The organism is Geodermatophilus normandii, from assembly GCF_003182485.1.
In the GTDB taxonomy this organism is placed as follows: domain Bacteria; phylum Actinomycetota; class Actinomycetes; order Mycobacteriales; family Geodermatophilaceae; genus Geodermatophilus; species Geodermatophilus normandii.
Map to the genome: position 1 here is coordinate 1869454 of NZ_QGTX01000001.1, position 113280 is coordinate 1982733.

General features: G+C 73.8%; 122 protein-coding genes, 4 tRNA genes and 1 pseudogene (2 of these 127 cut by a window edge). 101 read left to right on the forward strand and 26 right to left on the reverse strand.

Annotated features, from left to right (window positions below):
* Together JD79_RS09230 and JD79_RS09235 are read left to right on the forward strand one after the other, a co-directional pair.
* Window positions 1-768: the 3' portion of a polyprenyl synthetase family protein gene (locus JD79_RS09230; protein ID WP_110005279.1), read on the forward strand. The gene continues 291 nt to the left of window position 1, outside the view; only the last 768 of its 1059 coding nucleotides appear in the window; its start codon lies off the left edge, out of view; it ends in the stop codon at window positions 766-768.
* Window positions 769-894: 126 nt separating this feature from the next.
* A complete protein-coding gene (locus JD79_RS09235) occupies window positions 895-2076 on the forward strand; it encodes a PQQ-dependent sugar dehydrogenase (RefSeq protein WP_110007576.1) in 1182 nt (393 codons plus the stop codon).
* 84 nt (window positions 2077-2160) lie between these two features.
* On the opposite strand, the gene JD79_RS09240 is transcribed toward JD79_RS09235, so the two are convergent.
* Entirely contained in the window at window positions 2161-2820 is a 660-nt protein-coding gene (locus tag JD79_RS09240) for a pyridoxamine 5'-phosphate oxidase family protein (protein WP_110005280.1), read from the reverse strand.
* A 92-nt stretch (window positions 2821-2912) separates the two neighbouring features.
* Here JD79_RS09240 and pdxR point away from each other — a divergent pair, with 92 nt between their 5' ends.
* Window positions 2913-4328, forward strand: a complete 1416-nt coding sequence (gene pdxR / locus JD79_RS09245) for a MocR-like pyridoxine biosynthesis transcription factor PdxR (RefSeq protein WP_110007577.1) — start codon at window positions 2913-2915, stop codon at window positions 4326-4328.
* Between the two features lie 10 nt (window positions 4329-4338).
* Here the strand turns inward: pdxR and JD79_RS09250 are convergent, their stop codons facing one another.
* On the reverse strand, window positions 4339-5451 hold the full coding sequence (locus JD79_RS09250; RefSeq protein WP_110005281.1) for a 2-oxoacid:ferredoxin oxidoreductase subunit beta: 1113 nt from the start codon (window positions 5449-5451) through the stop codon (window positions 4339-4341).
* A complete protein-coding gene (locus JD79_RS09255; protein ID WP_110005282.1) occupies window positions 5448-7391 on the reverse strand; it encodes a 2-oxoacid:acceptor oxidoreductase subunit alpha in 1944 nt (647 codons plus the stop codon). Before JD79_RS09255 ends, JD79_RS09250 begins: the two co-directional genes overlap by 4 nt.
* Before the next feature lie 223 nt (window positions 7392-7614).
* Here JD79_RS09255 and JD79_RS09260 point away from each other — a divergent pair, with 223 nt between their 5' ends.
* The 3 genes from JD79_RS09260 to JD79_RS09270 all read left to right on the forward strand — a co-directional run bounded on the left by JD79_RS09260 (window position 7615) and on the right by JD79_RS09270 (window position 10556).
* Window positions 7615-8472: a M48 family metalloprotease gene (locus JD79_RS09260; RefSeq protein WP_245899973.1), complete on the forward strand. Its 858-nt coding sequence runs from the start codon at window positions 7615-7617 to the stop codon at window positions 8470-8472.
* 297 nt (window positions 8473-8769) lie between these two features.
* Window positions 8770-9177: a hypothetical protein gene (locus JD79_RS09265; RefSeq protein WP_146220418.1), complete on the forward strand. Its 408-nt coding sequence runs from the start codon at window positions 8770-8772 to the stop codon at window positions 9175-9177.
* On the forward strand, window positions 9174-10556 hold the full coding sequence (locus JD79_RS09270; RefSeq protein ID WP_110005285.1) for an ANTAR domain-containing protein: 1383 nt from the start codon (window positions 9174-9176) through the stop codon (window positions 10554-10556). The genes JD79_RS09265 and JD79_RS09270 overlap by 4 nt, the downstream gene beginning before the upstream one ends.
* A 29-nt stretch (window positions 10557-10585) precedes the next feature.
* Here JD79_RS09270 and JD79_RS09275 read toward each other — a convergent pair whose 3' ends face one another.
* The 3 genes from JD79_RS09275 to JD79_RS09285 form a co-directional block, all read right to left on the reverse strand.
* Window positions 10586-12532, reverse strand: a complete 1947-nt coding sequence (locus JD79_RS09275; RefSeq protein WP_211307916.1) for a CheR family methyltransferase — start codon at window positions 12530-12532, stop codon at window positions 10586-10588.
* Window positions 12533-12535: 3 nt separating this feature from the next.
* Window positions 12536-13567 carry a chemotaxis protein CheB gene (locus tag JD79_RS09280; RefSeq protein WP_211307917.1) on the reverse strand — a complete coding sequence of 344 codons (1032 nt, stop codon included), beginning with the start codon at window positions 13565-13567 and terminating at the stop codon, window positions 12536-12538.
* A 500-nt stretch (window positions 13568-14067) separates the two neighbouring features.
* Entirely contained in the window at window positions 14068-14355 is a 288-nt protein-coding gene (locus JD79_RS09285) for a hypothetical protein (RefSeq protein ID WP_110005286.1), read from the reverse strand.
* Window positions 14356-14533: 178 nt separating this feature from the next.
* On the opposite strand from JD79_RS09285, the gene JD79_RS09290 reads away from it, so the two are divergent.
* Both JD79_RS09290 and JD79_RS09295 read left to right on the forward strand, forming a co-directional pair.
* Window positions 14534-15184, forward strand: a complete 651-nt coding sequence (locus tag JD79_RS09290) for a chemotaxis protein CheB (RefSeq protein WP_110005287.1) — start codon at window positions 14534-14536, stop codon at window positions 15182-15184.
* A gap of 23 nt (window positions 15185-15207) precedes the next feature.
* Entirely contained in the window at window positions 15208-15984 is a 777-nt protein-coding gene (locus JD79_RS09295; protein WP_170149166.1) for a Crp/Fnr family transcriptional regulator, read from the forward strand.
* Between the two features lie 723 nt (window positions 15985-16707).
* On the opposite strand, the gene JD79_RS09300 is transcribed toward JD79_RS09295, so the two are convergent.
* Window positions 16708-17199, reverse strand: coding sequence for a YajQ family cyclic di-GMP-binding protein (locus JD79_RS09300; protein ID WP_110005289.1), 492 nt, complete (start codon window positions 17197-17199; stop codon window positions 16708-16710).
* Window positions 17200-17288: 89 nt separating this feature from the next.
* Between JD79_RS09300 and JD79_RS09305 the strand changes: the two genes are divergently transcribed.
* A tRNA-Tyr gene (locus JD79_RS09305) sits at window positions 17289-17370 on the forward strand.
* An 82-nt stretch (window positions 17371-17452) separates the two neighbouring features.
* Here JD79_RS09305 and JD79_RS09310 read toward each other — a convergent pair.
* Window positions 17453-17887: a pilus assembly protein TadG-related protein gene (locus JD79_RS09310; RefSeq protein WP_110007580.1), complete on the reverse strand. Its 435-nt coding sequence runs from the start codon at window positions 17885-17887 to the stop codon at window positions 17453-17455.
* 621 nt (window positions 17888-18508) lie between these two features.
* Here JD79_RS09310 and JD79_RS09320 point away from each other — a divergent pair.
* The 7 genes from JD79_RS09320 (at window position 18509) to JD79_RS09350 (ending at window position 23906) form a co-directional block, all read left to right on the forward strand.
* Window positions 18509-20989: a putative bifunctional diguanylate cyclase/phosphodiesterase gene (locus JD79_RS09320; RefSeq protein WP_245899974.1), complete on the forward strand. Its 2481-nt coding sequence runs from the start codon at window positions 18509-18511 to the stop codon at window positions 20987-20989.
* A gap of 100 nt (window positions 20990-21089) precedes the next feature.
* A tRNA-Thr gene (locus JD79_RS09325) sits at window positions 21090-21162 on the forward strand.
* Between the two features lie 44 nt (window positions 21163-21206).
* Window positions 21207-21280: transfer RNA gene (locus JD79_RS09330), tRNA-Met, on the forward strand.
* 100 nt (window positions 21281-21380) lie between these two features.
* Window positions 21381-21545 (forward strand): 50S ribosomal protein L33, encoded by a 165-nt coding sequence (gene rpmG / locus JD79_RS09335; RefSeq protein ID WP_110005290.1) that lies wholly within the window; start codon window positions 21381-21383, stop codon window positions 21543-21545.
* A 32-nt stretch (window positions 21546-21577) separates the two neighbouring features.
* On the forward strand, window positions 21578-22024 hold the full coding sequence (locus tag JD79_RS09340) for an FAS1-like dehydratase domain-containing protein (protein ID WP_110005291.1): 447 nt from the start codon (window positions 21578-21580) through the stop codon (window positions 22022-22024).
* Entirely contained in the window at window positions 22021-22449 is a 429-nt protein-coding gene (locus tag JD79_RS09345) for a MaoC family dehydratase (protein WP_110005292.1), read from the forward strand. Before JD79_RS09340 ends, JD79_RS09345 begins: the two co-directional genes overlap by 4 nt.
* The gene (locus JD79_RS09350; RefSeq protein ID WP_110005293.1) at window positions 22446-23906 is read left to right on the forward strand and encodes a M1 family aminopeptidase; all 1461 of its coding nucleotides are present in this window, start codon (window positions 22446-22448) and stop codon (window positions 23904-23906) included. The genes JD79_RS09345 and JD79_RS09350 overlap by 4 nt, the downstream gene beginning before the upstream one ends.
* Here the strand turns inward: JD79_RS09350 and JD79_RS09355 are convergent.
* Window positions 23903-25138, reverse strand: coding sequence for a pyridoxal phosphate-dependent aminotransferase (locus JD79_RS09355; protein ID WP_110005294.1), 1236 nt, complete (start codon window positions 25136-25138; stop codon window positions 23903-23905). The genes JD79_RS09350 and JD79_RS09355 overlap by 4 nt on opposite strands.
* A 311-nt stretch (window positions 25139-25449) precedes the next feature.
* Between JD79_RS09355 and JD79_RS09360 the strand changes: the two genes are divergently transcribed.
* From JD79_RS09360 to JD79_RS09455, 20 genes are all read left to right on the forward strand, one after another.
* Window positions 25450-25522 (forward strand) — tRNA-Trp (locus JD79_RS09360).
* Between the two features lie 142 nt (window positions 25523-25664).
* A complete protein-coding gene (gene secE, locus JD79_RS09365; protein WP_110005295.1) occupies window positions 25665-26204 on the forward strand; it encodes a preprotein translocase subunit SecE in 540 nt (179 codons plus the stop codon).
* 44 nt (window positions 26205-26248) lie between these two features.
* Complete coding sequence (nusG, locus tag JD79_RS09370) at window positions 26249-27154, forward strand: transcription termination/antitermination protein NusG (protein WP_110005296.1); 906 nt, start codon at window positions 26249-26251, stop codon at window positions 27152-27154.
* Window positions 27155-27242: 88 nt separating this feature from the next.
* Entirely contained in the window at window positions 27243-27674 is a 432-nt protein-coding gene (rplK, locus tag JD79_RS09375) for a 50S ribosomal protein L11 (RefSeq protein ID WP_093578212.1), read from the forward strand.
* A 131-nt stretch (window positions 27675-27805) separates the two neighbouring features.
* Window positions 27806-28525, forward strand: a complete 720-nt coding sequence (gene rplA / locus JD79_RS09380) for a 50S ribosomal protein L1 (RefSeq protein WP_110005297.1) — start codon at window positions 27806-27808, stop codon at window positions 28523-28525.
* Between the two features lie 388 nt (window positions 28526-28913).
* Window positions 28914-29540, forward strand: coding sequence for a 50S ribosomal protein L10 (rplJ, locus tag JD79_RS09385; RefSeq protein WP_110005298.1), 627 nt, complete (start codon window positions 28914-28916; stop codon window positions 29538-29540).
* 17 nt (window positions 29541-29557) lie between these two features.
* The gene (gene rplL, locus JD79_RS09390; RefSeq protein WP_093578209.1) at window positions 29558-29950 is read left to right on the forward strand and encodes a 50S ribosomal protein L7/L12; all 393 of its coding nucleotides are present in this window, start codon (window positions 29558-29560) and stop codon (window positions 29948-29950) included.
* 228 nt (window positions 29951-30178) lie between these two features.
* The gene (locus tag JD79_RS09395) at window positions 30179-31303 is read left to right on the forward strand and encodes an ABC transporter ATP-binding protein (RefSeq protein WP_110005299.1); all 1125 of its coding nucleotides are present in this window, start codon (window positions 30179-30181) and stop codon (window positions 31301-31303) included.
* Window positions 31300-32112: an MlaE family ABC transporter permease gene (locus JD79_RS09400; protein WP_245899975.1), complete on the forward strand. Its 813-nt coding sequence runs from the start codon at window positions 31300-31302 to the stop codon at window positions 32110-32112. Before JD79_RS09395 ends, JD79_RS09400 begins: the two co-directional genes overlap by 4 nt.
* Before the next feature lie 3 nt (window positions 32113-32115).
* Window positions 32116-32985, forward strand: a complete 870-nt coding sequence (locus JD79_RS09405) for an MlaE family ABC transporter permease (RefSeq protein WP_245899976.1) — start codon at window positions 32116-32118, stop codon at window positions 32983-32985.
* A 7-nt stretch (window positions 32986-32992) separates the two neighbouring features.
* Window positions 32993-34384 carry an MCE family protein gene (locus JD79_RS09410; protein WP_110005300.1) on the forward strand — a complete coding sequence of 464 codons (1392 nt, stop codon included), beginning with the start codon at window positions 32993-32995 and terminating at the stop codon, window positions 34382-34384.
* Between the two features lie 67 nt (window positions 34385-34451).
* On the forward strand, window positions 34452-35489 hold the full coding sequence (locus tag JD79_RS09415) for an MCE family protein (RefSeq protein WP_110005301.1): 1038 nt from the start codon (window positions 34452-34454) through the stop codon (window positions 35487-35489).
* Window positions 35489-36523 carry an MCE family protein gene (locus JD79_RS09420; RefSeq protein WP_110007584.1) on the forward strand — a complete coding sequence of 345 codons (1035 nt, stop codon included), beginning with the start codon at window positions 35489-35491 and terminating at the stop codon, window positions 36521-36523. Before JD79_RS09415 ends, JD79_RS09420 begins: the two co-directional genes overlap by 1 nt.
* The gene (locus tag JD79_RS09425) at window positions 36520-37761 is read left to right on the forward strand and encodes an MCE family protein (protein WP_110005302.1); all 1242 of its coding nucleotides are present in this window, start codon (window positions 36520-36522) and stop codon (window positions 37759-37761) included. Before JD79_RS09420 ends, JD79_RS09425 begins: the two co-directional genes overlap by 4 nt.
* A complete protein-coding gene (locus JD79_RS09430; protein ID WP_110005303.1) occupies window positions 37758-39017 on the forward strand; it encodes an MCE family protein in 1260 nt (419 codons plus the stop codon). The genes JD79_RS09425 and JD79_RS09430 overlap by 4 nt, the downstream gene beginning before the upstream one ends.
* Window positions 39014-40282 (forward strand): MCE family protein, encoded by a 1269-nt coding sequence (locus tag JD79_RS09435; protein WP_110005304.1) that lies wholly within the window; start codon window positions 39014-39016, stop codon window positions 40280-40282. Before JD79_RS09430 ends, JD79_RS09435 begins: the two co-directional genes overlap by 4 nt.
* Before the next feature lie 58 nt (window positions 40283-40340).
* The gene (locus JD79_RS09440; RefSeq protein WP_110005305.1) at window positions 40341-41015 is read left to right on the forward strand and encodes a hypothetical protein; all 675 of its coding nucleotides are present in this window, start codon (window positions 40341-40343) and stop codon (window positions 41013-41015) included.
* A 5-nt stretch (window positions 41016-41020) separates the two neighbouring features.
* Window positions 41021-41860 (forward strand): hypothetical protein, encoded by an 840-nt coding sequence (locus JD79_RS22590; protein ID WP_170149167.1) that lies wholly within the window; start codon window positions 41021-41023, stop codon window positions 41858-41860.
* 369 nt (window positions 41861-42229) lie between these two features.
* Complete coding sequence (gene rpoB / locus JD79_RS09450; RefSeq protein WP_211307918.1) at window positions 42230-45739, forward strand: DNA-directed RNA polymerase subunit beta; 3510 nt, start codon at window positions 42230-42232, stop codon at window positions 45737-45739.
* Between the two features lie 98 nt (window positions 45740-45837).
* Entirely contained in the window at window positions 45838-49743 is a 3906-nt protein-coding gene (locus JD79_RS09455) for a DNA-directed RNA polymerase subunit beta' (protein WP_110005307.1), read from the forward strand.
* Between the two features lie 182 nt (window positions 49744-49925).
* Here JD79_RS09455 and JD79_RS09460 read toward each other — a convergent pair whose 3' ends face one another.
* The 3 genes from JD79_RS09460 to JD79_RS09470 all read right to left on the reverse strand — a co-directional run bounded on the left by JD79_RS09460 (window position 49926) and on the right by JD79_RS09470 (window position 52395).
* Entirely contained in the window at window positions 49926-50969 is a 1044-nt protein-coding gene (locus JD79_RS09460; protein ID WP_110005308.1) for an LLM class F420-dependent oxidoreductase, read from the reverse strand.
* An 86-nt stretch (window positions 50970-51055) separates the two neighbouring features.
* Window positions 51056-51286, reverse strand: a complete 231-nt coding sequence (locus JD79_RS09465; RefSeq protein ID WP_110005309.1) for a hypothetical protein — start codon at window positions 51284-51286, stop codon at window positions 51056-51058.
* Between the two features lie 143 nt (window positions 51287-51429).
* The gene (locus tag JD79_RS09470; protein WP_110005310.1) at window positions 51430-52395 is read right to left on the reverse strand and encodes a serine/threonine-protein kinase; all 966 of its coding nucleotides are present in this window, start codon (window positions 52393-52395) and stop codon (window positions 51430-51432) included.
* Between the two features lie 603 nt (window positions 52396-52998).
* Between JD79_RS09470 and rpsL the strand changes: the two genes are divergently transcribed.
* From rpsL to truA, 37 genes are all read left to right on the forward strand, one after another.
* Entirely contained in the window at window positions 52999-53373 is a 375-nt protein-coding gene (gene rpsL / locus JD79_RS09475; protein ID WP_012950487.1) for a 30S ribosomal protein S12, read from the forward strand.
* Window positions 53373-53843, forward strand: a complete 471-nt coding sequence (rpsG, locus tag JD79_RS09480; RefSeq protein ID WP_073421335.1) for a 30S ribosomal protein S7 — start codon at window positions 53373-53375, stop codon at window positions 53841-53843. Before rpsL ends, rpsG begins: the two co-directional genes overlap by 1 nt.
* 105 nt (window positions 53844-53948) lie before the next feature.
* Window positions 53949-56048, forward strand: a complete 2100-nt coding sequence (gene fusA, locus JD79_RS09485) for an elongation factor G (RefSeq protein ID WP_110005311.1) — start codon at window positions 53949-53951, stop codon at window positions 56046-56048.
* Window positions 56049-56136: 88 nt separating this feature from the next.
* Complete coding sequence (tuf, locus tag JD79_RS09490) at window positions 56137-57330, forward strand: elongation factor Tu (RefSeq protein ID WP_110005312.1); 1194 nt, start codon at window positions 56137-56139, stop codon at window positions 57328-57330.
* 169 nt (window positions 57331-57499) lie between these two features.
* Window positions 57500-57805, forward strand: a complete 306-nt coding sequence (gene rpsJ, locus JD79_RS09495; RefSeq protein WP_014742859.1) for a 30S ribosomal protein S10 — start codon at window positions 57500-57502, stop codon at window positions 57803-57805.
* A 15-nt stretch (window positions 57806-57820) separates the two neighbouring features.
* Window positions 57821-58486: a 50S ribosomal protein L3 gene (gene rplC, locus JD79_RS09500; protein WP_110005313.1), complete on the forward strand. Its 666-nt coding sequence runs from the start codon at window positions 57821-57823 to the stop codon at window positions 58484-58486.
* Window positions 58483-59274, forward strand: a complete 792-nt coding sequence (rplD, locus tag JD79_RS09505) for a 50S ribosomal protein L4 (RefSeq protein WP_110005314.1) — start codon at window positions 58483-58485, stop codon at window positions 59272-59274. The genes rplC and rplD overlap by 4 nt, the downstream gene beginning before the upstream one ends.
* On the forward strand, window positions 59271-59573 hold the full coding sequence (gene rplW / locus JD79_RS09510; protein WP_110005315.1) for a 50S ribosomal protein L23: 303 nt from the start codon (window positions 59271-59273) through the stop codon (window positions 59571-59573). The genes rplD and rplW overlap by 4 nt, the downstream gene beginning before the upstream one ends.
* A 43-nt stretch (window positions 59574-59616) precedes the next feature.
* Window positions 59617-60450: a 50S ribosomal protein L2 gene (gene rplB, locus JD79_RS09515; protein WP_110005316.1), complete on the forward strand. Its 834-nt coding sequence runs from the start codon at window positions 59617-59619 to the stop codon at window positions 60448-60450.
* A 23-nt stretch (window positions 60451-60473) separates the two neighbouring features.
* Window positions 60474-60755, forward strand: a complete 282-nt coding sequence (gene rpsS / locus JD79_RS09520; protein ID WP_073421347.1) for a 30S ribosomal protein S19 — start codon at window positions 60474-60476, stop codon at window positions 60753-60755.
* Between the two features lie 25 nt (window positions 60756-60780).
* Window positions 60781-61269: a 50S ribosomal protein L22 gene (gene rplV / locus JD79_RS09525; RefSeq protein WP_110005317.1), complete on the forward strand. Its 489-nt coding sequence runs from the start codon at window positions 60781-60783 to the stop codon at window positions 61267-61269.
* Entirely contained in the window at window positions 61269-62192 is a 924-nt protein-coding gene (rpsC, locus tag JD79_RS09530; RefSeq protein ID WP_110005318.1) for a 30S ribosomal protein S3, read from the forward strand. Before rplV ends, rpsC begins: the two co-directional genes overlap by 1 nt.
* 3 nt (window positions 62193-62195) lie before the next feature.
* Window positions 62196-62612: a 50S ribosomal protein L16 gene (gene rplP, locus JD79_RS09535; protein ID WP_093578195.1), complete on the forward strand. Its 417-nt coding sequence runs from the start codon at window positions 62196-62198 to the stop codon at window positions 62610-62612.
* Window positions 62612-62845 carry a 50S ribosomal protein L29 gene (rpmC, locus tag JD79_RS09540; RefSeq protein WP_093578194.1) on the forward strand — a complete coding sequence of 78 codons (234 nt, stop codon included), beginning with the start codon at window positions 62612-62614 and terminating at the stop codon, window positions 62843-62845. Before rplP ends, rpmC begins: the two co-directional genes overlap by 1 nt.
* Window positions 62842-63141: a 30S ribosomal protein S17 gene (rpsQ, locus tag JD79_RS09545; protein WP_110005319.1), complete on the forward strand. Its 300-nt coding sequence runs from the start codon at window positions 62842-62844 to the stop codon at window positions 63139-63141. Before rpmC ends, rpsQ begins: the two co-directional genes overlap by 4 nt.
* A gap of 222 nt (window positions 63142-63363) precedes the next feature.
* A complete protein-coding gene (gene rplN, locus JD79_RS09550; protein ID WP_073421359.1) occupies window positions 63364-63732 on the forward strand; it encodes a 50S ribosomal protein L14 in 369 nt (122 codons plus the stop codon).
* Window positions 63733-63734: 2 nt separating this feature from the next.
* A complete protein-coding gene (gene rplX, locus JD79_RS09555) occupies window positions 63735-64076 on the forward strand; it encodes a 50S ribosomal protein L24 (protein WP_425454170.1) in 342 nt (113 codons plus the stop codon).
* Between the two features lie 2 nt (window positions 64077-64078).
* A complete protein-coding gene (gene rplE / locus JD79_RS09560; RefSeq protein ID WP_211307919.1) occupies window positions 64079-64663 on the forward strand; it encodes a 50S ribosomal protein L5 in 585 nt (194 codons plus the stop codon).
* Between the two features lie 36 nt (window positions 64664-64699).
* On the forward strand, window positions 64700-64885 hold the full coding sequence (locus JD79_RS09565; protein WP_093578191.1) for a type Z 30S ribosomal protein S14: 186 nt from the start codon (window positions 64700-64702) through the stop codon (window positions 64883-64885).
* 121 nt (window positions 64886-65006) lie between these two features.
* Window positions 65007-65411, forward strand: coding sequence for a 30S ribosomal protein S8 (rpsH, locus tag JD79_RS09570; protein ID WP_425454171.1), 405 nt, complete (start codon window positions 65007-65009; stop codon window positions 65409-65411).
* A 14-nt stretch (window positions 65412-65425) separates the two neighbouring features.
* On the forward strand, window positions 65426-65965 hold the full coding sequence (gene rplF / locus JD79_RS09575; RefSeq protein ID WP_110005322.1) for a 50S ribosomal protein L6: 540 nt from the start codon (window positions 65426-65428) through the stop codon (window positions 65963-65965).
* A 41-nt stretch (window positions 65966-66006) separates the two neighbouring features.
* Window positions 66007-66387, forward strand: coding sequence for a 50S ribosomal protein L18 (gene rplR / locus JD79_RS09580; protein ID WP_425454172.1), 381 nt, complete (start codon window positions 66007-66009; stop codon window positions 66385-66387).
* Between the two features lie 40 nt (window positions 66388-66427).
* Window positions 66428-67042, forward strand: a complete 615-nt coding sequence (gene rpsE / locus JD79_RS09585; RefSeq protein ID WP_072919083.1) for a 30S ribosomal protein S5 — start codon at window positions 66428-66430, stop codon at window positions 67040-67042.
* Between the two features lies 1 nt (window position 67043).
* Window positions 67044-67223, forward strand: coding sequence for a 50S ribosomal protein L30 (rpmD, locus tag JD79_RS09590; protein WP_110005323.1), 180 nt, complete (start codon window positions 67044-67046; stop codon window positions 67221-67223).
* A gap of 13 nt (window positions 67224-67236) precedes the next feature.
* Entirely contained in the window at window positions 67237-67680 is a 444-nt protein-coding gene (rplO, locus tag JD79_RS09595) for a 50S ribosomal protein L15 (RefSeq protein WP_110005324.1), read from the forward strand.
* Between the two features lie 182 nt (window positions 67681-67862).
* Entirely contained in the window at window positions 67863-69173 is a 1311-nt protein-coding gene (gene secY, locus JD79_RS09600; protein ID WP_110005325.1) for a preprotein translocase subunit SecY, read from the forward strand.
* Window positions 69174-69181: 8 nt separating this feature from the next.
* On the forward strand, window positions 69182-69781 hold the full coding sequence (locus tag JD79_RS09605) for an adenylate kinase (RefSeq protein ID WP_425454173.1): 600 nt from the start codon (window positions 69182-69184) through the stop codon (window positions 69779-69781).
* A gap of 70 nt (window positions 69782-69851) precedes the next feature.
* Complete coding sequence (map, locus tag JD79_RS09610) at window positions 69852-70655, forward strand: type I methionyl aminopeptidase (RefSeq protein ID WP_110007588.1); 804 nt, start codon at window positions 69852-69854, stop codon at window positions 70653-70655.
* Window positions 70656-70914: 259 nt separating this feature from the next.
* A complete protein-coding gene (infA, locus tag JD79_RS09615) occupies window positions 70915-71136 on the forward strand; it encodes a translation initiation factor IF-1 (RefSeq protein WP_012950459.1) in 222 nt (73 codons plus the stop codon).
* Between the two features lie 73 nt (window positions 71137-71209).
* Window positions 71210-71323 (forward strand): 50S ribosomal protein L36, encoded by a 114-nt coding sequence (gene rpmJ / locus JD79_RS09620; RefSeq protein WP_012950458.1) that lies wholly within the window; start codon window positions 71210-71212, stop codon window positions 71321-71323.
* Between the two features lie 15 nt (window positions 71324-71338).
* Window positions 71339-71719, forward strand: coding sequence for a 30S ribosomal protein S13 (gene rpsM / locus JD79_RS09625; RefSeq protein ID WP_093578184.1), 381 nt, complete (start codon window positions 71339-71341; stop codon window positions 71717-71719).
* A 94-nt stretch (window positions 71720-71813) separates the two neighbouring features.
* A complete protein-coding gene (gene rpsK / locus JD79_RS09630; protein WP_012950456.1) occupies window positions 71814-72221 on the forward strand; it encodes a 30S ribosomal protein S11 in 408 nt (135 codons plus the stop codon).
* A gap of 35 nt (window positions 72222-72256) precedes the next feature.
* Window positions 72257-72883, forward strand: coding sequence for a 30S ribosomal protein S4 (gene rpsD, locus JD79_RS09635; RefSeq protein WP_091108653.1), 627 nt, complete (start codon window positions 72257-72259; stop codon window positions 72881-72883).
* A 138-nt stretch (window positions 72884-73021) separates the two neighbouring features.
* Window positions 73022-74098, forward strand: a complete 1077-nt coding sequence (locus JD79_RS09640) for a DNA-directed RNA polymerase subunit alpha (protein WP_110005327.1) — start codon at window positions 73022-73024, stop codon at window positions 74096-74098.
* Between the two features lie 202 nt (window positions 74099-74300).
* A complete protein-coding gene (gene rplQ, locus JD79_RS24500) occupies window positions 74301-74921 on the forward strand; it encodes a 50S ribosomal protein L17 (RefSeq protein WP_110005328.1) in 621 nt (206 codons plus the stop codon).
* A complete protein-coding gene (locus JD79_RS09650; RefSeq protein WP_110005329.1) occupies window positions 74918-75295 on the forward strand; it encodes a hypothetical protein in 378 nt (125 codons plus the stop codon). Before rplQ ends, JD79_RS09650 begins: the two co-directional genes overlap by 4 nt.
* A 76-nt stretch (window positions 75296-75371) precedes the next feature.
* Complete coding sequence (gene truA, locus JD79_RS09655; RefSeq protein ID WP_245899977.1) at window positions 75372-76148, forward strand: tRNA pseudouridine(38-40) synthase TruA; 777 nt, start codon at window positions 75372-75374, stop codon at window positions 76146-76148.
* Here the strand turns inward: truA and JD79_RS09660 are convergent.
* Entirely contained in the window at window positions 76145-76807 is a 663-nt protein-coding gene (locus JD79_RS09660; RefSeq protein ID WP_110005331.1) for an NAD(P)H-binding protein, read from the reverse strand. The two genes, truA and JD79_RS09660, sit on opposite strands and share 4 nt — an antisense overlap.
* Before the next feature lie 29 nt (window positions 76808-76836).
* Complete coding sequence (mobA, locus tag JD79_RS09665; protein WP_110005332.1) at window positions 76837-77427, reverse strand: molybdenum cofactor guanylyltransferase; 591 nt, start codon at window positions 77425-77427, stop codon at window positions 76837-76839.
* A gap of 41 nt (window positions 77428-77468) precedes the next feature.
* Here mobA and fdhD point away from each other — a divergent pair, with 41 nt between their 5' ends.
* Window positions 77469-78299, forward strand: a complete 831-nt coding sequence (fdhD, locus tag JD79_RS09670) for a formate dehydrogenase accessory sulfurtransferase FdhD (RefSeq protein WP_110005333.1) — start codon at window positions 77469-77471, stop codon at window positions 78297-78299.
* Window positions 78300-78329: 30 nt separating this feature from the next.
* Here the strand turns inward: fdhD and JD79_RS09675 are convergent, their stop codons facing one another.
* The 3 genes from JD79_RS09675 to moeA are packed head-to-tail and all read right to left on the reverse strand — an operon-like array spanning window position 78330 to window position 80475.
* Window positions 78330-78821: a MogA/MoaB family molybdenum cofactor biosynthesis protein gene (locus tag JD79_RS09675; RefSeq protein ID WP_211307920.1), complete on the reverse strand. Its 492-nt coding sequence runs from the start codon at window positions 78819-78821 to the stop codon at window positions 78330-78332.
* Window positions 78818-79285, reverse strand: coding sequence for a cyclic pyranopterin monophosphate synthase MoaC (gene moaC / locus JD79_RS09680; RefSeq protein ID WP_110005335.1), 468 nt, complete (start codon window positions 79283-79285; stop codon window positions 78818-78820). Before moaC ends, JD79_RS09675 begins: the two co-directional genes overlap by 4 nt.
* Complete coding sequence (gene moeA / locus JD79_RS09685) at window positions 79282-80475, reverse strand: molybdopterin molybdotransferase MoeA (protein WP_110005336.1); 1194 nt, start codon at window positions 80473-80475, stop codon at window positions 79282-79284. The genes moaC and moeA overlap by 4 nt, the downstream gene beginning before the upstream one ends.
* A gap of 152 nt (window positions 80476-80627) precedes the next feature.
* On the opposite strand from moeA, the gene JD79_RS09690 reads away from it, so the two are divergent.
* The 11 genes and pseudogenes from JD79_RS09690 to JD79_RS09745 all read left to right on the forward strand — a co-directional run bounded on the left by JD79_RS09690 (window position 80628) and on the right by JD79_RS09745 (window position 91940).
* Entirely contained in the window at window positions 80628-81128 is a 501-nt protein-coding gene (locus tag JD79_RS09690) for a beta-class carbonic anhydrase (RefSeq protein WP_281270292.1), read from the forward strand.
* Window positions 81129-81161: 33 nt separating this feature from the next.
* Window positions 81162-82367, forward strand: coding sequence for a DUF7373 family lipoprotein (locus JD79_RS09700; RefSeq protein ID WP_170149168.1), 1206 nt, complete (start codon window positions 81162-81164; stop codon window positions 82365-82367).
* 189 nt (window positions 82368-82556) lie between these two features.
* Window positions 82557-83000 carry a 50S ribosomal protein L13 gene (gene rplM / locus JD79_RS09705; protein ID WP_110005339.1) on the forward strand — a complete coding sequence of 148 codons (444 nt, stop codon included), beginning with the start codon at window positions 82557-82559 and terminating at the stop codon, window positions 82998-83000.
* 26 nt (window positions 83001-83026) lie between these two features.
* Complete coding sequence (gene rpsI, locus JD79_RS09710; RefSeq protein ID WP_425454174.1) at window positions 83027-83428, forward strand: 30S ribosomal protein S9; 402 nt, start codon at window positions 83027-83029, stop codon at window positions 83426-83428.
* An 11-nt stretch (window positions 83429-83439) separates the two neighbouring features.
* The gene (gene glmM / locus JD79_RS09715) at window positions 83440-84789 is read left to right on the forward strand and encodes a phosphoglucosamine mutase (protein ID WP_110005340.1); all 1350 of its coding nucleotides are present in this window, start codon (window positions 83440-83442) and stop codon (window positions 84787-84789) included.
* Between the two features lie 70 nt (window positions 84790-84859).
* On the forward strand, window positions 84860-85702 hold the full coding sequence (locus tag JD79_RS09720) for a DUF427 domain-containing protein (protein WP_110005341.1): 843 nt from the start codon (window positions 84860-84862) through the stop codon (window positions 85700-85702).
* Window positions 85703-85789: 87 nt separating this feature from the next.
* Window positions 85790-87664 (forward strand): glutamine--fructose-6-phosphate transaminase (isomerizing), encoded by a 1875-nt coding sequence (gene glmS / locus JD79_RS09725; RefSeq protein ID WP_110005342.1) that lies wholly within the window; start codon window positions 85790-85792, stop codon window positions 87662-87664.
* Between the two features lie 119 nt (window positions 87665-87783).
* Window positions 87784-88161 (forward strand): holo-ACP synthase, encoded by a 378-nt coding sequence (locus JD79_RS09730; protein WP_110005343.1) that lies wholly within the window; start codon window positions 87784-87786, stop codon window positions 88159-88161.
* 74 nt (window positions 88162-88235) lie between these two features.
* A pseudogene (locus tag JD79_RS09735) lies at window positions 88236-89393 on the forward strand (bifunctional ADP-dependent NAD(P)H-hydrate dehydratase/NAD(P)H-hydrate epimerase); the annotation flags it as partial.
* 214 nt (window positions 89394-89607) lie between these two features.
* Window positions 89608-90738 carry an alanine racemase gene (gene alr / locus JD79_RS09740; protein WP_110005344.1) on the forward strand — a complete coding sequence of 377 codons (1131 nt, stop codon included), beginning with the start codon at window positions 89608-89610 and terminating at the stop codon, window positions 90736-90738.
* A complete protein-coding gene (locus JD79_RS09745; protein WP_110005345.1) occupies window positions 90738-91940 on the forward strand; it encodes an alpha/beta fold hydrolase in 1203 nt (400 codons plus the stop codon). The genes alr and JD79_RS09745 overlap by 1 nt, the downstream gene beginning before the upstream one ends.
* A 3-nt stretch (window positions 91941-91943) precedes the next feature.
* Here the strand turns inward: JD79_RS09745 and JD79_RS09750 are convergent, their stop codons facing one another.
* Window positions 91944-92567 (reverse strand): TIGR04222 domain-containing membrane protein, encoded by a 624-nt coding sequence (locus tag JD79_RS09750; protein ID WP_281270347.1) that lies wholly within the window; start codon window positions 92565-92567, stop codon window positions 91944-91946.
* Between the two features lie 33 nt (window positions 92568-92600).
* Between JD79_RS09750 and JD79_RS09755 the strand changes: the two genes are divergently transcribed.
* The 8 genes from JD79_RS09755 to tsaD are packed head-to-tail and all read left to right on the forward strand — an operon-like array spanning window position 92601 to window position 97408.
* Entirely contained in the window at window positions 92601-93233 is a 633-nt protein-coding gene (locus tag JD79_RS09755; RefSeq protein WP_110005347.1) for a uracil-DNA glycosylase, read from the forward strand.
* A complete protein-coding gene (tsaE, locus tag JD79_RS09760; protein WP_110005348.1) occupies window positions 93230-93679 on the forward strand; it encodes a tRNA (adenosine(37)-N6)-threonylcarbamoyltransferase complex ATPase subunit type 1 TsaE in 450 nt (149 codons plus the stop codon). The genes JD79_RS09755 and tsaE overlap by 4 nt, the downstream gene beginning before the upstream one ends.
* On the forward strand, window positions 93676-94365 hold the full coding sequence (locus tag JD79_RS09765; protein WP_110005349.1) for an HAD-IB family phosphatase: 690 nt from the start codon (window positions 93676-93678) through the stop codon (window positions 94363-94365). Before tsaE ends, JD79_RS09765 begins: the two co-directional genes overlap by 4 nt.
* On the forward strand, window positions 94362-94871 hold the full coding sequence (locus tag JD79_RS09770; protein WP_110005350.1) for a GNAT family N-acetyltransferase: 510 nt from the start codon (window positions 94362-94364) through the stop codon (window positions 94869-94871). Before JD79_RS09765 ends, JD79_RS09770 begins: the two co-directional genes overlap by 4 nt.
* Window positions 94868-95287, forward strand: coding sequence for a (deoxy)nucleoside triphosphate pyrophosphohydrolase (locus JD79_RS09775; RefSeq protein WP_110005351.1), 420 nt, complete (start codon window positions 94868-94870; stop codon window positions 95285-95287). Before JD79_RS09770 ends, JD79_RS09775 begins: the two co-directional genes overlap by 4 nt.
* A gap of 11 nt (window positions 95288-95298) precedes the next feature.
* Entirely contained in the window at window positions 95299-95934 is a 636-nt protein-coding gene (gene tsaB, locus JD79_RS09780) for a tRNA (adenosine(37)-N6)-threonylcarbamoyltransferase complex dimerization subunit type 1 TsaB (RefSeq protein ID WP_110005352.1), read from the forward strand.
* On the forward strand, window positions 95931-96377 hold the full coding sequence (rimI, locus tag JD79_RS09785) for a ribosomal protein S18-alanine N-acetyltransferase (protein ID WP_245899978.1): 447 nt from the start codon (window positions 95931-95933) through the stop codon (window positions 96375-96377). Before tsaB ends, rimI begins: the two co-directional genes overlap by 4 nt.
* On the forward strand, window positions 96374-97408 hold the full coding sequence (tsaD, locus tag JD79_RS09790) for a tRNA (adenosine(37)-N6)-threonylcarbamoyltransferase complex transferase subunit TsaD (RefSeq protein ID WP_110005354.1): 1035 nt from the start codon (window positions 96374-96376) through the stop codon (window positions 97406-97408). Before rimI ends, tsaD begins: the two co-directional genes overlap by 4 nt.
* Here tsaD and JD79_RS09795 read toward each other — a convergent pair.
* The 3 genes from JD79_RS09795 to JD79_RS09805 are packed head-to-tail and all read right to left on the reverse strand — an operon-like array spanning window position 97398 to window position 99171.
* Window positions 97398-97874, reverse strand: coding sequence for a Clp protease N-terminal domain-containing protein (locus JD79_RS09795; protein WP_110005355.1), 477 nt, complete (start codon window positions 97872-97874; stop codon window positions 97398-97400). The two genes, tsaD and JD79_RS09795, sit on opposite strands and share 11 nt — an antisense overlap.
* Complete coding sequence (locus JD79_RS09800; RefSeq protein WP_110005356.1) at window positions 97874-98116, reverse strand: hypothetical protein; 243 nt, start codon at window positions 98114-98116, stop codon at window positions 97874-97876. Before JD79_RS09800 ends, JD79_RS09795 begins: the two co-directional genes overlap by 1 nt.
* A gap of 32 nt (window positions 98117-98148) precedes the next feature.
* Complete coding sequence (locus tag JD79_RS09805; RefSeq protein WP_245899979.1) at window positions 98149-99171, reverse strand: THUMP-like domain-containing protein; 1023 nt, start codon at window positions 99169-99171, stop codon at window positions 98149-98151.
* A 367-nt stretch (window positions 99172-99538) separates the two neighbouring features.
* On the opposite strand from JD79_RS09805, the gene groES reads away from it, so the two are divergent.
* Entirely contained in the window at window positions 99539-99847 is a 309-nt protein-coding gene (gene groES, locus JD79_RS09810; protein WP_110005357.1) for a co-chaperone GroES, read from the forward strand.
* Between the two features lie 157 nt (window positions 99848-100004).
* Window positions 100005-101648, forward strand: coding sequence for a chaperonin GroEL (gene groL / locus JD79_RS09815; protein ID WP_110005358.1), 1644 nt, complete (start codon window positions 100005-100007; stop codon window positions 101646-101648).
* A gap of 164 nt (window positions 101649-101812) precedes the next feature.
* Here groL and JD79_RS09820 read toward each other — a convergent pair whose 3' ends face one another.
* Window positions 101813-102112 (reverse strand): WhiB family transcriptional regulator, encoded by a 300-nt coding sequence (locus JD79_RS09820; protein WP_093578148.1) that lies wholly within the window; start codon window positions 102110-102112, stop codon window positions 101813-101815.
* A gap of 246 nt (window positions 102113-102358) precedes the next feature.
* Between JD79_RS09820 and JD79_RS09825 the strand changes: the two genes are divergently transcribed.
* Window positions 102359-103093, forward strand: a complete 735-nt coding sequence (locus tag JD79_RS09825; RefSeq protein WP_110005359.1) for a response regulator transcription factor — start codon at window positions 102359-102361, stop codon at window positions 103091-103093.
* An 88-nt stretch (window positions 103094-103181) separates the two neighbouring features.
* On the opposite strand, the gene JD79_RS09830 is transcribed toward JD79_RS09825, so the two are convergent.
* Window positions 103182-103577 (reverse strand): DUF5319 family protein, encoded by a 396-nt coding sequence (locus JD79_RS09830; protein WP_110005360.1) that lies wholly within the window; start codon window positions 103575-103577, stop codon window positions 103182-103184.
* 211 nt (window positions 103578-103788) lie between these two features.
* Here JD79_RS09830 and guaB point away from each other — a divergent pair, with 211 nt between their 5' ends.
* The 4 genes from guaB to JD79_RS09850 all read left to right on the forward strand — a co-directional run bounded on the left by guaB (window position 103789) and on the right by JD79_RS09850 (window position 110991).
* Window positions 103789-105321, forward strand: a complete 1533-nt coding sequence (gene guaB, locus JD79_RS09835; RefSeq protein ID WP_110007591.1) for an IMP dehydrogenase — start codon at window positions 103789-103791, stop codon at window positions 105319-105321.
* 1 nt (window position 105322) lies between these two features.
* Window positions 105323-106459, forward strand: coding sequence for a GuaB3 family IMP dehydrogenase-related protein (locus JD79_RS09840; RefSeq protein ID WP_110005361.1), 1137 nt, complete (start codon window positions 105323-105325; stop codon window positions 106457-106459).
* Complete coding sequence (gene guaA / locus JD79_RS09845) at window positions 106459-108021, forward strand: glutamine-hydrolyzing GMP synthase (RefSeq protein WP_110005362.1); 1563 nt, start codon at window positions 106459-106461, stop codon at window positions 108019-108021. The genes JD79_RS09840 and guaA overlap by 1 nt, the downstream gene beginning before the upstream one ends.
* A 168-nt stretch (window positions 108022-108189) precedes the next feature.
* Entirely contained in the window at window positions 108190-110991 is a 2802-nt protein-coding gene (locus tag JD79_RS09850; RefSeq protein ID WP_170149169.1) for a PA14 domain-containing protein, read from the forward strand.
* Between the two features lies 1 nt (window position 110992).
* Here JD79_RS09850 and JD79_RS09855 read toward each other — a convergent pair whose 3' ends face one another.
* Window positions 110993-111685 (reverse strand): helix-turn-helix transcriptional regulator, encoded by a 693-nt coding sequence (locus JD79_RS09855; RefSeq protein ID WP_110005363.1) that lies wholly within the window; start codon window positions 111683-111685, stop codon window positions 110993-110995.
* Window positions 111686-111749: 64 nt separating this feature from the next.
* Between JD79_RS09855 and JD79_RS09860 the strand changes: the two genes are divergently transcribed.
* Window positions 111750-112334, forward strand: coding sequence for a dienelactone hydrolase family protein (locus tag JD79_RS09860; protein ID WP_110005364.1), 585 nt, complete (start codon window positions 111750-111752; stop codon window positions 112332-112334).
* Window positions 112335-112429: 95 nt separating this feature from the next.
* Here JD79_RS09860 and JD79_RS09865 read toward each other — a convergent pair whose 3' ends face one another.
* Together JD79_RS09865 and JD79_RS09870 are read right to left on the reverse strand one after the other, a co-directional pair.
* On the reverse strand, window positions 112430-112726 hold the full coding sequence (locus JD79_RS09865) for a hypothetical protein (protein ID WP_110005365.1): 297 nt from the start codon (window positions 112724-112726) through the stop codon (window positions 112430-112432).
* Window positions 112719-113280: the 3' portion of a PspC domain-containing protein gene (locus JD79_RS09870; protein WP_110005366.1), read on the reverse strand. 323 nt of this gene lie beyond the right edge of the window; only the last 562 of its 885 coding nucleotides appear in the window; the start codon falls outside the window, past its right edge; its stop codon occupies window positions 112719-112721. Before JD79_RS09870 ends, JD79_RS09865 begins: the two co-directional genes overlap by 8 nt.

Sequence of the window (113280 nt, forward strand, 5' to 3'; positions counted from 1 at the left end):
CAGGCCGCCGTCGTCTGCGAGCTCACCCACCTGGCCACGCTGTACCACGACGACGTCATGGACGAGGCGGCCGTCCGCCGCGGGGCGCCGAGCGCCAACAGCCGGTGGACCAACAGCGTCGCCATCCTCACCGGCGACTTCCTCTTCGCCCGCGCCTCGGACCTGCTGGCCGACCTCGGGCCCGAGGCGGTGCGCATCCAGGCCCGCACGTTCGAGCGGCTGGTCACCGGCCAGATCCGCGAGACGGTCGGCGCGCGCGACGGCGAGGACCGCGTGGCGCACTACCTCGAGGTGCTGGCCGACAAGACCGGCTCCCTGGTGGCCACCTCGGCCCGCTTCGGCGCCCGCTTCGCCGGGGTGGCGCCGGAGCTGGTGACCGCGCTGACCCGCTTCGGCGAGGAGGTCGGCGTCGCGTTCCAGCTCTCCGACGACCTGCTCGACATCGTCAGCCGGGACGGCGCCTCGGGGAAGGCGCCCGGCACCGACCTGCGCGAGGGCATCGCCACCCTCCCGGCCCTCATCGCCCTGGCCGGTGACGACCCCGCCGACGCGCGGCTGCGCGAGCTGGTCGCCCGCCCGCTGTCCGACGACGGCGAGCACGCCGAGGGCCTGGCGCTGCTGCGGGAGTCCGCCGCGCTCGAGCGCGCCGGCGCGGTGCTGCGCGACTACGCCGACCGCGCGCGGGCCTCGCTGTCCGCGGTCCCCGCCGGCGAGGTGCGCGAGGCGCTGTCGGCGCTGTGCGACTACGTGGTCACCCGCACCAGCTGACGACGGACCCCCGTGCCCCCCGGGAAGGACCCTCCTGCCCCCCGCCACCCGCAGGCTCGCGGCGGGACCCGGCAGCAGGGCCGGTCGAGGTTCGCGGCGGGCCCCTGCACGGGGGGCGTGCTGGCCGTGGCCCTCCTGCTGACCGGCTGCTCCGGGAGCGGTCCCGGGGACCTGCCCGGCGGCCAGGAGGACAAGGGGGCCACCGACGTCCCCGACGGCGCCGCGACGACGGCGGCCGCGCTGCCCGCGCTGCGGGTGGAGACCGTCCTCGACGGGCTGGACCACCCCTGGGACGTCGCGCAGGCACCGGACGGCACCCTGGTGGTCGACGAGCGCGGCGGGGGCCTCACCGCCGTCCTGCCCGACGGCACCGCCCGTGAGCTCGACGCCGACCTCGGTGACCTCTTCGCCGACGGCGAGACCGGCCTCATGGGGCTGACCCTCGACCCCGCCTTCGCGGACAACCGGAGGCTGTACACCTGCCAGGGCGTCGAGGAGGACGGCGGCGCGGAGATCCAGGTCATCGCCTGGACCGTCGACGACGACTGGACCCGCGCCACCCGCGTGGCAGACCCGCTGGTCGGGGACATCCCGGTCAACGAGCGCTCCGGCCGGCACGGCGGCTGCCGCGTGCGCTTCGCCCCCGACGGCGCGCTGCTCGTGGGCACCGGCGACAACGCCGTCGGCAGCAACCCGCAGGACCGCGGCACCCTGGCCGGCAAGGTCCTCCGCGTCGACGCCGCCACCGGCGGCCCCGCACCGGGTAACCCGTTCGCCGACGACCCCGACCCGGTGACCCGCCTGCTGCTGAGCTACGGGCACCGCAACGTGCAGGGGATCGCCGTCCGCCCCGGCAGCGGGCAGGTCTTCACCGTCGAGCAGGGCACCGACCGCGACGACGAGGTGGACCTGTCGGTGCCGGGCGGGAACTACGGCTACGACCCCGACGGCGACGGCGGCGCCTACGACGAGAGCGTCCCGATGACCGACCTCGGCCTGCCCGGCGCCGTCCCGGCGGTCTGGTCCTCCGGGGACCCGACGATCGCCACCAGCGGCGCGGACTTCGTCAGCGGCCCCGGGTGGGGCGGCTACGACGGCGTCCTGCTCGTCGGGGTGCTCAAGGACACCGGGCTGCTGGCGCTGCGCCTCGACGACGCCGGGCAGCTGGTCGAGCAGTTCCGCGTGCCGGAGCTGGAGGACACCCACGGCCGGATCCGGACGCCGCGGCTCGGCACCGACGGCGCGCTCTACGTGACCACCGACAACGGCGGCGGCGACGACGTCCTGCTGCGGGTCACGCCCGTGTAGCGCGCTGTCGCACCGAGGGGGCCCCGGAGGGGGTCCGCGCAGGCGCGACGGAGCGGCTCCGCGCAGGCCGACGGTGTCGTCGCGTCAGACCCGTCGGCCGAGCACCCGGTCGGGGACGGGGACGTCCTCGGGCAGCAGCGGGCAGGGCTCGGGCTCGCCGACGACGGTGCGCAGGGGGAGGACGCCCGCCCACACCGGGGAGGCGAGGTCGGCCTCGTCGTCGCCGGGCGGGCCGGTGCGCACCTTGACACTGGCCTCGGTGAGGTCGAGGGCCAGCAGCGCCGTGGCGGCGAGCTCCTTGCGGTCGGGCTGCCGGGTGGCCGTCCACGAGCCCGGCGCCAGGTGCTCGGTGAGGGCCTCCAGGCCGCGCAGCCGCTCCGCGGGATCGGTGACCACCCGCGCGGCCCCGTGGACGACGGCGCTGCGGTAGTTCATCGAGTGGTGGAACGCCGAGCGGGCGTAGACGATCCCGTCGAGGTGGGTGACGGTGAAGCAGACCGGCGCCCCGGCGGCCGCGGCGCGCAGCGTGGCCGCGCCCGTGGACCCGTGCAGGTACACCGTGTCGCCGTCGCGGCCGTAGCCGGTGGGCAGCACGACCGGCGCGCCACCGAGGACGATGCCGAGGTGGCCGACCAGGCCGGCGTCGAGGACGGCGTAGAGGTCGGCCCGGTCGGTGCGGCCGCGGTCGCCGAGGCGGCGGACGGTGCTGCGGGGGGTGGGGGACAGCGGGGTCGTCGTGCTCACGCACCCAGCCTGCGACGGCGACTGGCCTCCCGGAAGGGCCAGTACGCTGCCGTTCCACCAGGCCACTCGAGGAGCGGAGGCCGCGCGTGGACATGCCCCCGGTCGTCCTCGACCGCGCCGCCGCCCGGCCCCTGGCCGTCCAGCTCGCCGACGCCCTGCGCACCGCGGCCGCGGGCGGGGTCCTGCGCCCCGGCGACCGGTTGCCCTCCACCCGCGAGCTCGCCGCCGCCCTGCGCGTCAGCCGCACGGTGACCGCGGCCGCCTACGACCAGCTCGTGGCCGAGGGCTGGGCCGCCGGCCGCCGGGGTGCGGGCACCTTCGTCGTCGGGGCCGCCCCGGCGGGACCCGTGACGCCCGTGCGCCGTCAGCAGGCCCGGCCGCCGCTCCCGTCGGTGGTCGACCTGCGGGCCGGCTCGCCCTGCCTGGAGGTGCTCGACCGGGCGGCCTGGCGCCGGGCCTGGCGGGCCGCCGGCGACCTGCCCCCCGACGCCGGGCCCGAGGCCGCCGCCGACCCGGGGTTCCAGGCCGCGGTCACCGGGCACCTGCTGCGGCACCGCGGGCTCCCGGTCGAGCCGTCGGCGGTGCTCGCCACCGGCGGCACGTCGGCCGCGGTGGCCGAGATCGCCCGCCTGCTCCCGCCGGGGAGCCGGGTCGGCGTCGAGGACCCGGGCTACCAGCGGGCGGCCGGGGCGCTGCGCGCCGCCGGGGTCGGGGTGGTGCCCTGCCCGGTCGACGACGACGGCCTGGTGGTCGACGCCGTCCCGGAGGGGCTGGCCGCGGTGTACTGCACGCCGGCGCACCAGTGGCCGCTGGGCCGGCGGATGCCGGCGGCGCGGCGGGTGGCGCTGGTCGCCCGGGCGCGCGCCGAGGGCTGGTGGGTGCTCGAGGACGACTACGACGGCGAGCTGCGCTACGACGTCGCGCCGCTGCCGCTGCTGGCCGCGCTCGGACCCGACGTCGTGGTGCACCTGGGCACCAGCAGCAAGGTCCTCAGCCCGACGCTCGGCACCGGCTGGCTGGTGGCGCCGCCGGACCTGCGCGCCGACCTCGTGGCGGCCCGGACCGCCACCGGCACCCGGCCCGGCCGCGCGGGCCAGCGGGTGCTCGCGGCGCTCGCCGCCTCGGGGGACCTGGCCCGGCACCTGCGGCGGCTGCGCCGGGAGCTGGCCGAGCGGCGCGCACTGGTGGTGGAGGAGCTGGCCCGGGCGGGCGTCGCGGTGGACGGGGACTCCGCGGGGGCGCACGTCCTCGTCCCGCTGAGCGGCCCAGCGGCCGAGGAGGCGGTGGTCACCGCGGCGGCCGGCCGCGGGCTCGCCGTCGACGGGCTCGCCCGGCACCGCACCGGCCCCGGACCGCACGACACGGCCGCCGGCCTGGTGCTCGGCTTCGCCGCCCCGGCCCGCGCCGACCTCGCCCGCGCGCTGCCCGTCCTGGCCGGCGTCCTCCGGAACGGCGACCGGCCCGCCTCCCCGGAGGGGAGACGGGCCGGGTCGGGCCGGGGCGGCTGAGCCGGGACGACTAGGCCGACACGGTCCAGGTGTCGTTGCCGGCCAGCAGCGCGTCGAGGTCGCCGGCGCCCTCGGTGCGGGCCTCCTCGAGCTGGTCGAGCATCATCCGGTCGTAGGTGGGCTTGCGCACCGACCGGAAGACGCCCATCGGCGTGTAGCGCAGGTCCTGGCTCGACAGCCGCGACAGCGCGAACGCGTAGGACGGGTCCTCGCGGGTCGCGTCGTGCACGACGATCTCGCTCGCGTCGACCTGGTTGGTCTCGGCGATCCGCAGCCCGCCGAACTCCCCGCGCACCACGCACGAGGCGCCGCCCGGGCCGAACACCAGCGGCTCGCCGTGGACCAGGGGGATCGTCCACATCGGGCCGGTGGCCGGGTCCTTGAGCAGGTCGAAGGCGCCGTCGTTGAAGATGTTGCAGTTCTGGTAGATCTCCACCAGCGCGGTGCCCTGGTGCTCGGCGGCCTGCCGCAGCACCTCGGTGAGGCCCTTGCGGTCGGAGTCCATGGCCCGGCCCACGAAGGTGGCGTCGGCGCCGATGGCCAGCGACACCGGGTTGAACGGGTGGTCCAGCGAGCCCATCGGCGTGGACTTGGTGACCTTGCCGACCTCGGACGTGGGGGAGTACTGGCCCTTGGTCAGCCCGTAGATCCGGTTGTTGAACAGCAGGATCGTCATGTTCACGTTGCGGCGCAGCGCGTGGATCAGGTGGTTGCCGCCGATCGACAGCGCGTCGCCGTCACCGGTGACGACCCACACCGACAGGTCCGGCCGGGAGGCGGCCAGGCCGGTGGCGATGGCCGGGGCGCGGCCGTGGATCGAGTGCATCCCGTAGGTGTTCATGTAGTACGGGAAGCGCGAGGAGCACCCGATGCCCGAGACGATGACCATGTCCTCGCGGGCGATCCCGAGCGAGGGCAGGAAGCTCTGGACGGCGTTGAGGATGACGTAGTCACCGCAGCCGGGGCACCAGCGCACCTCCTGGTCGGTCTTCATGTCCTTGGCCTTGAGGGCCGTCTGCTTCTCGCCCTGGGTGGCCACGGAGTCCGCGATCGCCTGCTGGATGTTGGCGTCGATCGGCGTCCCCGGCATGCCGAGGTCGTGCACGTGCGGGGAGGTGGTCACTTCGTGCCTCCGGTGGCAGCGGTGGGAGCGGTGGAGTCGATGACGTCCTGGACCACCGCGGCGAGCTCGGCGGCCCGGAAGGGCAGCCCGCGCACCTGGGTGTGGCTTTGGACGTCGACGAGGTACTTCGCGCGCAGGAGCAGCGCGAGCTGCCCCATGTTCATCTCGGGGCACACGACCCGGTCGTACCGGCTCAGGACCTCACCGAGGTCGGCCGGCATCGGGTTCACGTGCCGCAGGTGGATCTGGGCGACCTCGCGGCCGGAGTTGCGGATCTGCCGGCAGGCGGCGCCGATCGGCCCGTAGGTGGAGCCCCACCCGATGACGGCGACCCGGGCGTTCCCCGTGGGGTCGTCGACGTCGGTGGCCGGGATGTCGGCCGCGATGCCGTCGACCTTGGCCTGGCGCAGCCGGGTCATGAGGTCGTGGTTGGCCGGGTCGTAGGAGATGTTCCCGGACTTGTCGGCCTTCTCCAGCCCGCCGATGCGGTGCTGCATCCCCGCGGTGCCCGGGACGGCCCACGGGCGGGCCAGCGTCTCGGGGTCGCGCAGGTAGGGGAGGAACTCCGGCGTCCCGTCGGCGGTCGCGCCGTTGGGCTCGGTGGCGAACTCCACCCGCAGGTCGGGCAGCTCGTCGACGGCCGGGACGGCCCACGGCTCGGCGCCGTTGGCCAGGTAGCCGTCGGACAGCAGCATGACCGGCGTCCGGTACTTGAGCGCGATCCGGGCCGCCTCCAGCGCCGCGTCGAAGCAGTCGCCGGGGGAGCGGGGCGCGATGACCGGCAGCGGCGCCTCGCCGTTGCGGCCGAACATCGCCTGCAGCAGGTCCGACTGCTCGGTCTTGGTCGGCAGGCCGGTGGAGGGGCCGCCGCGCTGCACGTCGACGACGACCAGCGGCAGCTCGGTCATCACCGCGAGGCCCAGCGCCTCGGACTTCAGCGAGACGCCGGGGCCCGACGTCGTCGTGACGCCCAGGGCGCCGCCGAAGGAGGCGCCGAGCGCCGCGCCGATGCCGGCGATCTCGTCCTCGGCCTGGAAGGTCCGGACGCCGAAGGCCTTGTGCCGGGACAGCTCGTGGAGGATGTCCGACGCCGGCGTGATCGGGTAGGCGCCGAGGAACACCGGCAGGCCCGACCGCTGGCCGGCGGCCACCAGCCCGAGGGCGAGCGCCTGGTTGCCGGAGATGTTGCGGTAGCGGCCCGGCGTCATCGGGGCGGGCTTGATCTCGTAGGAGACGGCGAAGGCCTCGGTCGTCTCGCCGTAGTTGTAGCCGGCGCGGAAGGCCGCGATGTTGGCCGCGGCGATCTCGGGCTTGCGGCGGAACTGGCGCTCGAGGAAGCGGACGGTGCCCTCGGTGGGCCGGTGGTACATCCAGCTCAGCAGGCCGAGGGTGAACATGTTCTTGCTCCGCTCGGCCTCCTTCTTGCCGAGCCCGGAGTCCTTGAGCGCCTCGAGCGTCATGCTGGTCAGCCCCACGCTGACGACCTGCCAGCCCTCGAGCGAACCGTCCTCGAGCGGGTTGGTGGCGTAGCCGACCTTGGCCAGGTTGCGCGGGGTGAACTCGTCGCTGTCGACGATGACCAGGCCACCGCCGGGGAGGTCGGCGAGGTTGGCCTTGAGCGCCGCGGGGTTCATGGCGACCAGCACGTCCGGGGCGTCGCCCGGCGTCATGATGTCGTGGTCGGCGAAGTGCAGCTGGAAGGAGCTGACGCCGGGCAGGGTCCCCGTCGGCGCCCGGATCTCGGCGGGGAAGTTGGGCAGCGTCGACAGGTCGTTGCCGAAGGACGCGGTCTCGCTGGTGAAGCGGTTGCCGGTCAGCTGCATGCCGTCGCCGGAGTCACCGGCGAGGCGGATGACGACGCGGTCGAGCTCGACGACGCTCTTGACGAGCCCACCGGGGGCCGAGCTGCCGGGCGTGGTGGACGGTTCGAGAGCAGTCATCGGGCGTGTTACCTCCAACCGCCCAGGTTACGGGGCGGTGTCGCGGCGGGTCACGTGACGCGGACCACGGACGGGGCCTGCACGGGGGGACTGCCGGGCACAACGACGGGCGGCGGGAGCCTCTTCCGGACCGGGACCGTCCGTGACCGGCGTCGCAGCCGGCGCCGGGGAACGGCGGTCGCGGTCGCTCCGTTCTCGGAGGGTGCGGCGATGGGGGAACGGGGTGCGCACCGCGCTCCTGCTGGGGTCCGTGGCCGGCCTCGCCCTCGCCGCCGGTGCCGTGGTCGGCGGCCGCGGCGGGCTGCTCGTCGCCCTCGTCGTCGTGCTCGGGATCGACGGCTGGGCCTGGTACGGCTCCGACCGCCTGGCGCTGCGCGCGATGCGGGCCTTCCCGGTCACCGAGACCCAGGCGCCGGGCCTCTACGCGGTGGTCCGCGAGCTGGCCACGCAGGCCCGCCAGCCCATGCCGCGCCTGTACGTGAGCCCCACCGACCAGCCCAACGCCTTCGCCACCGGGCGCTCGCCCCGCCGCGCCGCACTCTGCTGCACCCAGGGGGTCCTCGAGCTGCTCGACCGCCGCGAGCTGCGCGCGGTGCTGGCCCACGAGCTCGCGCACGTGCGCAACCGCGACGTCCTCGTCAGCTGCCTCGCCGGCGCCCTGGCCGGCGTCGTCACCGCCCTGGCCTCCCTGGCCACGTTCGCCACGCTGTTCGGCGGGCGGCCCGACGAGGACCGGGAGGGGGCCGGCGTGCTCGGGACGCTGCTGCTGGTGGTGCTCGGCCCCCTGGCCGCGGGGATGGTCCACCTGGCGGTCAGCCGCGGCCGGGAGTACGAGGCCGACGCCGACGGCGCCCGGCTGTGCGGCGACCCGCAGGCCCTCGCCAGCGCCCTCCGCCGGATCTCCGCGGGCGCCGCCGCGCGGCCCCTGCCCCCGGAGGACCGGCTGGTGGCCCAGGGGCACCTGATGATCGCCCCGCCCGTGCGCGCCACCGGGCTCGCGGCGCTGTTCGCCACGCACCCGCCCATGGCCGAGCGGATCGCCCGCCTGGAGCGCATGGCCGACGAGGCCGGCCGCGGCTGACCGGCCCGGGCCGCCCTCACGCGTACCGGCTGCGGCGAGGCCCCGATGCCCGGTCGCGACCTCGACCGACAGTCATCGGGAGGACGGTGCAGGCAGGCCCGAGGAACCGGTCAGCACGCCCGTCTCCGAGCGGACGGCGTCAGGCTCTGTCGAGGTGGGTGGCCGTCCGCGGCTGCCCGGCGCGGCTGGCGTCCGTGGACGCTCGTGGCATCGGCTCTCGAGGCGCGTCGGCGCAGTGGCGTCGGGCATGTCGACGTGGTGTGCTTCCGGTGGGCTTCCGCCGAGGAGGTGGCTGGCATGGAACCGCACGACGCCGGCATGGAAGCGGCCGAGCGGGCCGAGTCCGCGAGCCGACGCACGCACGAGATCGCCGAGCGGCTCACGCGGCTGGCCACGGACCGGCGGTCGGAGGTGGGTGACCTCCGGAGCGCCCGTCGGCATGCGGAGGAGGCACAGCGACGCGCTGAGGACTCCCTGCGCCGGGCGGTGGCCGGGCACGAGCGGGCGGCACGCAGTCACGAGCGGGCCGCCCAGGTCCACGAGCAGGCCGCCCGTCGGGGGCTCGGGGACGTCGTCGAGCACGAACGGCAGGCCGAGCGCCACCGGCGGGATGCCCAGGCCGATCACGACGAGGCGGCCCTCGACAGGGAGCGGACGGACTGGACCGGCCACGACGGTGCCACCCCCGCCGAGGCGGGCACGTGAGCGCCGACGCAGCGCGACCGGACGAGAGCCCCGGCCCGGACATCGGCGTCGTCCCCGACCTGCTGCGTGTCCCTCCGCCGGCCGAACGAGGGCCCGACCACCTGCTGGCCCAGCTGGCCGACGTCCAGGTGGCGCACGAGGAGCTGCGCGTCGCCGAAGAGGAGATGCGGGTCCAGCAGGAGCAGATCACCCAGCTGCTCCTCCAGCATGCCGCGGAGCGCCGCTGGCGGGGGCAGATGACAGCGCTGCTCCCCCTGGGGATCTTCCTCACCGACGGCAACGGCATGCTCCACGAGGCGAACCCGGCGCTGGCGGTGCACCTCGGGACCGCGCTCCAGCGGCTGCGGGGCAAGCCGTTGAGCGTCTTCCTGGCGCCGGAGGACGTCCGGCCGTTCCGGTCCGCGCTGCGCGAGCTGAGCTCCGGAACGGCGGTCGACCAGACGCTCACCGTGACCGTGCACCCGCGGCGGCGGGCGCCGCTGCGGGCCCATCTGTTCGGCTTCACGGAGTCCGCCGACCACCGCGCGTCGGCGGTACGCGTGCAGTGGGTGCTGATCCCGGAGGAGGTGGTCGTCGACGGAGCCCCCGACGACCGCGAGGAGCGGGCCGTTCCGCCGAGTGTCGAGGTCGACGCCGGCGAAGAGGCCGCTGAGCGGATCTCCACGGCGCAGGTCATCGGGCTGGCCACGGCGCTCACCGAGCTGTCCGCGCTGCCCGTCTCGGAGGGCGACCGGCAGCGGCTGCTCGGCCGGATGGCCGCGCTGATCAGGGGCGCGGTGCCCGCCGCGGACTGGGTCAGCATCACGCTGGGCAGTCCGCGGGACCCGCAGCGGCTGGGCAGCGACTCACCGCAGGCGCAGTCGTTCGACGGTCGGCAGGTGCAGGCCGCCCAGGGCCCCTGCTGGGACGCCTACCGGCTCGGTTCGGTGGTGGTCACCGACGACGTGGCCGCCGATCTGCGCTGGCCGGCCCTGGCCCCGCTCGTCGGCGCCGGTCCGGTCCGCAGCGTCCTCGCCGTTCCGCTGCACGAGGACGGCGCGACCTCGGGCGCCATCAACGTCTACTCCGGGCGGACGGCCGCCTTCGGGCCGGCCGGTCGGCGCATCGGCGAGCTCGTGGCCGCCGCCGTGGCGGGGGTCCTGCAGAACGTCGCGGAGCGCGAGGCCATGCAGCAGCTCGCGGTCAACCTCGAACGGGCCCTCGGGTCCCGCGCGGTCATCGACCAGGCCAAGGGCATCCTCATGGGACGGCTCGGCGTCGATGCCGATGACGCCTTCGCCCGACTGGTGGCCCTGAGCAACCGGCACAACGTGAAGGTGCGTGACCTCGCTGTGCTCGTCGTCGGGGGGCACGTCGACGGCGTGCTGGCGGCCGACTGACCGCTCCGTGCGACGAGCCCCGCAGGGGGTCAGGCGTCGGCGGGGTCCATCAGCACCACCGCGCCGCCCCGCTCGCCGGGCACGTGCTGGAAGGCGCTGACGGTCACACGGACGCGCACCCGGCGGCCGCGCCGGTTGACCGCGTCCAGCTCGAGCGTCTCGTGCGGCTCCCCCTCCCCGGCGACCTGGCGCCGCAGCAGCGGCTGGAGCTCGACGACCGGGAGGCCGATGTCGAGGCTCAGGAGGAACTGCCCACGGGCCTCGTCGGACCGGATGCCCCAGAGGTCCTCAGCTGCGTCGTTCCAGGCGAGGACCCGCATCTCGGGATCCACGACCACGACGCCGACGCGGAAGCTGCCGAGCACACCGGCCATGAACCGGTTGAGGGCGCCGACCTCGTCGGTGGTGGTGCGCAGCTCCTCGTTGGTGGAGTGGAGCTCGTCGTTCATCGACTGGAGCTCCTCGTTCATCGTCTCCAGTTCCTCGTTGGTCGACTGGAGCTCCTCGTTCGTCGTCTCCAGTTCCTCGACCGTCGACTGGAGCTCCTCGTTGGTGGTCTCCAGTTCCTCGTTGGTGGACTGCAGTTCCTCGTAGGCGGTCTCGAGTTGGCGGTTGGCGTACTCGAGCTCCTGGCGCAGCCGGCTGTACTGGGTGACGTCCTCGAAGGTGACCGTCGTCCCCAGGAAGGTGCCGTCCTCGCGGTAGAGCGGGATCACCTGGACGTCGAAGACGTCGGGCTCCTGACCGGGCCGGCGGCGCTCGACCGCCCGGTTCTGTACCGGTGACCTGTTGGCGTGCGCCTCGGTGAGCGCGGTCCGCAGCTCCACCGGCCGGTAGGAGACCTCCAGGTCCTGGATGGGCCGTCCGACGTCGCGGCCGTCGACCCCGAGCAGCCGCTCGGCCTGCCGGTTCACCATGGCCAGGCGCCCGTCGGCATCGAGGGCGAGCTGGGCCGTCGGCGCGGCGAGCATCGCCTCCCGCCGCAGCCGGGACAGCTCCCCCTCCCCGACCCCGAGACCTCCCCGCGGGATGGCGGGGGCGGTCCGCCGCTCGACCGCCGGCTGGGCGTCCCGCTTGCGGAAGAAGCGGCGGCTGAGGTCGACCGGGGCGAACAGCTGCCCGTGTGAGAGCAGCATCTCGGCCTTGCCGAGGAACAGCAGCCCCTCCGGGTTGAGCGCGAAGTGCAGCCGGCTCAGGATGCGGCTCTGCGTCTCGGCGTTGAAGTACATGAGGGTGTTGCGGCACAGGAGGAGGTCGACGTGTGAGATCGGCGCGTCCTGCACGAGGTCGTTGCGACCGAAGATCACCGACCGCCGCAGGTCCTTGCGGAACGCGAACCGCGAGCCGTCGGGCTGGAAGTACTCCTCGACCTGCGCCGCCGTCAGGCCGGCCAGCTCGCGTTCGGTGAAGACCGCCAGCCGGGCCTGCGCCAGCGCTTCCTCGTCGACGTCGGTCGCATAGATCTTCACGCGCTGCCGGAACTGCTCGGCGCCGAGCGCCTCGGCCAGCAGGATGGCGAGGCTGTAGGCCTCCTGTCCTGACGCCGATCCGGCACTCCAGACCCGGATGGTGGGCCCGGCCGCCGCGATGAGCGGTGGCAGCAGCCGCTCCCGCAGGTGCTCCCAGGCGGGCCGGTCGCGGAAGAAGCTCGTCACGTTGATCAGGACGGTGTTGAACAGCGGGGTGAACTCGTCGGGGTGCACCTCGAGGTAGTCCTGGTAGTCGGCCGTGGACGCCATGCCGACCTCCGCCATCCGGCGTCGCACCCGTCGCATGAGGCTGGGCCGCTTGTAGCCCGTGAAGTCGAAGCCGCGGCGCTCGCGGAGGAAGACCAGGAGCGACTCGAAGGCCGGATCGGGCATCTCCGCTGCCCCGGTCACCTCCTCGGGCACGTCCTCGTCGGCGGGGGCGGCGTCCGGGTCCTCGGCGTCGAGCGGCAGCCGGCTCTCCAGGGGGGCGTCGTCCTGCGCGCTCACCGATCAGGCTCCCTGTGCGTCGCCGGGGAGCCCCTCACCGTTGAGCTCGCCCTGCTCCAGCAGCCGGCGCAACAGCCCGGCCGCGTGCAGCGCCTCGTCGTGCCGCTGGCGGAAGGCCTGCGCGCTGATGAGGTGACCGCGCTGTTCCGCGCGCTCCCCCATGCGCAGGCTGAGCGTGGCGCGCTCCTCCAACCCGCGCAGGGCCATCCACAGCGCGCTCTCCAGCGCCTGCGACTGCTCGACCGCGAGCGCCTCGGGCGACCACGCGTGTCCGACGCGGCAGCGGTACCGCTCCATCCCGCCCTCGGTGATCGAGAACAGGGCTCCGTGGCAGGTGGGGCAGCCGAACCCGGACGGCCTGCCGGGCCGGTCGTCGGCGTCGAGCGCTTCGCGGTCCAGGTGGGCCATCGCCGTCTCCGTGTCCATCAGCTCGCTGGGCGGGGGTTCGTCCACCTGGCCGACGTCCTCGGCCAGCAGCTCCGCCAGCAGAGGCCCCATCTTCTCCACCGGTACCACGTGGTCCGCGCCCGCGATCTCGACGGCGTGCTGCGGCATGCCGGGGTAGAGGGCCTCGTCGGGGTCCTGCGCCACGCCGATCCCGCCCCGCGCCCGGACGGCGATCATCCCCGCGGTGCCGTCGTCCAGCGCGCCGGAGAGCACCACGGCGATCACCCGGCGACCGGCTGCGCGGGCCGCCGAGCGGAAGAGGACGTCGACGGCCGGTCGGTGGCCGTTCTCGCGCGGCCCCCGGGACAGCAGGACGTGACCATCGCTCACCATCAGGTGCCGGTCGGGGCTGGCCACCAACACCGTCCCCGGCTGCAGCGGGTCACCGTCCACCGCGGGCCGGACGGGGAGAGCGCAGACCCGGTCCAGGATCGCCGGGAGTGCGCTGCGGGCGTTGGTGGGAAGGTGCAGGACGACCAGGACGGCGGCCGGGAGGTCGGGCGGGAAGCTGCCGAGCATCTGGCGCAGTGACTCCACCCCGCCCGCCGAGGCGCCGACCACGACCAGGTCCCTGCGCGCGACGGTCACGGCACTCCTCCCCTCACCTCGGTGCGCTCCAGCCGGGGCACCAGCAAGGCGTGCAGGAACCGTAGCCCCGCACGGCCCGCGCGGGGCGGTCACCCCGTCCCCGACCGGCGCCGACACGCCGATCGGTGTCGACCTCGTCGCGGGTCGGAGCTCCGGCCCGGGCAGCCCGCTCGGTCAGCGGGGACATCCGGACACGTGTCCGGATCGGTTCCCGGGTCCATCCCGTGGAGCCGACGCCCGACCTCCCCGCTGTGCGAGCGCCCGAGCCACCGGCACCGCCGCTCCTCCTGTCGATCGACCTCTCCGCCGGCACCGTCACCGTGCAGGGGGGAGCTCGAGCGCCTGGGCGTCTGCCGGCTGGACGAGGCCGTCGCGGCACCGACCCACTCGTGCTCGCCGCACTGGTCCATCGACGTCGCCGACGTCTCCTCCTGCGACGTCCAGGGGCGGCGGTGCCTGCTCGACGCCCGGCGACTCGCGGCCCGTCACTGCAGGCATCGTCACTGGGCGTCCCGGCGTGGCCCCTCCCACACCGCCCTCTGCTGGAGCGGCACCCTGGCCGACCTGTACGCCTCGGCGAGCTCGTCCAGCTCCTCGTTGAGTGTGTGCGCCAGGACGTTGTACTCACCGGGCGGGAGGTCGAGGAAGCCGTGGATCTGCGCCGCCACCGACACCTCGTCGGCCTGTCCGCCGAGCGCCAGGTAGCGGAGCCACACGTCGTGGGTCGACAGACCGAGGAGACCGAAGGCGATCTGCAGAGGTGAGGCTGCACCCGGCACCTGGGTCATGGCTCCCCGTCTCCGCGGACCGCGGGGGCTGGAACCCGCCCGATCCCGGGATGGACCAGACAGCCCCGACGTGCCGCACAGGTTACTGCCCGGCAGCGGGATCGGCAGGCCGTCGAGCCGGTGGCCGACCCGTCGCGCGTCTCTGTCAGGTGTCTGACATTGGCGTACCGTACGGCGGGTGGAGCCGCAGTCGTCCGCCCTCCCCGACGGGTTCGACGTGGTCGTCGTCGCGGCGTCCGCCGGGGGTGTCCGAGCCCTCCAGGCGGTCGTTCCGGCGCTGCCGGCCGCGTTCCCCGCGCCGGTCCTCGTGGTGCAGCACCGGCGTCCTGCCACGCCGGACCTGCTGACCGCACTGCTCAGGGTGCGTTCCCGGCTCCCCGTGCGTCCCGCCACGGACGGCGTGCTCCGGCCCGGCGTCACGGTGCTGCCCGCGCAGCAGTCCGCACGGTTGAGCGGCGACGGCACCGTGACGCTGGCGCCTGCCGCGCCGAACCGCTCCACCGACGACCTGCTGGTCTCGGCGGCCGCCGCCTTCGGACCGCGGGTGCTCGCGGTGGTCCTGACCGGACGTCTGGACGACGGTGCCGCGGGGGTGCGGGCGGTGCGGCGAGCCGGCGGCCGCGTCCTGGTGCAGGATCCCGAGGAGGCGGAGTCCCCAGGGATGCCGAGCGCCGCGCTGGCCACCGGCTGCGTGGAACACGCCCTGCCGCTCTCCTGCATCGCCCCGGCGCTCGTCGCCTACACGATGGCGCCCGGTGCCGCCGAGCTGTTGGCCGTCCCGGTCGCGCCCTGGGCACGCCTCGGCGCCGTGAGCGGGGCCTCCGCATGACGACAGGACCCGGAGGAGCGCCCGTGGACGCCGATCACGGGAGAGCACCGGACGGGGACGGCCGCCGCACCGCCGCACCGACCGCGCCCTCCGCTCCGGACTCCCGGCGCAACCTCCTCCTGGCAGGCCTGCCGGACGCCGAACTGCAGCGGCTGCTGCCCGAGCTCGAGCTGGTGGACCTCGCGCTCCACGACCAGGTGCTGACCCGGGATGAACCCATCAAGGACCTGCACTTCCCACTGGACTGCGTTCTGTCCCTCATGGCCTCGGCCGGGGGAGGAGACCAGGTCGAGGTCGCCACCATCGGCTACGAGGGGATGTCGGGTCTCCCCGTCTTCCTCGGCGTGGCCACCGGTCCGAACGACGCCTTCTGTCAGGTCCCGGGGCGGGCGTTGCGGCTCTCGGCTGCCGGGCTCCGCCGCTTCCTGGCGTCCGACGGCGCGTTGCACCAGTCGTTGCACCGTTACACGCAGGCGACGATGGTCCTGCTGGCCCAGAACGTCGCCTGCAACCGCGCGCACAGGACCGAGGAGCGCTGCGCGCGGTGGCTCCTGCAGACCCGTGACCGGGTCGGCGCCGACCAGTTCCCCCTGACCCAGGAGTTCCTCGCGCAGATGCTCGGCGTCCGCCGGGGGACCGTCTCCCTGACCGCGAGCGTCCTGCAGGCAGCCGGCACGATCCGGTACACCCGCGGGGTCATCACCGTCCTCGACGCCGACGCACTCCACCGAGCCGCGTGCGCCTGCTACGACATCGTCCAGGAACAGTTCCAGCGCCTGACCAGGGCGCCGGCCACCTGATGCCCGAGTGCGGCAAGCGGCCCCACGAGTCCTCCGGGATCCGGCTGCCCGCCCACGAGAGGGTCCCCCGTCGCGTCAGGGGACGGCTCACCCACCGAGCACGTGCCCGCAGGTCGAGGGCGGGACCGCACCCCTCCCTCGCTCCGCCACCCTTCGGCCGGCCGGCCGGCACCTGAGCACCCCTCGGGAACCGTCCATCCACGGCGCACACACCTCGTGCACCAGCGGCGCGGGAGTTCGTCGGACCAGTCGCGTGGCGATGCGGGCCCGTGGGTCCGAGTCGGCCGGACAGGCGCGGGGGCGGTCCTGTGGCGAGCCGTCAAGGGCATGACCGGTAGCCGCGCAGTGGGCTCGAACCCGTTGTCCGGGCGAGGGTGGGCAGAGGAGGACCCGGCGCCTCTGCCGGTCGTGCCGGGTCCGGCCGACCAGGCACCTGCTGCCTCGCCGTCGTGGCGTCGGAGCGGACGCCTGACGGGCGTGGCGGAGCACTCTCCCTGCCGGGCGGTCACGTCTGGGCGATGCGCGCAACCGAGATCGACGATCACGACGTCGCGCCACCCGACCGCCGCCGTGCCGCCTCGACTGGGGAGGCCTCCGCGCACGGGGACGGACCGCACGCGGGCCGCAGCCGCCGGGCTGATGGCGGCCACGACTCGCGCTCCTGCGGACCCTCTGCGGATCGAGCGGGACCAGCGCGCCGCTGACCTGGGGATGGGCGTCAGCTCAGCGGTAGTTGTCGAACTGCAGGGCGACGTCGAGGTCCTGGGCCCGCAGCAGCTGCTGGACGGCCTGCAGGTCGTCGCGCTTCTTGCCGCTCACCCGGAGCTGGTCGCCCTGGATCTGCGCCTGGACGCCCTTGGGACCCTCGTCGCGGATGATCTTCGCGATCTTCCTGGCCACGTCGGACTCGATGCCCTGCTTGATCCGCGCCGAGAGCTTGTAGGCCTTGCCCGAGGCCTGCGGCTCGTCGGCGTCGAGGGCCTTGAGCGAGATCCCGCGCTTGACCAGCTTGTCCTTGAAGACGTCGAGGGCGGCGGTGACCCGCTCCTCGGTGTCGGCCTGCAGGAGGACGCCGTCCTCGCCGGCCCAGGTGATGCTCGCGTTGGTCCCGCGGAAGTCGAAGCGCTGCGAGAGCTCCTTGCCCGCCTGGTTCAGCGCGTTGTCGATCTCCTGTCGGTCGACCTTGCTCACGACGTCGAAGGACGAGTCGGCCATGTCTGCTCCTCCTCCCGCGCGGGGAACCCGCCGCGGGACCCGTCGGGCCGTCGCCGGCCCGTCTTGTACCCTTCTCCCCGTGGCACCACGGCGGGTTGCCCGAGTGGCCAATGGGAGCGGACTGTAAATCCGTCGGCTTAGCCTACGAAGGTTCGAATCCTTCACCCGCCACACCCACGGCAGCGGCCCCCGACCGGCAGGTCGGGGGCCGCTCTGCGCTCGGGGACGCGGCCCGACGTCGGCGTCCGGGGCCTCAGCCCAGCGTCGGCGCCCGCGCGCCGGCCACCGCGGTGACCTCCAGGGGCCGGCCGCCCAGGAACAGCCAGCCGAAGGCGATCTCCACCGACCGCGAGCAGCGCACCGTCACCTCCGTGCCGTCGGTCTCCGCCGTCCAGGCGTCCAGGGGCGTCACGCCGTCGGCGAGGGAGTCGGCGACGGCGGCCCGGGCCGTCTCGGTGGTCAGCGGGAGGGCCGCGCCCACGCCGGTGGCGTAGACCCGTCCCTCGTCGGTCCGGTTGGCCGCGGCCAGGGCGGCGCCGTCGCACACCGCCTGCAGGTCCTGCTGCTCCAGGAAGGCGTCGGACGCGGCGACGGCACCCAGGGCCATGGTCGCCGCGACCAGCCAGCAGACGAGGACGAATGGCAGCGCCGAGCCACGCTCCCGCACCGCTGCCTCCGCACCCCGCACGGCGCGCAGCGTAGGGAGCGGCGCGCGGCCGCGGACCACGGTCCACAGGATCGGTCGACCCCACCCGCCCCAGGTGTCACCCGTGGCGGTGACAACTGGCTGACCATCCGCCACTCAGCGTGAGGACATGACGGGTCGTCACCCCATCGTGATCCTGCGTGCTTGCCTCGCCAGGGTGAGGGCAAGAGGGTTCCGGGCGCGGTCCGTATCCGAACGACGCTCTGCCCCCGCGCCTGGGTGACAGCCGCACTCGAGAGCTGTCCATTCATGCCTGAGGAGGCGTCATGAGCACCACCATGTCCTCGACCGAGTCCGTCCGTGGCAACCGCTGGAGCCGTGGCAACCGCTGGAGCCGGGGCAACCGCTGGAGCCGGGGCAACCGCTGGAGCTGACGCCCTCCGTTCCAGGACGGGGGCAGCCGCGGGAACGGCGGCTGCCTCCGAGGGGTGAGATCGCTCTCAGCCATCCGCCCCGCGCTGTTAGCCTCGGCCGACGCCCACCCACCGAACAGACAGGGTCCCGTTGGCCGAGCCCCCGGCTCCCGTCGTGGAGCACCGCGAGCCCTCGGCCGTTCCCCCGGGACGGTCGCCCGGGGCGCCCGTCCTGCGACCCTGGGTCCCGGTGTGCGCGGCGGCCCTCATCGCGCTGGTCCTCGGGCTGCTCGTGCTGCCGCCGGCCGCGACGTCCGCCTCGCCCCTCGTCGTCCTGGTGCTGGTCGTCGCCTTCGCCGTCACCGAGTCGGTCAAGCTCGACCTCGAGGTTCGCCGTCAGACGTTCAGCCTGACGCCGATGGAGCTGGTCGTCGTCATCGGGCTGGTCGAGGTCGGCGGCCTCTGGACCGCTCTGGCGCGCGGCGCGGCCGTCGTCGCCGTCCTCCTCCGCCAGAACTACGCCCCGTACAAGACCGTCTTCAACGTCGCGCTCGCGGTCCTCGAGGTGACCGCGGCGGTGGCGGTCCTGCAGCTGTTCCCCGCCCCGGACCTGGCCTCGCCGCTGACCTGGGCCGCCCTGGTCGTGGCCGTCACGTTCGCCGACGTCGTCTCCGCCGCGTGCGTCGCCGCGATCATCACGCTGACCGACGGCCGGCCGGACCGGCGCTTCTGGATGGGCGCGCTGGTGCCGCAGTTCGTCCTCGGCCCGCTCAGCGTGGCCGCCGGCGTCGGGGCGGTCCTGCTGACCCGCGACAACGGCTGGGCCTGGCTGCTCATCCTCCCGATCCTCGCGGCCATGGTCGCGGTCTTCCGGCTGTCGGCCTCGGCCCTGCGCGAGCGGCGGACCGTGCAGCAGGTCTACGAGTTCGCCCGCCGGGTCGAGCAGGTCCGGCCGGACGCGGACGGGCCGCTGCAGATCGTCCTGGCGGTCCAGGAGCTGCTCAACGCCGACAAGGTGGCGCTGTGGCTGCCGCCCTACCTCGACGAGCCCCCACGGCTGGTCGTGGCCGGCGACGGCGGTGTCACCTGGTACGACGGGCCGGCCGACCCCGAGGACGTCCTGCGCCAGCGGGTGCTGACGCCCGGCTCCTCCGAGCCGGTCCTGGTCGCCGCCGGCCGGGCGACGCCGGCCGAGGGCGCCGCCCTGGCCCGCCGCGGTGCCGAGGAGGTCCTCGGGGCACCGGTGGCGACGGCGGCCGGCGAACCCGGCTACCTGGAGGTGTGCGACCGGCGCAGCGACGTCGTGTCGTTCACCGGCAGCGACCGCTCCGCGCTGGACTCGATGCTCACGCACGTCAACGCGGCCATCCGCCAGCAGCAGCTGCTGACGCAGATCCGCTACGACGCCGACCACGACCGGCTCACCGGGCTGCCCAACCGGCAGCGGCTGGCCGCCGAGATCGACCAGCTGCTCGGCGCCGACCCGGTCGGCGCGCGCGCCGGCCTCGTGCTCGCGGCGCTGGACAACCACACCGAGATCGTCGACACCCTCGGGCACGCCGCCGCCGACGAGCTGCTCCTCGTCACCGCCGGCCTGCTGCGCGAGCACGCGCCGCCGGACGCGCTCGTCGCCCGCATGGAGGGCGAGCAGTTCGCCGTCCTGCTGCCCGGGCTGTCGCTGCCCGCCACCGACCGCGCCGCCCGCCGGCTGCGCGAGGCGACCTCCACCCGGGCGCGCGTGGCCGGCCTGGACCTGGAGGTCACGCTCACCGTCGGCGTGGCCGCCGCGCCAGTCCACGGCACCGACTCGGGCACGCTGATGCAGCGGGCCGACGTCGCGCTGCTGGCGGCCGCCTCGGAGAGCGGCGGCGTGGCCAGCTACCACCAGGTGCTCGACCAGCAGAGCCTGCGGCGCCTGCAGCTGGGCACCGAGCTCGAGCAGGCCATGGCCGACGGCTCCATCAGCGTCGTCTTCCAGCCGATCATCGACGCGCGGACCTCCGACATCGTCTCGGTGGAGACCCTCGTCCGCTGGGCCCACCCGCGCTTCGGGGCGATCCCGCCGGACGACTTCATCCACCTCGCCGAGCAGATCGGCCGCATCGGCCCGCTGACCGACCACGTGCTGGACCTGGCGCTGGCGCGCTGCCGGCGGTGGCTGGACCAGGACATCGCCCTGTCGGTCGCGGTGAACCTCTCGGCGCGCTGCCTGACCGAGCCCGACCTCGTCGAGCGGGTCCAGCGGGCGCTGCGCCGCCACGGCGTCCCCGGGGAGCTGCTCATCCTCGAGCTCACCGAGGGCAGCGTCGTCGACGACTCCGTGCGCTCCAGCAACGTCCTGACCGACCTGCACGCCCTGGGCCTGCGGCTGTCGATGGACGACTTCGGCACCGGCTACTCGTCGCTGTCACAGCTGCGCCAGCTGCCGATCGACGAGGTCAAGATCGACAAGTCCTTCGTGCTGGGCATGTCCACCAGCCAGGGCGAGTCCTTCATCGCCCGCTCGATCATCGAGCTGGCGCACAACCTCGGCCTGCGCGTCGTGGCCGAGGGCGTCGAGGACGAGCTGACCCGCAAGCTGCTCACCGAGATGGGCTGCGACAAGCTCCAGGGCTTCCTGGTCAGCCGGCCGCTCGCCGACGAGGTGCTGGAGAAGTGGCTGCTCGCGCGCACCGGCGTCCGCTCGGCCGCGCCGGGTGCCCAGCACCGCCGGCTGTTCGTCCGCGCCTGAGGGAGGACCCCGCGTCCCCCGGCACTCGCGGGCTCGCGGTGGGCCCCTGCGGGGGAGCCGCGAGGGGGTCGGGTATAGTTCCTGACGGCTCGTAGAGCACGCCCCTTTAGCTCAGTCGGCAGAGCGTCTCCATGGTAAGGAGAAGGTCTACGGTTCGATTCCGTAAAGGGGCTCCGACCAGCCGGTCCAGTCGCGAGACCGGGCCGTGCGGTCATCCGGCGGTGTAGCTCAGCCTGGTAGAGCAAGCGGCTCATAATCGCTGTGTCACCGGTTCAAGTCCGGTCACCGCTACTCCAGACGGACCCCGGGCGACCGGGGTCCGTCGCCGTGTCGGCACCCGCCGCCACGGTCTCCCGGCCACACGGCCGGCCCGACAAGGCGAGGAGCCTCCATGGCAGCCACCGACGTCCGTCCGAAGATCACCCTGGCCTGCCAGGAGTGCAAGAGCCGGAACTACATCACGCGCAAGAACCGGCGCAACGACCCCGACCGGCTCGAGATCAAGAAGTACTGCCCCCGGGACCGCAAGCACACGGTCCACCGCGAGACCCGCTGACGCGGGTCCGCACGGAGCGAGGGAGGGCGGGAGTGGCGCTGGACGCAGGACTGGTCGGGCGCAGCTACCCGCCCTCCGCCGTCTACGAGGTCGGGCGGGCGAAGATCGCCGAGTTCGCCACCGCGGTCGGCGCGGCCGACCCGGTGCACACCGACCCCGAGGCCGCCCGGGCGCTGGGACACCCCGACGTCGTCGCGCCGCCCACCTTCGCCATCGTGGTGACCCTCGGCGCGGCCGACGTCGTGCTCGCCGACCCCGACGTCGCCCTCGACTACAGCCGCGTGGTCCACGGCGAGCAGCGCTTCACCCACCACCGGCCCATCCGCGCCGGGGACCGGCTGGTGAGCACGACCACCATCGAGACGGTCCGCAGCGTGGCCGGCAACGACCTGCTGACCACGCGGGTCGACGTCGCCACCGAGGACGGCGAGGCCGTCTGCACCGCCACCTCGATGCTCGTGGCCCGGGGGACGGCGTGAGCGCCCGCCTGCGGGCCGCCGACGTCGCCGTCGGCACCGAGCTGCCCGAGCAGACCCACCGTGTCACGCGCGCGGACCTCGTCCGCTACGCCGGCGCCTCCGGCGACCTCAACCCCATCCACTGGAGCTACCGGGTGGCCACCTCCGTGGGCCTGCCGGGCGTCATCGCCCACGGGATGCTCACGATGGGCCTGGCCGCCCGTGCGGTCACCGACTGGGCCGGCGACCCCGGCGCCGTCGTCGAGTACCAGGTGCGCTTCGGCCGCCCGGTCGTGGTCCCCGACGACGACACCGGCGCCGAGGTCACCGTCCGCGGGAAGGTCGGCGCCGTCCTCGACGGCGGCCGCGTGCGGGTGGACCTCACGGTCACCAGCGGCGGCGAGAAGGTGCTGTCGCTGGCCCGCGCCACCGTCGCACTGGCATGACCGCGCGGCGGACCCTCCCGGCCGCCGCCGCGGCGCTCCTCCTGCTCGCCGGCTGCGGCACCTCCTTCACCGAGACGCTGGCCGCGGAGGACACCCCGGCGGCCACCCCGTCGTCCGCACCGCCGGAGGACGGCGACGGGGACGGCGACGAGGACCCGAGCTGCCCGGCCGAGCGTGCCGAGCCCGACCCCGACCGGCCCGTCGTCGACCTGGACTTCCGGCTCTCCGACGACCGGCAGACCGTCACCGGCACCGAGACCGTCGTCTTCACGCCCGACGTGGCCACCGACGAGATGGTGTTCCGGCTCGTGCCCAACGGCCCCGGCGCCACCGAGCTGGGCAACCGGATCACCGTCGACGACGTCCGCGGCGACGACGTCGACCAGGGCGGCTACGAGGACGCCGGCGCCGAGGGCCCGGGCGGGCTCTACGTCCTGCAGCTCGACGGCGAGCTCGGGGCCGGCGAGTCGACCGAGGTGGAGCTGGACTTCACCGTCTCCCTCGGCGGCAGCGGGTTCGAGCGGCTCGGCACCGCCGAGGACGTGTCCTGGTGGGCCAGCGGCTTCCCGCTGCTGGCGTGGGAGCCCGGCGTCGGCTGGGCGCGCGACCCCTTCGTCGGCGTCCTCGGCGAGACCGCCAGCAGCCCCGTCGCCGACACCACGGTCACCGTCTCGGCGCCCGAGGACCTCACCGTGCTGATGACCGGCGCCCAGGACGAGCCCACCGAGCCCGACGACGGCCGGCGCACCTGGACCGCGCACGAGCCGGTCGCCCGCGACGTCAGCGTGGCCGCCGGGGAGTTCCGCACCGCCACGCTCACCTCGCCCGGCGGGGTCGAGATCACCACCGGGGTGCTGCCGGGGTCCGGCACCGGGCCCGGCGAGCTCGCCGACTGGGCCAGCGAGGACGTCACGGAGCTCGCCGACCGCTTCGGCGCCTTCCCCTACGCCACGCTCACCGTGCCGCTGCTGCCCGACGAGGGCGGCGGCATCGAGTACCCGAGCTCGATCCTGCTGGCCGGCGCCGACCGGTCCGTCCTCGAGCACGAGGTCGCGCACATGTGGTTCTACGGGATGGTCGGCGACTCGCAGTTCCGCGACCCGTGGCTGGACGAGGCGTTCGCCACCTACGCCGAGCGCGTCGACGGGCAGGTCTCGCAGGAGGCCCTCGACCGGGTGCTGGCCGGCCCGGGCGACGTCGGTGCGGCGATGGACGAGTTCGCCGACACCGGCGCCTACTTCGACGCCGTCTACGACAAGGGCGGTGCCGCGCTGGTCGCCGCCCGCGAGGCGGCCGGTCCCGCACCGTTCGACGCGGCGCTGCGCTGCTACGTGCAGGTCAACGCGTGGTCGATCGCCACGCCCGCGGACCTGGCGGCCGCCCTGGCCGACCTCCCGGCCGCCACCGACGTCCTGGTGGCGGCCGGCGCCCTCGACGAGGACGACCTGCCGGACTAGCCGAGGAGGCGCTGCAGGCGGCTGACGCCCTCCACCAGGTCGTCGTCGCCGAGGGCGTAGGACATCCGCACGTAGCCCGGCGTCCCGAACGCCTCACCGGGGACGACGGCGACCTCCGCCTCCTCGAGCAGCAGCTCGGCGAGCTCGGTGCTGGTCGACGCGGTGCGCCCGTTGATCGGCCGGCCGAGCAGGCCCTTGACCGACGGGTAGACGTAGAACGCCCCCTGCGGCTCCGGGCAGGTGACCCCGGGGATCTCGCGCAGCATCGACACGATGGTCGTCCGCCGCCGGTCGAACGCCGTGCGCATCTCGTCGACCGCCGACAGGTCGCCGGTCAGCGCGGCCACCGCGGCGGCCTGGGACACGTTGGCGACGTTGGAGGTGGCGTGCGACTGCAGGTTGGTCGCGGCCTTGACGACGTCGGCGGGGCCGGCGATCCAGCCGACCCGCCAGCCGGTCATCGCGTAGGTCTTGGCCACCCCGTTGACGACGACGCAGCGGTCGGCGAGCTCGGGCACCACCACCGGCATCGACGGTGCGGTGGCCCCGCCGTAGGTGAGGTGCTCGTAGATCTCGTCGGTGAGCACCCACAGGCCGGCCTCGAGCGCCCACCGGCCGATGGCCTCGACCTGCTCCGGCGGGTACACCGCGCCGGTCGGGTTGGACGGCGACACGAACAGCAGCACCTTGGTCCGCGGGGTGCGGGCCGCCTCGAGCTGCTCGACGGAGACGAGGTAGTCGCTGTCCTCGTCGGCGACCACGGGCACCGGGACGCCGCCGGCCAGCCGGATCGCCTCGGGGTAGGTGGTCCAGTAGGGGGCGGGCACGAGGACCTCGTCGCCCGGGTCGAGCACCGTGGCGAAGGCCTCGTACACGGCCTGCTTGCCGCCGTTGGTCACCAGCACCTGCGCCGGGGTGAGCGCCAGGCCCGAGTCGCGGGCGGTCTTGGCGACGATCGCCTCCTTGAGCACGGGCAGCCCGCCGGCCGGGGTGTACCGGTGCATCGCCGGCTGGCGGCAGGCCGCGACGGCCGCCTCGACGACGTAGTCCGGCGTCGGGAAGTCCGGTTCCCCGGCGCCGAAGCCGATGACCGGCTTGCCCGCGGCCTTGAGCGCCTTGGCCTTGGCGTCGACCGCGAGCGTCGCGGACTCGGCGATCGACCCGATGCGCCGCGAGACGCGGCGCGAGGCGGGGGAGGGGGCGGCGGACTCCGACGGGGAGACGGCGGTCATGCGCCCATCCTGCCGGAGGACGCCCCGGACGGGCCCGCCAGTTCCGGCCGCCTCCCCGCGCCGGCGCCGCACCGCGTGCCCGACCGACGTCGACGGCCGCCCGCACGCGCCGGACGGCTCGCCCGCACGAGCGGGCCGGCCGGAGCACGGTCACGGCCGGGTCCGGCCGTCCCGTACACTGGCAGACCTGGGGCGATCGACCCCCGCCACCGGCGTGCCCCGGAACCTCCCGGGTGCCGCGCGGGACCGGCGGGTCCGGCCGCCCCGGGGCGCTCGGGGCCACCGCACGCGTGGCACCGGTCCCGGGCACTAGGGGTGTAGCTCAACTGGCAGAGCAGCGGTCTCCAAAACCGCAGGCTGCAGGTTCAAGTCCTGTCACCCCTGCCCGTGCCGCCGGCCCGCGCCGGCGCGCAGCACGACCCGGCACCGACCGTGCACCGGCACCCCGGACACGGTCGCCGGCCGGGGAGCACGACACCAGACGGCCCGCCAGCAGCGGCCACCACCACGACGCGAGCGAGGCGCAGTGAGCGAGAAGCCGGGCCCGGGGGAGGACCCCCGCTCCGCCTCGGACGCCGAGCTGACCGACGAGCAGCTCGACCGCGAGGCCCCCGGCGTCGAGGACGCCGCCGAGCTCGAGGCCGCCGAGGACGAGGTCGCCGCGGAGGCCGAGGCCGACGAGGACAAGGTCGTCAGCACCCCGGCCCGCCGCCGGGGTGGCCGGATCACCGCCGGCGACGACGAGGACGACGAGGACGTCGCCCCGCGCACCCGCCGTGCCGCCCGCGAGCGCTCCGCCGGCAGCCGGCCCGCCGGCCGCGACGGCGCCGGCACCCGGTCGCGCGCCGCCGCGCAGCGGGCCCGGTCCGACGAGGTCCGCCGCCGCCGGAGCCTGCGCCGCTTCCTCCGCGAGGTCGTGGCCGAGCTGCGCAAGGTCATCTGGCCGGGCCGCCGTGAGCTCATCACCTACACGGCCGTGGTCATCATCTTCGTGGCGTTCATGGTGGCGCTCGTCGCGGGCCTCGACGTCCTCTTCGCGCAGGGCGTGCTCGCCGTCTTCGGCTGACCGCCCCCCTGCGCCTGAACGCCCCCGACAAGGAAGAGATCCCCGTGACCGACCCCCGCGAGCCCTTCGACACCGACAGCGACGTCCCGGCCATCGACCTCGACGACGAGCGCGCCGACGTCCGCGGCAGCGTCGACCTCGAGACCGGTGCCGGTCAGCCCGGCTCGGCCGAGGGCTCGATCGACACGACCGACCAGGACACCGCGACCGGCGTGGCCGACGTGACCCCGGTCGTGGAGAGCGGTGGCCGCGACAGCCTGGTCGGCGACCCCCTCGCCGCGCCCGCCCCCGACCACGACCCGATCGTGACCGAGGCGCTGGCCGAGGCCGAGGCGGAGGACGCCGACCCCCGGGAGACCCTCAAGCGCACGCTGCGCGCGCAGTTCGGCGACTGGTACGTCATCCACTCCTACGCGGGCTACGAGAACAAGGTGAAGACCAACCTCGAGTCCCGCATCCAGTCGCTGGACATGGAGGACTACATCTTCCAGATCGAGGTGCCCACCGAGGAGGTCACCGAGATCAAGAACGGCAAGCGCACCCAGGTCAACCGGAAGAAGCTGCCCGGCTACCTGCTCGTCCGGATGGACCTCAACGACGAGTCCTGGGGCGCGGTCCGCAACACCCCCGGCGTCACCGGTTTCGTCGGTGCCACCTCCCGGCCCTCGCCGCTGTCGATCGACGAGGTCGTGAACCTGCTCGTCCCCGACGCCCCGCCCCAGGCGGCCCGGGCGGCCGAGGCCGCCTCGCCGGCCGCGGCCGCGGCGCCGACGACGCTGGTCGACTTCGAGATCGGCGAGTCCGTCACCGTGATGGACGGCCCCTTCGCCACCCTCCCGGCGACCATCAACGAGATCAACGCCGAGCAGCAGAAGCTGCAGGTGCTGGTCTCCATCTTCGGCCGCGAGACGCCGGTCGAGCTCTCGTTCACGCAGGTCGCCAAGATCTGAACGAGGACCTCGTCGCCTCCCACCGCTCGTAGAGTGGGAGCGGGAACCTGCGACGCGGTCGTTCCATCCCGTCACGAAGAAGGAAGTCATGCCCCCCAGGAAGCGGTTGACCGCGGTCATCAAGCTCCAGATCAAGGCCGGTGCGGCCACCCCCGCGCCGCCCGTGGGTCCGGCGCTCGGCCAGCACGGCGTCAACATCATGGAGTTCTGCAAGGCGTACAACGCGGCGACCGAGTCGCAGCGCGGGGACGTCGTGCCCGTCGAGATCTCGGTGTTCGAGGACCGCTCGTTCACCTTCGTCACCAAGACGCCGCCGGCCGCGCGCATGCTGCTCAAGGCCGCCGGGGTCGAGAAGGGCTCGGGCGAGCCGCACAAGACCAAGGTCGCCACCGTCACCCGCGACCAGGTCCGTGAGATCGCGCAGACGAAGATGCCCGACCTCAACGCCAACTCGCTGGACGAGGCCGAGCGCATCATCGCCGGCACCGCCCGCTCGATGGGCATCACCGTCCAGGGCTGACGGAAGCCGCCGGCCACCGGCGGCGTCGCACCACCGGGCTCGTCCGAGCCCGGAGCAGCTGTGGGAGGGCCCCGCCAGGCCCGCACACCACGAGATCCCCGAGCGTTCCGCCCGGGGGAGAGGACACCACCATGGCGAAGCACGGCAAGAAGTACCGCGAGGCGGCGGCCAAGGTCGACCGCGAGAACCTCTACAGCCCGCTGCAGGCGGCGGGGCTGGCGAAGCAGACCTCGCCGACCACCTACGACGCGACCGTCGAGGTGGCCATCCGGCTCGGCGTCGACCCGCGCAAGGCCGACCAGATGGTCCGCGGCACGGTCAACCTGCCCCACGGCACCGGCAAGACCGCCCGCGTCATCGTCTTCGCGACCGGCGACAAGGCCGCCGAGGCCGAGGCCGCCGGGGCCGACGTCGTCGGCTCCGACGACCTGATCGAGCGCATCCAGGGCGGCTTCCTGGACTTCGACGCCGCGGTCGCGACCCCCGACCAGATGGCCAAGGTCGGTCGCGTCGCGCGCATCCTCGGGCCCCGCGGCCTGATGCCGAACCCGAAGACCGGCACGGTGACCCCCGACGTCACCAAGGCCGTCGGCGACATCAAGGGCGGCAAGGTCAACTTCCGCACCGACAAGCAGGCCAACCTGCACCTGGTGATCGGCAAGACCTCCTTCGACGAGACGCGGCTGGTCGAGAACTACGCCGCCGCGCTCGACGAGGTGCTGCGCGCCAAGCCGGCCGCCGCCAAGGGCCGGTACCTGCGGAAGGTCACCATCTCCACGACCATGGGCCCGGGCATCCCGGTCGACCCGAACCGCACCCGCAACCTCACGGTGGACGAGCCCACCGCCTGAGCGAGGACCCCCCTCGCCCCCCACCGCTCGCTGACGCTCGCGGCGGGACCCTGCGAGGGGGTCACCCCCAGAGGACGCCAGGAGGCCCCGCCGCGCAGCCGCGCGGCGGGGCCTCCGCCGTTCCCGGCACCGGCCGCCGCCTCCTCCGCGCGGTCGCGTATGCTCGTCGCTGTTCCCCCCACGACCGCTGGTCGTCGCACGTCCGCGTGCGATCGAAGGTCCCGGATCCCCGGGCGGCCCGCGCAGGAGGACGGTTCGATCGACGCGGCGCCTCGTGCCCGCCTCCCTCGCCCCGTGCGCCTGCGCCGGGGCGTTCCTCGTCTCCGGGCCCCGATCGCCCGTTCCCGTACGGCGCACGAGTGGTCGCCCGTCAGACGAGAGGAGGCCCATGCCCACGCAGGCGAAGGCCGCGGTGATCGACGAGATCACCGAGCGGTTCCAGAAGTCCAGCGCGGCCGTGCTCACCGAGTACCGCGGGCTGACCGTGACGCAGCTGACCCAGCTGCGTCGTTCCCTCGGTGCGGGCAGCAGCTACGCCGTCGTCAAGAACACCCTGACGAAGCGGGCGGCGGACACGGTCGGTCACTCCGACCTGGCCCCGCTGCTCAACGGCCCGACCGCGATCGCCTTCATCGAGGGCGACGTCGTCGAGGCCGCCAAGGCCATCCGTGACTTCGCGCGCGCCAACCCGCTGCTCGTCGTCAAGGGCGGCGTCGTCGAGGGCCGCACCGTCAGCCCCGCCGAGGTCACCGCCCTCGCCGACGTCGAGCCGCGCGAGGTGCTGCTGGCCAAGCTGGCCGGCGCGATGAAGGGCAACCTCACCAAGGCCGCCGGGCTGTTCCAGGCCCCGCTGTCCCAGGTCGCCCGCCTGGCCGCCGCGCTGCAGGAGAAGAAGCCCGCCGAGGGCGACGCTCCGGCCGCCGACACCGCGGACACCGCTGCTGCCGACACCCCCACGGCCGCCCCGGCCACCGACAACACTGAGACCGCGGACGCCGCGGCCAGCACCGACTGACCCCAGAAGGAGAGATCATGGCCAAGCTGTCCACCACGGAGCTGCTCGACGCGTTCAAGGAGATGACGCTGCTCGAGCTGTCCGACTTCGTGAAGCAGTTCGAGGAGACCTTCGAGGTCACCGCTGCCGCCCCCGTCGCCGTCGCGGCTGCCGCGCCGGCCGGTGGTGGCGACGGCGGCGCCCCCGCCGCCGAGGAGCAGGACGAGTTCGACGTCATCCTCGAGGCTGCCGGCGACAAGAAGATCCAGGTCATCAAGGAGGTGCGCGGCCTGACCTCGCTCGGCCTCAAGGAGGCCAAGGACCTGGTCGACGGCGCGCCGAAGCCGGTCCTGGAGAAGGTCGCCAAGGACGCCGCCGAGAAGGCCAAGGCCGCTCTCGAGGGCGCCGGCGCCACCGTCACCGTCAAGTGACCCCGTCCCCGGCCTGAGCCGGGGACCTGCACGACCCCGCATGCCACAGGGGCCGCTCTCCTCGCCGGAGGGCGGCCCCTGTCGCTTTCGAGTGACGTGACAGCGAACCGTGTCACGGTGGGCGGCGTGATCCACGTAACCTCCCGCGGGCGTCCTCGTTACCCATGAGTAGTCGGACCGGGCGCCCAGTGCGGCCGGCGACGGAGCCGGGGGACGAGGAGGTCGACAGTGGGCGTCGCGGTCCAGGTCGAGGGGCTGACCAAGTCCTTCGGCAGCCAGAACATCTGGAGCGACGTCACGCTGACCCTGCCGCCCGGCGAGATCTCCGTGCTGCTCGGCCCCTCGGGGACCGGCAAGTCCGTCTTCCTCAAGTCGCTGGTGGGGTTGCTCAAGCCCGAGCGCGGCTCGATCGTCATCGGCGACACCGACATCGTCCGGTGCGGCGAGCAGCGGCTCTACGAGGTCCGCAAGCTCTTCGGCGTCCTCTTCCAGGACGGCGCGCTCTTCGGCTCGATGGACCTCTTCGACAACATCGCCTTCCCGCTGCGCGAGCACACGAGGAAGGGTGAGTCCGAGGTCCGCCGCATCGTCCTCGAGAAGATGGAGATGGTCGGCCTGCAGGGCGCCGAGGGGAAGCTGCCCGGCGAGATCTCCGGCGGCATGCGCAAGCGCGCCGGCCTCGCCCGCGCGCTGGTGCTCGACCCCGAGATCATCCTGTTCGACGAGCCGGACTCCGGCCTGGACCCGGTCCGCGTCGCCTACCTCAACCAGCTGATCGTCGACCTCAACGCGCAGATCGACGCCACCTTCCTCATCGTCACCCACGACATCGGCACCGCCCGCACCGTGCCGGACAACCTCGGCCTGCTCTACCGCAGGCACCTGGCGATGTTCGGGCCGCGCGAGCAGCTGCTCACCTCCCAGGAGCCGGTCGTCCAGCAGTTCCTCAACGGCCGCCGCGAGGGCCCGATCGGCATGAGCGAGGAGAAGGACGTCGCGCAGGTCGAGGCCGAGATGGCCGCCCTGCAGGCGCGCGGCGGCGACCGGCACAACGGCGTCGGCCCCAAGGGCGCCGTCGGCGGCGACGCCGTCCCGCCGCAGCTGGACCCCTCGCCGGGCCTGCCCGAGCGGCGCGCCCAGCGCCGCCGGCAGGAGCGCGTGGCCCGCATGCTGCACGACGTCGACCCGGCCACCGCCGACGCCATCCGGGCCTCGCTCCCGGCGGACCTGCTCGCCCAGGCCGACGCCGGCGTGTTCGCCCCGACGGCGGGTGCGCACGGCCGCCACTGGGACACCCGGGCGATCGGTGCGGCGGCCGGTGGCGTCCTGCCCGGTCCGCGGGACGGCCGGTGACGGCGACCGGGCCGAAGGCGCCGGGCCTGCTCGACGGCAGGCTCTCCCCGGCCCGGCCGCTGCGGGCCAGCGGCACGCTCTTCGCCTTCGCGCTCGACACCTTCCGGGCCCTGCCCAAGCGGCCGTTCCAGCTGCGCGAGTTCGTCCAGCAGACCTGGTTCGTCGCCAGCGTGACCATCCTGCCGACGGCGCTGGTCGCCATCCCCTTCGGCGCGGTGATCGCCCTGCAGCTGGGCTCGCTGACCCGCCAGCTCGGCGCGCAGTCCTTCACCGGGTCGGCGTCGGTGCTCGCCGTGCTCCGGGAGGCCAGCCCGATCGTCACGGCGCTGCTCATCGCCGGCGCCGGTGGCTCGGCGATCTGCGCCGACCTCGGCGCCCGCAAGATCCGCGACGAGATCGACGCCATGGAGGTGCTCGGGATCAACCCGGTCCAGCGCCTCGTGGTCCCGCGGGTGCTGGCGGCGATGCTGGTGGCCACGCTGCTCAACGGGCTGGTCAGCGTCGTCGGCGTCGCGGGTGGCTACTTCTTCAACGTCGTCCTGCAGGGCGGCACCCCCGGCGCCTACCTGGCGTCGTTCGGCGCGCTGGCCCAGGTCGAGGACTTCTGGTCCGGGGAGGTCAAGGCCCTGGTGTTCGGGCTGATCGCCGGGATCGTCGCCTCCTACAAGGGCCTGCGGGCCGGCGGCGGTCCCAAGGGCGTCGGGGACGCGGTGAACCAGTCGGTGGTCATCACCTTCCTGCTGCTGTTCGCGGTCAACTTCGTGATGACGGCGATCTACTTCCAGCTCGTCCCGCCGAAGGGGCAGTGACCGGTGGCGCTGCTCTCCCCGGTCGACCGGGTCCGCGTCGGCGCGCGCCGCCTGGTCCGCCGCGTGTACGGCCGGCCGATGGACACCCTCGAGGACCTCGGCGACCAGCTGTCCTTCTACGGGCGCGCCCTGGCCTGGACGCCGCGCACGCTGCGCCGGTACAAGCGGGAGACCCTCCGGCTGCTCGCCGAGGTCACCTTCGGCACCGGTGCGCTGGCCGTCATCGGCGGCACCGTCGGCGTCATCGCGTTCCTGTCGTTCTTCACCGGCACCGAGGTCGGCCTGCAGGGCTACGCGGCCCTCGACCAGCTGGGCACGTCGGCGTTCACCGGCTTCCTCTCCGCGTACTTCAACACCCGCGAGATCGCGCCGCTGGTCGCCGGGCTGGCGCTGTCGGCCACCGTGGGCTGCGGCTTCACCGCGCAGATCGGCGCCATGCGGATCAACGAGGAGATCGACGCCCTCGAGGTCATGGGCGTGCCCTCGCTGCCGTTCCTCGTGACCACCCGCATCGTCGCCGGCTTCGTCGCGGTGGTGCCGCTGTACGTCATCGGCCTGCTGAGCAGCTACTTCGCCACCCGGACCATCGCCACCGAGGCCTACGCCCAGTCGGCCGGCACCTACGACCACTACTTCACCCTCTTCCTGCCGCCGCAGGACGTGCTGTGGTCCTTCGCCAAGGTGCTGGTCTTCGCCGTCGTGATCATCCTGAGCCACTGCTACTACGGCTACCGGGCCAGCGGCGGCCCCGCCGGGGTCGGCCTCGCCGTGGGCCGGGCGGTGCGCTTCTCGATCGTGGCGGTCATGGTCATCGACCTGTTCCTGTCACTGGCCATCTGGGGTTCGACGACGACCGTCCGGATCGCGGGGTGAGCGGGCGATGAGCGGGAACAGGGGCGCCGTCGTGCGCCGGCGGTTGCAGGGCGTGGCGTTCCTCGTCGTCCTGGTGCTGCTGCTCGGGCTGACGGTGGCGCTCTACACCAAGGCGTTCACCGACACCGCCCGCGTGCTGCTGCACGCCGACACGGTGGGCAACCAGCTCCAGGAGGCCTCCGACGTCAAGGTGCGCGGGGTCGTCGTCGGCGAGGTCCGTTCCGTCGAGGCCGGCGCCGACGGCGCCACCATCGAGCTCGGGATCCGGCCGCAGCACCTCGAGCAGATCCCGGCCGACGTCACCGCGCGGCTGCTGCCCAAGACGCTGTTCGGCGAGCGGTACGTGTCGCTGGTCGTGCCCGACCGCCCCTCGGGGGAGCGGCTGGCCGACGGCGACGAGATCGGGCAGGACCGCACGGAGAACGCCGTCGAGCTCCAGCGGGTGATCGACGACCTGCTGCCGCTGCTGCGTGCCGTCGAGCCGCAGGATCTCAGCTACACCCTCGGCGCGGTGGCCTCGGCGCTGCGCGGCCGCGGGGACCGGCTGGGGGAGAACCTGGCCTCGATCGGGGACTACGTGGGCGAGCTCAACACCGTGCTGCCCGACCTGCAGGCCGACATCAGCGGGCTGGCCGACGTCGCCGACACCTACACCTCCGCCGCCGACGACCTGCTGGCCGTCCTCGACGACCTGTCGGTGACCTCGCAGACGCTGGTCGACCAGTCCGAGCAGCTGCGCCGCACCTTCACCGTCGTCGGCGGCTCGGCCACCACCGCGGCCGGCTTCCTGGAGACCAACGAGCGCTCCCTCATCTCGCTGGCCGCCACCTCCCGGCCGGTGCTCGGGCTGTTCGCCGAGTACTCGCCGCAGTACCCGTGCCTGCTCGACGGGCTGGCCCGGTTCAAGCCGATGATCACCGAGGCCTTCGGCGGCGACGGCGACCCCGCCCTGAACCTGGACATCACCGTGACGCTGCCGCCCCGCAACCCCTACCAGCCCGGCGACCAGCCGGCCTACCTCGACCGGTCCGGGCCGGACTGCCAGGGCCTCGACGACATCGACGCGATCATCGCCGCGGCCGACCGCGGCGAGTACTACTGCCCGGTCCCGCCCGAGGACGGCGTCGACTCGGTGGACAACCCGCTCAGCGGCAACCCCAACTGCCTCGGCGGCCGGAGCCCCGACGACGTCCCGGCCGGTGCCGGCGAGCCCAACGCGACCGTGACGGCATCGGCAGGCACCTCCCTGCCGACCGGCCTGGCCGGCTCCACCGCGGAGCTGGACCTCGTGCGCAGCATCCTCGGCTACCAGACCGGCGTGGCGCCCGGCGAGGTGTCCGACCTGGCCGCCTCGACGATGGCGCCGCTGCTGCGCGGGACCCAGGTGGCGCTCCGATGAGCGAGCACCGCAGCGAGCGCCGGCGGGCGAGGAGCGGAGCGATCGGCCGCGGAGCGGGGAGGGCGTCGTGAGGGGGCTCGCCGCGCCGCTGACCAAGCTGGCCGTCTTCGCGCTGGTGACCGTGCTGGCCAGCTACGTCCTGGTCAGCACCATCACCAACGCCGGGTACGGCGAGTCGCTGGCGTACCGGGCGCAGTTCACCGACGTCGCCGGCCTGGTCGAGGGCGACGAGGTGCGCATCGCCGGCGTCCGGGTGGGTCAGGTGACGGGGATCGGCCTGTCGGAGCAGACCGACCGGCCGGTGGCCGAGGTGGCCCTCGAGGTCGACGCCGACGTCGCGCTGCCCACCTCGGTGCAGGCGACCATCCGCTACCGCAACCTCGTGGGCCAGCGCTACGTCGCGCTCACCGAGGGGGAGGGGTCGGCCGGGCGCACGCTGGACGCCGGCGCCACCATCCCGCTGGCCCAGACGCGGCCCGCGCTGGACCTCACCACGCTCTTCGGCGGGTTCCGGCCGCTGTTCCAGGCCCTCTCGCCGCAGGACGTCAACCGGCTGTCCTTCGAGATCATCCAGGTGTTCCAGGGCGAGGGCGGCACGGTGGAGAGCCTGCTGGGCCACGTCGGCTCGCTGACCTCCGCGCTGGCCGACAAGGACGCCGTCATCGGCAGCGTCATCGACAACCTGACCTCGGTGATGGGCACGGTCGCCGCCCGCGACGAGCAGCTGTCGTCGCTGGTCGTCTCCCTGCAGCAGTTCGTCAGCGGGCTGACCGAGGACCGCGACGCCGTCTTCGACGCCCTGCAGACCATCGACGGCCTGGCGGTGACCACCGCCGGGTTCCTCGAGGACGCCCGCGCCCCGCTGGCGGCCGACATCGAGGGCCTCGGTGCCCTGGCCGGCAACCTCGCCGACACCGGCGACGTCGTGGAGGACTTCCTGCAGCTCGCCCCGACCAAGATCGACCTGATCACCCGGACCGCCGTCAACGGCAGCTGGTTCAACTTCTACCTGTGCGGGGCGTCGGGCTCGGTGACCCTGCCCGGCGCGAGCGAGCCGAGCACCATCCCGGCCGGCGGGCTCGGCTCCGGCGCGAGGGGGTGCTGATGGCCCGCCGTCCGGCCAAGCCCTTCCGCGACCGCAACCCGGTCGTCATCGGGGCGGTCAGCCTCTCCGTCATCGCGCTCCTGGTGTTCCTGGCGTTCAACGCGCAGTCGCTGCCGGTCATCGGCGGGGGCACCGTCTACCGCGCCCAGTTCTCCGAGGCCGCCGGGCTCCGGCCCGACGACCCGGTGCGCGTGGCCGGCGTCAAGGTCGGCCAGGTCGAGAGCCTGGCCCTCGAGGACGGCGCGGTCACCGTGGAGTTCCGCGTCCGCGACGCCTTCGTCGGCGACCGGTCCGAGGCGGCCATCAAGATCGAGACGGTGCTCGGCGCCAAGTACCTCGCGCTCGTCCCGCGCGGCACCTCCCCGCTGGACCCCGGGCAGCGCATCCCGCTGCAGCGGACCGCCTCGCCCTACGACGTCGTCGAGGCCTTCGCCGACCTCTCGACGACGGTCGACGACATCGACACCGCCCAGCTGGCGAGCTCCTTCGAGGTGCTGTCGCAGACCTTCGCCGAGACCCCCGACGAGGTCCGCACGTCCCTCGACGGGCTGGCCCGGCTCTCGGACACGATCGCCTCGCGCGACGCGCAGCTGCAGCAGCTGCTGTCGGCCACGCGGGACGTGACCCGGGTCCTCGCCGACCGCAACGGCGAGTTCACCCAGCTGATCCTGGACTCCAACACGCTGCTCACCGAGGTGCAGGAGCGGCGGGCGCTCATCGACTCGATCCTGACCGACACCCAGACCCTGGCGCAGCAGCTGTCGGGCCTGGTCGCGGACAACCGCGAGGCCCTCACCCCGGCACTGCAGCAGCTGGCGACCGTCACCGACATCCTGTCGCGCAACCGCGAGGCCCTCGGGCAGACCGTCGCCGACCTGGCGCCCTTCGTCCGGGTCTTCACCAACACCCTGGGCAACGGCCGCTGGTTCGACAGCTTCGTGGAGAACCTGCTGCCCGGCGCCGTCGGGTCGGTCCTCTGCGGGGGAGCCGCCCAGCTGCCCGGCGGTCCCGTCTCCTGCGAGGAGGGGCAGTGAGCGCGACCCTGCAGCGCGGCGTGGCGCTGGCCGCCGCGCTGGTCCTGGTGGGCGCGGTCGGCTGGACGGTCCTGCGCCCGGCCGGGCAGATGCGCGTGACCGCGTACTTCGACCAGGCCGTCGGCGTCTACGAGGGCGGCGACGTGCGCGTCCTCGGCATCGACGTCGGCGAGATCACCGGCGTCGTCCCGACGGGCGACCGGGTGCGCGTGGACATGCTGGTGGACGAGGACTACGACATCCCGGCCGACGCCGACGCCGTCATCCTCGCGCCGTCGCTGGTCAGCGACCGCTACGTGCAGTTCTCCCCGGTCTACGACGGCGGCCCGACGATGGAGGACGGCGCGGAGCTGGACCTCTCCCGCACCGCGACGCCGGTCGAGCTCGACGCCGTCTACGGCGCCCTCGACGAGCTCTCCACCGCGCTGGGCCCGACCGGCGCCAACGAGAACGGCGCGCTGTCGGACCTGCTGGCCACCGGCGCGGCCAACCTCGAGGGCAACGGCGACGCCCTCGACCAGACCCTGACCGGCTTCTCGCAGGCGGTGCAGACCCTGTCGGAGAACCGCGACGACCTGTTCGGCTCGGTGGAGAACCTGCAGTCCTTCACCTCGGCGCTGGCCACCGTCGACACCCAGGTCGGGCAGTTCAACGACAACCTGGCCGCGGTCGCCGAGCAGCTCGAGGGGGAGCGCGAGGACCTCGCCGCCGCCGTCCGGCTGCTGTCCTCGGCGCTCGCCGAGATCGCCACCTTCGTGCAGACCAACACCACGCTGCTGACCACCAACGTCGACCGGCTGGCCGACGTCACCCTCACCCTGGTCCAGCAGCGCCAGGCGCTGGCCGAGGTGCTCGACGTCGCGCCCGCGGCGCTGGGCAACGTCGCGCACGCCTACAACCCCGACTACGGCACGCTCGACACCCGTGACAACTCGCTGGGGTCGACCAACCCGGAGGTCATGGTCTGCCAGCTGCTGGCCCAGGCCGGCCGGCTGCAGGTCGCCGGGGTGGGCCTCCCCGACCTGACCGCCTTCCTGCAGCTGCCGCCGACCGAGCAGGTCTGCGTGCGGCTGCTGTCCGGGGACCCCGGCAACGACGGCCAGCTCGACGACCTCAACGGCAACGGCGTCCCCGACCTGCAGGAGCTGCTCGGCACCCTGTTCGGCCGCGGCACGACCCCGCAGGCCGGCGGCACCCCGCTGATCGGCCTGCCGCCGCTCCCGGGGACCCGGCGGTGACCGGGCTGGGCCGGCGGGTGGCCGCGCTGGGCGCCGGCGTGCTGCTGCTGTCCGGGTGCGGCTTCCGCGGCGCGTACTCCCTCGACCTGCCCGGCGGCGCGGACGTCGGCGACGACCCCTACACGGTGCGGATCCAGTTCCTCGACGTCCTCGACCTCGTCCCGCAGGCCGGTGTCCGGGTGGCCGACGTGCCGGTCGGCCGGGTGGAGGACGTCTCCCTCGGCGCCGACTGGACCGCCGTGGTCACCGTCGAGGTCGACGGGGACGTCGACCTCCCGGCCAACGCGGTGGCGATGATCCAGCAGTCCTCGCTGCTGGGGGAGAAGTACGTCGAGCTGGCCGCGCCGGGCTCCGAGGAGCCCACCGGGGAGCTCGGCGACGGCGCGCTCATCCCGCTGGAGCGCACCAACCGCAACGTCGAGGTCGAGGAGCTGCTCGGCGCGCTCTCGCTGGTCCTCAACGGCGGCGGGCTGGCCCAGCTGCAGACCATCAGCCGGGAGCTCGGCAACGCCCTCGAGGGCCGGGAGGACGCCGTCCGCGCCACCCTCACCCAGCTCGACACCTTCATCGCCGGTCTCGACCAGCAGCGCGAGGAGATTGGCCGCGCGCTCGACAGCGTCGACGCGCTGGCCGGGTCGCTGGCCGCCCGCACCGGGACGATCGAGACGGCGCTGGACACCATCGGCCCCGGGCTCGACGTCGTCACCGAGCAGCGGGACCTGCTCGTCTCGATGCTCGACAGCCTGGCGCGCCTGGGCGACGTGGGGACCCGGGTGATCCAGCAGGCCGGCGCGGACACCGTCGCCGACCTGCAGCTGCTCCAGCCGATCCTGACCCAGCTGGCCGCCGCGGGCCCGGACCTCGCCGAGTCCCTGGACCTGCTGCTGACCTATCCGTTCCCGGCCAGCTCGCTGTCGGCCCTGCAGTACCGGCCCGACGCGCGCACCGGCGGCTACGGCCTGTTCACGAACATGACCGCCGACCTCGGGCTCGACCTGCGCGAGCTGCTGTGCCGCTACGTCGTCGACCCGGTCACCGGCGGCCTGGAGACCCTCGAGCCGCAGGACCTCGGAGGCGCGGAGTGCGGCACCGCGGGCACCCCGCCGGCCGGCACCGGGGGCACCGGCCCGTCGCCGGCCCCGACGCCCGTGCCGGGCCTCGGCGGCCTGGCGGGCACCGTGCTGGGCGGCCCGGCCGGCAGCACCCCGGCCGGCCTGCCCGGGCTGCCCGCCGTCCCGACCGGAGGCACGCCGTGATCACCCGCAGGATCAAGCTGCAGCTGCTCGCCTTCGTCTCGGTGGCGCTGCTGGGCATCTCCTACGTCGGCTTCAACCACGTCGGCCTCGACCGGCTGCTCCTCGGCAGCGGGTTCGACGTCGCCGCCGACTTCCGTGACTCCGGCGGCATCTTCGTCAACGCCGAGGTCACCTACCGCGGCGTGGCGGTGGGCCGGGTCAGCGACATGCGGCTCACCGACGACGGCGTCCGGGTGACGATGACCATCGACCCCGACGCCGCCCCGATCCCGGCCGACACCGACGCCGTCGTGGCCAACCGCAGCGCCGTGGGCGAGCAGTACGTCGACCTGCGCCCCGCTTCCGCCGACGGGCCGTTCCTGGCCGAGGGCGCGGTGATCCCGCAGTCGCGCACGGCGATCCCCATCCCCGTCGAGCAGCTGCTGCTCGACGTCGACGGCCTGGTCACCTCCCTGGACGCCGAGGACCTGCGGATCGTCGTCGACGAGCTCGGCCGCGCCTTCGCCGGCGCCGGCGACGACCTCGCCCGCCTCCTCGACAACGGCGACCTGCTGCTGGCCCGCGCCGAGCAGTCGCTGCCCCAGACGCTGCGGCTGATCACCGACGGGCGGACGGTGCTGCAGACGCAGGCCGAGAGCCGCTCGGCGATCGAGCAGTGGGCCGGCGACCTGCGCGCGGTCAGCGACACGCTGGTCGAGATCGACCCCGACCTGCGCGGCCTGGTGGTCAACGCCCCCGACGCCGGCGCGGCGCTGCAGGACCTGGTCGACAACGCCGGGCCGGGCCTGGGCTCGCTGGTGCGCAACCTCGACGTCCTCAACGGCGTCACGATCCCGCGCCTGGACGGCGTCGAGCAGTTGCTCGTCACCTATCCCGACGTCGTCAGCGGTGGCTTCAGCGTCGTCCGCAACGACGGCGGCACGCTGCGGGCGCACTTCGGGTTGGTCCTCAACGCCGACGACCCCCGCGCCTGCACCAGCGGCTACGTCTCGACGGGCCGGACGCCCACCCCCGGGGCGGTGGCCTCCGTCGACGTCGACTCCGTCGGCTGCGACGTCGTCGGCGGCGCCGACCCCATCCCGGGCGACGGCGTGGACGAGAGCGGCTCCAACATCCGCGGCGCGCAGAACATCGGCGGCGACGGCGGCGTCGGGTCCCCGGGGCCGCAGGGCCAGGCCGGCGCCCTCGCCCCGGTGGCCACGGTGGTCGACGACGTCCTCGGCGGACTGCTCGGTGGCGTCCCCTTCGCGCGGACGACGGGCTGAGTCGGGCATGCTCGTCACGCGCAGTGGCCGACCCGCCACACCAAGAGAGGAGGACCCGGTGACGCACGCCGGTCCGGACACCGACACGGTCGCCGACGGGACCGCCCGCCCGTCCGCCGCCGGGTCCCCCGCGGACCCGGCCCCCGAGGAGAAAGCGCAGGGGCGCCGGTCCCGCCGCGTGGAGCCGTCGGCCCTCGGGGCCGGGACCGCCGGCGACGAGGAGCCCGCGCCGCGCGCCCGCCGCCGGCCGTCGGTCCCGCTGGTGCCCGTGCTCGCCGGACTCCTCGTGCTGCTGCTCGCCGCGGCCACCTGGCTGGCGCTGCCGTGGTTCCGCGGCGACGCCGGGTCCCCGGTGCGCACCGACTCCTACGTCGAGGTCCTGCAGGCGGCCCGCTCGGGGATCGTCGACCTGACCTCCTTCGACGCGCTCACCATCGACGACGACATCGAGCAGGTCCGCCGCGTGGCCACCGGTGACCTGCGCGACGAGTCGCTGGCGCAGCTGCAGGACCGGCGGCAGGAACTGGTCGACGCCCAGGCGGTCGTGCAGACCGAGGTCGTGGGTGCCGGCGTCGTCAGCGCCGGCGAGGACACCGGCACCGTGCTGCTGGTCATCCAGTCCACGCAGCAGAGCACCGCCGCCCCGCAGGCCCAGGTGCTGCGCTACCGCATCCAGGTCGAGCTGGTGCGCCAGGACGGCCGCTGGCTGCTGTCCGGGATCTCGGGGAGGTGACCGGCGTGAGCGAGAACCCGGGGGAGCGCCCCCGCCCGACGCCGCGGCCGCGCGCCGAGCGGCCCCGTCCGTCCCCGCGGCCCCGGGTGGCCGGCAGCCGCCGCGACCGCGAGGAGCCCCGTCCCGGGGCGACGCCGCAGGCGGGGGTGGCGACGGCGGGGGTGACCACGGCGGGGGTGGCGACGGCGGGGGTGACGACGGCGGGGGTGGCGACGGCGGCGGACCCCGCTCCCGAGGCGACCGCGGCCGCGCCGCGCCGGACCCGGCCGGCACGCACCCGCCCGGCCACCGGAGCCGTGTCCGCCCGTGGCCGGCGGCGGCTGTCGCTCGTCGCGGTCCTCGCGGCGCTCTGCCTCCTCGCCGCCGGCGCCGTCGCCTTCCTGACCTGGCAGCGGCTGCACCCCACGCACGTCTCGCCGGAGGTGTTCGCCGCGGCGCGCGACGACGTGCAGGCCCTCTACGCCTACGACTACCAGGACTCCGAGGGCAGCGTGCAGCGCAAGCTCGACGTCCTGACCGGCGACCTGCGGGACCAGTACGAGACCGACCTGTCCCAGGGCGGGATCATCGACACCTACGAGCAGGTCTCGGCCACCACGCGCTACGAGGTGCTCGACATCGGCCTGCAGCAGGTGTCCGACGACCAGGACACCGCCACCGTCGTCGTCTTCGGCCAGTACGTCGTCCAGTCGGTGACCAGCGGGACGCAGACCGCCCCCGAGGGCTCGGAGTGCACGGTCACGCCGGAGGGCGCGCAGTCGTGCACCCAGACCGTGCAGGTGCAGCTGACCCGCGTCGACGGCGACTGGAAGATCAGCGACCTCACCCTGCTGACGACCAGCTAGCCGGGCCGGCCGCACCGGGCGATCGCGGCGTGGCGGCGACAACGGGGCACCCGGACTGGCATCATCGTCGCGCGGAATGCCGCCCGTCGTGTCGGCGCCGTCCTTCCCGGGGGCGTGGTGTGGGTTGCCACTCACCCCCGACGTGGACAGCGCTCGCGAGCAGGGGTAGGGTTCTCTGTTGCGCTGCCCCCTGACTGCCTGCCCGCCGAGACGGGTCACCTGGGGTGCCCGGGATACCCCGGCACCCCGGCGACGACACCGCCGACCCGGCGGGCCGGACGCCGCGGACAGCCCCGCCGATACCGACGACGACCCAGGACGACCCGCACCCACCGCCCGCACGTCGTGAGGTCCTTGGAAGGACGCATCTTGGCAGGCTCTCGCCCCACCAGCATCTCCCCCAGCACCACCGAGTCCGGCGGCTTCGGCCAGCAGAACCAGACTCCCCAGGCCGGCCCCCGCACCGGAGAGGCCGACCAGCAGAAGATCCCCGGGGCTCCGCTCCGGGTCTCGTTCGCGAAGATCTCCGAGCCCCTCGAGGTGCCGGACCTGCTCGCCCTGCAGACCGCGTCCTTCGACTGGCTGGTCGGCAGCCCCGAGTGGCGCGCCACCCTCTCGCCCGAGGAGCAGGCCTCTGCCGTCGGCGGCCTGGCCGAGATCCTCGAGGAGATCTCCCCGATCGAGGACTTCAGCGGCTCGATGTCGCTGTCCTTCTCCAACCCGCGCTTCGAGGACGTCAAGGCGTCCCTCGAGGAGTGCAAGGACAAGGACATGACCTACGCGGCCCCGCTGTTCGTCACCGCCGAGTTCATGAACAACACCACCGGCGAGATCAAGAGCCAGACGGTGTTCATGGGCGACTTCCCGATCATGACGAACAAGGGCACGTTCGTCATCAACGGCACCGAGCGCGTCGTGGTCTCGCAGCTGGTCCGCAGCCCCGGCGTCTACTTCGACAAGACCCTGGACAAGACCTCCGACAAGGACGTCTTCAGCGCCAAGGTGATCCCCAGCCGTGGTGCGTGGCTGGAGTTCGACGTCGACAAGCGCGACACCGTCGGCGTCCGGATCGACCGCAAGCGCCGCCAGCCGGTCACCGTGCTGCTCAAGGCGCTGGGCTGGACCGAGGACCGCATCCGCGAGCACTTCCAGTGGTCGCCCACCGTCCTCGCCACCCTGGAGAAGGACCACATCGCCGGGCAGGACGAGGCGCTGCTCGACATCTACCGCAAGCTGCGGCCGGGCGAGCCGCCGACGCGGGAGAGCGCCCAGGCGCTGCTGGAGAACCTCTTCTTCAACCCGAAGCGCTACGACCTCGCCAAGGTCGGCCGCTACAAGGTCAACAAGAAGCTCGGCGTCGAGGTGCCCCAGCCGACCTCCACGCTGACCGAGGACGACATCGTCGCCACCATCGAGTACGTCGTGCGGCTGCACGCCGGCGAGCCCGACCACGGCGTCGACGACATCGACCACTTCGGCAACCGCCGCCTGCGCACCGTCGGCGAGCTGATCCAGAACCAGATCCGGGTCGGCCTCTCCCGCATGGAGCGCGTCGTCCGCGAGCGGATGACGACCCAGGACGTCGAGGCGATCACGCCGCAGACCCTGATCAACATCCGGCCGGTCGTCGCCTCCATCAAGGAGTTCTTCGGCACCAGCCAGCTCTCGCAGTTCATGGACCAGACCAACCCGCTCGCGGGCCTGACCCACAAGCGCCGCCTGTCGGCGCTGGGCCCGGGTGGTCTGTCCCGGGAGCGGGCCGGCATGGAGGTCCGCGACGTGCACCCCAGCCACTACGGCCGGATGTGCCCGATCGAGACGCCGGAAGGCCCGAACATCGGCCTGATCGGTTCGCTGTCGGCCTACGGGCGGGTCAACGCCTTCGGCTTCATCGAGACCCCCTACCGGCGGGTCGAGAACGGCACGGTCACCGACCAGATCGACTACCTGACCGCCGACGAGGAGGACCGCTTCGTCGTCGCCCAGGCCAACTCGCCGCTGGACGCGCAGGGCCGGTTCGCCGAGGACCGCGTCCTGGTCCGCACCAAGGGCGGTGAGGTCGACTACCTCGCTCCCGAGAACGTCGACTACATGGACGTCTCGCCGCGGCAGATGACCTCGGTCGCGACGGCGATGATCCCGTTCCTCGAGCACGACGACGCCAACCGCGCGCTCATGGGCGCGAACATGCAGCGCCAGGCCGTCCCGCTGCTGCGCAGCGAGGCGCCGCTGGTCGGCACCGGCATGGAGCTGCGGGCCGCCGTCGACGCCGGCGACGTCGTCGTGGCGGAGAAGGCCGGTGTGGTCGAGGACTCCACCGCCGACTACGTCACCGTCATGGCCGACGACGGCACGCGGCAGACCTACCGGCTGCTGAAGTTCCGCCGCTCGAACCAGGGCACCTCGATCAACCAGACCCCCGTCGTCGACGAGGGCCAGCGGGTCGAGGTCGGCCAGGTCATCGCTGACGGGCCGTGCACCGACCAGGGTGAGATGGCGCTGGGCAAGAACCTGCTCGTCGCCTTCATGCCGTGGGAGGGCCACAACTACGAGGACGCGATCATCCTGTCGCAGCGCCTCGTGCAGGACGACGTCCTGTCCTCGATCCACATCGAGGAGTTCGAGGTCGACGCCCGCGACACCAAGCTCGGCGCCGAGGAGATCACCCGGGACATCCCGAACGTCTCCGAGGAGGTCCTCGCCGACCTCGACGAGCGCGGCATCATCCGCATCGGTGCCGAGGTCGTCCCCGGCGACATCCTCGTCGGCAAGGTCACGCCCAAGGGCGAGACCGAGCTGACCCCCGAGGAGCGGCTGCTGCGGGCGATCTTCGGTGAGAAGGCCCGCGAGGTCCGCGACACCAGCCTCAAGGTCAAGCACGGTGAGTCCGGGAAGGTCATCGGCGTCCGCGTCTTCTCGCGCGAGGACGGCGACGAGCTGCCTGCCGGCGTCAACGAGCTGATCCGGGTCTACGTCGCCCAGATGCGCAAGATCTCCGACGGCGACAAGCTCGCCGGGCGCCACGGCAACAAGGGCGTCATCGCGAAGATCCTGCCGCAGGAGGACATGCCGTTCCTCGAGGACGGCACCCCGGTGGACATCGTCCTCAACCCGCTCGGCGTCCCCGGCCGGATGAACGTCGGCCAGGTCCTGGAGACCCACCTCGGGTGGATCGCCAAGTCCGGCTGGCAGGTCGAGGGCACCCCGGAGTGGGCGGCCAACCTGCCCGAGCCGGCGCGCCAGGCGCAGCCGGGCACCCGGACCGCGACGCCGGTGTTCGACGGCGCCCGCGAGGAGGAGATCATCGGCCTGCTCGGCTCGACGATCCCCAACCGCGACGGCAACCGGATGGTGCAGGAGACCGGCAAGGCGCGGCTGTTCGACGGCCGCTCCGGGGAGCCCTTCCCCGAGGCGATCTCGGTCGGCTACGTCTACATCCTGAAGCTGCTGCACCTGGTCGACGACAAGATCCACGCCCGGTCGACCGGCCCGTACTCGATGATCACGCAGCAGCCGCTGGGTGGTAAGGCGCAGTTCGGTGGCCAGCGCTTCGGTGAGATGGAGTGCTGGGCGATGCAGGCCTACGGCGCGGCCTACGCGCTGCAGGAGCTGCTGACCATCAAGTCCGACGACATCCTCGGCCGCGTCAAGGTCTACGAGGCCATCGTCAAGGGCGAGAACATCCCCGAGCCGGGCATCCCCGAGTCGTTCAAGGTGTTGCTCAAGGAGCTGCAGTCGCTCTGCCTCAACGTCGAGGTGCTGTCCGGCGACGGGCAGGCGATCGAGCTGCGCGACACCGACGACGAGGTGTTCCGGGCCGCGGAGGAGCTGGGCATCGACCTGTCCCGCCGCGAGCCCTCCAGCGTCGAGGACGTGTGATCGGCCGCCGGCCGGCCCCGTGCAGCGGGGCCGGCCGGCGCCCCCTCCGACAACAGCTAGAAGTGCAGTAAACGAGCCCCGGGAAAGGGGTCCACTCAGTGCTCGACGTCAACTTCTTCGACGAGCTCCGCATCGGTCTGGCCACCGGCGACGACATCCGTCAGTGGTCGCACGGTGAGGTGAAGAAGCCCGAGACCATCAACTACCGCACGCTCCGTCCGGAGAAGGACGGTCTCTTCTGCGAGAAGATCTTCGGTCCCACCCGGGACTGGGAGTGCTACTGCGGCAAGTACAAGCGCGTCCGCTTCAAGGGCATCATCTGCGAGCGCTGCGGCGTCGAGGTGACCCGGGCCAAGGTCCGCCGCGAGCGGATGGGCCACATCGAGCTGGCCGCGCCGGTCACCCACATCTGGTTCTTCAAGGGCGTGCCCTCGCGCCTGGGCTACCTGCTCGACCTGGCGCCCAAGGACCTCGAGAAGATCATCTACTTCGCCGCCTACCTGATCACCTCGGTCGACGACGAGGCGCGCCACCGCGACCTCCCGACCATCGAGGCCGAGATCAGCGCGGAGAAGCACAACCTCGAGAGCCGGCGCGACGCCGACGTCGAGGCCCGCCAGCAGAAGCTCGAGGCCGACTTGGCCGAGCTCGAGGCGGAGGGCGCCAAGTCCGACGTCCGCCGCAAGGTGCGCGAGGGCGGCGAGCGCGAGATGCGCCAGCTGCGCGACCGCGCCCAGCGGGAGATCGACCGCCTCGAGGAGGTGCTCGACACCTTCCGCAAGCTCGAGGTCAAGCAGCTCATCGCCGACGAGGGCCTCTACCGGGAGCTGCGCGACCGCTTCGGTGAGTTCTTCGAGGGCGGCATGGGTGCCGCGGCCCTGCAGAAGCTGCTGGCCGACTTCGACCTCGACGCCGAGGCCGCCTCGCTGCGCGACACCATCCGCAACGGCAAGGGCCAGCGCAAGCTGCGGGCCCTCAAGCGGCTCAAGGTCGTCGCGGCGTTCCAGCAGACCCGCAACTCGCCCATGGGCATGGTGCTGGACTGCGTCCCGGTCATCCCGCCGGACCTGCGCCCGATGGTGCAGCTCGACGGTGGCCGCTTCGCCACCAGCGACATGAACGACCTGTACCGCCGCGTGATCAACCGGAACAACCGGCTCAAGCGGCTGCTCGACCTCGGCGCGCCCGAGATCATCGTGAACAACGAGAAGCGGATGCTCCAGGAGTCCGTGGACGCGCTGTTCGACAACGGCCGCCGCGGCCGTCCGGTCACCGGCCCGGGCAACCGTCCGCTGAAGTCCCTGAGCGACCTGCTCAAGGGCAAGCAGGGCCGGTTCCGCCAGAACCTGCTCGGCAAGCGCGTCGACTACTCCGGCCGTTCGGTCATCGTCGTCGGCCCGCAGCTCAAGCTGCACCAGTGCGGCCTGCCCAAGCAGATGGCGCTGGAGCTGTTCAAGCCCTTCGTCATGAAGCGGCTGGTCGACCTCAACCACGCGCAGAACATCAAGAGCGCCAAGCGCATGGTCGAGCGCGCCCGTCCCGTGGTCTGGGACGTGCTCGAGGAGGTCATCACCGAGCACCCGGTGCTGCTCAACCGCGCGCCGACGCTGCACCGCCTGGGCATCCAGGCCTTCGAGCCGCAGCTGGTCGAGGGCAAGGCCATCCAGATCCACCCGCTGGTCTGCACCGCGTTCAACGCCGACTTCGACGGTGACCAGATGGCGGTCCACCTGCCGCTGTCGGCCGAGGCGCAGGCCGAGGCCCGCATCCTCATGCTGTCGAGCAACAACATCCTGAGCCCGGCCGACGGTCGCCCGATCACCGCGCCGACCCAGGACATGGTGCTGGGCCTGTACCACCTGACCACCCTGGTGCCGAGCCGGTACGAGGCCGACGGCGGCCAGCCGGCGGCGTTCGGGTCGACGGCCGAGGCGATCATGGCCTACGACAAGGGTGCGCTGGGTCTGCAGGAGCGGGCGCTGATCCGCCTCGACGAGGTGTTCGGCGTCGACAACGGCAAGGTCAACGAGGGCTGGGAGCAGCCCGAGGACTGGACCCCGGGTGCCCCCGCGCTGGTGCGCACCAGCCTGGGCCGGGTGCTGTTCAACGAGGCCCTGCCCGAGGACTACCGCTTCGTCAACTACCAGGTGCCGAAGAAGGAGCTCGGGGCGATCGTCAACGACCTCGCCGAGCGCTACCCCAAGGTGCAGGTGGCGGCGACGCTGGACGCCCTCAAGTCGGCCGGCTTCCGCTGGGCGACCCGCTCGGGCGTCACGATCGCCATCGACGACGTCGTCACCCCGCCGGCCAAGCAGGAGATCCTCGACCGGCACGAGGCCGAGGCCCGTGGCATCGAGCGGCAGTACGAGCGCGGTGTCATCACCGACGCCGAGCGTCGTGGCGAGCTGATCGAGATCTGGACCCGCGCGCGGGCCGAGGTCAGCCAGGCGATGGTGGACAACTTCCCCACCACCAACCCGGTCTGGGTCATGGTCAACTCGGGCGCCCGAGGCAACATGATGCAGATCAGCCAGATCGCCGGCATGCGCGGCCTGGTGGCCAACCCGAAGGGCGAGATCATCCCGCGGCCGATCAAGGCCAACTTCCGGGAGGGTCTGTCCGTGCTGGAGTACTTCATCTCCACACACGGTGCGCGCAAGGGCCTGGCCGACACGGCGCTGCGGACCGCGGACTCCGGGTACCTCACCCGCCGGCTGGTCGACGTCTCCCAGGACGTCATCATCCGCGAGGAGGACTGCGGCACCGACCGTGGCGTGATCATGCCGATCGCGACCGTGATCGACGGGCGGCTGACCCGGGACGCGCACGTGGAGACCAGCGTCTACGCCCGCTCCCTGGCCGCCGACGTGACGGCCGAGGACGGCACGCTCGTCGCCCGCGCCGGTGAGGACCTCGGTGACGTGCTCATCGGCGCCCTGGTCGACGCCGGTGTCGCCGAGGTCAAGGTCCGCTGCGTCCTGACCTGCGAGTCCCTGCTGGGCACCTGCGCGACCTGCTACGGCCGGTCGCTGGCCACCGGCAAGCTCGTCGACGTCGGCGAGGCGGTCGGCATCATCGCCGCCCAGTCGATCGGTGAGCCCGGCACCCAGCTGACGATGCGCACCTTCCACACCGGTGGTGTCGCGGGTGAGGACATCACCCACGGTCTGCCGCGTGTGGTGGAGCTCTTCGAGGCCCGCGTCCCCAAGGGCAAGGCCCCGATCGCCGAGCTGGCCGGCTCCGTCCGGATCGAGGACGGCGAGCAGTTCCGGAAGCTGACCATCACCCCGGACGACGGCTCCGACGAGGTCGTCTACGACAAGCTGTCGCGCCGGTCGCGGCTGCGGGTCGAGGACGGCTCGCACGTCGAGGTCGGCGAGCAGCTCACCGAGGGTGCGGTGGACCCGCACGAGGTGCTGCGGATCATGGGCCCGCGCGAGGTGCAGCTGCACCTCGTCCGCGAGGTCCAGGAGGTCTACCGCAGCCAGGGCGTGTCGATCCACGACAAGCACATCGAGGTGATCATCCGCCAGATGCTCAAGCGGGTGACCATCATCGACTCGGGCGCCACGGAGTTCCTCCCCGGTGCGCTGGTCGAGCGGACGCTGTTCGAGACCGAGAACCGCCGCGTCGTCGCCGAGGGCGGCGAGCCGGCCTCGGCCCGTCCGGTGCTCATGGGCATCACCAAGGCCTCGCTCGCGACCGAGTCGTGGCTGTCGGCCGCCTCCTTCCAGGAGACGACCAAGGTGCTCACCGACGCCGCGATCCAGGGCAAGAGCGACAGCCTGCTCGGCCTCAAGGAGAACGTGATCATCGGCAAGCTGATCCCGGCGGGTACGGGCATCAGCCGCTACCGGAACATCACGGTCGAGCCGACCGAGGAGGCCCGCGCCGCCGTCTACACGATGGCCGGGTACGACGACGGGCAGTACTACAGCCCGGACGTGTTCGGGTCGGGCTCCGGTGAGGCCGTGCGCCTCGAGGAGTACGACTGGCGGGGCTGATCCCCGGTAGCACGTGAGGAGGGCCCCGCAGATCGCGAGATCTGCGGGGCCCTTCCGCGTGTGGGGCTCCGGCACGATCAGCTGACCTGATCGTGCGGCGTCCTGGCTCGGCGCGGACGGTGAGCCAGGACGCGTGGAGCCGAGCTAGGACGCCCTCAGCGTCACGTGACGCAACACGCGTCCTACCCGTCGGCCAGGCGGCGCATGGTCTCCACGGTGCGCAGCCGGCCCTCACGGCTGTCGTCGAGCGGCTGCAGCGCCAGCGTCGTGACGCCGGCCTCGGCATACGCGGCCACCCGCTCGGCGACGTAGGACTCGGGGCCGATGAGCGACACCTTGCGCACGAAGTCGTCGGGCAGCGCCGCGGCCGCCTCGTCCTTCCGGCCGCCCAGGTAGAGGTCCTGGACCGTCTCGGCCGCCTCCTCGTACCCGTAGCGCCGCGCCAGGTCGTTGTAGAAGTTCTTGCCCCTGGCCCCCATGCCGCCGACGTAGAGCGCCAGCTGCGGTCGGACGAGGTCGTGCAGGTGGTCGACGTCCTCGCCGATGGCCACCGGCACGCCGCAGATGACCTGCAGGTCGCCGAGCTCGGCGTCGCGCTTGGCCTTCCCGGCCCGCAGCGAGTCGCCCCAGACGTCGTCGGCGCGCTCCGGCATGAACCAGATCGGCTCCCACACCTCGGCGATCTCGGCGGCCAGCTCCACGTTCTTCGGGCCGAGCGCGGCCAGCATCACGGGGATCCGCTCGCGGACCGGGGTGTTGATGAGCTTGAGCGGCTTGCCCAGGCCGGTGCCCTGCTCGGCCGGCAGCGGAACGGTGTACTTCGGGCCCTCGTGCACCAGCCGGTCGCGGCGCCACACCTGGCGGCAGATCTCCACGACCTCGCGCGTGCGCTGCAGCGGCGCGTCGTAGGGGACGCCGTGCCAGCCCTCGATCACCTGCGGGCCCGAGGCGCCCAGCCCCAGGGTGAACCGGCCGCCGGAGACGAAGTCCAGGCCGGCCGCGGTCATCGCCGTCAGGGCCGGCGTGCGGCTGTAGATGGGCAGGATGGCGCTCATCAGCTCGACCCGCTGCGTGACGGCGGCCAGGTACCCGAGCTGGCTGACGGCGTCGAAGGTGTAGACCTCCGCGCACATCGCGAGGTCGAGCCCCGCGGCCTCCAGGTCGACGATCTCCGCCGCCGTCTCCTGGAAACCGCCCGCGTAACTGGCCTGGATGCCGATGCGCACCTGCACTCCTCTGGTCGGCGGCGCCCGCGTCGGCGCCATCGGCGACCGTAGCGGGGGCGGCGCGCCCCGGGACGTGCGGGAGCGGCTCAGGCGGTGCGGCTGCGCAGGGGCCGGATCACGCCCACGACCTCGGTGACCACCCGGACGCCGTCGACGTCGCGGGGGACCAGGCCGGCCGCGGCCGCGTCGGCGACGTCGACCTTGACCACGTAGCCGCTGTCCCGCCGCGCCAGCCCGATGCCGACGACGCCGGGCTGGGTGGACAGCTGACCGGCGAGTGCGGTCTTGGCGGCGCGGGCGGTGGCACGGTCGGTCACGAGGGCTCCTCGCTGACGCCCGCGGGCCGGGTGCCCGGGACTCGGGGGATCCCGGACGGCCGCGCGGGCTCGGTCACCTCCCATGGTGCCTCGTTCCCGCCCGGAGCGACATCCCCCTGACCCGGGGGAACGGCGTCAGGAGGTCAGGTGGCGACCCACTCCACGCCCAGGGTGGCCAGCACCGTCGACAGCGGGTTGGCGAAGGTCAGCCCGGCACCGCTGCTGCCGCCCTCGCTGCTGCCGGCGAAGAGCAGGGCCAGGGGCACGCGGTCGGCGCTGCGCCAGACGACCGAGCCGCTGTCCCCGCCCTCGGAGAAGGCGCCGGACAGCCCCTCGATCTCGATCTGGTCGTCGAAGACGTGCACGCCGTCGTCGTACTGGACGGCGACGCCGTCCACCTCGACCGCGGTGACCCGCCCGCGCGTGTGCCCCGTGGTGCGGCCGACCTTCTCGACCTCCTCGTCCGGTTCCACCTCCTCGCCGTCGGCCACGGTGGCCGCCAGCGGACCCCCCGGCACCAGGCCCGGCTCGGCGTCGACGCCCTCGTCGAGGACGGCGACCGCGGCGTCGATCCGGTTGGGTCCGTCGGAGAAGCGCTCGAAGGCGCTGAGCGTGGCGACCCGGTCGGCCGGGACCCCGCCGTCGGCCGGCCCGGGCTGCAGCACCGCGTCGCCCACGGCCCCGGCGTCACTGGCGGCGAGCACGTGGTTGTTCGACAGGATCGCCAGCCGGCCACCGAGCCGGACGAAGCCCCCGAGCGTCCCGGCGCTCACCGCCGGGTGGGCCACCGAGAGCCCCGGGCGCAGCGGTCGGGTGCGCCGCTGCAGGTCGGCCGGGGCGGGGGAGGAGAAGGGCAGTATCGGCCCGGTCACCCGGACGTCGACCTCCGCGCGCACGGCGTCGTCGAGCCCGGTCAGCAGCACGCGGGCGTCCTCCGGGGCGGCCACGCGGATGGCGAGGTGGGCCCGCCCGGGCCCGACCGGTGCCAGCCCGATGGCCGGCCGGGTCCACAGCCGCCCCCCGAGCCCGCTGGCGGTCACCGGGGCGAAGCCCTCGGCCAGCCGGGCGGACAGGCGGGCCTTGAGCTCGCGCGCCGAGTCGATCTGCACGGTGGCCTCCGTTGCGGTGAGTGGTCTCCTTGGGACCGACGGTAGGGGGCGGTACCGACAGTCGCGCGGTCGTCGCCCCGGCGTCGCACCCCGTGGCGCGGGACGCCCCCGCGGTATGGTGCGGCCTCCTCCCGGGACCGTCGCGCACGGCCCCGTGGTCGCCGGGAATGGCCGGCGACCCCGCGCCGTTGTCCCCGCCGAGCGGGTCCGGGTGGCAGGCAGGCCCTGCCCGCTCGGCCACCAGGACCCGGCTTTGACCGGTCCCCGGCACGCGGGTATCGTGGGCAGCCGTGCCCAGGGTGCCCTGGGCCTGCTCCCGTTCGCGGTGCGCCTGGGTGTCCGGAGGTCCGTCCTCCAGGCCGCGGGTCCGCCCCGGTGAGCCGTCCACGACGGACGGTCCCGGAGGTGGCGGCGCCGAGTCGCGGGGGGCGACCCGTCCGGTCCGATCACAGGCCGGCCCCGGGGAGGGTGACACGCCCGACCGCGGGGGCCGGTGAACGGCTCGCGACCAGGGCGGACGACCCCGGCAGGACCAGCACCGGCGACACGACAGCAGCACCGTCCACAGCACGACCCAGCGCAGGTAGGAGATCCAGGCCACCCATGCCCACGATCAACCAGCTGGTCCGAAAGGGCCGCGAGGACAAGGTCGAGAAGACCAAGACCCCGGCGCTGAAGGGCTCCCCTCAGCGTCGCGGCGTGTGCACCCGCGTGTACACGACGACGCCGAAGAAGCCGAACTCGGCGCTGCGCAAGGTCGCTCGCGTCCGCCTCACCAGTGGCATCGAGGTGACCGCCTACATCCCGGGCGTCGGCCACAACCTGCAGGAGCACTCGATGGTGCTCGTGCGCGGCGGCCGCGTGAAGGACCTCCCGGGTGTGCGCTACAAGATCATCCGTGGCTCGCTGGACACCCAGGGTGTCCGCAACCGCAAGCAGGCTCGCAGCCGGTACGGCGCGAAGAAGGAGAAGAGCTAATGCCGCGCAAGGGCCCCGCGCCGCGTCGTCCGCTGGTCGCCGACCCGGTCTACCAGTCGCCGCTGGTCACCCAGCTGGTGAACAAGGTCCTGGTCGACGGCAAGCGCTCGGTCGCCGAGGCGATCGTCTACGGCGCCCTCGAGGGTGCCCGCGCCAAGACCGACACCGACCCGGTGGTCACGCTCAAGCGCGCGCTGGACAACGTGAAGCCGGCCCTCGAGGTCCGCAGCCGCCGTGTCGGTGGCGCCACCTACCAGGTCCCGGTCGAGGTCCGCGCCTCCCGCAGTACCACCCTCGGCCTGCGCTGGCTCATCCAGTACAGCCGGGCGCGCCGCGAGAAGACGATGACCGAGCGCCTCATGAACGAGCTGCTCGACGCCAGCAACGGCCTCGGTGCCGCGGTCAAGCGCCGCGAGGACACCCACAAGATGGCCGAGTCGAACAAGGCCTTCGCGCACTACCGCTGGTAGTCGCACCCCGCTGGTGACGCACCCGTCCACCAGCACCCGCCGGCGGGAGACGCCGGGCCACCCCCGGACACCCGCACGCGGACCAGAGACGAAGAGGAGAGACAGATGGCCAGCAACGAGGCCCAGCTCCGCAAGACCCGCAACATCGGGATCATGGCGCACATCGACGCCGGCAAGACCACGACGACCGAGCGCATCCTCTTCTACACCGGTATCAACTACAAGATCGGTGAGGTCCACGACGGCGCGGCCACGATGGACTGGATGGAGCAGGAGCAGGAGCGCGGCATCACCATCACGTCCGCCGCGACCAAGTGCACCTGGAACGACCACGACATCAACATCATCGACACCCCGGGCCACGTCGACTTCACCGTCGAGGTGGAGCGGTCCCTGCGCGTGCTCGACGGTGCCGTGGCCGTCTACGACGGCGTCGCCGGCGTGGAGCCGCAGACCGAGCAGGTCTGGCGGCAGGCGGAGAAGTACGGCGTCCCGCGCATGTGCTTCGTCAACAAGCTCGACCGCACCGGTGCGAACTTCTTCCGCTGCGTCGACATGATGGTGGAGCGGCTCGGCGCCAACCCGGCCGTCCTGCAGCTGCCCATCGGTGCCGAGGCCGACTTCATCGGCGTCGTCGACCTGGTGCAGATGCGGGCGCTGACCTGGCGCGGTGAGACCAAGATGGGCGAGGACTACGCCGTCGAGGAGATCCCCGCCGAGCTCGCCGACCAGGCCGCCGAGTACCGCGACAAGCTGCTCGAGGTCATCGCCGAGACCGACGACGCCATCATGGAGGCCTACCTCGGCGGCGAGGAGATCTCCGTCGAGACGCTGAAGGCCGCGATCCGCAAGGCCACCATCTCGGCGCAGGTCAACCCGGTCCTCACCGGGACGGCGTTCAAGAACAAGGGCGTGCAGCCCCTGCTCGACGCCGTCGTCGACTACCTGCCCAGCCCGCTGGACATCGAGGCCATCGTGGGCACCGCCCTCGACGGCGAGACCGAGGTCCTGCGGCACGCCGACGAGGACGAGCCGTTCTCCGCGCTGGCCTTCAAGATCCAGACCGACCAGCACCTCGGCAAGCTGACCTACGTCCGGGTCTACTCGGGCCGGCTCAACTCCGGGTCCCCGGTGCTCAACAGCACCAAGGACCGCAAGGAGCGGATCGGCAAGATCTACCAGATGCACGCCAACAAGCGCGAGGAGCGCGAGGGCGTGGGCGCCGGTCAGATCGTCGCCGTCGTCGGCCTGAAGCAGACGACCACGGGTGACACCCTCTGCGACCCGCAGAACCCGGTGATCCTCGAGTCGATGACCTTCCCGGCCCCGGTCATCTCGGTCGCCATCGAGCCGAAGACCAAGGGCGACCAGGAGAAGCTCGGCACCGCCATCCAGAAGCTGGCCGAGGAGGACCCGACCTTCCAGGTCCGCCTCGACGAGGAGACCGGCCAGACGGTCATCTCCGGCATGGGTGAGCTCCACCTGGAGATCCTCGTCGACCGCATGCGTCGCGAGTTCCGGGTCGAGGCCAACGTCGGCAAGCCGCAGGTCGCCTACCGCGAGACCATCCGCAAGGCGGTCGAGAAGGTCGACTACACCCACAAGAAGCAGACGGGTGGGTCCGGCCAGTTCGCCAAGGTGCAGGTGAGCATCGAGCCGCTCGAGGTCGCCGCCGACGGCCCGACCTACGAGTTCGTCAACGCCGTCACCGGTGGTCGCATCCCGAAGGAGTACATCCCCTCGGTCGACCAGGGCATGCAGGACGCCATGCAGTACGGCATCCTCGCCGGCTACCCGATGGTGGGCGTCAAGGCGACCCTCGTCGACGGCCAGTACCACGAGGTCGACTCCTCGGAGATGGCCTTCAAGATCGCCGGCTCGATGGTCTTCAAGGAGGCCGCGCGCAAGGCCAGCCCGGCCCTGCTCGAGCCGATGATGGCCGTCGAGGTCGTCACGCCCGAGGACTACATGGGCGACGTCATCGGCGACCTGAACTCCCGGCGCGGGATGATCCAGGCGATGGAGGAGCGCTCCGGCGCCCGCGTCGTCCGGGCCCTGGTCCCGCTCTCGGAGATGTTCGGCTACGTGGGCGACCTGCGCAGCCGCACTCAGGGGCGGGCGAGCTACACCATGGTGTTCGACACCTACGCCGAGGTCCCGCAGAACGTGGCCAAGGAGATCATCGCCAAGGCCACCGGCGAGTGACCCGCCGGGCGGGGTAGCCCCCCGCCCGGCCCCCAGCAAGCCCACCCCAGCGTCAGCACGACTGCGACACCACGAGGAGAGGAACCCAGTGGCCAAGGCCAAGTTCGAGCGGACCAAGCCGCACGTCAACATCGGCACCATCGGGCACATCGACCACGGCAAGACCACGCTCACCGCGGCGATCACCAAGGTGCTGCACGACAAGTACCCGGACCTCAACGAGGCGTCCGCCTTCGACCAGATCGACAAGGCGCCCGAGGAGAAGGCCCGCGGCATCACGATCTCGATCGCGCACGTCGAGTACCAGACGGAGAACCGTCACTACGCGCACGTCGACTGCCCCGGTCACGCCGACTACATCAAGAACATGATCACCGGTGCGGCGCAGATGGACGGCGCCATCCTGGTGGTCGCGGCGACCGACGGCCCGATGCCGCAGACCAAGGAGCACGTCCTCCTGGCCCGCCAGGTCGGCGTCCCCTACATCGTCGTGGCGCTCAACAAGGCCGACATGGTCGACGACGAGGAGATCCTCGAGCTCGTCGAGCTCGAGGTCCGCGAGCTGCTCAGCGAGTACGAGTTCCCGGGCGACGACGTCCCCGTGGTCCGCGTCTCGGCGCTCAAGGCCCTCGAGGGCGACGCCGAGTGGGGCAACAAGCTCATGGAGCTCATGGACGCCGTCGACACGGCGATCCCCGAGCCGCAGCGTGAGATCGAGAAGCCGTTCCTCATGCCCGTCGAGGACGTCTTCACCATCACCGGTCGCGGCACCGTCGTCACCGGTCGCGTCGAGCGCGGCATCGTCAAGGTGTCGGAGACCGTCGAGATCGTCGGCATCCGCCCCACCTCGACCCAGACGACCGTCACCGGCGTCGAGATGTTCCGCAAGCTGCTCGACCAGGGCCAGGCCGGCGACAACGTCGGTCTGCTGCTGCGCGGCATCAAGCGCGAGGACGTGGAGCGCGGCCAGGTCGTCGTGAAGCCCGGCTCGATCACCCCGCACACCAACTTCGAGGGTTCGGTCTACATCCTCTCGAAGGACGAGGGTGGCCGTCACACGCCGTTCTTCAACAACTACCGTCCGCAGTTCTACTTCCGGACGACCGACGTGACCGGCGTCGTGACCCTGCCGGCCGGCACCGAGATGGTCATGCCGGGCGACAACACCGAGATGACGGTCGAGCTGATCCAGCCGATCGCCATGGAGGAGGGCCTGCGGTTCGCCATCCGTGAGGGTGGCCGCACCGTCGGTGCGGGTCGCGTCACCAAGATCCTCAAGTAACACCCTGACGGGCGGCGGCCGGTTGCGGCCGCCGCCCGTCCTCGGGTGGCCGGAGGCGCACGTGTGTGTGCACCGCCACCCATCCGCTGGGGCCAGACCGGATGACGTCCGGACGCACCCGGCGTTCCCCAGCTAGCAGAACAGCGATCGGCAGGAGCGAGAGACAGCGATGGCGGGACAGAAGATCCGCATCAGGCTGAAGGCCTACGACCACGAGGCGATCGACGCCTCGGCGCGGCGCATCGTCGACACGGTGACCAAGACCGGTGCGCGCGTCGTCGGCCCGGTGCCGCTGCCGACGGAGAAGAACGTGTACTGCGTCATCCGCTCGCCGCACAAGTACAAGGACTCGCGCGAGCACTTCGAGATGCGCACGCACAAGCGGCTCATCGACATCCTCGACCCGACGCCGAAGACGGTCGACGCGCTCATGCGCATCGACCTGCCGGCCTCGGTCGACGTGAACATCCAGTAAGGACCGAGACCAGTCATGGCGAGTACGTTCCGCGGACTCCTCGGCGAGAAGCTGGGGATGACCCAGGTCTTCGACGAGAACAACCGCATGGTGCCGGTGACCGTGGTCAAGGCCGGCCCCAACGTGGTGACGCAGGTGCGCACCCCCGAGGTCGACGGCTACTCGGCCGTCCAGCTCGGCTTCGGTGAGATCGACCCGCGCAAGGTGAACAAGCCCGAGGGCGGCCACTTCGCGAAGGCCGGCGTGACGCCGCGCCGCCACGTGGTGGAGCTGCGCACCGAGGACGCCGGTCAGTACACGACCGGCCAGGAGCTGACCGTCGACGTGTTCGACGGTGTGGCCAAGGTCGACGTCATCGGCACGAGCAAGGGCAAGGGCACCGCCGGTGTCATGAAGCGTCACGGCTTCAAGGGCCTCGGCGCGGCGCACGGCACCCAGCGCAAGCACCGGTCGCCGGGCTCCATCGGTGGCGCCTCGACCCCCGGTCGCGTGTTCAAGGGCCTCAAGATGGCCGGGCGCATGGGCGCCGTCAAGACGACGACCCTGTCGCTCGTCGTCCACAAGGTGGACACCGAGCGCGGGCTGCTGCTGATCAAGGGCGCGATCCCCGGTCCGAAGGGCGGCCTCGTGCTCGTCCGTTCGGCCGTCAAGGGCGGCCCCGTGGGGAGTGACACCAAGTGACCCAGCCGACCGCGACCGAGGGCGCGCGCGCCGACCGCCAGGTCGACGTCCGCACGCCGGCGGGGGAGACCTCCGGCAGCGTGACGCTGCCCGGTGACCTCTTCGACACCACCGCGAACGTCGCGCTGCTGCACCAGGTGGTGGTGGCCCAGCTGGCCGCCGCCCGCCAGGGCACGCACGCGACCAAGACGCGTGGCGCCGTCAGCGGTGGTGGCGTCAAGCCCTACCGCCAGAAGGGCACCGGCCGCGCCCGCCAGGGCTCCATCCGCGCGCCGCAGTTCGCCGGCGGTGGCACCGTCCACGGTCCCCAGCCGCGGGACTACTCCCAGCGCACCCCCAAGAAGATGAAGGCCGCCGCCCTGCGCGGTGCCCTCTCCGACCGGGCGCGCGAGGGCCGGGTGCACGTCGTCAGCACCTTCGTCGACGGGGACGCCCCGAAGACCAAGGCCGCCCTGGCCACGCTCGACGCGGTGACCAGCGCCAAGCGGGTGCTCGTGGTCCTCGACCGCGACGACGTCCTCAACTGGGTGAGCCTGCGCAACGAGCCGCGCGTGCACCTGATCGACGCCGGCCAGCTCAACACCTACGACGTCCTGGTCAGCGACGAGGTGGTCTTCACCGAGACCGCGCTCGCCGAGTTCGTCTCCGGCGCGCACGGCGGCAACGGCGGCACCTCGCTGGTCAAGCCCGACGTCTCCACCCACGAGACCCCCGGTGGTCTGCCCTCCATCGCCCCCGCGGTGGGCGAGGGCACCGTCGAGGTCGACAGCACCGAGGAGAAGGCATGAGCGTCCGCGACCCCCGGGACGTCCTGCTGGCGCCGGTCATCTCGGAGAAGAGCTACGGGCTGCTGGACGACAACCAGTACACGTTCGTGGTGCTGCCCGAGGCCAACAAGACCCAGATCAAGATCGCGGTCGAGCAGGTCTTCAACGTGAAGGTCCTCGCCGTGAACACGATCAACCGCCAGGGCAAGCGCAAGCGCAGCCGCGGCACGCAGATGGGCAAGCGCAAGGACACCAAGCGCGCCATCGTGTCGCTGGCCCCCGGCGACCGCATCGAGATCTTCGGTGGTCCCGGCGCCTGAGCGCCCGGGCCGTTCGGACCAGAGATAGAGGACTGAGTCAGCAATGGCTATCCGCAAGTACAAGCCGACGACGCCGGGCCGCCGTGGCTCCAGCGTCGCCGACTTCGCCGAGGTCACCCGCGACCATCCCGAGAAGTCGCTGGTCCGACCGCTGCACGGTCGCGGCGGGCGCAACGTCCACGGGAAGGTCACCGCCCGCCACCAGGGCGGCGGCCACAAGCGCGCCTACCGCGTCATCGACTTCCGTCGGGCGGACAAGGACGGCGTGCCGGCGAAGGTCGCGCACATCGAGTACGACCCGAACCGCACGTCGCGCATCGCGCTGCTGCACTTCGCCGACGGCGAGAAGCGCTACATCATCGCGCCGGCCCGCCTCAAGCAGGGCGACACGGTGGAGTGCGGCCCCGCGGCCGACATCAAGCCGGGCAACAACCTGCCGCTGCGCAACATCCCGGTCGGCACCGTGGTGCACGCCATCGAGCTGCGTCCCGGTGGCGGCGCGAAGATCGCCCGCTCGGCCGGCACCAGCGTCCAGCTGGTCGCCCGCGAGGGCCGCTTCGCCCAGCTGCGGATGCCCTCGGGCGAGATCCGCAACGTCGACGTCCGCTGCCGCGCCTCCGTCGGCGAGGTGGGCAACGCCGAGCAGTCGAACATCAACTGGGGCAAGGCCGGCCGCATGCGGTGGAAGGGCAAGCGCCCGACCGTCCGCGGTGTCGCCATGAACCCGGTGGACCACCCGCACGGTGGTGGTGAGGGCAAGACCTCCGGTGGTCGCCACCCGGTGAACCCGAAGGGCAAGCCGGAGGGCCGCACGCGCAAGCGCAAGGCCAGTGATGCCCTGATCGTGCGCCGCCGGCGCACCAACAAGAAGCGCTGAGCGGGTAGAGGAGTCCGACAGACATGCCACGCAGCCTGAAGAAGGGCCCGTTCGTCGACGACCACCTGCTCAAGAAGGTGGACGTCCAGAACGAGAAGGGCACCAAGACGGTCATCCGGACCTGGTCCCGCCGCTCGACGATCATCCCCGACATGCTCGGCCACACCATCGCCGTGCACGACGGGCGCAAGCACGTCCCGGTCTTCGTGACCGAGGCCATGGTCGGGCACAAGCTCGGCGAGTTCGCCCCGACCCGGACCTTCCGGGGTCACGTCAAGGACGACCGCCGGTCGCGGCGCGGCTGAGCCTGGTCTGAGAGAGAGACACGAGATGACTTCCCAGCTGGGTGAGGAGACGCAGGTCGCCCGGGCCGTCGCCCGCGGCGTCCGCGTCGCCCCCATGAAGGCACGGCGGGTGGTGGACCTCATCCGCTACCTGCCCACCGACGAGGCGCTGGCGCTGCTGCGGTTCGCCCCGCAGGCCGCCAGCGAGCCGGTGGCCAAGGTCGTCGCCAGCGCCGTCGCCAACGCCGAGCACAACCTCCGGCTCGACCCGGCGGCGCTCGTCGTGAGCGCGGCCTACGTCGACGAGGGCCCGACCATGAAGCGGATCCGGCCGCGCGCCCAGGGCCGCGCCTACCGCATCAACAAGCGGACCAGCCACATCACCGTCGAGGTGAGCGAGGTCGGCGCCAGCGCCGAGCTCGCCGGCAAGTCGCGCACCGCCCGCCGCCGCACCGGCCAGTCCGGCCCGGCAACGCAGCAGACGGGGCAGCAGGGCACGCAGCAGCGCTCCAACACGAGGGGAGGGACCCGCTAGTGGGTCAGAAGGTCAACCCGCACGGGTTCCGCCTGGGCATCACCACCGACTACAAGTCCCGGTGGTACGCCGACAAGCTGTACAAGGACTACGTCAAGGAAGACGTGGCCATCCGCAAGCTCATGACCAAGGGCATGGAGCGCGCCGGCATCTCGAAGGTGGAGATCGAGCGCACCCGTGACCGGGTCCGGGTCGACATCCACACCGCCCGGCCGGGCATCGTCATCGGCCGCCGCGGCGCCGAGGCCGACCGCATCCGCGGCGAGCTGGAGAAGCTCACCGGCAAGCAGGTGCAGCTGAACATCCTCGAGGTGAAGAACCCCGAGGCCGACGCGCAACTCGTGGCCCAGGCCGTGGCCGAGCAGCTGTCGAGCCGGGTCAGCTTCCGCCGTGCCATGCGCAAGGCCATGCAGTCGGCCCAGCGCAGCCCGCAGGTCAAGGGCATCCGGGTGCAGTGCTCCGGGCGCCTGGGCGGCACCGAGATGAGCCGGTCGGAGTTCTACCGCGAGGGTCGCGTGCCGCTGCACACCCTCCGGGCGAACATCGACTACGGCCTGTACGAGGCCCGCACCACCTTCGGCCGCATCGGCGTGAAGGTGTGGATCTACAAGGGCGACGTCAGCGGGTCGCGTGCCGAGCGCGAGGCCCTCGAGGCCCTCGCCGCCCGGCAGCAGCGCCGCGAGCGCCCGCAGCGGCCGCGCCGCTCGGGCTCCAGCGGCACCACCGCCGGTGGCACCGAGGCCGGCCGCGCCGCGGCCGAGTCCTCGACCGGCCCGGAGACGGCGGCCGACACCACGGCCGCCGAGAGCACCGTGGCCGTGACCTCGGGTGAGATCGCGCCCGAGCAGACCGTCGCCGAGGCCGCCGGCCCCGAGGGGACCGCCGCGGCCGAGTCGACCGCGACCGAGACGACGGAGGGCTGACACGTGCTGATCCCACGGCGCGTCAAGCACCGCAAGCAGCACCACCCGGGCCGCTCCGGCCGGGCCAAGGGCGGCACCGAGATCAACTTCGGTGAGTACGCCATCCAGGCCCTGGAGCCGGCCTACGTGACGAACCGGCAGATCGAGTCCGCCCGTATCGCCATGACCCGCCACATCCGCCGTGGCGGCAAGGTGTGGATCTCGATCTACCCCGACCGTCCGCTCACCAAGAAGCCGGCCGAGACCCGCATGGGTTCCGGCAAGGGCTCGCCCGAGTGGTGGGTGGCCAACGTCAAGCCCGGCCGCGTCATGTTCGAGCTGTCGGGTGTGTCCGAGCCCGTGGCCCGCGAGGCCATGCGCCGCGCCATCCACAAGCTGCCCATGAAGTGCCGCTTCATCACGCGCGAAGGAGAGGTGTGATGGCCGCCGGTCTGACCGCCCCGGAGCTGCGCGAGCTCTCGGCCGACGAGCTCGCCACGCGGCTGCGTGAGCACAAGGAAGAACTGTTCAACCTGCGGTTCCAGGTGGCCACGGGCCAGCTGGACAACAACCGGCGACTGCAGACCGTGCGCCGCGACATCGCCCGGATCTACACGATCATGCGCGAGCGCGAGCTCGGTCTCTCGGTCGCCCCGAACGAGGGTGTGGCATGAGCGAGACCGACAACGCCGCTGTCGCCAGCGGCCCCGGCCTGGCCGGTCGTGGGTACCGCAAGGTCCGCGAGGGCCTCGTCGTCAGCGACAAGATGGACAAGACCATCGTCGTCGAGGTCGAGGACCGCGTGAAGCACGGCCTCTACGGCAAGGTCCTGCGCCGCACGAGCAAGCTCAAGGCCCACGACGAGCAGGGGGTCGCCGGCATCGGTGACCGCGTGCAGATCATGGAGACCCGACCGCTGTCGGCCACCAAGCGGTGGCGGCTGGTCGAGGTCATCGAGCGCGCCAAGTAGGACCCGTCCGGGGTCCGGCCGGCTCCTGTGACCCACGCCCTCCGGGGCGGGTCCCGGGACCGGGTACCCTGGACGACTGGCGCCCCTCCGGGTGAGCGCCACATCCCGGTACCCGTGTCGGACGCACCGGCGGCAAGCGCTGCCGGTGCGTCCGCACGTGGGTGCCGGACAGCCGGTTCACCGTTCCGGCCCGGCTGTCACCACTGAGATTGGGAGTAGGACGTGATCCAGCAGGAGTCGCGGCTCCGGGTCGCCGACAACACCGGTGCGAAGGAGATCCTCTGCATCCGGGTGCTCGGCGGGTCCGGGCGGCGCTATGCGGGCATCGGCGACGTGATCGTCGGCACCGTGAAGGACGCCATCCCCGGCGCCGGTGTCAAGAAGGGCGACGTCGTCAAGGCCGTCGTCGTGCGCACGGCCAAGGAGCGTCGTCGTCCCGACGGCTCCTACATCCGCTTCGACGAGAACGCCGCGGTGATCATCCGCGACAGCGGCGACCCGCGCGGTACCCGCATCTTCGGCCCCGTGGGCCGCGAGCTGCGTGACAAGCGCTTCATGCGGATCATCTCGCTGGCCCCGGAGGTGCTCTGACCATGGCCGAGAACAAGAAGACGCCGTCCATGAAGGTGAAGAAGGGCGACACCGTCGTGGTGCTCGCCGGCAAGGACAAGGGCGCCCGAGGCCGCGTGATCGCCGCCTACCCCAAGCTGCAGAAGGTCCTCGTCGAGGGCGTCGGCCGGGTGAAGAAGCACACCCGCATCAGCTCGAACCAGCGGGGCGCGCAGCAGGGCGGCATCGTCACGCAGGAGGCTCCCATCCACGTGAGCAACGTGATGGTGATCGACTCCGACGGCACGCCGACCCGGGTCGGCCACCGCAAGGACGAGGAAGGCCGCAGCATCCGGGTGTCGCGGCGGACCGGTAAGGACCTCTGACGATGACTGCACCCACCCGTGAGCTCCCGCGCCTGCTGGCGCACTACCGGGACTCGATCGCCCCGGCCCTGCAGGACGAGTTCGGCTACGAGAACGTCATGCAGATCCCGCGGCTGACGAAGATCGTCGTCAACATGGGCGTCGGCGAGGCCACCCGCGACGCCAAGCTGATGGACGGCGCGGTCCGCGACCTCACCGCCATCACCGGCCAGCGTCCGGCCGTCGTCCGGGCCCGGAAGTCCATCGCGCAGTTCAAGCTGCGCGAGGGCATGCCCATCGGCGCCAAGGTCACCCTGCGCGGCGACCGCATGTGGGAGTTCCTCGACCGGCTCCTCGCGCTGGCCCTGCCCCGCATCCGCGACTTCCGCGGCCTGAACGCCAAGCAGTTCGACGGGCACGGCAACTACACCTTCGGCCTGACCGAGCAGTCCATGTTCCGCGAGATCGACGTCGACAAGATCGACCGGCCGCGCGGCATGGACATCACGCTGGTCACCACCGCCACGAACGACGAGGAGGGTCGCGAGCTGCTCCGCCTCCTGGGCTTCCCGTTCGCCGGCCAGACCGTCGTCACCACCATCCGCTGAGCCGGGCACCGGACAGAGGAGCAGGGAGACACCGAGATGGCCAAGAAGGCGCTCATCAACAAGGCGGCCCGCAAGCCCAAGTTCGCGGTCCGCGGCTACACCCGCTGCCAGCGGTGCGGTCGTCCGCACTCCGTCTTCCGCAAGTTCGGCCTGTGCCGGATCTGCCTGCGGGAGATGGCGCACGCCGGCGAGCTGCCCGGCGTGGCCAAGTCCAGCTGGTAGTCGCACGTCCCCGCCCCGCGCTGACCGCGCGGGGCGGGACCACAGCACCACCCGGTCGCCGAGAGGCCCACGCGAGGGACGCGTGCGGAACCGCGGCGAGAGAGGCACGACACCCATGACGATGACCGACCCGATCGCGGACATGCTCACGCGGCTGCGCAACGCGAACACGGCCTACCACGACTCGGCGGCCATGCCGTCGTCGAAGCTCAAGACGCACATCGCCGAGATCCTCCAGCAGGAGGGCTACATCGCCGGCTGGCGCGTCGACGAGGTCGAGAAGGACGGCTCCACCCGCAAGGAGCTCGTGATCGACCTGAAGTACGGCCCGAACCGCGAGCGCAGCATCGCCGGGGTGCGCCGGGTGTCCAAGCCGGGCCTGCGGGTCTACGCGAAGTCGAACGCACTGCCCAAGGTGCTCGGCGGTCTCGGGGTGGCGATCATCTCGACCTCCACCGGGCTGCTGACCGACCGGCAGGCGAACAAGAAGGGCGTGGGCGGGGAAGTCCTCGCCTACGTCTGGTAAGAGGAGCGAGCGAGATGTCACGGATCGGACGACTGCCGATTCCGGTGCCCGGTGGCGTCGACGTCACCATCGACGGCCAGACGGTCAGCGTGAAGGGCCCCAAGGGCACCCTGGCCCACACCGTCGCGACGCCGATCACCGTCGACCGCACCGACGACGGCACCCTGAGCGTCCAGCGGCCCGACGACGAGCGCGAGAGCCGGGCCCTGCACGGTCTGTCCCGCACCCTGATCGCCAACATGATCACCGGGGTGACCGAGGGCTACACCAAGACCCTCGAGATCGTCGGCGTCGGCTACCGCGTCCAGGCCCGCGGGTCGGACCTGGAGTTCGCCCTCGGCTACAGCCACCCGGTGCCCGTGCGCGCGCCGGAGGGCATCACCTTCACCGTCGAGTCGCCGACCCGCCTGCGGGTCACCGGCATCGACAAGCAGCAGGTCGGCCAGGTGGCCGCCAACATCCGCAAGCTGCGCCGGCCTGACCCGTACAAGGGCAAGGGCGTCCGCTACCAGGGCGAGGTCGTCAAGCGCAAGGTCGGGAAGACGGGTAAGTGATGGCACAGACCAGTTCACAGAGCGGGGCCACGGGGGCCCGGGTGCACACGCCCGTCGGCACCGACATCAGCACCGCGCGCCGCGTCTCGCGGCTGCGCCGCCACAACCGGCTCCGCAAGCGCGTGGCCGGTACGGCGGAGCGTCCGCGCCTGGTGGTCAACCGCAGCTCGCGGCACATCCACGTCCAGGTCGTCGACGACACCGTCGGCCGTACGCTGGTGAGCGCCTCGACGCTGGACGCCAGCCTGCGGCAGGCCGAGGGCGACAAGTCCGCCCTGGCCCGCCGGGTCGGGACCCTGGTCGCCGAGCGTGCCCAGGCCGCCGGCATCACCAAGGTCGTCTTCGACCGGGGTGGCAACCGCTACCAGGGCCGCATCGCCGCGCTCGCCGACGGTGCACGAGAGGGCGGGCTGGACTTCTGATGACCAGCACCGCCAACCAGCAGATCGAGAGGGACGTCTGATGCCAGGACCACAGCGACGCGGCGGCGGCGCCGGCGGCGGCAACGACCGCCGCGACCGTCGTGACGGCGGGCGGGGGCCCGGCGGCGCGCCTGCCGAGAAGAGCAACTTCATCGAGCGCGTGGTGGCCATCAACCGCGTGTCGAAGGTCGTCAAGGGCGGTCGGCGCTTCAGCTTCACCGCGCTGGTGATCGTCGGCGACGGTGACGGCACCGTGGGCGTCGGCTACGGCAAGGCCAAGGAGGTGCCCGCGGCCATCGCCAAGGGCGTCGAGGAGGCCAAGAAGCACTTCTACAAGGTGCCCCGCATCGCCAGCACCATCCCGCACCCGGTGCAGGGTGAGGCGGCGGCCGGCGTCGTGCTGCTCAAGCCGGCCAGCCCCGGTACCGGTGTCATCGCCGGTGGCCCGGTGCGTGCCGTGCTCGAGTGCGCGGGCATCCACGACGTGCTCTCGAAGAGCCTCGGCTCGTCGAACCCGATCAACATCGTGCACGCCACCATGCAGGCGCTGAAGGACCTCGTCCGCCCCGAGGAGATCGCCGCCCGTCGCGGGCTGCCCCTCGAGGACGTCGCCCCCGCGGCCATGCTGCGGGCGCGTGCGGGTCAGGGGGTCTGACATGGCGCAGCTGAAGGTCACCCAGGTCCGGTCGGCGATCGGCTCGAAGCCCAACCAGCGGCAGACGCTGCGCTCGCTGGGCCTCAAGCGGATCCACGACACGGTCGTGCAGGAGGACCGTCCCGAGATCCGCGGGATGGTCGCCACGGTGACGCACCTCGTCACCGTCGAAGAGATCTGAGCAGGGACCCCTCATGACCATCAAGATCCACCACCTGCGTCCGGCCCCGGGCGCCCACACCCCCAAGACGCGAGTCGGCCGTGGTGAGGGCTCCAAGGGCAAGACCGCCGGTCGCGGCACCAAGGGCACCGGGGCGCGTGGCAACACCTCCGCGCGCTTCGAGGGCGGCCAGACGCCGCTGCACATGCGGCTGCCCAAGATGTCGGGCTTCAAGAACCCGAACCGGGTCGTGTTCCAGGTCGTCAACCTCGACCGGATCGCGGCGCTGTTCCCCCAGGGCGGGCACGTCGACCCCGACAGCCTCGCCACCGCCGGCGCCGTCCGCCGGGGCCAGCCGGTGAAGGTCCTCGGGACCGGTGACCTGGGCGGTGTCCAGGTCACGGTGCACGCGCACGCCTTCTCCGCCTCCGCCGCCGAGAAGATCGCCGCGGCCGGGGGCAGCACCACCCGCATCTGACCGCCGACGACCCCCGGGGCGCACCAGCGCCGCGGGGGTCGTCTGCTGTCCGGCCCGGCGCTCCGCGCGCGGGCCGGGGGAGCCGTCCGCCCCGCCGTCCCGGTCCCCACCGGAGGGGGAGGGGTGTGACCGGCGCGACCCCCACCGTTGCTAACCTCATCCGACCGAGCAGGGGAGGGCACGTGCTGCAGGCGTTCGCCGCGGCGTTCCGGACGCCAGACCTCCGGCGAAAGTTGCTGTTCTCCCTGGCGATGATCGCCGTCTACCGGCTCGGCGCCTCGGTGCCCGGGCCGGGCGTCTCCGTCCAGGCGATCAACAGCTGCCTCGAGCAGGCCCAGGCGGGCAGCCAGCGCGACGTCTACTCGCTGGTGAACCTGTTCTCCGGCGGTGCGCTGCTGCGGCTGTCGATCTTCGCGCTGGGCATCATGCCGTACATCACGGCCAGCATCATCGTGCAGCTGCTGGTGGTGGTGATCCCGCGCTTCGAGCAGCTGAAGAAGGAAGGGCAGTCGGGCCAGCAGAAGCTGACCCAGTACACCCGCTACCTGACGATCGCCCTGGCGATCCTGCAGAGCACCGGGATCATCGCACTGGCCCGCAGCGGCCAGCTGTTCCCCGGCTGCCAGCAGGACATCATCCCGTCCGACAGCATCTGGACGACGGTCATCCTGGTCGTCGCCCTGACCGCCGGCACCGCGGTGATCATGTGGCTCGGCGAGCTGCTCACCGAGAAGGGGATCGGCAACGGCATGTCCGTGCTGATCTTCACCTCGATCGCCGCGCGCATCCCGGCCGAGGGCGGCTCGATCCTGCAGACCCGCGGCGGCGTCGTCTTCGCCGTCGTCTGCGCCTTCGCCCTGCTGATCATCGGCGCGGTCATCTACGTCGAGCAGGCGCAGCGCCGCATCCCGGTGCAGTACGCCAAGCGCATGGTCGGCCGCCGCATGTACGGCGGGACGTCGACCTACCTGCCGCTGAAGGTCAACCAGGCCGGCGTCATCCCGGTCATCTTCGCCTCGTCGCTGCTGTACCTGCCGCAGCTGATCACCCAGCTGCAGGGCGACGAGACCGGACCGGTCCGGCAGTTCTTCGAGAACTACGTCATCGACCAGAGCAGCCCGGTGCACGTGGCGCTCTACTTCGGCCTGATCGTGTTCTTCACGTACTTCTACGTGTCGATCACCTTCAACCCCGAGGAGCGGGCCGACGACATGAAGCGCTACGGCGGCTTCATCCCCGGCATCCGCCCGGGCCGGCCGACGGCGGAGTACCTCCAGTACGTGCTGTCCCGGATCACCCTGCCCGGGTCGATCTACCTGGGGATCGTCGCGGTGCTGCCCAACTTCTTCCTGTCGATCACGCAGCAGGGAGCCAACCAGAACTTCCCGTTCGGGGGGACCGCAGTGCTGATCATGGTGGGAGTGGGCTTGGAGACCGTGAAGCAGATCGAGACGCAGCTCAACCAGCGCAACTACGAAGGGTTCCTGAAGTAGTGCGCATCGTGCTGCTGGGTCCGCCCGGTGCCGGCAAGGGCACCCAGGCCCAGGTCATCGCCGGCCAGCTCGCCGTCCCCGCCATCTCCACCGGGGACATCTTCCGCGCCAACGTCAGCGGTCAGACCGAGCTGGGCCTGAAGGCGAAGACCTTCATGGACGCCGGTGACCTGGTGCCCGACGAGATCACCGTGGCCATGGTCAAGGACCGGCTGGCCGAGCCGGACGCGAAGGCCGGTTTCCTGCTCGACGGCTTCCCCCGGACCATCCCCCAGGCCGAGCAGCTGCGGGCCTCCCTCGAGGAGCTGGGGCAGGCCCTCGACCGCGTCGTGGAGCTCGTCGTCGACGAGGACGAGCTGGTGCGCCGGCTCTCCGGCCGCCGGATGCTCGTCGACGGCGAGTGGGTGCAGCGCGACGACGACAAGCCCGAGACCGTCCGGCGCCGCCTGGAGGTCTACCGGGAACAGACGGCGCCACTGTCGGGGTTCTACGACGGCGAGGGGCTGCTGTCGCGCATCGACGCGATCGGCTCCGTCGAGGAGGTCACCGCCCGGGTGATGACCGCCCTGGGCCGGTCCCCGCAGCCCGGGCAGCCGAGCGACAGCTGAGGGGACGGCGCCGCCGATGTCGGCCGGGATCCTGACCCGCCTCCCGCTGCTGGCGAAGTGGAGTGGACGCATGATCCAGATCAAGACACCGCACGAGATCGAGCTCATGCGCGGTGCCGGGCTCGTCGTCGCGCGGGCGATCGGCGCCGTCCGGGCAGCCGTGCGGCCCGGCGTGACGACCGGCGAGCTCGACGCGATCGCCGAGGACACGATCCGGTCGGCCGGGGCGATCCCGTCGTTCCTGGGCTACCACGGCTTCACCGGCAGCATCTGCGCCTCGATCAACGACGAGGTCGTCCACGGCATCCCGAACCCGGAGCGGACGCTCGCCGAGGGCGACAACATCTCCATCGACTGCGGCGCCATCCTCCAGGGGTGGCACGGCGACTCCGCCGTAACCATCACCGTCGGCCCGCCGTCGGCCGAGGACGCCGCGCTGATCGACGTCACCGAGCGCAGCATGTGGGCCGGCCTCGCGCGCGCCGTCGCCGGCGGCCGGCTGACCGACATCAGCGCCGCCGTCGAGGAGGTCGTCACCGGCGAGCAGCACGCCTACGGCATCGTCGACCACTACGGCGGGCACGGCATCGGCACCGAGATGCACCAGGACCCGCACGTCCTCAACTACGGCCGGGCCGGCCGCGGCCCCAAGCTGGTGCCGGGTCTGGCCCTGGCCATCGAGCCGATGGTCACCGTCGGCGATCCCGCCACCGTCGAGCTCGAGGACGGCTGGACGGTCGTCACCAAGGACGGCTCGCGCGCCGCGCACTTCGAGCACACCGTCGCCATCACCCCCGAGGGCCCGTGGGTCCTCACGGCGGAGGACGGCGGCGTCGCGGGGCTGGCGCCCTTCGGGATCACCCCCCGCACCTGAGCCCGCCCTGCTCCACGGCGGGCCCGGTGTGACCAGGACCGGGTTGGATCGCCGTCCACAGGCGGGGTACAGTGGCCGTTGGCGCTCGCGCCGTCCTGTCGTCGTGCTGTGGCCGCGCGATGCGGGACGCCCTCGCGGGAGTGTCTGCACCACCTGATCTGCATCCACCGTGTGCGTCCCGGGCCGGGCTCCGGCGTGGGCGCACGCGACTCCGGCACCACACCACCAGCACCACCGAGTCAGGGAGGCCGTGTAGGGCATGGCGAAGAAGGACGGGGCCATCGAGGTCGAGGGTCGCGTCGTCGAGCCGCTGCCCAACGCGATGTTCCGGGTCGAGCTGCAGAACGGGCACCGGGTGCTCGCCCACATCAGCGGCAAGATGCGTCAGCACTACATCCGCATCCTGCCCGAGGACCGCGTCGTCGTGGAGCTCTCGCCCTACGACCTGACCCGCGGTCGCATCGTCTACCGCTACAAGTGACCGCCGCCGGTGCGGGGCACCTCCGGGTGCCGCGCGGGCGGCCATCGATCGACAGGAATGAGGGGCGGCACCGGTGAAGGTCCAGCCGTCGGTGAAGAAGATCTGCGACAAGTGCAAGGTGATCCGCCGGCACGGCCGGGTCATGGTCATCTGCGACAACGCCCGCCACAAGCAGCGGCAGGGCTGAGGGAGTACCTGAGACATGGCACGACTGGCCGGCGTCGACCTGCCCCGCGACAAGCGGATGGAGGTCGCGCTCACCTACATCTACGGGATCGGCAAGACCCACGCCAAGGAGACCCTGACGGCGACCGGCGTCAGCCCGGACCTGCGCGTCCGGGACCTCTCCGACGAGGACCTGCTGCGCCTGCGCGACTACATCGACGAGCACTTCCGCGTCGAGGGTGACCTGCGCCGCGAGGTGGCCGCCGACATCCGCCGCAAGGTGGAGATCGGCTGCTACCAGGGCCTGCGGCACCGTCGTGGACTGCCCGTCCACGGTCAGCGCACCCGTACCAACGCGCGCTCGAGCAAGGGCCCGCGCAAGACCATCGCCGGCAAGAAGAAGGCCGGCAAGAAGTAAGCCGCGCAGCGGCCCGCCGTGGCGACCCGTGAGGGCGGGAGCGGCGGGCTGCGCGTGTGTTTCCAGGCCATACGTCAGAAGGAACCGGAGAGACATGCCTCCCAGGGCTCGCGCCGCGGCTGGTGCCAAGAAGGTCCGCCGCAAGGAGAAGAAGAACGTCGCCCACGGCGCCGCGCACATCAAGAGCACGTTCAACAACACGATCGTGTCGATCACCGACCCGACCGGGAACGTCATCAGCTGGGCCTCCGCCGGCCACGTCGGCTTCAAGGGCTCGCGCAAGTCGACGCCGTTCGCTGCGCAGATGGCCGCCGAGAACGCCGCGCGCAAGGCCCAGGAGCACGGCATGCGCAAGGTCGACGTCTTCGTGAAGGGCCCGGGTTCGGGCCGTGAGACCGCGATCCGCTCCCTGCAGGCCACCGGCCTCGAGGTCGGGCAGATCCAGGACGTGACCCCCCAGCCGCACAACGGCTGCCGCCCGAAGAAGCGCCGCCGGGTCTGACCGGCCACTGACGAGACGAACGAGGAGTACCTGACGTGGCCCGTTACGCCGGAGCCGACTGCCGCATGTGCCGGCGCGAGAAGATGAAGCTGTTCCTCAAGGGCAGCAAGTGCGAGTCCCCGAAGTGCCCGATCGAGATCCGGCCGTACCCGCCGGGCGAGCACGGCCGGGGCCGCAGCAAGGACAGCGAGTACCTCCTGCAGCTGCGCGAGAAGCAGAAGGCCCGCCGCATCTACGGCGTCCTCGAGAAGCAGTTCCGCGGCTACTACGAGGAGGCCAACCGCAAGACGGGCAAGACCGGTGAGGTCCTGCTGCAGATCCTCGAGTCGCGCCTGGACAACGTCGTGTACCGGGCCGGCTGGGGCGAGAGCCGCGACATGGCCCGCCAGCTGGTCAAGCACGGCCACATCCGCGTGAACGGCCGCAAGGTCGACATCCCGTCCTACCGGGTCAGCGCGAACGACATCGTCGAGGTCGCCGAGAAGTCGCGGCGGATGGTGCCCTTCGAGATCGCCCAGGCCCGCGCCGGCGAGCGTCCCGTGCCGCCGTGGCTCGAGGTCATCAGCGGCCAGCTGCGCGCCGTCGTGCACAGCGTCCCGGCCCGCCAGGTGATCGACACCCCGGTCCAGGAGCAGCTGATCGTCGAGCTCTACTCCAAGTAAGGGCTCGCAGCACCACCTGCACCGGCGCACCACCTGCACCACCCGGCCCCGGCGGGCGGACCGATGTCCGCCGGGGCCCGCACCACCCCCCTCACGGCGTCATATGGCGGTCGCCGGAGGACCCGAAGGAGAACACCCATGCTCATCGCACAGCGTCCGACGCTGACCGAGGAGACCATCTCCGAGCAGCGCTCGCGGTTCGTCATCGAGCCGCTGGAGCCCGGCTTCGGCTACACCCTCGGCAACTCGCTGCGCCGCACCCTCCTGTCGTCGATCCCCGGCGCTGCTGTCACCAGCATCCGGATCGAGGGCACCCTGCACGAGTTCACGACCGTGCCCGGGGTCAAGGAGGACGTCACCGAGATCATCCTGAACCTCAAGGGCCTCGTGGTCAGCTCCGACTCCGACGAGCCGGTGACCATGTACCTGCGCAAGCAGGGCCCCGGTGAGGTCACCGCCGCCGACATCGCGCCCCCGGCCGGTGTCGAGGTGCACAACCCCGACCTGCACATCGCGACCCTCAACGGCAAGGGCCGCCTCGAGATCGAGCTGGTGGTCGAGCGGGGCCGCGGGTACGTCCCGGCGCCGCAGAACAAGCAGCCCGGCCAGGAGATCGGCCGCATCCCGGTCGACTCGATCTACTCGCCGGTCCTCAAGGTCACCTACGCCGTCGAGGCCACCCGCGTCGAGCAGCGCACCGACTTCGACCGCCTCGTGGTCGACGTCGAGACCAAGCCGTCGATCGCCCCGCGGGACGCCATCGCCTCCGCCGGCTCCACGCTGGTCGAGCTGTTCGGCCTGCTGCGCGAGCTCAACGTCGACGCCGAGGGCATCGAGGTCGGCCCCAGCCCGGCCGAGGCCGCCGACATCGCGAACTTCTCGATGCCGATCGAGGACATGGACCTCACCGTCCGGTCCTACAACTGCCTCAAGCGCGAGGGTGTGCACACCGTCGGCGAGCTGGTCACCCGCTCGGAGGCCGACCTGCTCGACATCCGCAACTTCGGGGCCAAGTCGATCGACGAGGTCAAGATGAAGCTGGCGGCCATGGGCCTGGCGCTCAAGGACAGCCCGCCCGGGTTCATCCCGACCTCGGTCGAGAGCTACGACGAGGGCTACGAGACCGACGCCTACCACGGCACCGCCGAGTTCGGCACGGAGTACGGGCAGGTCCAGTACGACGACGGCTCCTACCAGGAGACCGAGCAGCTCTGAGGAAGGACCCCGCTGCCCCCACCGCTCGCGAGCTCGCGGCGGGACCCTGCAGCGGGGCCGGGCCGGGCGGCGGGCCACCCGCCGCTCGGCCGGGCCGGTGTCCACGGCACCGGCAGCGCCCGCCACACTGAGAACAGCGACGACAGCACCACCTGGTAGCAGCCGGCGAACGCCCCGCCCGGCCGCCTGAGGAAGGACCGACATGCCCACCCCCACCAAGGGCCCCCGTCTCGGCGGCTCCTCCGCCCACGAGCGGCTGATGCTGGCCAACCTGGCCACGTCGCTGTTCGAGCACGGGCGGATCACCACCACCGAGGCGAAGGCGAAGCGGCTGCGCCCGTACGCCGAGAAGCTCGTCACCTTCGCCAAGCGCGGTGACCTGCACGCCCGCCGGCAGGTCATGACGGTCATCCGGGACAAGGACGTCGTCCACCACCTGTTCGCCGAGATCGGCCCGCGCTACGAGAACCGGCCCGGCGGCTACACCCGCATCACCAAGGTCGGTCCGCGCAAGGGCGACAACGCCCCCATGGCCGTCATCGAGCTGGTCGAGGCCCTGACCGTCGGCCAGCAGGCGGTCGGCGAGGCCGAGCGCGCCCGCGGCACCCGCTTCGCCTCCGGCGCCGGCGCGGCCTCCGCCTCCGGCGAGGTCACCGCGGACGCCATCGAGGCCGCCGACGTCGACACCGGGGCGGACGACGCCGAGGTCGCCGACGCGGTGGACGCTCCCGTGGCCGGCGAGACGTCCGACGAGACCACCGAGGTCGTGGCCGCCGACGCCGAGACCCCGGGCGACGCCGAGGACGCGGACGGCACCAAGTGAGCGAGCAGCCCGGCCAGGGCGGCGACGCCGGCGCTGCCGGGGTCTCCGCCGGGGGCGGGGACCAGGGCGCGACGTTCGTGGGCGAGACCACCGGTCCCGGCGGCGACACCTCGCCGGCCGTCACCGCGGGGAACGTCGACCCGGAGGCGCAGGAGATCGTCACCGATCTCTACAACCCCGACGGGGAGCGTCAGGACGACGCGGACGTGACCCCCGAGCCGCGGGCGGAGAACCTGGCCGTGGTCGAGGACCCCGTGCTGTCGCCGGACGTGGCCGCTGCGGCGGCCGCCGAGATCGAGGCGGCCGAGATCGGCGACGCCGCCACCGCGGGCACCCACGCTCCCGGCGGCGAGTCCGCGCCCGACCCGCAGTAGTCCCCTGGACACCCAGCACCACCACGACGAGCCCGCCCCCGCCCCCGGGGGCGGGCTCGTCCGTCTCCGGCTGGCCGTGGCCTACGACGGGACGGACTTCTCCGGCTGGGCCCGCCAGCCGGGCCGGCGCACCGTGCAGCACGAGCTGGAGGCCGCGCTGGCCACCGTGCTGCGGACACCGGTCGCCCTGACGGTGGCCGGGCGGACCGACGCCGGGGTCCACGCCACCGGCCAGGTCGCGCACGCCGACGTCCCGCGCGCGGCCTGGGAGGACCAGCGCGAGCGCCTGGTGCGCCGGCTGCGCGGGCTGCTGCCGCCCGACGTCGCCGTCCCCGCGGTCACGGAGGCGCCGCCCGGCTTCGACGCGCGCTTCGGGGCGCTGGCGCGGCACTACGCCTACCGGCTGACCGACACCGACGCCGGGCCGCCGCCGCTGCGCCGTGCGGACACCGTCGGCTGGCCCCGCCGGCTCGACGTCGCCGCCATGGACGCCGCCGCGCGCCGGATGACCGGCCGGCACGACTTCGCCGCCTTCTGCCGCCGCCGGGAGGGGGCCACGACCGTCCGCACGCTGCTGGAGCTGGCGGTGGCCCGCGACGGCGACGTCGTGACCGTCACGGCGTCGGCCGACGCCTTCTGCCACTCGATGGTGCGCAGCCTCGTCGGCGCTCTGCTCGCCGTCGGGGAGGGCCGCCGGGCGCCGGAGTGGCCGGCCGGCCTGCTCGCCCGCCGCCAGCGGGCCGACGAGGTCGTGGTCGCCCCGCCGGGCGGGCTGACCCTGCTGGGGGTGGACTACCCGCCCGACGCCGACCTCGCCGCCCGCGCGCTCGTGACCCGGGCGCTGCGCACCTAGGGGAGCGCGGCGACCGCCTCGGCGACCGGGGTGTCGCCGGAGACCAGCTCCACGACCTCGTCCTTCTTGCCGGCGTCGAGCAGGGCGAGCAGCACCGCGGCGACGTCGTCGCGGGGGACCTCGCCGTACTCGACCCCGTGCTCCAGGCGCACACGGCCGGTGCCCGGCTCGTCGGTCAGGCGCCCGGGGCGCACGATCACCACGTCGAGGGCCGTGCGGGGCAGGACGACGTCCTCGGCGCGGAGCTTGGCCTGCAGGTAGACGGCGAAGACGGGGTCCATCCCCTTCGGCGTCCCCTGCCGCGCCTGCTCGACGCCCATCGAGGACACGAGCAGGTACGGGCGGACGCCGGCGCGTTCCGCGGCGTCGGCCAGCAGGACGGCGGCGCCGTGGTCGACGGTGTGCTTGCGCGCCTCGCCGCTGTTCGGGCCGGCGCCGGCCGCGAAGACGACCGCGTCGGCGCCGCGCACCACCTCGGCGACGTCGTCGACGGAGGCGGACTCCAGGTCCAGCACCGCGGGGGTGACGCCGTCGGCCTCGAGGTCCGCGGTGTGGTCGGGGTTGCGGACGATGCCGACGACGGTGTCCCCGCGACCGGTGAGCAGCCGGCCGAGGCGGCGGGCGACCTGGCCGTGGGCTCCGGCGATGACGACGCGCATGCGCCGCCCCTACCCCCGGGCCCGGCGCGTCACCCGCTGGCGGCGGCGCGGGCGCGGGCCAGGTCGGCGGGGGTGTCGCAGTCGGTCCAGGGCGGCGGCGTCCCCGGCTCGCGGGCGGGGGAGTGCCGGGTGACCGACACCCGGGCCACCACCCGGCGCACCGGCACGGGACCGTCGGCGCCGCGCAGGGCCGCGCGCAGCGCAGCGGTCCGCCAGACGCCCAGCAGGTACTGGTCGCGGCCCGCGTCGTCGACCACCAGGACGCCGTCGGCCGTGAGCCCGGCCCGCAGGTCGGCGACCAGGCCGGGTGTCACGAACGGCAGGTCGCCGGCGAGCACCGCGACGACGTCGGCGTCCACGGCGGCCAGCCCCGCACGCATCGCGGCGACGGGGCCGCCGCCGGGCGGCTGCTCCCGGACCACCCGGACGCCGGCGGGCACCGGCTGCGGGGGGCCCACGACGACCCGCGGCGCGGCGTCGGCGACCGCGGCGAGCACCGCCTCGAGCATCGTGCGGCCGCCGACCTCGAGCTGCGGCTTCGCCCGCCCGCCCAGTCGCGCCGCGCGACCGCCGGCGAGCACCACCGCCGCGTAGGGCGGGAGCGGGTGCGGCGCGGTCACGGACCGACCGTAGGGGCCGGGCGTGGGTACCGTCCCCCATCGTGGGACGAGTCACCAGCCGCACCCCGGTGCTCCGCATCCGGGGCCCCGTGCGCACCACCCGACCCGACACCGTGGCCGCGGAGGAGCCGCTGGAGATCCGCCTGAACGGGTCGCCGCTGGCGGTCACCATGCGCACGCCGGGCGCGGACTTCGACCTCGTGCACGGCTTCCTCGCCACCGAGGGCGTCATCGCCGGCATCGACGACGTCGCCGGGCTGCGCTACTGCAACAGCGTCGACGACGAGGGCCGCAACACCTACAACGTCGTCGACGTGGACCTGGCGCCGGGCGTGCAGCCGCCGGACACCGCCCTGGACCGCAACTTCCTGACCTCGAGCTCCTGCGGCGTCTGCGGCAAGGCCAGCATCGACGCGATCCGCACGCGCACCCGTCACGACGTGGCCGCCGACGCCACCCGCCTGGAGCTGGCCACCCTGCTGGCGCTGCCCGACCGGCTGCGCGCGGCGCAGGAGGTGTTCACCAAGACCGGCGGGCTGCACGCGGCCGGGCTGTTCACCGCCGACGGTGAGCTCGTGGTGCTGCGCGAGGACGTCGGCCGGCACAACGCGGTGGACAAGGTCATCGGCGACGCGCTGCGCGCCGGCCGCGTGCCGCTGGCGGGGCACGTGCTGATGGTGAGCGGGCGGGCGAGCTTCGAGCTCACCCAGAAGGCGGCGATGGCCGGCATCCCGGTGCTCGCGGCGGTGTCGGCGCCGTCGTCGCTGGCGGTGGAGCTGGCCGCCGACGTCGGCATCACGCTGGTCGGCTTCCTGCGCGGCGACGGCTGCAACGTCTACACCCGCCAGGAGCGCCTCGTGCTCCCGGACTAGAGCGGCGGGAGCGGGGCCGGGAGGCCGACGTCACACGTGGTCGCCGCCGCGCAGCTGGCTGACCACGTGGGGGAGCAGCGGGCCCAGCACGGCCAGGCCGTCGCGCACGCCGCCGGTCGACCCGGGCAGGTTGACCACCAGCGTCCGCCCCGCCGTGCCGGCGATGCCGCGCGAGAGCACCGCCGTCGGCACCGCCGGCGCCCCGAAGCGCCGCACGGCCTCGGCGAGCCCCGGCGCCTCCCGCTCGACCACGGCGCGCGTGGCCTCGGGCGTGACGTCGGTGGGGGACAGGCCCGTGCCGCCGGTGGTGAGGACGACGTCGGCGCCCGACGCGACCGCCTCGCGCAGGACGGCGACCAGCGCGTCGACGTCGTCGGGCCGCACGTGCGGGCCCTCGACGGCGAACCCGAGCTCCCGCAGCCCGGCAGCGAGCGCCTGCCCGCTGCGGTCCTCGTAGACGCCGGCGGAGGCGCGGTTGGACGCGGTGACGACGACCGCCCGGGCACCCTCGGGGAGCGTCACCGCCGCCACTCGCCGCTCTTGCCACCGGACTTGGCCAGCAGCCGCACGTCGGTGATCGACGCCCGCGGGTCGACGGCCTTCACCATGTCGATGACGGTCAGCCCGGCGACGGCGACCGAGGTCAGCGCCTCCATCTCCACGCCCGTGCGGTCCGCGGTGCGGGCGGTGGCGGTGATCTCCACGGCGTCGTCGGCGACCTCGACGTCGACGGTGACGCCGTGCAGGGCGATGGGGTGGCACAGCGGGACGAGGTCCGGCGTCCGCTTGGCCCCGGCGATGCCGGCGATCCGCGCGACCGCCACGGCGTCGCCCTTGGGCACGCCCTCACCCCGCAGCAGCGCGACGACCTCGGGGCTGACCAGCACCCGGCCGGCCGCGGTGGCCTCGCGGGCGGTGACCGGCTTGGCCGAGACGTCGACCATCCGGGCGGCGCCCCTCTCGTCGACGTGCGTCAACTCCGTCATTGCAGTGCTCCCTCGATCAGGACGACGTCGACCTCGGCGCCCGCGGGCAGCTCGGTGACGTCCTCGGGCACGACGACCAGGCAGTTGGCCCGGGCGAGGTGGGCGACCAGGTGCGAGCCCGGCCCGCCGACCTGCGAGACGCGGCCGGCGTCGTAGCGACCGCGCAGGAACTGCCGCCGCCCGGCGGGGGAGCGCAGCGGCGCGGTGAGCACCGCCGGCGCCCGCAGCCGGTCGGGCGCGGCGTGCCCCAGCGCGCGCCGCAGCGCCGGGCGGACGAAGACCTCGAAGGACACGAACGAGCTGACCGGGTTGCCCGGCAGCGTGACCACGGGGACGCCGTCGACGGTTCCGGCACCCTGCGGCCCGCCCGGCTGCATGGCGACCTTGCCGAACTCGACGGTGCCCAGGGTCCGGAACGCGTCCTTGACCACCTCGTAGGCGCCCGCGCTCACGCCGCCGCTGGTGACCAGCAGGTCGGCGTCTGCCAGCTCGCTGCGCACCGTGGCCAGGAACTGGTCGACGTCGTCGGGGACGAAGTGCAGGCGCCGGGCGGTGCCGCCGGCGTCCTCCACGGCGGCGCACAGCAGCAGCGAGTTGGACTCGTAGACCTGACCGGGCAGCAGGGGCTCGCCCGGCTCGACCAGCTCGCTGCCGGTGGACAGCACCAGGACCCGCGGCTTGCGGCGGACCCACAGCGTGCGCGCGCCGATGGCGGCGGCCAGGCCCAGCTGCGCTGCCCCGAGCGGGCTCCCGGCCTCCAGGGCGACCGTGCCCGCGGTGATGTCCTCCCCGGCGCGGCGCAGGTGCGTGCCGGCGGCCGGGGCGTCGCGGACCTCGACGACGTCGGTCGCGGCGTCGGTGAGCTCCACCGGCACGACGACGTCGGCGCCGGGCGGCAGCAGCCCGCCGGTCATGATCCGCTGCACGGTGCCCGGGACGAGGGGGACGACGCCGGTCCGTCCGGCCGGGATGTCGTCGGCGACCGGCAGCCGGACGGGCAGGCCGGCCAGGTCGGCGGAGCGGGCGGCGTAGCCGTCCATGGCCGAGTTGTCGTAGCCGGGCAGCGGCACGCCGGCCGCGACGTCGCGGGCGAGCACGCGGCCGTGCGCCGCGGCCACCGGCACCTCCTCCTCGCCGAGCGGCGCGAGCAGGGCGGCGACCACCGCCTGGTGTTCCTCGACCGTGCGCACCCGGTCATCCTGTCGGATGCGTCCCCGCCCGGCTGGCGCGCGTCCGGGCCACCTGCGGGGGCGCCCCGGCGGCATAGGAAGCTCTCCCCGCGTCCGCACGGGCCCGACCGTGCGGAGAGCCTCCTGTGCCGCAGGACCGAGAGGAGCCGTCCGTGCCCGAGTACGAGCGCATGCTGGCCGCCAACGAGGAGTGGGCCCGGGACTTCCAGGGCGGCCTGCCCGTGGCGCCGGCGCGGAAGGTCGCCGTCGTCGCCTGCATGGACTCCCGCATGCCGCTGTTCCCGCTGCTGGGCCTGGCGGTGGGCGACGCGCACGTCATCCGCAACGCCGGCGGGGTCGTCACCGACGACACGATCCGCTCGCTGACCATCTCCCAGCACCTGCTCGGGACCCGCGAGATCGTGCTGGTCCACCACACCGACTGCGGCCTGCAGAAGACCGACGACGTCTCCTTCGCCGACCTGGTGGAGCGGGCCACCGGTGTGCGCCCGCCGTGGCCGGCGCAGGCGTTCACCGACGCCGACGAGGACGTGCGCGAGTCCATCCGGCTGCTGCGCGAGAGCCCGTTCCTGCTGTCGAAGGACGTCTGCGGCACCGTCTACGACGTCGAGACGGGCCTGCTCCACCGGGTGGATCCCGACGCGTCCGCGTGACCTGCGCCGACGCCCCTCCTAGGCTGCCCGCTCGTGACGGGGACGCGGAGTCGGCGGGCGGGGGCCGCGGCGGCAGCCGTGGCGGCGGCGGTGCTGGCGGGGTGCACCAGCACGGTGAGCGGGACGGCGACGCCGCCGGCCGCCGCGCCCACCACCAGTGAGCCGCCGGCGACCAGCACGCCGTCGGAGCCGCCGATCGACGTCACGCCGGCCCCGGAGCCGACGGTCGGCACCCTCCTGGAGTCCCACCGCATCGCCTCGGTGACCTCGCTGGTGCCGGTCACCTTCCCGAGCCGGACCGAGCCCTGCTTCCCGTCGGGCCCGTGGAGCGACTCCGGTGCCCTGGACGCGGCCTACTTCGGCAGCGGGACCGCCGGCCCGGTCCTCGACCGCTGGGGCTTCGTCACCGCCTGGGGCCAGTGCAACAGCGACCCCGCCGACGGCCGCGGCACGCTGACGATGGTGGCCGAGCTGTCCGACCCCGAGTCGGCCGCACGGGCCGCCCGGGAGCTCGCCGACGACCAGGCCGGCGACGGCTACGAGCCGGCGCAGGTGCCCGGCCTCGACGGCGCGGTGCTGCTGCAGGAGAGCGGGGACGAGGACGTCGTCCAGGCGTTCGTGCCGGTCGGCCGGATGCTGGCCTACGCCTACCACACCGCGGGCTCCGGCCAGGGGCTCGAGGAGGTCGGCCGGCTGATGGCCGACCAGGTGTCCCTGCTGCAGACGTTCCAGCCCACCCCGCAGGACCAGGTGCCCTCGCTGCCCACCGATCCCGACGGCCTGCAGCAGCTGACCCTCGACCCGCCGGGGGACTTCACCGACTTCTCCGGCCCCTACGACCTGGAGGGGTACCTGCGGCTGGCCATCGACCCGGTCCGCGAGCGCGAGCTGCTCACCGCCAACGGGTTCACCGGCTTCTACTCCAAGCAGTCCGACGAGGCCGACCTCAGCTACGCCGTCGCGCTCTACGCCTTCCCCTCCTCGATGGAGACGAACACCGTCTACACGGCCTTCGCCCAGCTCGAGGACGCCGAGTTCGGCGGCACCCCGTTCCAGCTGCCCTCGATCCCCGACGCCCCCTGCTTCTGGTTCGAGTCGGGGGAGAGCTACTACCAGCGCTGCTACGTCGGCTACGGCAGCCACCTCGCCAGCGTGGACGTCCTCGGCCTCGACGCCCCCGACGACGTCGCGGCGATGGACCGCCTGCTGCCCGCGCAGCGGGACCTCATCGACGGCTGACGCGCCGTACGGCCCCGTCCGGAGGCCGGCCCCGAGCTCGCGAGGGGGGAGAGGGCCGGGGTCCTTCGGCTGGTATCGTCGTCGGCTGGTGCGCGGCCGCCGGCTGGTGCGCGCGCGCCGTCGGCGTCTCCCGTCCTCGGTGAGGCGATCCCACCAGCCACCCCGACGACGACGGAGGACACGAGCGCCGTGCGCACGTACTCACCCAAGCCCGGCGAGATCGCGCGGGCCTGGCACGTCATCGACGCCACCGACGTGGTGCTCGGTCGACTCGCCAGCCAGGTCGCGACCCTGCTGCGCGGCAAGCACAAGCCCCAGTTCGCCCCCCACGTCGACGTCGGTGACTTCGTCGTCGTCGTGAACGCGAACAAGATCGCGCTGACCGGCTCCAAGCGCGACCAGAAGACCGCCTACCGCCACTCCGGCTACCCGGGCGGCCTGCGCGCCATCAACGTCGGCGACCAGCTGCGCACCCACCCCGACCGCGTCGTCGAGCGCGCCGTCAAGGGCATGCTGCCGCACAACAGCCTCGGTCGGCAGATGATCAAGAAGCTGAAGGTGTACGCGGGGCCGGAGCACCCGCACTCCGCCCAGCAGCCCCAGACCTTCGAGATCAAGCAGGTGGCCCAGTGACCTCCCCCATGACCACGGCCCCGACCGTGACCGACGCGGACGGGCGGCCCGTCCAGACCGTCGGCCGGCGCAAGGAGGCCATCGTCCGCGTGCGGCTCGTGCCCGGCAGCGGGCAGTTCCGCCTGAACGGCCGGACCCTCGAGCAGTACTTCCCCAACAAGGTCCACCAGCAGCTCGTCCGCGAGCCGTTCGTGATCCTGGAGAAGGGCGAGCAGTACGACGTCGTCGGCATCCTCAAGGGTGGCGGCGTCAGCGGTCAGGCCGGTGCGCTGCGCCTCGCGATCGCCCGCGCCCTCGTCGAGGTCGAGGCCGACGACCGTCCGGCCCTCAAGAAGGCCGGCTTCCTCACCCGTGACGCGCGCGTCACCGAGCGCAAGAAGTACGGGCTCAAGAAGGCCCGCAAGGCGCCTCAGTACTCGAAGCGCTGACCGGCACCGCCGTGGGTCGCCTCTTCGGGACCGACGGCGTCCGGGGTCGGGCCAACGCCGACCTCACGCCGGAGTTGGCCCTGTCGGTGGCCCGTGCGGCCGCCACCGTGCTGTCCGACCGCGACGGGACCTCGCGTCCCGTCGCGGTCGTCGGCCGTGACCCCCGCGCCAGCGGGGAGATGCTCGAGGCCGCCGTCGTGGCGGGCCTGGCGAGCGCGGGCGCCGAGGTGCTGCGCGTGGGTGTCCTCCCCACGCCGGCCGTCGCGTTCCTCACCGCCGGGACCGGCGCCGACCTCGGCGTCATGATCTCGGCCAGCCACAACCCCATGCCCGACAACGGCATCAAGCTGTTCAGCCGCGGCGGCCACAAGCTGCCCGACGCGGTCGAGGCGGCGATCGAGTCCGCCGTCGCCACCTCCCGCCGCAGCACCGACGGCGTCCGGCCCACCGGCGGCGACATCGGCCGGGTCCGCGACCTGACCGACGGCGCCGCGGACTACGCCGCCCACCTGCTGTCCACGGTGTCCGCGCCCGTGCGCGGCCTGCGCCTGGTCGTCGACTGCGCGCACGGCGCGGCCGCCACCGTCGCCCCCGAGGTCTACCGCCGGGCCGGCGCCGAGGTCACCGTCATCGGCGGCGAGCCCGACGGCTGGAACATCAACGACGGCATCGGCTCCACCCACCTCGGCCCGCTCACCGAGGCGGTCCGGGAGACCGGTGCCGACCTCGGCATCGCCCACGACGGCGACGCCGACCGGTGCCTCGCGGTCACCGCCGACGGCCAGGTCGTCGACGGCGACGCGATCCTCGCCGTGTGCGCGCTCGCGCTCAAGGAGCGCGGCGAGCTGCGCCAGGACACCGTCGTCGCCACGGTGATGAGCAACCTGGGGTTCCACCACACGATGCGCGACGCCGGCATCGCCGTGCAGACCACCGCCGTCGGCGACCGGTACGTGCTGGAGGCGCTGCACGCCCGCGGGCTGTCCCTCGGCGGCGAGCAGAGCGGCCACCTGGTCTTCCTCGACCACGCGACCACCGGCGACGGGACGCTCACCGGGCTGTCGCTGCTGTCCCGGATGGCCGCCACCGGCGCCTCCCTGGCCGAGCTGGCCTCGGTGGTGCAGCGGCTGCCCCAGACGCTGGTCAACGTGCCGGTCCGCGACCGGATCCGGGTCGTGGAGAGCGAGGCGGTGGCCGCCGCGGTCAACGCCGCCGAGGAGGAGCTCGGTGACGACGGCCGGGTGCTGCTGCGCCCGTCGGGCACCGAGCAGCTGGTGCGGGTGATGGTCGAGGCGCCCACGCTGGAGCTCGCCGACGGCATCGCCCAGCGCCTGGCCGCCGTCGTCGCGGCCGTCGACTGAGCCCTGCGGCCCTGGACCGCGGGCGGCGCCCCGGTCCACCCTGTGCCCCACCCTCGAGGGGGAGGACGCCATGACCGTCCGGATGCGGGACCTGGTCGGCGGGGCGCTCGCCCAGCTGCGGTACGAGCCGACGGGCAAGCGGGTGCGCGCCGAGGCCGGCGGCGCGGTCGTCGCGCAGACCGAGCGGGCGGTGCTCGTCTGGGAGCCGCGCCGCGTGGTGCCGGCCTACGCCGTCCCGGTCGAGGACCTCACGGCCGGGCTGACCGGCCCTCCGGTGCCGGCGGCTCCCGACGCGCCCGCGGACACCGGCTCCGCCGTCCCGGACGTGACGGCGCTGCGCGTGCTCGACCCGCGGGTCCCGTTCGCGGTGCACAGCACCCCGGGCGAGCCGGTCGGCGTGCGGGTGCCCGGCGGCGACCGCGTCCTCGAGGGCTTCTGTCCGGCCGACCCGGCGCTGGCCGGCTCCGTCGTCCTGGACTTCGCCGGCCCCGACGCCTGGTACGAGGAGGACGAGCGGCTGTACGGGCACCCGCGTGACCCGTTCCACCGGATCGACGTCCGGGCCGCCTCGCGGCACGTCGAGGTGTCCTCGGGCGGGCGGCTGCTCGCGGCGTCCGCGCGGCCGCGGCTGGTGTTCGAGACGCTGCTGCCCGTCCGCTGGTACCTGCCCGCCGAGGACGTGACCGCCCCTCTGGTGCCCAGCGACACGCGGACGCAGTGCGCCTACAAGGGCGAGGCGGGCTACTGGTCGGTGGAGACCGGGGACGGGCTGGTCCGTGACCTCGTGTGGAGCTACCGCGACCCGCTGCCCGACGCCGCGCAGCTGCGCGGCCTGCTCTGCTTCTTCGACGAGCGCGTCGACGTCGTCGTCGACGGAGTGCCCCGCCCCCGGCCCGTCACGCCCTGGTCCTGAGACGGCGGTGTGGCCGGGGTGACGCAGGGGTGAGACCGTGTCGTCGGTGGACGGATCGGTCCGCCTCCGCCGGTACCCTCGGTCGACATGTGCGGCATCGTGGGTTACGTCGGTCCCCAGAACGCCCTGGACGTCGTCCTGGAGGGCCTGCGTCGACTCGAGTACCGCGGATACGACTCCGCGGGCGTCGCCGTCCGGGTCGGCGACGCCGACTCGGGCGAGCTGAGCTCGGCCAAGAAGGCGGGCAAGCTGGCCAACCTGGAGAAGGCCCTGGCCGACTCCCCGCTGCCCGAGGCGACGCTCGGCATCGGCCACACCCGCTGGGCCACCCACGGCGGCCCCACCGACCGCAACGCCCACCCGCACCTGTCCGCCGACGGCCGGGTCGCCGTGATCCACAACGGGATCATCGAGAACTTCGCCGCGCTGCGGGCCGAGTGCGAGGCCGCGGGCGTCGAGATGGTGTCGGAGACCGACACCGAGGTCGTCGCCCACCTGCTGGCCGCCGCCTACGACGAGCAGCCGGAGGGCCCAGGCCGGTTCGCCGAGGCGATGCGCGCGGTGAGCCGCCGGCTGGAGGGGGCCTTCACCCTCGTCGCGGCGCACGCCGACCAGCCCGACACGCTCGTCGCCTCCCGCCGCAACAGCCCGCTGGTCGTCGGCGTCGGCGACGGCGAGTACTTCCTCGGCTCCGACGTCGCGGCGTTCATCGCCCACACCCGCGAGGCCCGCGAGCTCGGCCAGGACCAGGTCGTGGAGATCGACCGCGCCCGCGGGCTGAGCGTCACCGACTTCGACGGCGCCCCGGTCGAGCCGGTCGCCTACACCGTCGACTGGGACGCCGCGGCCGCCGAGAAGGGGGGCCACGACTGGTTCATGCTCAAGGAGATCGCCGAGCAGCCGCAGGCGGTGGCCGACACCCTGCTCGGCCGCCTCGGCGACGACGGCGAGCTGATCCTCGACGAGGTCCGGCTGTCGGACCAGGAGCTGCGCGACATCGACAAGATCTTCGTCGTCTCCTGCGGCACCTCCTACCACGCGGGGCTGATCGCGAAGTACGCCATCGAGCACTGGACGCGGATCCCGGTCGAGGTCGAGGTGGCCAGCGAGTTCCGCTACCGCGACCCGGTGCTCGACCGCTCCACGCTGGTCGTCGTCATCAGCCAGTCCGGCGAGACGATGGACACGCTCATGGCGCTGCGCCACGCCAAGGAGCAGAAGGCGCGCGTGCTGGCCATCTGCAACGTCAACGGGTCCACGATCCCGCGCGAGTCCGACGCCGTGCTCTACACGCACGCCGGCCCGGAGATCGCCGTCGCCTCGACCAAGAGCTTCCTGGCGCAGATCGTCGCGTGCTACCTCGTCGGCCTGTTCCTCGCCCAGATCCGCGGCATCAAGTACACCGACGAGGTCGCCGCCATCGTCTCGGAGCTGCAGAAGCTGCCCGAGGCGGTCGGGCAGGTGCTGACCCAGATGGAGCCGGTGCGCGAGCTCGGCCGGTCGCTGGCCGACTCCGACACGATCCTGTTCCTGGGCCGCCACGTGGGCTTCCCGGTGGCCCTGGAGGGCGCGCTCAAGCTCAAGGAGCTCGCCTACATCCACGCCGAGGGCTTCGCCGCCGGTGAGCTCAAGCACGGCCCGATCGCGGTCATCGACCAGGGCACCCCGGTCGTCGTCATCGCGCCGTCGCCGCGGGGGCGCAGCCTGCTGCACGGCAAGGTCGTCTCCAACATCCAGGAGATCCGGGCCCGCGGTGCGCGCACGATCGTCATCGCCGAGGAGGGCGACGAGGACGTCGTCCCCTACGCCGACCACCTGATCCGGGTGCCGCGGACGCCGACCCTCCTGGCGCCCGTCGTCGCCACGGTGCCGCTGCAGATCCTCGCGTGCGAGATCGCCGACACCCGCGGGTTCGACGTCGACCAGCCGCGCAACCTGGCCAAGAGCGTCACCGTCGAGTAGCGGCAGCACGATCAGGTGACCTGGTCGTGCTGCCTCCCGGCTCACCGTCGGCGGTGAGCCAGGACGCTGCACGGTGAGCCAGGACGGCGGGCTGCGCGGCTGCACGGCAGACTGTCCCGGTGATCGTGGGGGTCGGGATCGACGTGGTCCCCGTGACCCGGTTCGCCGAGTCGCTCGAGCGCACCCCGGGGCTGCGCGACCGGCTGTTCACCGCCGCGGAGCAGACGACGCCGTCCGGCGGTGCCCGCACGGCGGAGTCGCTGGCCGCGCGGTTCGCCGCCAAGGAGGCCGTCGCCAAGGCGCTCGGCGCACCCGGGGCGCTGCGCTGGCACGACGCCGAGGTGACCGTCGGCGAGCACGGCCGCCCGCACCTGGAGATTCGCGGCACGGTCGCCGCCCGCGCCGGGCAGATGGGCATCACGAGCTGGCACCTCTCGCTCAGCCACGACGGCGGGATCGCCTCGGCGGTCGTCGTCGCCGAGGGAGGTCCCGCGTGATCGGGCTGTCCACCGTCGCCGAGGTCCGCGCCGCCGAGGACGTGCTCCTGGCCCGCACACCCGAGGGCGCCCTGATGCAGCGCGCGGCCACCGGCCTGGCCACGGTCTGCCTGCGGCTGCTCGGCCGGGCGCACGGCACGCGGGTCACCGCGCTGGTCGGCGGCGGCAACAACGGCGGCGACGCGCTGTTCGCCGGCGCGCACCTCGCCGCCCGCGGCGCCCGGGTGACCGCCGTCCTGCTCGACCCCGGCCGCGCCCACCCCGCCGGGCTCGCCGCGCTGCGCCGCGCCGGCGGACGGGTGGCCGGCCCGGGCGACCCCGACGGGCTCGACCGCGCCGACCTGGTCCTCGACGGCATCGCCGGCATCGGCGGCCGCGGCGGCCTGCGCCCCGAGGCGGCGCGGCTGGCCGGGCGTGCGGCCGCCGGCCCCGGCACCACGGTCGCCGTGGACGTCCCCAGCGGGGTCGACGCCGACACCGGCGCGGTCGAGGGTGCGGCGTTCGCCGCCGTCCACACGGTCACCTTCGGCGCGGTCAAGCCCGGCCTGGTCGTGGGGGAGGGACGCGGGCAGGCCGGCACGGTGCACCTGGTCGACATCGGGCTGGGCCCGCACCTGGCGCGGCCGCGGGCGTTCCAGCTCACCGACGACGACGTCGCCACGCACCTCCAGCCGCCCGGGGACGGCGACGACAAGTACTCCCGCGGAGTCGTCGGCATCGTCGCCGGGTCGGCCACCTACCCGGGCGCCGGCGTGCTGTGCACCGGGGCCGCCCTGCGCACCCGGCCGGGCCTGGTCCGCTACGCCGGGACCGCCGCCGACGGCGTGCGTGCCTCCTGGCCCGAGGCCATCGTCACCGCCGCCCGCCCCCGCGACGCCGGCCGCGTGCAGGCCTGGGTGGTCGGTCCCGGGATGGGCACCGACGACGACGCCCGCAGCGTGCTGGCCGAGGTGCTGGGCACCGACCTGCCCGTGGTGGTCGACGCCGACGCGCTGACGCTGGCCGCCCGCGAGCCCGACCTCGTGCGGCGGCGCAGCGCACCCACCGTCCTCACCCCGCACGACCGCGAGTTCGAGCGGTTCGGCGTCGAGGTGGGCGCCGACCGCATCGGCAGTGCCCGGCGGCTGGCCGCCGACCTGGGCGCCGTCGTGCTGCTCAAGGGCAACGCCACCGTCGTCGCCGGCCCCGACGGGACGGCGTTCGTCAACGCCACCGGGACCACCGAACTGGCCACGGCCGGCACCGGCGACGTGCTGTCCGGGATCCTCGGCGCCCTGCTCGCCACCGGCACGCCCCCGCCGAGACCGCCGCGGCGGCCGCGCACCTGCACGGCCGCGCCGGCCAGGTCGCCTCCGAGCGCGGGCCGCTCGTCGCCGGGGACCTGGTGCGGCGGCTCTCCGAGACGGTGGGCCGGGTGCGCGGCGACCGCCTGGGAGACTCGGGGGCGTGAGCGAACCCCGGGCCGAGGTGGTGGTCGACCTCGACGCCATCGCGGCGAACACCGCCGTGCTGCGCGAGCGGGTCGGCCGCCCCCTCATGGCGGTGGTCAAGGCCGACGGCTACGGGCACGGGCTGGTGCCCGCCGCCCGCGCGGTCCTCGCAGGAGGCGCCGACGCCCTCGGTGTGGCCGTGCTGGAGGAGGCCCTCGCGCTGCGCGCGGCCGGGGTGGGCGCGCCGCTGCTGGCCTGGCTGCACACGCCGGGCACCGACTTCGCCCCCGCGCTGGCGGCCGACGTCGAGGTGTCGGTCAACGCGGAGTGGGGCCTCGCCGAGGTCGTCGCCGCCGCCCGCGCCACCGGCCGGACCGCGCGGCTGCACCTGTTCGCCGACACCGGCCTGTCCCGCGAGGGCGCCGCGATGGCCGACTGGCCCGGTCTGGTCGCCGCGGCCGCCCGCGCGCAGGCCGACGGCGAGGTCGAGGTGGTCGGGCTGTGGAGCCACATGGCCTACGCCGACGCCCCCACCCACCCGACGATCGGTGCGCAGGTGCGGGTGTTCGAGGAGGCCGTCGGCATCGCCTCCGGCGCCGGGCTGCGCGGCCGCCGGCACCTCGCGAACTCCGCGGCCACCGTGGCGCTGCCCGACACCTGGTACGACATGGTCCGCCCCGGCGTCGCCCTCTACGGCCTCGACCCGCTCGGCGGCGACGCGGGCGTCCACGGGCTGAGGCCCGCGATGACCGTGCGCGCGCGGGTGGCGCTCACCAAGCGGGTGCCCGGCGGTGCCGGCGTCTCCTACGGCCACACCTACACGACCGCCACCGACACCACCCTCGCCCTGGTGCCGGTCGGGTACGCCGACGGCGTCCCCAGGGCCGCGGGCAACCGGGCGCCGGTGCTGGCCGGCGGCGCGCAGCGCACCATCGCCGGGCGGGTCTGCATGGACCAGTTCGTCCTCGACGTCGGCGACGCGGCCGTGGCGCCGGGCGACGAGGTGGTCCTGTGGGGCCCCGGCGACCGCGGCGAGCCGACCGCGCAGCAGTGGGCCGACGCGGTCGACACCATCCACTACGAGCTGGTGACCCGGGTCGGCGGGCGCTTCACGCGCCGCCACGTCGGGTCCGCGGGGGCGGTCTGATGGCACGCAGCGGGGGACCGGGGCGCGCGGGCGTGGCCGGGGCGCTGGAGCGGCACCCGGCGGTCGGGATCGCCGGCGCCGTCGTCGGCCTGGCGGCGGCCACCACCGCCGTCGGCGTGGCCGTCGCCCGGATCGCCACCCGCCGCGTGCGCGCGGACCGGGTCAGCCCGGCCGGCGCGCTGCCCGAGGGCGCCAGCGACGCCGAGCTGCGCGAGGACGACCCGCTCGGCGCCGCCTCCCGCCGCGCCGACCGCACCGCGCTGGTCCAGGCCGACGACGGCGTCCTGCTGGCCGTCGAGGAGGTCGGCCCGCTCGACGCGCCGCTGACCGTCGTCTTCGTGCACGGCTACACGCTGTCGATGGCGTCGTGGACCTACCAGCGGCGCTCGCTCGGCGCGGAGCTGGCCACCGCCAACGGGCACCGCCCCCTGGCCCGGCTGGTGTTCTACGACCACCGCGGCCACGGCTCGTCCACGCGCGGGCCGGCCGAGCACTCGACGATCGAGCAGCTCGCGCGCGACCTCGCCGCCGTCGTCGAGGCGCGGGTCCCCGAGGGGCCGGTCGTGCTCGTCGGGCACTCGATGGGCGGCATGACGGTCATGGGCCTGGCCGACGTCGCCCCGGAGCTGTTCGGCACGAAGGTCGTCGGCGCCGCGCTGGTGTCGACGTCGAGCGGCAACCTGGCCGACCTCAGCTTCGGCATGCCCGAGTTCCTCACCCGGGTGCGCGCCGCGGTGCTGCCGATCGCGGCGTTCACCATGCGCCGCCGGCCGGCCTTCGCCGAGCGCACCCGCCGGCTGGCCGCCGACGTCGTGTCGGCCGCCACCCGCTCGCTGTCGTTCGCCTCGACCGACGTCGACCCGCGGCTGGGCCGGTACGTGGACTCGATGATCGGCGGTACACCGGTCGACGTGATCGCGGAGTTCTACCCGGCGCTGGCCGGCCTCGACGAGACCGGCGCGCTGCAGCCGCTGCGGCGCGTCCCGACGCTGGTGCTCACCGGCGACGAGGACCGGATGATCCCGAAGGAGCACAGCGACACCCTCGTGGAGCTGCTCGGTGGCGAGGGGCCGATGGTCGAGTACGTCGTCGTGCCGCACGCGGGCCACCTGGTGACCCTCGAGCGGCCCGAGGAGGTCACCCGCGCCCTGGCGGGCCTGCTCCGGCGGGTCGCCGCTGCGACCGCGCGCGTGCGGGACTGAGGCTCAGGGCCGGGCGTCGGCCGACCGGCCGAGCAGCGAGTCCCGGGTCCGGTGCGCGGCCTCGGCACCGTCGGCGAAGGACAGCACCCACGGCGAGACGCCGCTGTCGGGCAGCACCGGCCGTCGCGGCGGCGCCAGGACCGCCGCGCGCAGCGCCGGGTCGGCCAGCCGGGCCGGCCCCAGGAGCGCGGCGTGCAGCACGGGCCCGACGTCGGCGGCCCGGGCGCGCTCCAGCGCCCGGCGTCCCGCCGCGGTCGGGCCGAGGAAGCGGCCCAGCAGGCGCTCGGCGCGCAGCCGCCGGACGATCCCGGCGATCCGCTCGTCGGCCTCGGCCCGCCAGTGCACCGTCTCCACCGAGCGCCGGCCGCGGGCGCCGACGGCGTCGAGGACCGCGGCCTCCACCGGGTGCCGGCGCCGCGGCTCGACCACCTGCAGCTCCCCGGGCGCGACCGCCTGGATCCGGCCGGTGACCACCAGCGCCACCAGGGCGGTGTCGACCACCCGGTGCGGGCCCCCCGCGAGGCAGGCGACGTCGTACACGTCCGGCTGCGTCATGGCGGCTCCTCCCGGTCGCGGGGTCCCCTGGTCAACGGTGACAGGCGGGGGCGGCGGAGGGAAGGCCCGCAGGCCGCCCGTCCTCGACCGCCGTAGGGTCGGCGCGTGGCCGCTCCCCGTCCGCCCCGGTTCGACGCCGCAGCGGAGGAGGTGGCCCGCACCGCGGCGGCGGCCGCCGACTGGCCCGCGCTCGCCGCGGCCGCCACCCCCTGCGTCGCGTGTCCGGAGCTGGCCGCCACCCGGCAGCACGTCGTCGTCGGGGACCCCCCGCGCCGCGGACGGGCGCGGTTCGCGCTGGTCGGGGAGGCGCCGGGCGCGACCGAGGACGACACCGGCCGGCCGTTCGTCGGGAAGTCGGGGCAGCTGCTGGACCTGCTGCTGGCCGAGGCCGGCCTCGACCGTGCCGACGCCGCGGTCCTCAACATCGTGAAGTGCCGGCCGCCGGGCAACCGCACCCCGAGGACGCCGGAGGTGGCCCGCTGCAGCGGCTGGCTGCGCCGCCAGCTCGAGCTGCTGGACCCGCCCGTCGTCGTCGCGCTCGGGCTGTCCTCGGCGAAGTGGTTCCTGGGGCCGCGGACGAAGCTCGCCGAGGCGCGCGGGCGGCCGCACGACGTCGGCGGCCGGGCGGTCTGGGCCACCTACCACCCGTCGGCGGCCATCCGCTTCGGCCCGGCGGGGGCGCCGCGCGCCGGGCTGCTGGAGGACCTGACGTCGGTGGCGCGGAGCCTGGCGCCGTGAGGCGCGAGCACGTCCTGCCCACGGTGGACGACACGCGCGCGCTGGGTGCCGCGCTCGCCGGCGTCGTCGCGCCGGGGGACCTGGTCGTCCTCACCGGCCCGCTGGGAGCGGGCAAGACCGCGCTGACCCAGGGACTCGGCGCGGCCCTCGGCGTCGGCGAGCCGGTCACGTCGCCGACGTTCGTCATCGCCCGCGTGCACCGCGGCGGGCGGCTGCCGCTGGTGCACGTCGACGCCTACCGGCTCGGCGGCGTCGCCGACGTCGACGACCTGGACCTCGACGCCTCGACCGAGGAGTCGGTGACCGTGGTCGAGTGGGGTGCCGGGCTGGTCGAGCGGCTGGCCGACGAGCACCTGGAGGTGCGGCTCGACCGCCGCGACGACGACGTCCGCACCGCCGTGCTGGTGCCCCACGGGCCCGGCTGGGCGGCCCGGCTCGACCCGTGAGCTCCCCGGGCCGCCGCGAGGTCGTCGTCTTCGACCTGGACGGGACCCTCGTCGCCGGCGACTCCTTCGGCGCGTTCCTCCGGCACCTGCTCACCCGCCGGCGCCCCCGGCTGGCCGCGGCGCTGCTTACCGCGCCGGTGTGGCTGCCGGCGCTCGCCGTCGGCCGGCTGCGCGTCCCCGCCGAGCGCTGGCTGGTCTGGCTGGCCGCCGTGGGCCTCGACGCCGACCGGTTCGCCGCGGCGGCCCGGTCCTTCGCCGCCCAGCACGCCGGTGCGGCCGGCGGGCGCGCCGCGCCCGCCGTGCTCGCCCGGCTCCGCGAGCACGTCGGCCGCGGCGACCGGGTGGTCGTGGCCACCGCCTGCGCGACACCGCTGGCGGCCGAGGTGTGCCGGGTGATCGGGCTCGAGGACGTCGAGGTGGTCGCCTCCGACCTGCGGCGGACCCGGTGGGGCCCGCCGGCGCCCACGGTCCCGGCCCGGGGGGAGGGCAAGGTGCAGGCGCTGCGTGCCGCGGGTGTGCCGCTGCCGCTGGACCACGCCTACTCCGACAGCGCCTCGGACCTGCCGCTGCTGCGCGCCGCGCGCGTCCCGCACCTGGTCGACCCCTCGCCGCGGGAGCTGAGGAGGCTGCGTGCGGCACTCGGTCCCGACGTCGAGGTGCTGCGCCGGGCGCAGGGACGCGGGTGAGCGTCCGGGTCGAGGTCCTCGCCCTGTCCGGGCGGGTCTTCACCGCGCTGGCCGACGGCGACCTCGCCGCCGCGGCCGCCGCCGCGCCGGTACCGCTGCCGCCCGGCTTCGCCGACCCCGGCTGGGCGCCGGTCTGGCGGATGCGGGCCGCCCAGGTGGCCGCCGACCCGGCGGTCGCCGCCTGGGTCACCGGCGCCGTGCGGGACCTCGACAGCGGGCTGGTGGTCGGCCGCGCCGGCTTCCACGGCCCGCCCGACGCCCGCGGCACGGTCGAGGTCGGCTACGCCGTGCTGCCGGAGCACCGGCGCCGCGGCTACGCCCGCGCCGCCCTGGCCGTGCTGCTCGACCGGGCACGCCGCGAGCCGGACGTGCGGGTGGTGCGCCTGTCGATCGCGCCGGACAACACGGCCTCGCAGGCGGTGGCGCGGCCGTTCGGCTTCCGGGTCGTGGGGGAGCAGGTCGACGAGGTGGACGGTCCCGAGGTCGTGTACGAGCGGGACGTGTGACCGGCCGCTCCGTCGTCGCGGGCGTGCTCGTCCGGGACGACCGGGTGCTGCTCGGCCACCGGTCGCCGTCGCGCCGCTGGTACCCCGACGTGTGGGACTTCCCCGGCGGGCACGTCGAGCCGGGGGAGGACGGGGCCGCCGCGCTGGCCCGGGAGCTGCGCGAGGAGGTCGGCGTGACACCGCGGGAGGCCGAACCCGTGCTCACCGTCGACGACGGCGACGTGCACCTCGTCCTGTACGTCGTCCGCGCCTGGGACGGCGACCCGCGCGACCTGCAGCCGGACGAGCACGACGAGCTGCGCTGGGTCACGGCCGCCGAGCTGCGCGGGCTGCGCCTGGCGCACCCGTCCTACGCCGGGCTGGTGCAGCGGCTGGTCGGGCCCGGCCCGGCACGGGACCGCGCGGCCGCGGACTAACCTGGCGTCCCGTGCTCGTCCTCGCCCTCGACACCGCGACCCCCACGCTGGTCGCCGGGGTCGCCCGCCGGTCGGGGAGCGGTGTCGAGGTGCTCGCCGAGCGGGCGGTGCCCTCGGGCAACCGGCACGCCGAGCTGCTGGTCCCCGCCGTGCGCGAGGCGCTCGCCGCGGCCGGCCTGGCCCTCGCCGACGTCGACGCCGTCGTGGCGGGCCTCGGCCCGGGGCCGTTCACCGGCCTGCGGGTCGGTGTGGTCACCGCCGCGGCGCTGGCCGACGCGCGCGGCGTCCCCGCCGTCGGCGTCTGCTCGTTGGACGCGGTCGGCTCGGGCGCGCGCACCGTGGTCACCGACGCCCGCCGCAAGGAGGTCTACTGGGCCGCCTACGACGCCGCGGGCTCCCGGGTGGACGGTCCCGGCGTCGTCCGGCCGGAGGACGCCCGGCTGAGCGGCCCGCTCGTCGGCGACCCGCGCTTCGCCGAGCGGCTGGGGGCGCCGGTCGAGCCCGCCGAGGTGACGACCGCCGGGCTGCTGCGCGCCGCGGCGCCCCTGCTCGACGACCCCTCGTCCGCCGGTCCGCTGGTGCCGCTGTACCTGCGCCGGCCCGACGCCGTGCCGCCCACGTCGTTCAAGCCGGTGACGACGTCGTGAGTGCCCGCCTGCGGCCCATGCGGCTGGCCGACCTCGACGCCGTCCTGGCGTTGGAGGAGGAGCTCTTCGCGCCCGACACCTGGACCCGCGCGATGTACCGCGACGAGCTCGCCCGCACCGACACCCGCCACTACCTGGTCGCCGAGGACGCGGGGGTGGTGGTCGGCTACGCCGGGCTGATCGCCTACGACGACGAGGCGCACGTGGCCACCATCGGCGTCGCCACCGGCCGGCAGGGGGAGGGCATCGGTGCCCAGCTGCTCGACGCGCTGCTGGCCGAGGCCGACCGGCGCAGCCCCGTGGTCCTGCTCGAGGTGCGGGCCGACAACGAGCTGGCGCAGGGGCTCTACCGGCGGCGCGGGTTCACCGAGATCGGCCGGCGGCGCGGCTACTACCAGCCGAGCAACACCGACGCGGTCGTGATGAAGCGGGAGAAGACGTGACCGAGCCGCTGGTCATCGGGTTCGAGACCTCGTGCGACGAGACCGGCGTCGGGATCGTCCGCGGGCACACGCTGCTCGCCGACGCGCTGGCGACGTCGATGGCCGAACACGAGCGCTTCGGCGGCGTCGTGCCCGAGATCGCCTCCCGGGCGCACCTGGAGGCGATGGTCCCCACCGTGCACCGCGCGCTGGCCGAGGCGGGGGTGTCCGCCTCCGACGTCGACGCCGTCGCGGTCACCGCCGGGCCGGGGCTCACCGGCGCGCTGCTGGTCGGGCTGGCCGCCGCCAAGGCGTACGCGCTCGCGCTGGACAGGCCGCTGTACGGGGTCAACCACCTGGCCGCGCACGTCGCCGTCGACGAGCTGCAGCACGGCCCGCTGGCCGAGCCGTCGCTGGCGCTGCTGGTGTCCGGCGGGCACAGCTCGCTGCTGCTCGTGCCCGACCTCGCCCAGGAGGTGCAGTCCCTCGGCCGCACCGTCGACGACGCCGCCGGCGAGGCCTTCGACAAGGTCGCCCGCGTGCTCGGCCTGCCCTTCCCCGGCGGCCCGCCCGTCGACCGCGCCGCCCGCGAGGGGGACCGGTCGGCCGTCGACTTCCCGCGCGGGCTCACGGGCCCCCGCGACGCGCCCTACGACTTCAGCTTCTCGGGCCTCAAGACCGCCGTCGCGCGCTGGGTCGAGGCCCGGCGCAGGGCGGGGGAGCCGGTGCCGGTGGCCGACGTCGCGGCGTCGTTCCAGGAGGCGGTCGCCGACGTGCTGACCGCCAAGGCGGTGCGCGCCTGCCGCGACCACGGCGTCGACCACCTCGTGCTCGGCGGGGGAGTGGCGGCCAACTCGCGGCTGCGGGCGCTGGCCGAGGAGCGCTGCGCCGCGGCCGGGATCGTGCTGCGGGTGCCCAGCCCGAAGCTGTGCACCGACAACGGCGCGATGGTCGCCGCGCTCGGCTCCCGGCTGGTCGCCGCCGGCGTGCAGCCGTCGGCGCCCGACCTGGGTGCCGACAGCTCCCTGCCGATCGACGTCGTCAGCCGCTGACGGCGGCGCGGAGCCGGTCCCGGTCGACGCCGAGGGACTCCAGCGCGCGGACCGCGGTGCCGCGCTCGAGGTCGCACACCGCGGCGACGACGTGCGCGCCCCGCAGCGGGGAGGCCGCCGCCCTCGCCGCCGCGACCGCGGCGCGGAAGACCTGCTGGGCCTGCGGCGTCGAGCGCATCGGGCCGGTGGCGGGTCCGCGCAGCGCGGGCTCGCCGGACTCCGCGCCGACGCCGACCGAGGCGAGCGCCGCCGTGTGGGCGGCCTCGACGGCCGCGCGCAGCCCGTCCGGGTCGACCCCCACGCGGGCCAGGGCGGCGGACGCCGTCCCGTCGGGCAGCGCGGTGGCGGCCAGCAGGAGGTGTTCCGGTCCCGGCGTCCGCTCCCCGCCGCGGCGCGCCTCGGTCTCCGCGCCGGTCAGCAACGCCCGCACCGTCCGCAGGTCCCGCAGTGCGGTGACGATCCCCATCAGTCAGTCCTCTCGGGTCGGTGCCCGCGCCGCGCGCGGACCTCGGTGGCGAACCTCTTGTGGGCGGCCTGCGCGCTGATGCCGAGCGCCTCGCCGACCTGGGCCCACGTCCAGCCCCGGCCGACCGCCTCGGCCACCGCCTCGACCTCGAGCCGGCCCGCGAGCCGGCGCAGGGCGACGACGGCGGCGAGCGCCGCCTCGGGGTCCTCGGGACCCGGGACGTCGAGGTGTCCGGCCGCCACGCCATCAACCTAGGTTGATGGCGTGGGTCTCGTCAACCTGGGTTGATGTCGCACACGAGTGCGGTCGGGGCGCCGGCCACCCGGGTGACGACGACGGTCGCCGTGCCTGCGCCCGGGCCGCGCAGCTGCCGGGCGAGCGTCTCCGGCTCGATCGCCGAGCCGCGCTTCTTGACCACCACCCGGCCGACGCCGCGCGCCCGCAGCGCGGCCTTCAGCCGCTTGAGGCCGAAGGGCAGCACCTCCTCGACCCGGTAGGAGCTGACCCACGGGCTCTGCACCCGGTCGTCAGAGGTCAGGTAGGCGATCGTCGGGTCGACCAGCGTGGCGTCCAGCTCCGCCGCCACGAGGGCCACCAGGCCCGAGCGGATCACGGCGGGATCGGGCTCGTGCAGCCACCCGCGCACCGGACCGGTGCCGGCGGGTCCGGGGTCGGCGCCGGCGGTCAGCTCGTGCGCCGTCCCGTCGCGCACGACGGTCGCGCGCCGCCAGGTCTCCGACACCCCGCGCCCCCACAGCAGGGCCTCGACGATCGACCCGCGCACCGACACCCACTCGGCCTCGACGCTCGCGGGCACCCGCTCGTGGTCCAGGCCCGGCGCCACCTTGACCACCGCGCGCGGCACCCGGTCGAGCAGGGTGACCACCGTCGGCCACGGCGGCGACCAGCGGTCGGGGTCGAGCAACCGCCGTCCGCCGGCCCGTCGGGCGGGGTCGAGCACCGCGGCGCCGCAGCCGGCCACCTCCCCGCCGCGGGCGGCCGCCACCAGCTCGACGACGTCGCCGGCGACCACCCACACGTCGTCGTCCACCCCGAGGGCCGCGGCGTTGGCGGCGGTCAGCTCCCGGGCGACCGGGTCGCGGTCGACGGCGAGCACCCGCGCGCCGGCCCGCGCCAGGGCGACGGTGTCGGTGCCGGCGGCGCAGCCGAGGTCGGCGGCGGAGTCGGTGCCGTCGGCGAGCAGCCGGGCGGCGCGGCGGGCGGCGAGCTCGGGACGGCCGGCCTGCTCGAGGGTGTCCGCGGTGAGGAACAGCCGGTCGGCGTCGGCGCCGAACACCGGCCGGGCGCGCTCCCGCAGCCGGGCGAGCTCCCACGCCGGGCCGGCGAGCTCCGGGCCGACCTCGGCGCGCAGCCGGGCGACGCCGGCGAGGACGTCGGCGCCCCCGCCAGCAGTGCCGCGGCCCGCGCGGTGGCCGCCACCCCCTCCGGTGTGCGGAGGAGGGGGAGGGCGTGGTCGGGCACGAGGCCAGCCTCCCGCAGGAGGCCGTCCACCGAACCGGCGACCCGGTTGAGTGGCTGGCACTCTCGTGGGTAGAGTGCCAATCGACACGGGCAGGCGCCTGACCCCCGCGACGGCAGGCCCGGCCCCCGTGCCACAGCATGTGAGACCACCCGCCGTCCGATCCCGAAGGGGGCGTCACCTCGTGACGACCGCTACCAAGGTCAACATCAAGCCGCTCGAGGACCGCGTCGTCGTCCAGGCCAACGAGGCCGAGACCACCACCGCCTCCGGCCTGGTCATCCCGGACACCGCCAAGGAGAAGCCGCAGGAGGGCACGGTCATCGCCGTGGGCCCCGGCCGCATCGACGACAACGGCAACCGCGTCCCGCTCGACGTCAACGTCGGCGACGTCGTCATCTACTCGAAGTACGGCGGCACCGAGGTCAAGTACGCCGGCGAGGAGTACCTCGTGCTCTCCGCCCGCGACCTGCTCGCCGTCGTGGAGAAGTAGAAGGACCCCCCGCCCCCCCACTCGCTCGCGAGCTCGCGAGCGGGACTCGCAGGGGGCCGCACCACCTGCTCTGACACGACCGCCCCGGCGACCCGACTGACCGGGTCCCGGGGCGGTCGTCGTCCTCCCCCGCAACGACCCTGATCGGAAGGGCCCCATGGCCAAGATCATCAAGTTCAACGAGGACGCTCGCCGCGCGCTCGAGCGCGGCGTGGACAAGCTCGCCGACACCGTCAAGGTCACCCTCGGCCCGCGCGGGCGCAACGTCGTCCTCGACAAGAAGTTCGGCGCCCCCACCATCACCAACGACGGCGTCACGATCGCCCGCGAGGTCGACCTCGAGGACCCGTACGAGAACCTCGGCGCGCAGCTGGCCAAGAACGTCGCCACCAAGACCAACGACGTCGCCGGTGACGGCACCACCACCGCCACCGTGCTGGCCCAGGCCCTGGTCAAGGAGGGCATGCGCAACGTCGCCGCCGGCGCCAACCCGATGGCGCTCGGCCGCGGCATGCGCGCCGCCGTCGACGCGGTCAGTGCGGCCCTCGACGAGGTCGCCATCCCGGTCGACGACCAGTCGGCGATCTCCGGCGTCGCCACCATCTCCGCGCAGGACGCCGAGGTCGGTCAGCTGATCGGCGAGGCGATGGAGAAGGTCGGCAAGGACGGCGTCATCACCGTCGAGGAGAGCAACACCCTCTCCACCGACCTCGACGTCACCGAGGGCCTGCAGTTCGACAAGGGCTACCTCTCGCCGTACTTCGTCACCGACCCCGAGGCGATGGAGGCCGTCCTCGAGGACGCCCTCGTGCTCCTCGTGCAGGGCAAGGTCAGTGCGCTGGCCGACCTGCTGCCGCTGCTGGAGAAGGTGCTCGGCTCCGGCGCCCGCCCGCTGCTGATCGTCGCCGAGGACGTCGAGGGCGAGGCGCTGTCCACCCTCGTCGTCAACTCCATCCGCAAGACGATCCGCGTCGTCGCGGTCAAGTCGCCCTACTTCGGCGACCGCCGCAAGGCCTTCATGACCGACCTCGCCATCGTCACCGGCGGCCAGGTCGTCAGCGAGGACGTCGGCCTCAAGCTCGACCAGGTCGGCCTCGAGGTGCTCGGCACCGCCCGCCGCGTCACCGTCACCAAGGACACGACCACGGTCGTCGACGGCGGCGGCACGGCCGGCGCGATCTCCGACCGGGTCGCCCAGATCCGCCGGGAGATCGAGGACACCGACTCCGACTGGGACCGCGAGAAGCTGCAGGAGCGGCTGGCCAAGCTGGCCGGCGGCATCGGCGTCATCCGCGTCGGCGCGGCCACCGAGGTCGAGCTCAAGGAGCGCAAGCACCGCATCGAGGACGCCATCGCCGCCACCCGCGCCGCGGTGGAGGAGGGCGTCGTCCCCGGCGGTGGCTCCGCGCTCGTGCACGCCGCCGCCGCGATCGACGGGCTGGAGCTGTCGGGTGACGAGCTGACCGGCGCCCGCGCCGTCCGCAGCGCGCTGGACGCCCCGCTGGTCCGCATCGCCGACAACGCCGGCTTCGAGGGCCGCGTCGTCGTCAGCAAGGTCCGCGACCTCGGGGTGGGCAACGGCTTCAACGCCGCCACCGGCGAGTACGGCGACCTGGCCGCCGAGGGCGTCATCGACCCGGTCAAGGTCACCAAGGCCGCGCTGGGCAACGCCGCGTCCATCGCGGCGATGGTCCTCACCACCGACTCCGCCGTCGTCGAGGCGCCGGAGGAGGAGCACGAGCACGCGGGGGCCGGGCACCACACCCACGGCCACTCGCACGGTCACGGCCACAGCCACTGACGGCTGCCGCCGCGCACGACCACGTGAGCTGATCGTGCGGCGTCCTGGCCCACCGCCGGCGGTGGGCCAGGACGCGCCGCGGTGAGCCCGGACGGCGCACCGCACACGACGAGAGGGCCGGTCCAGCGACTGCTGGACCGGCCCTCTCGGGGTCTTCGGGGGTGCTACACCCCTGCGGCGACGGCGGCGGGCTCCGCGGCGATCAGCCGGGCCCGCTCCTCCTCGCTCATGCCGCCCCACACGCCGTAGGGCTCCCGGACGCTCAGCGCGTGCTTCAGGCAGGCCTCGACGACCGGGCACTTGCCGCAGACGGCCTTGGCGGCGGCCTGGCGACGCGCCCGGGCGGGGCCGCGCTCGCCGTCGGGGTGGAAGAACAGGGCGGTGCTCTCACCACGGCAGGAGCCGTGCAGCTGCCAGTCCCACACCTCGGCAACGGGCGTCGGGAGACGGCGGATGTCGGCCATGTCGGTCCTCCTCGGCTCAGTGCGAGCCGGAGGGGGCGGTCCGGTCGCAGGGAGCCGGTGCCCGAGGGCCAGGAGGGTCAAACACCCCGGGATCGAGCATTTTCCCGGCCGCCGTCTCCCTCCGCAGGGTGATCACGGGTGTTCCCTCCGGTCACTGCCGGTCATGGTGTCTTCCAGGCCGTTGCCGTTCCGGGTCACACGACGATCCGGGTGCCCTCCACGGCCGGGGGAGACGAGGAGCACAGCGTGATCGACGACAGGATGCGCGGCCCGGGCCACGGGGCCACGACCGTGTGGGTGTACGACGAGCGCCGCCGGGTCCGGGACGACGTCGCCGCCCGCCTGGTGGCCCTGCCCTTCGTGGGCCGGGTCGAGGTCGTCGGGGACGCCGCCGCGCTCGTGCAGCGCCTGGCCACCCGGCAGCCCGACGTGCTGCTGGTCGGCACGCAGCGCGCCGTGGACACCGGCCTGACCGTGGCCACCCAGGTGATCCGGAACCACCCGGGTGTCCCCGTGCTGGTGCTCGGTGCTCCCGACGACGCCGAGACGGTCCGCGCCGCGGTCGCCGTCGGGGCCCGCGGGTACCTCCGCTGGGACGCCAGCGCCCTGGAGATGGGCCTGGGCCTGTCCCGGGTGGGGCTGCGCGCCGACGGCCGTCCGCCGCAGCCCTCGCCCGCCCCGGTGCCGCTGGCCTCGGTCGGTGCGCCCGCCCCCGCCTGGGCCACGCCGCTCAACGGCGCCGGTCCCCGCGCGGTCAGCACGACCGTCCGCGAGGCGCCGCCCGCCGTCACCCTGTCCATGCGCGAGATGCAGGTGCTCACCGGCATGAGCCAGGGCAAGAGCAACGCCCAGATCGGCCGCGAGCTCTACCTCTCCGAGGACACGATCAAGACCCACGCGCGCCGGCTGTTCCGCAAGCTCGGCGCCAAGGACCGCGCCGAGGCGGTCGCGACGGGCTTCCGCCGCGGCATGATGAGCTGAGCCCGACGAGCACGCGCCGAGGGCCCCCTCCGGACGCCGGAGGGGGCCCTCGGCGCGTGCTCGGGGTGCGGGGCAGCGGGGTCCGCGTTCAGTCGTCGCGGGCGTGGCGGCCGCCACGGCCGGAGCCGGGCTCCTCGCGCTCGGCGACCGCGGCCACCCCGTCGGCGTAGCCGCTGGCGTAGTCCCAGCTGACGTAGTCGTCGGGGTCGGGGTCGAACGGCGGCTCGTGCCGGCCGGTCTGCCCCTCCTCGAGCAGCTGGCGCAGGTTGGCCTGCATCAACGCCCAGTCGACGTGGTGCTCCTCGTCGCAGTCGGGGCAGTCGACCACGATGCCCTTGATGCCGGTGGGCTCGAGCAGCGTGCGGAAGACCTCGAGCTCGGCCAGGTCGTCGAGGACACCGGCCCGCTCCTCCATCGACAGCGGTGGCGGGTCCGACGGCGAGTCGAAGTCGGGCCCCGGGGCGTCGTCGTCGAACGGGCTCACGGGTGCCTCCTCCCTCGGGGCTGGCGGCGCGGTCGTCCCGGCCCGGACGCGCGGGCTCGCCCGTCCGGAGGACCACGGTAACCGCCTGCGTCCCCGGTTCCCACGCCCAGCACCCGGCGGCGTCCCGGGGGCGGGAGGGCCCGGCCTACGATCGGGGGTGGTCCCCGCACCTCTGCCGGGGGCTGACGCGACGGAGAGGGTGGCGGCGACCATGCAGCCCGACGACCACGGCCTCGACGGCCACCGCCCCGAGCTGCCGGCGAAGTTCGCGCCGCTGGGCCTCACGTACGACGACGTCCTGCTCATCCCCGGTGAGTCCGACGTCGTCCCGGCGGAGGTCGACACCAGCAGCCGGCTGACCCGCGGGATCCGGATCGCCGTCCCGCTGCTGTCCAGCGCGATGGACACCGTCACCGAGGCCCGCATGGCCATCGCCATGGCGCGGGTCGGCGGCGTCGGCGTGCTGCACCGCAACCTCGCCGCCGAGGAGCAGGCCGGCCAGGTCGACCTGGTCAAGCGCTCCGAGGCCGGCATGGTCACCAACCCGGTCACCTGCTCGCCGGACAACACCCTGGCCGAGGTCGACGCGCTGTCGGGGCGCTACCGCATCTCCGGCGCCCCGGTGGTCGACGACGAGGGCGTGCTCATCGGCATCGTCACCAACCGCGACATGCGCTTCGAGACCGACCCGCACCGGCTGGTGCGCGACGTCATGACGAAGATGCCGCTGGTCACCGCCCCGGTCGGCGTGGACGCGGACACCGCGCTGCGGCTGCTGTCCCAGCACAAGATCGAGAAGCTGCCGATCGTGGACGACGCCGGGCGGCTGCGCGGCCTCATCACGGTCAAGGACTTCGTCAAGCGCGACCAGTACCCGAACGCCACCAAGGACGCCGACGGCCGGCTGGTCGTGGGCGCGGCGCTCGGCGTCGGCGAGGACGCCTACAAGCGGGCCGGGCTGCTGGTCGACGCCGGGGTCGACGTGCTCGTCGTCGACACCGCGCACGGCCACCAGCGGGCGGTGCTCGACATGGTCGCCCGGGTGCGGAAGGACTTCGGCGGCGACGGCGGCGTGCAGGTGGTCGGCGGCAACGTCGCCACCCGCGGCGGCGCGCAGGCGCTGGTCGACGCCGGCGCGGACGCGGTGAAGGTCGGCGTCGGCCCGGGCTCGATCTGCACCACCCGCGTGGTCGCCGGCGTCGGCGTCCCGCAGATCACCGCCATCTACGAGGCGAGCCTCGCGTGCCGGCCGGCCGGCGTGCCGGTCATCGCCGACGGCGGCCTGCAGTACTCCGGCGACATCGCCAAGGCCCTGGTAGCGGGCGCCGACACGGTGATGATCGGCGGCCTGTTCGCCGGGGTCGAGGAGGCCCCGGGCGAGCTCGTGTTCATGAACGGCAAGCAGTTCAAGACCTACCGCGGCATGGGGTCGCTGGGCGCGATGCAGAAGCGCGGCAACCAGTCCTACAGCCGCGACCGCTACTTCGCCGACGACGTCCTCTCCGACGACAAGCTCGTCCCGGAGGGCATCGAGGGCCAGGTGCCCTACCGCGGCCTGCTCGCCACCGTGGCCCACCAGCTCGTCGGTGGCCTGCGCGCCTCGATGGGCTACGCGGGCGCGGCCACGGTCGCCGACCTGCAGGAGCGCGGCCAGCTCACCCGCATCACGTCGGCCGGCCTGACCGAGAGCCACCCGCACGACATCCAGATGACCGTCGAGGCACCGAACTACCGGGGGCGCTGACGTGCCCGCCCGCGACACCGTCGAGATCGGCCTCAACCGCTTCGCCCGCCGGGGCTACGACCTCGACGAGGTCTCGATCGTCCCGTCCCGCCGCACCCGCGACGTCGACGACGTCTCCACGGCGTGGCAGATCGACGCCTTCCGGTTCGACATCCCGCTGGTCACCAGCCCCAGCGACGCCGTCGTCAGCCCGGCGACGGCGATCGCCGTCGGGCAGGCCGGCGGCCTCGGCGTGCTCAACGCCGAGGGGCTGTGGGCCCGCTACGAGGACCCGCTGCCGGTGTACCGGCAGCTGCGCGAGGCCGGCGCCGAGGCGCCGCCGCCGGTGTCGCTGCTGCAGCAGGTCTACTGCGAGCCGGTCAAGCCCGACCTGGTCACCGCCCGCATCAAGGAGATGCAGGCCGCCGGGGTGACGACGGCGGTGCGCGTCTCGCCGCAGCACACCGAGCAGCTCGCGCCCGCGGCGCTCGCCGCCGGCGTGGACCTGCTGGTCATCCAGGGCACGATCGTCTCCGCCGAGCACGTGACCACCCAGGGCGCGGCGCTCAACCTCAAGTCCTTCATCGCCGACCTCGACGTCCCGGTGATCGTGGGCGGCGCGGCCAACTACACGACGGCGCTGCACCTCATGCGCACCGGCGCGGCCGGCGTGATCGTCGGCGTGGGTGCCGACAGCTTCTCCACCGGGGACGCCGTCATGGGCATCCGCGTGCCGCTGGCGAGCGCGATCGCCGACGCCGCGGCCGCCCGTCGCGACTACCTCGACGAGACAGGTGGCCGGTACGTGCACGTCATCGCCAACGGGCGGATCGAGACCAGCGGCGCGATCGCGCGGGCGCTGGCCTGCGGCGCCGACGCCGTGCAGCTCGGCGAGCCGCTGCGCGCGGCACGGGAGGCCCCGGCCGGCGGCGTGTGGTGGGACTCGGTGGCCGCCCACCCCCGGCTGCCGCGCGGCGGCACGTCGGCGCCGGTCCGGGCGTCGGGGTCGCTGGAGCAGCTGCTGCTCGGCCCGGCCGAGACCGCCGACGGCCGGACCAACCTCTTCGGCGCGCTGCGCCGCACGATGGCCAAGACCGGCTACCGCGACCTCAAGGAGTTCCAGCGCGTGGACCTCGTCATCGGTGGCCGGCCGGACTGATGGACTTCCCGACCGTCCTCGTCGTCGACTTCGGCGCGCAGTACGCCCAGCTCATCGCCCGGCGCATCCGCGAGGCCGGCGTCTACTCCGAGATCGTCCCGTCGTCGGTGTCCGCCGACGAGGTGCTCAAGCGCGAGCCGGCGGCCATCGTGCTCTCCGGCGGGCCCTCCAGCGTCTACGCCGAGGGCGCTCCGCAGGTCGACCCGGCGCTGTTCGAGGGCGGGGTCCCCGCCTTCGGCATCTGCTACGGCTTCCAGGCGATGGCGCAGTCGCTCGGCGGCACGGTGGCGCACACCGGCGACCGCGAGTACGGCGGCACGCCGCTCACCGTCACCACCGGCGGACGGCTGTTCGGCGACCTGCCGGTGCAGCAGTCGGTGTGGATGAGCCACGGCGACGCCGTCAGCACCCCGCCGCCGGGCTTCACGGTCACCGCCACCTCCACCGGCGCGCCGGTCGCGGCGTTCGAGGACGTCGACCGGCGGCTGGCCGGCGTGCAGTTCCACCCGGAGGTGCGGCACACCGCGCACGGGCAGACGGTGCTCGAGCACTTCCTGTTCGACATCGCGGGGCTGGAGCCCACCTGGACGACGGCCAACGTCGTCGAGGAGCAGGTCGAGCGGATCCGCGAGCAGGTGGGCGGGGGCCGGGCGCTGTGCGCGCTGTCGGGCGGCGTGGACTCCGCCGTCGCCGCGGCGCTGGTGCAGCGGGCGATCGGCGACCGGCTCACCTGCGTCTACGTCGACCACGGGCTCATGCGCGAGGGCGAGACCGAGCAGATCGAGCGGGACTTCGTCGCCGTCACCGGGGTGGACCTGCGGGTGGTCGACGCCCGCGAGCGGTTCCTCGCCGCGCTCGCCGGGATCAGCGACCCCGAGGAGAAGCGCAAGACGATCGGCCGGGAGTTCATCCGGGTCTTCGAGCAGGCCGCCCTCGACGTCGTCGGTGACGCGGAGGAGCACGGCGAGAGCGTCGACTTCCTCGTGCAGGGGACGCTGTACCCCGACGTCGTCGAGTCCGGCGGCGGCACGGGCACGGCCAACATCAAGAGCCACCACAACGTCGGCGGGCTGCCCGAGGACCTGCAGTTCACCCTGGTCGAGCCGCTGCGGACGCTGTTCAAGGACGAGGTGCGCGCGGTCGGCGTGCAGCTCGGGCTGCCCGAGGCGATGGTCTGGCGCCAGCCGTTCCCCGGCCCGGGCCTGGGCATCCGCATCGTCGGCGAGGTGACCCAGGAGCGGCTGGACGTGCTGCGCCGGGCCGACGCGATCGTGCGCGCCGAGCTCACCGCCGCCGGGCTGGACCGCGAGATCTGGCAGTGCCCGGTGGTGCTGCTGGCCGACGTCCGCTCGGTGGGCGTGCAGGGCGACGGGCGCACCTACGGTCACCCGGTCGTGCTGCGGCCGGTGTCCAGCGAGGACGCCATGACCGCGGACTGGACCCGCCTGCCCTACGACCTGCTCGCCCGGATCTCGACGCGGATCACCAACGAGGTGCGCGAGGTCAACCGGGTCGTCCTCGACGTCACGAGCAAGCCGCCCGGCACCATCGAGTGGGAGTGACTCCCCTCGACGGCCGCCGCTCCTCCGGTCACGCGGGGTCACGCCGCGCGGTGTGACCCGCGCCACTTCCGGCGGTCGCGGTGACCGCGTCCTCGCCGGTCACCGGCCGGGGTTAGCGTTCCCGCCCCCCGGGCCACCCGTGGCCCGGGGTGGACACGGGGAGTGGCCATGGTGCTCGGGATGCGGCAGCTGCGGCGGACGGCGCACGCGGCGGGGGTGGTGGCCGCCGCCCTCCTGCTGGTGGCCGCGGCGTGCCTGGCGGTCGTCCTGCCGTCCGCGACACCGGCGGCGGCCGCGCCCCAGCCGGGCTTCAGCGACACCACGGCCTTCAGCGGCCTGGTCAACCCGACGGCGGTCCGCTTCGCCCCGGACGGGCGGGTCTTCGTCGCCGAGAAGCGCGGCACCGTGCAGATGTACGACGGGCTGGGCGACACCACGCCCACCCGGATCGCCGACCTGCGCACCGAGGTCCACAACTTCTGGGACCGCGGGCTCCTCGGGCTGGCGGTCGACCCGGGGTTCCCGACCCGGCCGTACCTCTACGCGCTGTACACCTTCGACGGCCCGGTCGGCGGCACCGCGCCCCGCTGGGGGACGGCCGGCGCCGACAGCGACCCCTGCCCCAACCCGCCGGGAGCCACGAGCGACGGCTGCGTGGTCAGCGCCAAGCTCGTCAAGCTCACGCTGACGGGGACGAGCACGACCAAGCAGGACCTGGTGCACGACTGGTGCCAGCAGTACCCGAGCCACAGCATCGGTGACCTGGTCTTCGGCCGGGACGGTGCGCTCTACGCCTCCGGGGGCGACGGCGCCAGCTTCGACTTCGCCGACTACGGCCAGGACGGCAACCCGGTCAACCCGTGTGGCGACCCGCCCGGCGGGGTGGGCGGTGCGATGACCCCGCCGACCGCGCAGGGCGGCGCCCTGCGGTCCCAGGACCTGCTCACCACCGGGGACCCGGTCACCCTCGACGGCACCGTGATCCGGGTCTCGCCGGACACCGGCGAGGCCCTGCCGGACAACCCGAACGCGGCGTCCGCCGACGCCAACGCCCGGCGGATCGTGGCCTTCGGCCTGCGCAACCCCTTCCGGCTCACCCAGCGCCCGGGCACCGACGAGATCTGGATCGGCGACGTCGGCTGGGGCTCCTGGGAGGAGCTCGACCGGCTGGTCACGCCGACCGCCCGTCCGACGAACTTCGGCTGGCCCTGCTACGAGGGCGACGGCCGCCAGGGCGCCTACGACGGCCTCGACCTCAAGGTCTGCGAGGACCTCTACGCCCAGGGCGCCGGCGCCGTCACCGCGCCGTACTTCCCCTACCGGCACGGGCAGCCGCTCAACGCCAACGACAACTGCCAGGTCACCGCCGGGTCGTCGACGTCGGGCCTGTCGTTCTCCTTCTACTCGGGCGGGCCGTACCCGGCCGAGTACGACGGGGCGCTGTTCTTCTCCGACTACTCGCGCAACTGCATCTGGGTGATGACCAAGGGCACCGACGGGCTGCCCGACCGGGTGAAGGCGCGTCCCTTCGTCACCGCTGCCGCCGGCCCGGTCGACCTGGAGATCTCGCCCCAGGGCGAGCTGTTCTACGCGGACCTCAACGGCGGGACCGTCCGCCGGGTCGTCTACGGCACCAGCGGGCCGACGACGTGCCCGGCGGGTCAGTACCTCGCGGAGTACTTCAACGACAAGACGCTGACGGGCACGCCCGCGGTCACCACCTGTGAGGCGGCGCCGCTGTCCCACGACTGGGGGACCGGTGCACCGGCGGGCGTGGGCCCGGACAACTTCTCCGCGCGCTGGACCGGCACCTTCGACTTCGCCGCCGGGGACACCACGTTCACCGCCGTCAGCGACGACGGGATCCGGGTCTTCGTCGACGGGACGCCGGTGATCGACCAGTGGCGGGACCAGGCGGCCACCACCTTCACCGGCACCAGACAGCTGACCGCCGGACCCCACCAGGTGCGGGTGGAGTGGTTCGAGACAGGCGGCGACGCCGTGGCGAAGCTGGACTGGGCCACCACCGGACCGGTGACCGGTGACCCGGTTCCGCAGATCACCACCCCGGCCGCGGGCACGACATGGCAGGTCGGGGAGACGATCTCCTTCTCCGGCTCGGCGACCGACGGCGCCGGTCAACCCCTGCCGGCGAGCGCGCTCACCTGGGAGATGGTGCTGAAGCACTGCCCCGACGCCTGCCACGACCACCCGCTGCAGTCCTGGTCGGGGGTGGCCAGCGCCTCCATCGCCGCACCGGACCACGAGTACCCCGCCCACCTGCAGCTGCGGCTCACGGCCCGGGACACCGCCGGGCGCACGGCCACGGTGACGCGGGACCTGCAGCCGCGGACGGTGCAGGTCACGGTGGCCACCCAGCCCGCCGGTCTGCAGGCCACCCTGGGCTCGAGGACGGCGGCCACCCCGTTCACCGCGACGCTCATCGTCGGTGCGACCACCAGCCTGTCCGCACCGTCGCCGCAGACGTCGGGCGGGACCCTCCAGGAGTTCGCCTCGTGGTCCGACGGCGGGGCGCAGACCCACCAGGTCACCGTGGGCGCGACCGCGGTCACCTACACGGCGACCTACCGGGCCACCTGCGCGGCCGGCCAGTACCGGGCGCAGTACTTCGCCAACCGGACCCTGTCGGGGACCCCGGCGTCGACCGGGTGCGAGGCCGCCCCGCTGGACCGCAACTGGGGGGCCGGCGCAGCGCCCGGGACGGGGCAGAACAACTTCTCGGCGCGCTGGACCGGCGTCTTCTCCTTCTCCGCCGGGGCCCACGTGCTCACCGCGACCGCTGACGAGGGGATCCGGGTGTACGTCGACGGGGTGCTGAGGATCGACCGCTGGGCGACCGGCGGGACGGGCTCGTGGACCCTCGACCAGCTCCAGACGGGGACGCACGAGATCCGCGTCGAGTACTTCGAGAAGACGGGGGCGGCGTCGGCCCGGGTGACCTGGACCTGACTCACGACCCCCGGACGGCGTGCGCGTCCGGGGGCGGGGTGCCGTAGAGGGCGGGGTCGCGCTCGGGCGCCGTCTCGGGAGTGAGGTCGGCGGCCTCGATGCGGTCCCACCGGAACCAGCGCGGGGCGTCGCGCTCGCGACACCAGCCGACCAGGTACCAGCGGTCGCCGGTGCGGGCGAGCAGGTGCGGCTCCACCCGCCGCCGCGACGTCGTCCCCCGGCGGTCGCGGTAGGTGATCGCGACGACGCGGCGGCTCGCCAGCGCCTGCTCCACCACCGGCGCCGGGTCGGGGCGGTCGTGTACGCCGGAGCGCACCCACACCCGCCCGCCGAGCCGCTCGGCCTCCGCCCGGGCCTGCGGGCCGAGGACGTCGAGCACCTTCGCCAGCGCCGCGCGGCCGTCGACGGCGAACGGCGCGTCCCGCATGCCGGCCAGCGCCACCGCGACCGCGACGGCCTGTGCCGGCGTCAGGTTCACCGGCGGGAGCGTGGCCGCGGCGTCGAGGACGTAGCCGCCGCCGGGACCCGAGCTCGCCCAGATCGGGATCCCGGCCTGCTGCAGCGCGCCGACGTCGCGCTTGACGGTGCGGGGCGAGACCTCCAGCCACGCCGCGAGCCGCTGCGCCGTCCGCCCGCGCGGTCCGGCGCGGCGCAGCTCCTCGGTGAGCGCGTGCAGCCGGTCGGTGCGGTTCACGCACCGGATCGTCGCAGGAGTCGGTGACAGGACGGTGTCACCGACCCGCTGCCACCGTGGCTGCATGGCGACCGTCGCGCTCTTCCACTCCGTCCTCGGCGTCCGGGAGGGCGTCACCGATGCCGCCGCCCGGCTGCGGGCCGCCGGGCACCAGGTCCTCGTCGTCGACCAGTACGACGGGCGGGTCTTCGACGACTACGGCACCGCCGGCGCCCACGTCGAGGAGGTCGGCTTCCCGGCGCTGATGGCGCGGGCGGCCGACGCCGTCGGCGGCCTGCCCGACGGGTTCGTGGCCGCCGGCTTCTCCAACGGCGCCGGGATGGCCGAGCACGTGGCCACGCAGCGCCGGGTCAGCGGCGTGCTGCTGGTCTCCGGGGCGCTGCCGATGGCCGTCCTCGGGGCGCCGTCCTGGCCGGCCGGGCTGCCCGCGCAGCTGCACCGGGCGACCGGCGACCCGTTCCGGTCCGAGGAGTGGGACCGGGCGTTCGCCGACGACGTGGCCGCCGCCGGAGGAGAGCTCGAGGTGCTCGAGTACCCGGTCGAGGGGCACCTGTTCACCGACCCGGGCCTGCCCGCCGAGTACGACCCGGAGGCCACCGAGCGGCTGTGGCGGGAGGCGCTGGCCTTCGTCGGCCGGGTCGCCGGCTGAGGACGCACCGACCACGCACCACCACGCACGACCACGCACGAGGGCCCGGGGAGCTCCTCGCTCCCCGGGCCCTCGTGCGGATCCGCCCCGTGCGGTCAGCCGCGCCTGCGGCGCACCCTGCGCAGCTCGCTCACCATCAGCGCCACGCCGACGCCGACCAGGACCAGCCACAGCAGCCCGCCGTCGGCCAGGAAGCCGAGCGGCACGGTCACCCCGGCGAGGAAGACCAGCGCCAGGAGGACGAAGGCGACGCCGGGCACCAGGGCCACCAGGTCGACGCGCCGCCGCGGCTGCTCGACGGGCAGGAGGGTGGAGCCGTGCTGCCAGTCCTCGGCCAGCGCGCGCTCCTGCCAGGCGGTCGGGGTGGTGGGGAACTCGCTGTAGTCAGGCACGGGACACCTCCAGGTCGCCGACCCCGTGGTCGATCGTCAGGACGAACTCGGGCTCGTCGTCGCCACCCGGAGCGCGGGAGTAGCCGCCGTCGCTCTGGCCGAAGACGTCGGACTCGCCGATGCCCCTGTCGAGGACGACGCGCACGTCGGCGTCGGCGGGGACCTCGACGTCGAGGTCGCCGGCGCCCATCTCGATGCGGACCTCGAGCGGCTCGTCGACGTCGTCGACGTCGACGCGGGACAGGTCGACGTCCATGTCACCGGCACCCAGGCGGTAGACCGGGCGGACGTCCTCGGCGGTGGCCGGCCGGTACTCCCGGTCCCCGAAGCCACCCCCCGGCCCGTCCCCGTCCCACGCGGGGACCGACGAGGTGAACAGCAGCGCCAGCGTGAGCACCGAGCCCAGCGCGATCAGCCCGCCGCGCGGCGCCCGGGCTCGGGTCACGGCCGAGGCGACGAGCCCCAGGCCCACGACCAGGAGCGCGGTGGCCAGGAAGCCGCGGGGACCGACGTCGAGGTCGGTGTAGCGGGTCACCAGGACCATCAGCCCGACG

Coding starts and splice junctions, on each gene's coding strand:
- rpsQ (WP_110005319.1), top strand. CDS start 62,842: ATGAGCGAGACCGACAACGCCGCTGTCGCCAGCGGCCCCGGCCTGGCC.
- rplA (WP_110005297.1), top strand. CDS start 27,806: ATGGCGAAGCACGGCAAGAAGTACCGCGAGGCGGCGGCCAAGGTCGAC.
- map (WP_110007588.1), top strand. CDS start 69,852: ATGATCCAGATCAAGACACCGCACGAGATCGAGCTCATGCGCGGTGCC.
- rplB (WP_110005316.1), top strand. CDS start 59,617: ATGGCTATCCGCAAGTACAAGCCGACGACGCCGGGCCGCCGTGGCTCC.
- rpsM (WP_093578184.1), top strand. CDS start 71,339: ATGGCACGACTGGCCGGCGTCGACCTGCCCCGCGACAAGCGGATGGAG.
- rplX (WP_425454170.1), top strand. CDS start 63,735: ATGGCCGAGAACAAGAAGACGCCGTCCATGAAGGTGAAGAAGGGCGAC.
- rplW (WP_110005315.1), top strand. CDS start 59,271: ATGAGCGTCCGCGACCCCCGGGACGTCCTGCTGGCGCCGGTCATCTCG.
- fusA (WP_110005311.1), top strand. CDS start 53,949: ATGGCCAGCAACGAGGCCCAGCTCCGCAAGACCCGCAACATCGGGATC.
- JD79_RS09420 (WP_110007584.1), top strand. CDS start 35,489: ATGGCCCGCCGTCCGGCCAAGCCCTTCCGCGACCGCAACCCGGTCGTC.
- rplQ (WP_110005328.1), top strand. CDS start 74,301: ATGCCCACCCCCACCAAGGGCCCCCGTCTCGGCGGCTCCTCCGCCCAC.
- rplJ (WP_110005298.1), top strand. CDS start 28,914: ATGCCCACGCAGGCGAAGGCCGCGGTGATCGACGAGATCACCGAGCGG.
- JD79_RS09565 (WP_093578191.1), top strand. CDS start 64,700: ATGGCCAAGAAGGCGCTCATCAACAAGGCGGCCCGCAAGCCCAAGTTC.
- JD79_RS09745 (WP_110005345.1), top strand. CDS start 90,738: ATGGCACGCAGCGGGGGACCGGGGCGCGCGGGCGTGGCCGGGGCGCTG.
- pdxR (WP_110007577.1), top strand. CDS start 2,913: ATGCCCCCGGTCGTCCTCGACCGCGCCGCCGCCCGGCCCCTGGCCGTC.
- rplK (WP_093578212.1), top strand. CDS start 27,243: ATGCCCCCCAGGAAGCGGTTGACCGCGGTCATCAAGCTCCAGATCAAG.
- rpsK (WP_012950456.1), top strand. CDS start 71,814: ATGCCTCCCAGGGCTCGCGCCGCGGCTGGTGCCAAGAAGGTCCGCCGC.
- moaC (WP_110005335.1), bottom strand. CDS start 79,285: ATGACGGAGTTGACGCACGTCGACGAGAGGGGCGCCGCCCGGATGGTC.
- rplE (WP_211307919.1), top strand. CDS start 64,079: ATGACTGCACCCACCCGTGAGCTCCCGCGCCTGCTGGCGCACTACCGG.
- JD79_RS09795 (WP_110005355.1), bottom strand. CDS start 97,874: ATGGGGATCGTCACCGCACTGCGGGACCTGCGGACGGTGCGGGCGTTG.
- JD79_RS09660 (WP_110005331.1), bottom strand. CDS start 76,807: ATGCGCGTCGTCATCGCCGGAGCCCACGGCCAGGTCGCCCGCCGCCTC.
- rpsS (WP_073421347.1), top strand. CDS start 60,474: ATGCCACGCAGCCTGAAGAAGGGCCCGTTCGTCGACGACCACCTGCTC.
- rplF (WP_110005322.1), top strand. CDS start 65,426: ATGTCACGGATCGGACGACTGCCGATTCCGGTGCCCGGTGGCGTCGAC.
- rplC (WP_110005313.1), top strand. CDS start 57,821: ATGGCGAGTACGTTCCGCGGACTCCTCGGCGAGAAGCTGGGGATGACC.
- rpsL (WP_012950487.1), top strand. CDS start 52,999: ATGCCCACGATCAACCAGCTGGTCCGAAAGGGCCGCGAGGACAAGGTC.
- JD79_RS09640 (WP_110005327.1), top strand. CDS start 73,022: ATGCTCATCGCACAGCGTCCGACGCTGACCGAGGAGACCATCTCCGAG.
- glmS (WP_110005342.1), top strand. CDS start 85,790: ATGTGCGGCATCGTGGGTTACGTCGGTCCCCAGAACGCCCTGGACGTC.
- guaA (WP_110005362.1), top strand. CDS start 106,459: ATGGACTTCCCGACCGTCCTCGTCGTCGACTTCGGCGCGCAGTACGCC.
- guaB (WP_110007591.1), top strand. CDS start 103,789: ATGCAGCCCGACGACCACGGCCTCGACGGCCACCGCCCCGAGCTGCCG.
- rpsJ (WP_014742859.1), top strand. CDS start 57,500: ATGGCGGGACAGAAGATCCGCATCAGGCTGAAGGCCTACGACCACGAG.
- JD79_RS09410 (WP_110005300.1), top strand. CDS start 32,993: ATGAGCGGGAACAGGGGCGCCGTCGTGCGCCGGCGGTTGCAGGGCGTG.
- JD79_RS09285 (WP_110005286.1), bottom strand. CDS start 14,355: ATGACCCAGGTGCCGGGTGCAGCCTCACCTCTGCAGATCGCCTTCGGT.
- JD79_RS09720 (WP_110005341.1), top strand. CDS start 84,860: ATGACCGTCCGGATGCGGGACCTGGTCGGCGGGGCGCTCGCCCAGCTG.
- rpmD (WP_110005323.1), top strand. CDS start 67,044: ATGGCGCAGCTGAAGGTCACCCAGGTCCGGTCGGCGATCGGCTCGAAG.
- rpmC (WP_093578194.1), top strand. CDS start 62,612: ATGGCCGCCGGTCTGACCGCCCCGGAGCTGCGCGAGCTCTCGGCCGAC.
- JD79_RS09850 (WP_170149169.1), top strand. CDS start 108,190: ATGGTGCTCGGGATGCGGCAGCTGCGGCGGACGGCGCACGCGGCGGGG.
- JD79_RS09255 (WP_110005282.1), bottom strand. CDS start 7,391: ATGACTGCTCTCGAACCGTCCACCACGCCCGGCAGCTCGGCCCCCGGT.
- JD79_RS09265 (WP_146220418.1), top strand. CDS start 8,770: ATGGAACCGCACGACGCCGGCATGGAAGCGGCCGAGCGGGCCGAGTCC.
- rplL (WP_093578209.1), top strand. CDS start 29,558: ATGGCCAAGCTGTCCACCACGGAGCTGCTCGACGCGTTCAAGGAGATG.
- rplO (WP_110005324.1), top strand. CDS start 67,237: ATGACCATCAAGATCCACCACCTGCGTCCGGCCCCGGGCGCCCACACC.
- groL (WP_110005358.1), top strand. CDS start 100,005: ATGGCCAAGATCATCAAGTTCAACGAGGACGCTCGCCGCGCGCTCGAG.
- rpmG (WP_110005290.1), top strand. CDS start 21,381: ATGGCAGCCACCGACGTCCGTCCGAAGATCACCCTGGCCTGCCAGGAG.
- rpsG (WP_073421335.1), top strand. CDS start 53,373: ATGCCGCGCAAGGGCCCCGCGCCGCGTCGTCCGCTGGTCGCCGACCCG.
- rplV (WP_110005317.1), top strand. CDS start 60,781: ATGACTTCCCAGCTGGGTGAGGAGACGCAGGTCGCCCGGGCCGTCGCC.
- rpsH (WP_425454171.1), top strand. CDS start 65,007: ATGACCGACCCGATCGCGGACATGCTCACGCGGCTGCGCAACGCGAAC.
- infA (WP_012950459.1), top strand. CDS start 70,915: ATGGCGAAGAAGGACGGGGCCATCGAGGTCGAGGGTCGCGTCGTCGAG.
- JD79_RS09860 (WP_110005364.1), top strand. CDS start 111,750: ATGGCGACCGTCGCGCTCTTCCACTCCGTCCTCGGCGTCCGGGAGGGC.
- rpsE (WP_072919083.1), top strand. CDS start 66,428: ATGCCAGGACCACAGCGACGCGGCGGCGGCGCCGGCGGCGGCAACGAC.
- JD79_RS09820 (WP_093578148.1), bottom strand. CDS start 102,112: ATGGCCGACATCCGCCGTCTCCCGACGCCCGTTGCCGAGGTGTGGGAC.
- JD79_RS09355 (WP_110005294.1), bottom strand. CDS start 25,138: ATGACCGCCGTCTCCCCGTCGGAGTCCGCCGCCCCCTCCCCCGCCTCG.
- JD79_RS09300 (WP_110005289.1), bottom strand. CDS start 17,199: ATGGCCGACTCGTCCTTCGACGTCGTGAGCAAGGTCGACCGACAGGAG.
- JD79_RS09350 (WP_110005293.1), top strand. CDS start 22,446: ATGACCGCGCGGCGGACCCTCCCGGCCGCCGCCGCGGCGCTCCTCCTG.